Origin of the sequence: Brevibacillus brevis (genome assembly GCF_022026395.1) — a bacterium.
GTDB lineage: Bacteria > Bacillota > Bacilli > Brevibacillales > Brevibacillaceae > Brevibacillus.
On the sequence record NZ_CP041767.1, the window covers coordinates 1,643,987 to 1,759,329 of the forward strand.

The 115,343-nt window shown below is 48.1% G+C and carries 110 protein-coding genes and 3 other annotated features (2 of these 113 running past the window's edge); of the genes, 85 read left to right on the forward strand and 25 right to left on the reverse strand.

The window, feature by feature from the left end:
* Positions 1–538, reverse strand: the 5' portion of a protein-coding gene (locus FO446_RS08270; RefSeq protein ID WP_173608696.1) for a DUF92 domain-containing protein. It extends 305 nt beyond the left edge of the window; only the first 538 of its 843 coding nucleotides appear in the window; the start codon lies at positions 536–538; its stop codon lies beyond the left edge, outside the window.
* A gap of 212 nt (positions 539–750) precedes the next feature.
* On the opposite strand from FO446_RS08270, the gene FO446_RS08275 reads away from it, so the two are divergent.
* Positions 751–1,098 carry a LysR substrate-binding domain-containing protein gene (locus FO446_RS08275; protein WP_229087988.1) on the forward strand — a complete coding sequence of 116 codons (348 nt, stop codon included), beginning with the start codon at positions 751–753 and terminating at the stop codon, positions 1,096–1,098.
* 50 nt (positions 1,099–1,148) lie between these two features.
* Positions 1,149–1,523, forward strand: a complete 375-nt coding sequence (locus FO446_RS08280) for a nuclear transport factor 2 family protein (RefSeq protein ID WP_173608694.1) — start codon at positions 1,149–1,151, stop codon at positions 1,521–1,523.
* A gap of 43 nt (positions 1,524–1,566) precedes the next feature.
* On the opposite strand, the gene FO446_RS08285 is transcribed toward FO446_RS08280, so the two are convergent.
* The 3 genes from FO446_RS08285 to FO446_RS08295 are packed head-to-tail and all read right to left on the reverse strand — an operon-like array spanning position 1,567 to position 3,601.
* Positions 1,567–2,277: a B3/B4 domain-containing protein gene (locus FO446_RS08285; RefSeq protein ID WP_232773385.1), complete on the reverse strand. Its 711-nt coding sequence runs from the start codon at positions 2,275–2,277 to the stop codon at positions 1,567–1,569.
* Positions 2,278–2,305: 28 nt separating this feature from the next.
* Entirely contained in the window at positions 2,306–2,944 is a 639-nt protein-coding gene (locus FO446_RS08290; RefSeq protein WP_173608692.1) for a LysE family translocator, read from the reverse strand.
* A gap of 33 nt (positions 2,945–2,977) precedes the next feature.
* Positions 2,978–3,601 (reverse strand): FMN-binding negative transcriptional regulator, encoded by a 624-nt coding sequence (locus tag FO446_RS08295; protein ID WP_173608691.1) that lies wholly within the window; start codon positions 3,599–3,601, stop codon positions 2,978–2,980.
* A gap of 102 nt (positions 3,602–3,703) precedes the next feature.
* Here FO446_RS08295 and FO446_RS08300 point away from each other — a divergent pair, with 102 nt between their 5' ends.
* A complete protein-coding gene (locus tag FO446_RS08300) occupies positions 3,704–5,113 on the forward strand; it encodes a MocR-like pyridoxine biosynthesis transcription factor PdxR (protein ID WP_237900364.1) in 1,410 nt (469 codons plus the stop codon).
* A 166-nt stretch (positions 5,114–5,279) separates the two neighbouring features.
* Here FO446_RS08300 and FO446_RS08305 read toward each other — a convergent pair whose 3' ends face one another.
* On the reverse strand, positions 5,280–6,521 hold the full coding sequence (locus FO446_RS08305) for an amidohydrolase family protein (protein ID WP_237900366.1): 1,242 nt from the start codon (positions 6,519–6,521) through the stop codon (positions 5,280–5,282).
* A gap of 282 nt (positions 6,522–6,803) precedes the next feature.
* Between FO446_RS08305 and FO446_RS08310 the strand changes: the two genes are divergently transcribed.
* Complete coding sequence (locus FO446_RS08310; RefSeq protein ID WP_237900368.1) at positions 6,804–8,273, forward strand: amidohydrolase family protein; 1,470 nt, start codon at positions 6,804–6,806, stop codon at positions 8,271–8,273.
* Positions 8,274–8,330: 57 nt separating this feature from the next.
* On the opposite strand, the gene FO446_RS08315 is transcribed toward FO446_RS08310, so the two are convergent.
* On the reverse strand, positions 8,331–9,113 hold the full coding sequence (locus FO446_RS08315) for an SDR family oxidoreductase (RefSeq protein WP_232773379.1): 783 nt from the start codon (positions 9,111–9,113) through the stop codon (positions 8,331–8,333).
* Between the two features lie 229 nt (positions 9,114–9,342).
* Between FO446_RS08315 and FO446_RS08320 the strand changes: the two genes are divergently transcribed.
* From FO446_RS08320 to FO446_RS08335, 4 genes are all read left to right on the forward strand, one after another.
* The gene (locus tag FO446_RS08320; protein ID WP_173608686.1) at positions 9,343–10,416 is read left to right on the forward strand and encodes a branched-chain amino acid aminotransferase; all 1,074 of its coding nucleotides are present in this window, start codon (positions 9,343–9,345) and stop codon (positions 10,414–10,416) included.
* A 204-nt stretch (positions 10,417–10,620) separates the two neighbouring features.
* A complete protein-coding gene (locus FO446_RS08325) occupies positions 10,621–11,337 on the forward strand; it encodes a GntR family transcriptional regulator (protein WP_173608685.1) in 717 nt (238 codons plus the stop codon).
* 25 nt (positions 11,338–11,362) lie between these two features.
* Positions 11,363–11,995 carry a sterol desaturase family protein gene (locus FO446_RS08330; protein WP_173608684.1) on the forward strand — a complete coding sequence of 211 codons (633 nt, stop codon included), beginning with the start codon at positions 11,363–11,365 and terminating at the stop codon, positions 11,993–11,995.
* A gap of 469 nt (positions 11,996–12,464) precedes the next feature.
* The gene (locus FO446_RS08335) at positions 12,465–14,069 is read left to right on the forward strand and encodes a glutathione ABC transporter substrate-binding protein (protein ID WP_232773376.1); all 1,605 of its coding nucleotides are present in this window, start codon (positions 12,465–12,467) and stop codon (positions 14,067–14,069) included.
* Positions 14,070–14,137: 68 nt separating this feature from the next.
* On the opposite strand, the gene FO446_RS08340 is transcribed toward FO446_RS08335, so the two are convergent.
* On the reverse strand, positions 14,138–14,557 hold the full coding sequence (locus FO446_RS08340; protein ID WP_232773375.1) for a hypothetical protein: 420 nt from the start codon (positions 14,555–14,557) through the stop codon (positions 14,138–14,140).
* A 338-nt stretch (positions 14,558–14,895) separates the two neighbouring features.
* Here FO446_RS08340 and FO446_RS08345 point away from each other — a divergent pair, with 338 nt between their 5' ends.
* The 11 genes from FO446_RS08345 (at position 14,896) to FO446_RS08395 (ending at position 27,642) form a co-directional block, all read left to right on the forward strand.
* The gene (locus FO446_RS08345) at positions 14,896–16,482 is read left to right on the forward strand and encodes a glutathione ABC transporter substrate-binding protein (RefSeq protein WP_237900370.1); all 1,587 of its coding nucleotides are present in this window, start codon (positions 14,896–14,898) and stop codon (positions 16,480–16,482) included.
* A 100-nt stretch (positions 16,483–16,582) separates the two neighbouring features.
* On the forward strand, positions 16,583–18,154 hold the full coding sequence (locus tag FO446_RS08350; protein WP_221867716.1) for a glutathione ABC transporter substrate-binding protein: 1,572 nt from the start codon (positions 16,583–16,585) through the stop codon (positions 18,152–18,154).
* 37 nt (positions 18,155–18,191) lie between these two features.
* On the forward strand, positions 18,192–19,412 hold the full coding sequence (locus tag FO446_RS08355) for an amidohydrolase family protein (RefSeq protein WP_173608680.1): 1,221 nt from the start codon (positions 18,192–18,194) through the stop codon (positions 19,410–19,412).
* Positions 19,413–19,927: 515 nt separating this feature from the next.
* Positions 19,928–20,122 (forward strand): hypothetical protein, encoded by a 195-nt coding sequence (locus FO446_RS08360; RefSeq protein ID WP_173608679.1) that lies wholly within the window; start codon positions 19,928–19,930, stop codon positions 20,120–20,122.
* A 131-nt stretch (positions 20,123–20,253) separates the two neighbouring features.
* Positions 20,254–21,828, forward strand: coding sequence for a glutathione ABC transporter substrate-binding protein (locus tag FO446_RS08365; protein ID WP_173608678.1), 1,575 nt, complete (start codon positions 20,254–20,256; stop codon positions 21,826–21,828).
* Positions 21,829–21,955: 127 nt separating this feature from the next.
* On the forward strand, positions 21,956–22,591 hold the full coding sequence (locus FO446_RS08370; protein WP_173608677.1) for an NUDIX hydrolase: 636 nt from the start codon (positions 21,956–21,958) through the stop codon (positions 22,589–22,591).
* A gap of 139 nt (positions 22,592–22,730) precedes the next feature.
* Positions 22,731–24,167, forward strand: coding sequence for an MDR family MFS transporter (locus tag FO446_RS08375; RefSeq protein WP_173608676.1), 1,437 nt, complete (start codon positions 22,731–22,733; stop codon positions 24,165–24,167).
* A 147-nt stretch (positions 24,168–24,314) separates the two neighbouring features.
* Positions 24,315–25,565 (forward strand): GNAT family N-acetyltransferase, encoded by a 1,251-nt coding sequence (locus FO446_RS08380; RefSeq protein WP_221867718.1) that lies wholly within the window; start codon positions 24,315–24,317, stop codon positions 25,563–25,565.
* 89 nt (positions 25,566–25,654) lie between these two features.
* Positions 25,655–25,828 carry a hypothetical protein gene (locus FO446_RS08385; RefSeq protein WP_007728597.1) on the forward strand — a complete coding sequence of 58 codons (174 nt, stop codon included), beginning with the start codon at positions 25,655–25,657 and terminating at the stop codon, positions 25,826–25,828.
* Between the two features lie 78 nt (positions 25,829–25,906).
* Positions 25,907–26,383, forward strand: coding sequence for a PilZ domain-containing protein (locus FO446_RS08390; protein ID WP_173608674.1), 477 nt, complete (start codon positions 25,907–25,909; stop codon positions 26,381–26,383).
* Positions 26,384–26,499: 116 nt separating this feature from the next.
* On the forward strand, positions 26,500–27,642 hold the full coding sequence (locus FO446_RS08395; RefSeq protein ID WP_173608673.1) for a DUF2087 domain-containing protein: 1,143 nt from the start codon (positions 26,500–26,502) through the stop codon (positions 27,640–27,642).
* Here FO446_RS08395 and FO446_RS08400 read toward each other — a convergent pair.
* From FO446_RS08400 to FO446_RS08410, 3 genes are all read right to left on the reverse strand, one after another.
* The gene (locus FO446_RS08400; protein ID WP_173608672.1) at positions 27,639–27,956 is read right to left on the reverse strand and encodes a hypothetical protein; all 318 of its coding nucleotides are present in this window, start codon (positions 27,954–27,956) and stop codon (positions 27,639–27,641) included. The two genes, FO446_RS08395 and FO446_RS08400, sit on opposite strands and share 4 nt — an antisense overlap.
* Before the next feature lie 125 nt (positions 27,957–28,081).
* Positions 28,082–28,534 (reverse strand): spore coat protein GerQ, encoded by a 453-nt coding sequence (gene gerQ / locus FO446_RS08405; protein WP_237900371.1) that lies wholly within the window; start codon positions 28,532–28,534, stop codon positions 28,082–28,084.
* A 32-nt stretch (positions 28,535–28,566) separates the two neighbouring features.
* A complete protein-coding gene (locus tag FO446_RS08410) occupies positions 28,567–28,989 on the reverse strand; it encodes a cell wall hydrolase (RefSeq protein ID WP_012685322.1) in 423 nt (140 codons plus the stop codon).
* A 168-nt stretch (positions 28,990–29,157) separates the two neighbouring features.
* Here FO446_RS08410 and FO446_RS08415 point away from each other — a divergent pair, with 168 nt between their 5' ends.
* Genes FO446_RS08415 through FO446_RS08425 form a run of 3 tightly spaced genes read left to right on the forward strand, consistent with a single transcriptional unit; the run spans position 29,158 to position 32,950 of the window.
* Positions 29,158–29,574: a MerR family transcriptional regulator gene (locus tag FO446_RS08415; RefSeq protein ID WP_173608670.1), complete on the forward strand. Its 417-nt coding sequence runs from the start codon at positions 29,158–29,160 to the stop codon at positions 29,572–29,574.
* The gene (locus FO446_RS08420) at positions 29,571–31,142 is read left to right on the forward strand and encodes a class I adenylate-forming enzyme family protein (protein ID WP_237900374.1); all 1,572 of its coding nucleotides are present in this window, start codon (positions 29,571–29,573) and stop codon (positions 31,140–31,142) included. The genes FO446_RS08415 and FO446_RS08420 overlap by 4 nt, the downstream gene beginning before the upstream one ends.
* Entirely contained in the window at positions 31,139–32,950 is a 1,812-nt protein-coding gene (locus tag FO446_RS08425; RefSeq protein ID WP_237900375.1) for an acyl-CoA dehydrogenase family protein, read from the forward strand. Before FO446_RS08420 ends, FO446_RS08425 begins: the two co-directional genes overlap by 4 nt.
* Positions 32,951–33,002: 52 nt before the next feature.
* On the opposite strand, the gene FO446_RS08430 is transcribed toward FO446_RS08425, so the two are convergent.
* Positions 33,003–33,569 (reverse strand): YqaA family protein, encoded by a 567-nt coding sequence (locus FO446_RS08430; RefSeq protein ID WP_237900377.1) that lies wholly within the window; start codon positions 33,567–33,569, stop codon positions 33,003–33,005.
* Positions 33,570–33,757: 188 nt separating this feature from the next.
* On the opposite strand from FO446_RS08430, the gene FO446_RS08435 reads away from it, so the two are divergent.
* From FO446_RS08435 to FO446_RS08485, 11 genes are all read left to right on the forward strand, one after another.
* A complete protein-coding gene (locus FO446_RS08435; RefSeq protein WP_173608666.1) occupies positions 33,758–34,189 on the forward strand; it encodes a hypothetical protein in 432 nt (143 codons plus the stop codon).
* Between the two features lie 129 nt (positions 34,190–34,318).
* Positions 34,319–34,543: a hypothetical protein gene (locus tag FO446_RS08440; protein WP_173608665.1), complete on the forward strand. Its 225-nt coding sequence runs from the start codon at positions 34,319–34,321 to the stop codon at positions 34,541–34,543.
* Between the two features lie 146 nt (positions 34,544–34,689).
* A complete protein-coding gene (mqnC, locus tag FO446_RS08445) occupies positions 34,690–35,796 on the forward strand; it encodes a cyclic dehypoxanthinyl futalosine synthase (RefSeq protein ID WP_237900379.1) in 1,107 nt (368 codons plus the stop codon).
* Positions 35,797–35,974: 178 nt separating this feature from the next.
* Positions 35,975–36,895 (forward strand): putative sporulation protein YtxC, encoded by a 921-nt coding sequence (gene ytxC, locus FO446_RS08450; protein ID WP_173608663.1) that lies wholly within the window; start codon positions 35,975–35,977, stop codon positions 36,893–36,895.
* A 25-nt stretch (positions 36,896–36,920) separates the two neighbouring features.
* Positions 36,921–37,156, forward strand: a binding site (T-box leader).
* Positions 37,157–37,216: 60 nt separating this feature from the next.
* Positions 37,217–39,130, forward strand: coding sequence for a threonine--tRNA ligase (gene thrS / locus FO446_RS08455; protein WP_047070955.1), 1,914 nt, complete (start codon positions 37,217–37,219; stop codon positions 39,128–39,130).
* A 135-nt stretch (positions 39,131–39,265) separates the two neighbouring features.
* Positions 39,266–41,320, forward strand: coding sequence for a methyl-accepting chemotaxis protein (locus FO446_RS08460; RefSeq protein WP_237900382.1), 2,055 nt, complete (start codon positions 39,266–39,268; stop codon positions 41,318–41,320).
* 207 nt (positions 41,321–41,527) lie between these two features.
* Positions 41,528–42,547 (forward strand): GTP 3',8-cyclase MoaA, encoded by a 1,020-nt coding sequence (gene moaA, locus FO446_RS08465; RefSeq protein WP_173608661.1) that lies wholly within the window; start codon positions 41,528–41,530, stop codon positions 42,545–42,547.
* Between the two features lie 71 nt (positions 42,548–42,618).
* Positions 42,619–42,769: a sequence feature (ribosomal protein L20 leader region), on the forward strand.
* Positions 42,770–42,810: 41 nt separating this feature from the next.
* Entirely contained in the window at positions 42,811–43,317 is a 507-nt protein-coding gene (infC, locus tag FO446_RS08470; protein WP_035984450.1) for a translation initiation factor IF-3, read from the forward strand.
* A gap of 30 nt (positions 43,318–43,347) precedes the next feature.
* Positions 43,348–43,545, forward strand: a complete 198-nt coding sequence (gene rpmI / locus FO446_RS08475; protein WP_047070958.1) for a 50S ribosomal protein L35 — start codon at positions 43,348–43,350, stop codon at positions 43,543–43,545.
* A gap of 91 nt (positions 43,546–43,636) precedes the next feature.
* The gene (gene rplT / locus FO446_RS08480; protein WP_047070959.1) at positions 43,637–43,996 is read left to right on the forward strand and encodes a 50S ribosomal protein L20; all 360 of its coding nucleotides are present in this window, start codon (positions 43,637–43,639) and stop codon (positions 43,994–43,996) included.
* Between the two features lie 158 nt (positions 43,997–44,154).
* Positions 44,155–44,520: a hypothetical protein gene (locus tag FO446_RS08485; RefSeq protein WP_173608660.1), complete on the forward strand. Its 366-nt coding sequence runs from the start codon at positions 44,155–44,157 to the stop codon at positions 44,518–44,520.
* 68 nt (positions 44,521–44,588) lie between these two features.
* On the opposite strand, the gene FO446_RS08490 is transcribed toward FO446_RS08485, so the two are convergent.
* On the reverse strand, positions 44,589–45,275 hold the full coding sequence (locus FO446_RS08490) for a helix-turn-helix transcriptional regulator (RefSeq protein ID WP_173608659.1): 687 nt from the start codon (positions 45,273–45,275) through the stop codon (positions 44,589–44,591).
* A 192-nt stretch (positions 45,276–45,467) separates the two neighbouring features.
* On the opposite strand from FO446_RS08490, the gene FO446_RS08495 reads away from it, so the two are divergent.
* The 10 genes from FO446_RS08495 to leuB all read left to right on the forward strand — a co-directional run bounded on the left by FO446_RS08495 (position 45,468) and on the right by leuB (position 55,888).
* On the forward strand, positions 45,468–46,382 hold the full coding sequence (locus FO446_RS08495; protein WP_255438307.1) for a R2-like ligand-binding oxidase: 915 nt from the start codon (positions 45,468–45,470) through the stop codon (positions 46,380–46,382).
* 173 nt (positions 46,383–46,555) lie between these two features.
* Positions 46,556–46,795, forward strand: coding sequence for a hypothetical protein (locus FO446_RS08500; protein WP_173608658.1), 240 nt, complete (start codon positions 46,556–46,558; stop codon positions 46,793–46,795).
* Positions 46,796–46,956: 161 nt separating this feature from the next.
* Entirely contained in the window at positions 46,957–47,190 is a 234-nt protein-coding gene (locus tag FO446_RS08505) for a hypothetical protein (RefSeq protein ID WP_173608657.1), read from the forward strand.
* 173 nt (positions 47,191–47,363) lie between these two features.
* Positions 47,364–48,065, forward strand: a complete 702-nt coding sequence (locus FO446_RS08510) for a phosphoadenylyl-sulfate reductase (RefSeq protein WP_221867726.1) — start codon at positions 47,364–47,366, stop codon at positions 48,063–48,065.
* Positions 48,047–49,186 (forward strand): sulfate adenylyltransferase, encoded by a 1,140-nt coding sequence (gene sat, locus FO446_RS08515; protein WP_221867727.1) that lies wholly within the window; start codon positions 48,047–48,049, stop codon positions 49,184–49,186. Before FO446_RS08510 ends, sat begins: the two co-directional genes overlap by 19 nt.
* Before the next feature lie 608 nt (positions 49,187–49,794).
* Positions 49,795–51,531 (forward strand): biosynthetic-type acetolactate synthase large subunit, encoded by a 1,737-nt coding sequence (gene ilvB, locus FO446_RS08520; protein WP_232774239.1) that lies wholly within the window; start codon positions 49,795–49,797, stop codon positions 51,529–51,531.
* Position 51,532: 1 nt separating this feature from the next.
* Positions 51,533–52,039: an acetolactate synthase small subunit gene (ilvN, locus tag FO446_RS08525; protein WP_047070968.1), complete on the forward strand. Its 507-nt coding sequence runs from the start codon at positions 51,533–51,535 to the stop codon at positions 52,037–52,039.
* 56 nt (positions 52,040–52,095) lie between these two features.
* Positions 52,096–53,118, forward strand: coding sequence for a ketol-acid reductoisomerase (ilvC, locus tag FO446_RS08530; protein ID WP_088906547.1), 1,023 nt, complete (start codon positions 52,096–52,098; stop codon positions 53,116–53,118).
* 57 nt (positions 53,119–53,175) lie between these two features.
* Positions 53,176–54,714, forward strand: a complete 1,539-nt coding sequence (locus FO446_RS08535) for a 2-isopropylmalate synthase (protein WP_173608653.1) — start codon at positions 53,176–53,178, stop codon at positions 54,712–54,714.
* A gap of 79 nt (positions 54,715–54,793) precedes the next feature.
* On the forward strand, positions 54,794–55,888 hold the full coding sequence (gene leuB, locus FO446_RS08540; protein WP_237900384.1) for a 3-isopropylmalate dehydrogenase: 1,095 nt from the start codon (positions 54,794–54,796) through the stop codon (positions 55,886–55,888).
* A 72-nt stretch (positions 55,889–55,960) separates the two neighbouring features.
* Here the strand turns inward: leuB and FO446_RS08545 are convergent, their stop codons facing one another.
* Both FO446_RS08545 and FO446_RS08550 read right to left on the reverse strand, forming a co-directional pair.
* Entirely contained in the window at positions 55,961–57,307 is a 1,347-nt protein-coding gene (locus tag FO446_RS08545) for a TrkH family potassium uptake protein (RefSeq protein ID WP_056496231.1), read from the reverse strand.
* Positions 57,308–57,395: 88 nt separating this feature from the next.
* Positions 57,396–58,838 (reverse strand): aminotransferase-like domain-containing protein, encoded by a 1,443-nt coding sequence (locus tag FO446_RS08550; RefSeq protein ID WP_173608651.1) that lies wholly within the window; start codon positions 58,836–58,838, stop codon positions 57,396–57,398.
* Positions 58,839–59,012: 174 nt separating this feature from the next.
* Between FO446_RS08550 and FO446_RS08555 the strand changes: the two genes are divergently transcribed.
* The 10 genes from FO446_RS08555 to FO446_RS08600 all read left to right on the forward strand — a co-directional run bounded on the left by FO446_RS08555 (position 59,013) and on the right by FO446_RS08600 (position 69,773).
* Positions 59,013–59,519: a MogA/MoaB family molybdenum cofactor biosynthesis protein gene (locus tag FO446_RS08555; protein WP_173608650.1), complete on the forward strand. Its 507-nt coding sequence runs from the start codon at positions 59,013–59,015 to the stop codon at positions 59,517–59,519.
* A gap of 121 nt (positions 59,520–59,640) precedes the next feature.
* On the forward strand, positions 59,641–61,419 hold the full coding sequence (locus tag FO446_RS08560) for a B12-binding domain-containing radical SAM protein (protein ID WP_237900386.1): 1,779 nt from the start codon (positions 59,641–59,643) through the stop codon (positions 61,417–61,419).
* A gap of 40 nt (positions 61,420–61,459) precedes the next feature.
* Complete coding sequence (locus FO446_RS08565; protein WP_173608648.1) at positions 61,460–62,131, forward strand: DNA alkylation repair protein; 672 nt, start codon at positions 61,460–61,462, stop codon at positions 62,129–62,131.
* Between the two features lie 171 nt (positions 62,132–62,302).
* Positions 62,303–62,920, forward strand: coding sequence for a DedA family protein (locus tag FO446_RS08570; RefSeq protein ID WP_088906555.1), 618 nt, complete (start codon positions 62,303–62,305; stop codon positions 62,918–62,920).
* Between the two features lie 3 nt (positions 62,921–62,923).
* Positions 62,924–63,307, forward strand: a complete 384-nt coding sequence (locus tag FO446_RS08575) for a DUF1294 domain-containing protein (protein WP_173608647.1) — start codon at positions 62,924–62,926, stop codon at positions 63,305–63,307.
* A gap of 93 nt (positions 63,308–63,400) precedes the next feature.
* Entirely contained in the window at positions 63,401–64,681 is a 1,281-nt protein-coding gene (gene kynU / locus FO446_RS08580) for a kynureninase (protein WP_237900389.1), read from the forward strand.
* 126 nt (positions 64,682–64,807) lie between these two features.
* Positions 64,808–66,349 (forward strand): spore germination protein, encoded by a 1,542-nt coding sequence (locus FO446_RS08585; RefSeq protein WP_232774246.1) that lies wholly within the window; start codon positions 64,808–64,810, stop codon positions 66,347–66,349.
* Positions 66,346–67,506, forward strand: a complete 1,161-nt coding sequence (locus FO446_RS08590; protein WP_221867735.1) for a GerAB/ArcD/ProY family transporter — start codon at positions 66,346–66,348, stop codon at positions 67,504–67,506. The genes FO446_RS08585 and FO446_RS08590 overlap by 4 nt, the downstream gene beginning before the upstream one ends.
* On the forward strand, positions 67,499–68,629 hold the full coding sequence (locus tag FO446_RS08595) for a Ger(x)C family spore germination protein (RefSeq protein ID WP_237900391.1): 1,131 nt from the start codon (positions 67,499–67,501) through the stop codon (positions 68,627–68,629). The genes FO446_RS08590 and FO446_RS08595 overlap by 8 nt, the downstream gene beginning before the upstream one ends.
* 13 nt (positions 68,630–68,642) lie before the next feature.
* Positions 68,643–69,773 (forward strand): GerAB/ArcD/ProY family transporter, encoded by a 1,131-nt coding sequence (locus FO446_RS08600; RefSeq protein WP_237900394.1) that lies wholly within the window; start codon positions 68,643–68,645, stop codon positions 69,771–69,773.
* Positions 69,774–69,817: 44 nt separating this feature from the next.
* Here the strand turns inward: FO446_RS08600 and sspI are convergent, their stop codons facing one another.
* Positions 69,818–70,054 carry a small acid-soluble spore protein SspI gene (gene sspI / locus FO446_RS08605; protein WP_047070986.1) on the reverse strand — a complete coding sequence of 79 codons (237 nt, stop codon included), beginning with the start codon at positions 70,052–70,054 and terminating at the stop codon, positions 69,818–69,820.
* Between the two features lie 171 nt (positions 70,055–70,225).
* Between sspI and FO446_RS08610 the strand changes: the two genes are divergently transcribed.
* Positions 70,226–70,879 carry a potassium channel family protein gene (locus FO446_RS08610; RefSeq protein ID WP_007728524.1) on the forward strand — a complete coding sequence of 218 codons (654 nt, stop codon included), beginning with the start codon at positions 70,226–70,228 and terminating at the stop codon, positions 70,877–70,879.
* A gap of 4 nt (positions 70,880–70,883) precedes the next feature.
* A complete protein-coding gene (locus tag FO446_RS08615; protein ID WP_237900396.1) occupies positions 70,884–71,711 on the forward strand; it encodes a TrmH family RNA methyltransferase in 828 nt (275 codons plus the stop codon).
* On the opposite strand, the gene FO446_RS08620 is transcribed toward FO446_RS08615, so the two are convergent.
* On the reverse strand, positions 71,708–72,427 hold the full coding sequence (locus FO446_RS08620; protein ID WP_173608640.1) for a DUF2225 domain-containing protein: 720 nt from the start codon (positions 72,425–72,427) through the stop codon (positions 71,708–71,710). The two genes, FO446_RS08615 and FO446_RS08620, sit on opposite strands and share 4 nt — an antisense overlap.
* A gap of 120 nt (positions 72,428–72,547) precedes the next feature.
* Positions 72,548–72,833 (forward strand) — a binding site (T-box leader).
* 51 nt (positions 72,834–72,884) lie between these two features.
* Here FO446_RS08620 and pheS point away from each other — a divergent pair.
* The 3 genes from pheS to zapA all read left to right on the forward strand — a co-directional run bounded on the left by pheS (position 72,885) and on the right by zapA (position 76,716).
* Entirely contained in the window at positions 72,885–73,919 is a 1,035-nt protein-coding gene (gene pheS / locus FO446_RS08625; RefSeq protein WP_237900397.1) for a phenylalanine--tRNA ligase subunit alpha, read from the forward strand.
* Between the two features lie 15 nt (positions 73,920–73,934).
* A complete protein-coding gene (gene pheT, locus FO446_RS08630) occupies positions 73,935–76,358 on the forward strand; it encodes a phenylalanine--tRNA ligase subunit beta (RefSeq protein WP_237900399.1) in 2,424 nt (807 codons plus the stop codon).
* An 82-nt stretch (positions 76,359–76,440) separates the two neighbouring features.
* The gene (gene zapA / locus FO446_RS08635) at positions 76,441–76,716 is read left to right on the forward strand and encodes a cell division protein ZapA (RefSeq protein ID WP_007728510.1); all 276 of its coding nucleotides are present in this window, start codon (positions 76,441–76,443) and stop codon (positions 76,714–76,716) included.
* A 96-nt stretch (positions 76,717–76,812) separates the two neighbouring features.
* Here zapA and FO446_RS08640 read toward each other — a convergent pair whose 3' ends face one another.
* The gene (locus FO446_RS08640; RefSeq protein WP_047070996.1) at positions 76,813–77,187 is read right to left on the reverse strand and encodes a phage holin family protein; all 375 of its coding nucleotides are present in this window, start codon (positions 77,185–77,187) and stop codon (positions 76,813–76,815) included.
* Between the two features lie 242 nt (positions 77,188–77,429).
* Here FO446_RS08640 and FO446_RS08645 point away from each other — a divergent pair, with 242 nt between their 5' ends.
* The 7 genes from FO446_RS08645 to FO446_RS08675 all read left to right on the forward strand — a co-directional run bounded on the left by FO446_RS08645 (position 77,430) and on the right by FO446_RS08675 (position 84,434).
* Positions 77,430–79,787, forward strand: a complete 2,358-nt coding sequence (locus FO446_RS08645) for an endonuclease MutS2 (protein ID WP_173608637.1) — start codon at positions 77,430–77,432, stop codon at positions 79,785–79,787.
* Positions 79,788–79,804: 17 nt separating this feature from the next.
* Entirely contained in the window at positions 79,805–80,215 is a 411-nt protein-coding gene (locus FO446_RS08650; RefSeq protein WP_173608636.1) for a DUF350 domain-containing protein, read from the forward strand.
* A 282-nt stretch (positions 80,216–80,497) separates the two neighbouring features.
* Positions 80,498–81,796, forward strand: a complete 1,299-nt coding sequence (locus tag FO446_RS08655) for a nucleotide sugar dehydrogenase (RefSeq protein WP_173608635.1) — start codon at positions 80,498–80,500, stop codon at positions 81,794–81,796.
* 145 nt (positions 81,797–81,941) lie between these two features.
* Entirely contained in the window at positions 81,942–82,529 is a 588-nt protein-coding gene (locus FO446_RS08660; RefSeq protein ID WP_173608634.1) for a sigma-70 family RNA polymerase sigma factor, read from the forward strand.
* Complete coding sequence (locus tag FO446_RS08665) at positions 82,508–83,269, forward strand: DUF4179 domain-containing protein (protein WP_173608633.1); 762 nt, start codon at positions 82,508–82,510, stop codon at positions 83,267–83,269. Before FO446_RS08660 ends, FO446_RS08665 begins: the two co-directional genes overlap by 22 nt.
* A 106-nt stretch (positions 83,270–83,375) precedes the next feature.
* Positions 83,376–83,576 (forward strand): cold-shock protein, encoded by a 201-nt coding sequence (locus FO446_RS08670; RefSeq protein ID WP_012685372.1) that lies wholly within the window; start codon positions 83,376–83,378, stop codon positions 83,574–83,576.
* Positions 83,577–83,825: 249 nt separating this feature from the next.
* Positions 83,826–84,434, forward strand: coding sequence for a hypothetical protein (locus FO446_RS08675; RefSeq protein WP_419466142.1), 609 nt, complete (start codon positions 83,826–83,828; stop codon positions 84,432–84,434).
* 67 nt (positions 84,435–84,501) lie between these two features.
* On the opposite strand, the gene FO446_RS08680 is transcribed toward FO446_RS08675, so the two are convergent.
* Together FO446_RS08680 and FO446_RS08685 are read right to left on the reverse strand one after the other, a co-directional pair.
* Complete coding sequence (locus tag FO446_RS08680) at positions 84,502–85,329, reverse strand: M55 family metallopeptidase (protein WP_173608631.1); 828 nt, start codon at positions 85,327–85,329, stop codon at positions 84,502–84,504.
* A 163-nt stretch (positions 85,330–85,492) separates the two neighbouring features.
* Positions 85,493–86,626 (reverse strand): glycosyltransferase, encoded by a 1,134-nt coding sequence (locus FO446_RS08685; RefSeq protein WP_173608630.1) that lies wholly within the window; start codon positions 86,624–86,626, stop codon positions 85,493–85,495.
* Between the two features lie 209 nt (positions 86,627–86,835).
* Here FO446_RS08685 and FO446_RS08690 point away from each other — a divergent pair, with 209 nt between their 5' ends.
* The gene (locus FO446_RS08690; RefSeq protein WP_173608629.1) at positions 86,836–88,185 is read left to right on the forward strand and encodes a glycosyltransferase family 4 protein; all 1,350 of its coding nucleotides are present in this window, start codon (positions 86,836–86,838) and stop codon (positions 88,183–88,185) included.
* Positions 88,186–88,337: 152 nt separating this feature from the next.
* Here the strand turns inward: FO446_RS08690 and FO446_RS08695 are convergent, their stop codons facing one another.
* Genes FO446_RS08695 through FO446_RS08705 form a run of 3 tightly spaced genes read right to left on the reverse strand, consistent with a single transcriptional unit; the run spans position 88,338 to position 92,044 of the window.
* Positions 88,338–89,156, reverse strand: a complete 819-nt coding sequence (locus FO446_RS08695; RefSeq protein ID WP_237900402.1) for a hypothetical protein — start codon at positions 89,154–89,156, stop codon at positions 88,338–88,340.
* The gene (locus FO446_RS08700; protein WP_237900404.1) at positions 89,149–90,777 is read right to left on the reverse strand and encodes a hypothetical protein; all 1,629 of its coding nucleotides are present in this window, start codon (positions 90,775–90,777) and stop codon (positions 89,149–89,151) included. The genes FO446_RS08695 and FO446_RS08700 overlap by 8 nt, the downstream gene beginning before the upstream one ends.
* Positions 90,778–90,781: 4 nt before the next feature.
* A complete protein-coding gene (locus tag FO446_RS08705) occupies positions 90,782–92,044 on the reverse strand; it encodes an O-antigen ligase family protein (protein WP_221867740.1) in 1,263 nt (420 codons plus the stop codon).
* Positions 92,045–92,233: 189 nt separating this feature from the next.
* Here FO446_RS08705 and murJ point away from each other — a divergent pair, with 189 nt between their 5' ends.
* The gene (gene murJ, locus FO446_RS08710; protein WP_237900405.1) at positions 92,234–93,760 is read left to right on the forward strand and encodes a murein biosynthesis integral membrane protein MurJ; all 1,527 of its coding nucleotides are present in this window, start codon (positions 92,234–92,236) and stop codon (positions 93,758–93,760) included.
* Here murJ and FO446_RS08715 read toward each other — a convergent pair.
* Positions 93,735–95,111 (reverse strand): phenylacetate--CoA ligase family protein, encoded by a 1,377-nt coding sequence (locus tag FO446_RS08715; protein WP_237900407.1) that lies wholly within the window; start codon positions 95,109–95,111, stop codon positions 93,735–93,737. The genes murJ and FO446_RS08715 overlap by 26 nt on opposite strands.
* 204 nt (positions 95,112–95,315) lie before the next feature.
* Between FO446_RS08715 and FO446_RS08720 the strand changes: the two genes are divergently transcribed.
* Complete coding sequence (locus tag FO446_RS08720) at positions 95,316–96,968, forward strand: putative polysaccharide biosynthesis protein (RefSeq protein ID WP_237900409.1); 1,653 nt, start codon at positions 95,316–95,318, stop codon at positions 96,966–96,968.
* Between the two features lie 57 nt (positions 96,969–97,025).
* On the opposite strand, the gene FO446_RS08725 is transcribed toward FO446_RS08720, so the two are convergent.
* Both FO446_RS08725 and csaB read right to left on the reverse strand, forming a co-directional pair.
* Entirely contained in the window at positions 97,026–97,877 is an 852-nt protein-coding gene (locus FO446_RS08725) for a class I SAM-dependent methyltransferase (RefSeq protein WP_173608622.1), read from the reverse strand.
* 24 nt (positions 97,878–97,901) lie between these two features.
* On the reverse strand, positions 97,902–98,999 hold the full coding sequence (gene csaB / locus FO446_RS08730; protein WP_048031963.1) for a polysaccharide pyruvyl transferase CsaB: 1,098 nt from the start codon (positions 98,997–98,999) through the stop codon (positions 97,902–97,904).
* Positions 99,000–99,429: 430 nt separating this feature from the next.
* On the opposite strand from csaB, the gene FO446_RS08735 reads away from it, so the two are divergent.
* The 17 genes from FO446_RS08735 to uvrC all read left to right on the forward strand — a co-directional run.
* On the forward strand, positions 99,430–100,353 hold the full coding sequence (locus tag FO446_RS08735) for a 50S ribosomal protein L11 methyltransferase (protein ID WP_173608621.1): 924 nt from the start codon (positions 99,430–99,432) through the stop codon (positions 100,351–100,353).
* 64 nt (positions 100,354–100,417) lie between these two features.
* Entirely contained in the window at positions 100,418–101,593 is a 1,176-nt protein-coding gene (locus tag FO446_RS08740; RefSeq protein ID WP_173608620.1) for an acetyl-CoA C-acetyltransferase, read from the forward strand.
* 53 nt (positions 101,594–101,646) lie between these two features.
* Positions 101,647–102,636: an LCP family protein gene (locus tag FO446_RS08745; protein WP_232774253.1), complete on the forward strand. Its 990-nt coding sequence runs from the start codon at positions 101,647–101,649 to the stop codon at positions 102,634–102,636.
* 206 nt (positions 102,637–102,842) lie between these two features.
* The gene (locus tag FO446_RS08750; protein ID WP_173608618.1) at positions 102,843–104,543 is read left to right on the forward strand and encodes a long-chain-fatty-acid--CoA ligase; all 1,701 of its coding nucleotides are present in this window, start codon (positions 102,843–102,845) and stop codon (positions 104,541–104,543) included.
* Positions 104,544–104,696: 153 nt separating this feature from the next.
* Positions 104,697–105,287, forward strand: a complete 591-nt coding sequence (locus tag FO446_RS08755; protein ID WP_232774254.1) for a fatty acid metabolism transcriptional regulator FadR — start codon at positions 104,697–104,699, stop codon at positions 105,285–105,287.
* A 118-nt stretch (positions 105,288–105,405) separates the two neighbouring features.
* The gene (locus FO446_RS08760) at positions 105,406–106,179 is read left to right on the forward strand and encodes an enoyl-CoA hydratase (protein WP_173608617.1); all 774 of its coding nucleotides are present in this window, start codon (positions 105,406–105,408) and stop codon (positions 106,177–106,179) included.
* A gap of 52 nt (positions 106,180–106,231) precedes the next feature.
* Positions 106,232–106,999 (forward strand): electron transfer flavoprotein subunit beta/FixA family protein, encoded by a 768-nt coding sequence (locus FO446_RS08765; protein ID WP_088906589.1) that lies wholly within the window; start codon positions 106,232–106,234, stop codon positions 106,997–106,999.
* Between the two features lie 20 nt (positions 107,000–107,019).
* Entirely contained in the window at positions 107,020–107,979 is a 960-nt protein-coding gene (locus tag FO446_RS08770; protein WP_173608616.1) for an electron transfer flavoprotein subunit alpha/FixB family protein, read from the forward strand.
* Between the two features lie 110 nt (positions 107,980–108,089).
* A complete protein-coding gene (locus FO446_RS08775; protein WP_173608615.1) occupies positions 108,090–108,377 on the forward strand; it encodes a hypothetical protein in 288 nt (95 codons plus the stop codon).
* Positions 108,378–108,517: 140 nt separating this feature from the next.
* Complete coding sequence (gene trxA, locus FO446_RS08780; RefSeq protein ID WP_007722428.1) at positions 108,518–108,835, forward strand: thioredoxin; 318 nt, start codon at positions 108,518–108,520, stop codon at positions 108,833–108,835.
* Positions 108,836–109,018: 183 nt separating this feature from the next.
* Positions 109,019–110,200 carry an ABC transporter substrate-binding protein gene (locus FO446_RS08785; RefSeq protein WP_221867746.1) on the forward strand — a complete coding sequence of 394 codons (1,182 nt, stop codon included), beginning with the start codon at positions 109,019–109,021 and terminating at the stop codon, positions 110,198–110,200.
* Between the two features lie 148 nt (positions 110,201–110,348).
* Entirely contained in the window at positions 110,349–111,215 is an 867-nt protein-coding gene (locus FO446_RS08790) for a branched-chain amino acid ABC transporter permease (RefSeq protein WP_173608613.1), read from the forward strand.
* 5 nt (positions 111,216–111,220) lie between these two features.
* Positions 111,221–112,192 carry a branched-chain amino acid ABC transporter permease gene (locus tag FO446_RS08795; RefSeq protein WP_173608612.1) on the forward strand — a complete coding sequence of 324 codons (972 nt, stop codon included), beginning with the start codon at positions 111,221–111,223 and terminating at the stop codon, positions 112,190–112,192.
* Between the two features lies 1 nt (position 112,193).
* Entirely contained in the window at positions 112,194–112,955 is a 762-nt protein-coding gene (locus tag FO446_RS08800; protein WP_173608611.1) for an ABC transporter ATP-binding protein, read from the forward strand.
* Between the two features lies 1 nt (position 112,956).
* Complete coding sequence (locus FO446_RS08805) at positions 112,957–113,670, forward strand: ABC transporter ATP-binding protein (RefSeq protein WP_173608610.1); 714 nt, start codon at positions 112,957–112,959, stop codon at positions 113,668–113,670.
* 123 nt (positions 113,671–113,793) lie between these two features.
* Positions 113,794–114,045: a DUF2164 domain-containing protein gene (locus tag FO446_RS08810; RefSeq protein ID WP_173608609.1), complete on the forward strand. Its 252-nt coding sequence runs from the start codon at positions 113,794–113,796 to the stop codon at positions 114,043–114,045.
* 38 nt (positions 114,046–114,083) lie between these two features.
* Positions 114,084–115,343, forward strand: partial view of an excinuclease ABC subunit UvrC gene (gene uvrC, locus FO446_RS08815; protein WP_048031978.1) — the 5' portion only. 522 nt of this gene lie beyond the right edge of the window; 1,260 of the gene's 1,782 nt are visible here — the first part of the coding sequence; its start codon is at positions 114,084–114,086; the stop codon falls past the right edge of the window.

The following is a 115,343-nucleotide window of genomic DNA, read 5'->3' on the forward strand; positions in this document are numbered from 1 at the left end:
CGGTTACCGCAAGCAGCAACCACGCTGCACCGCCGATAAATAGTCCACCGGCAAGCGATGCACCCATTCCCAGGCTAGAAACGCCGCCGGAAGTGCCAGGCGGAACACACTGCCCCGTTTTGATTGATCGCGGAGGCTTCCGGCTCAGGCCGCCGATTTCTGTTGCCCATGTATCGGCTGTGACCGCTGCCATCACGCCGAGGAACGCGTACCACCAAAGCGGATGCGACCACACCCAATTTGCTACACATAACAGTAATCCGAGCCCTCCGTTTGCGAGCACCTGGCCAGCATCGCGTCTCCCCGTTTTCTCATAACCGCTCTCGGCCTCTTCCTTTTTATGCTTTTTCCACTTGGATAATAAAGTGGACGAGACAAAAAATGCGATGAGGGAGCCGAACCAGATAAGGCTTCCGAGTGCGTACATCACGGTGCCCAGTATCACCGCCGCCAAAAAGCCGGAACCAGACAGCGACCGTTTTACATAAGCCGCCCCTGCAATCCCAGCGCTGCAGGCCAGACCGATTAACCACTCCACAGTTTCCCGCCCCCTTTGCTTTGAACTATTATACCTCGGAAGTAGGCAAGATGAGCGGTTTCCTTTAGAAAATGGTAATGACAGAATAGAGGAGGAACAAACACTTGCCCATATTGATTTGCTTATCGTATTTGGCAAAAACTTTTTGAAATGCCGCCCCAAATATGACCCACAATAATAAAGCCGCGCACCCGATCAGTATCGTTGCACACATGGAAAAAAGCATGGCCGTTTGTGAATCATGGTACGGCAGTATGAAAGTTTATCGTGCTATGTTTGAAAAATACCTAGAAGAACGAGGGCTTGCCTTTTCTCAAATGATGGAACTGTGGAGCATTGAGGCAATCAAACGATGTGTAAGGAGTGGGCTAGGTATCACTTGTTTGCCGTTAATGACTGTAAAAGAGGAAATTGAGCAGAGAAAGGTAAAGATCATTCCCTGTGACAGCAGCTTTCCTACTATTTTTGCGCAAGTCGTTTATCACAAAAACAAATGGGTTTCTCCAGCCATGACGGAGTTTATTGCGATAACGTTACAACATGAAAAAAGTTGGGCATAGATAGACGTGTTGTACGAACGGGTATCTTAATAAAGAAAGGATGATTTGTTATGATGACTTCTCTTAAAGAGAATGCGGTGTCGTTTTTGCAACTGGTAGCGTCGGGGAAGGTGCGGGAAGCATACCAAAGATACACTAGTCCGAATTTCCGCCACCATAATCCCTTTTTCCGTGGCGATGCTCATTCTCTCATGCTCGCAATGGAAGAGAACGCCGCAAAGAATCCGCATAAGATTCTCGAAGTGAAACGTGCCATCGAAGAGGGGGATATCGTTGCTGTCCATTCCCATGTAAAGCAAAACCAAGAGGATCTTGGGGGAGCTGTGGTCCATATCTTCCGTTTTCATAACGACCAAATCGTCGAATTGTGGGATGTAGGCCAGCCCATACCTGCTGATTCTCCCAATGAGAATGGAATGTTCTAAGACAGTAAGTACGGCAGCCAGTGCATATGGCTGCCGTTTGAGCTTAATCAAAGATTGTCATTTCCTTATTATAGATATCCAGCACTTCCATCTTCACCATACCACCTAGATGATGTGGCACGAAATCAGACAATTCTTTTAGTGCCATATGGAATTCATCGATTCTTGTTTCATCTACTAATTCAATACAGAGGAATGCATTTTTCGTATGTTCTGTTAGCATCGTCCTCTGAGCTTCACGCCAATTCCAGCATCTGCATATGGCACCGACATCGTCTTTATAAACAATTTCCCCTTCATAAGGCGAAGCATTTTCATCCTGTCCCAATGGGATAAAGGGTTCGTTGCCATTTGCTTGCGTTAGCCGAATATCGCCTACAAAAGTGTCGATATCTTCTCCGCCACACGGAAGTCCATATCGCAGTGAAATGGAATTATAGATGTCAACAAGCGGGTTTATGGTTCCGATCGGATTGCCATTTTTCACTCTTTTTAATAAAGCTTCAATGGAGCACCTTGCCCCTTTCTTCGTCTTGAATTTCTGAAAAGCTTCTCGCCAAACGGAAATGACAGGGTTACTGCTGAATTCCTCCAGAGTAAAAAATTTATGTGCTTCTTTCTCCGCCTCCTGCAGCAGCTTCTCGTATTTTTCAACGTCTCTACGTGAATTATCAATCCCCTGGCAAATCACGATGCCTATTTTTGCATGGGGAAATAACGACCAGAAATCATCTTCAATGAGAAATTTCGACATAACCTATCTCTCCGTTTCCTTTCACTAATTATGTTTTGGAGGGGCTCGCAAAGGCAGAGAAAATCCCGAGAGCAATATATAAATAACCAGTGATCCGATTCATTACCTTTGAACTCGCCCTACTACCCACAATCCGCTTTCTCATACTTGCTGCGAGAAAGGCATACAGACCATCGCTAACAAAAGCAAGGATAATAAATATCGTTCCTAAAAGCAAAAATTGAGCGGTGACTGACCCGGCAGTAGGTGATATGAATTGCGGAAAGAAGGCTAAAAAGAAGAGTGCTGTCTTGGGATTCATTACCTCTACAAGCGCTGATTCGTAAAAAATCTTTCGTAATTTTTTGCGAGGGGCTTTTGGAATTTCAGAAACCGTGCTATCAGCTTTAGAAAATAATGTCTTACACCCCAGATAGATTAGATAAGCAGCACCCAGGTACTTCACGATATGAAAGGCTGTTGCTGATGTCATAAGGATCGCAGAAACGCCAATTGCCCCAGCTAAAACGTGAACAGAACCACCAAGAGACACTCCTAGAACTGATACCAGACCAGCTTTCTTCCCTTGATCGATACTTCTTGCCATAATATAAAACACAGCTGGTCCAGGTATGATTAACAATGTAGAAGCGGCAATGACAAATAGCCAAATAGTTGAAAACTCCATAAGAAGCAACTCCTTGTTGTATCTATAGGCTGATCATTTAAATAACTCTTTTCGTTGCTCACGCATCCACTGAGCAACCTGAATTTCCTCTTGATCATTTGATTTTTCAAGCTCTGCCACAATCGATTGATAATCGGTGTTGTTGCGATTTTGACTCATTTTGGCTGCCGCTTGAATCGAGGTGATTTCAATCTCAAAACCAACGATTCCTTTCATTTCTCTCTCAAGCAATTCAGGATGAAAGGTCTCCCAGAGTCGACCATTTTCCCGGTGAGATTCATAGTGTGTCAGCATTTTATCCAAAGCCGACTTCAGTTCATCCTTCGTGAGAATACGTGCTGTCCCATACGCATGTACAGCGAGATAGTCCCATGTGGGAACCTGTTCACTCTCATACCAGCTTGACGAAATGTAAGCGTGCGGTCCTTGAAAAATCAGCAAAACATCTCTATTGTTATCCAACGTTTTCTTCTGCATGTTTCCGTATGCAATGTGCCCAGTTGCATAGATTTTCCCTTCCTCTTCACGAATTTCCAACGGGATATGCGTAGCCAACGGGCGGTGTTCATCAACTGTAATCAATAGGGCAAACGGATTAGACTTCATCATCTGAACGGCCTCATCATGTTCCATACGATATTGCTTAGGAACGTACATAGGAACCACCCTTTCAACTTGTATTTGAACCAAGAGTATGATACAAACTGACATAAAAAAAGATACAATAACAAACAAATGTACATGTCAGGAGAGGTGTTAATGAAAAATACCATTTTTACATTCAAGGATAACTCTCCTAAATACAAACAAATCTACGAGAAATTTAAATCATTTATTGAACAAGGCGATATTAAGGCCGATGAGCCATTGCCCTCCATTCGTCAGCTTGCAGATTCCTTACATGTAAGCCGTAATACAACATTAATGGCGTATGAACAACTTGTTGCGGAAGGGTACATTCGTGGAGAGGGACGAAAAGGGTATTTTGTAAATGAGTTAGAGCCCGTTTTATTTCAAGAGGCCCGCGGTTCTTCTACTCACAAGCAAACAGAGCCGGTACCATCTGTTCGCATTGATTTTCGCGCAGACGTCGTCGATCAATTGCATTTCCCTTTAAAAACATGGCGGAGGATCTCGAATCAAGTATTAACGGAAAAGGACAGCTTTCGGTACGGGGAACCTTTTGGTGAATGGAGTCTACGTGAGCAAATCGCAGCGTATTTACTCCAATCTCGTGGGGTGAGAACAGAACCAGATGCCATCATTATCGGCAGTAGTACCCAACAAATGCTTGTGTATCTCGGTCTGGTCCTGAAACATGATTTTTCCAGCGTGATTGTGGAAGACCCTGGTTATGATGGCGCTAGAAAAGCTTTTCAATTAAATCGTTTTACACTGGAAACGTTACCTGTTTATGAGACAGGTGCTGATTTTTCACACCTGGAACATAGGAAATCACGATTGATTTATGTAGCGCCGTCGCATCACAGTCCATATGGGGTCAGTATGCCCATTCAACAAAGGCATGCACTCATCCATTGGGCAAAAAATAGGCAAGGGTATATTATCGAAGACGATTATGATAGTGAATATCGCTATACCCAACAACCATTTCCGGCTCTCGCTTCCATCGATTCAACGAGAGTGATTTATCTCGGGAATTTCTCGAAATGCTTTCTGCCAGGGATTCGTTTAAGCTATATGGTGTTGCCACAGCCACTGATCAGCTGTTATAAAAATCAATTCGCACATTTCGAGAGCACCACTTCACTCCTTAGCCAATTCGCCATGGCGAAATTTATGGAAGAAGGGGAATGGAATCGGCATATTAAACGCATGCGTCTTGTTTATAAACGAAAAATGCAGCACTTCGTTTGTGAATTAAGGAAGCATTTCACGCACCATATTTCAATCATTGGCGAGCAGTCTGGTTTGTACGTACTGGTCAAAGTACACCTGGAACGCTCAGAAGAATGGCTCATTCAACAAGCTTCTCTTCAGGGAGTTAAAGTTTATCCGACTTCACTCTTCTTCATAAAAAACAAAACGGAAGAACCGATTATTAAACTTGGTTTCAGCAATTTATCAACTGATGAAATTCAGCTTGGTGTAAAGCTCTTAACAAAGGCTTGGTTACAACATGACGGGTTCGATAGCTCAAGCTTTTAAGCCCGAACAAACACCCAAGCTGGTAGGAGAAAAAAGAAGAAATAAGCGAAAGTCTTTGGGATACCAACCGAATTCTTCTTTTTTCTCCCCACCACCAAAGGCTCGATTTTGACAAAAAAATAAAGACTTCACTGAAAAATCAGCGAAGCCTCCGTGGTCTATCTGGCTACTTTGTTTCTCCCATTCTCTCCAAAGCACCATGCACAATTTTCCCTTTAAACATAACAGCAGCCCGACGAGATTTTCTCGCAATCGCTTCCGCTGAGCAGGAGCTTTCTGCAAACACGATGCTTGCCACGTTGCCAACCTTCGGCCATGCACGGTTGCCATCTTTATCGAGCGTTGTTTTTCCTCCGGTGATGAAGTACAAGGATTGCACCAATGATTTCTCATCGACCCAACGGTAGCGCTCGACCAGACGGTTTAGCTTATCGAGCATATCGCCTGTTCCATAAGGCGACCATGAATCGTAGAACCCATCATAGCCAAGTGCGACATGTACGCCTTTGGCATGAAGCATCGGAACAGGTGGCATTGCCCGATTAATCGGAACGGTCGTCAGGATCATCGTTCCCAGCTTGGACAATCGATCGGCCATGTCCGAGCTTTCTTCCAACGACACATCTCCGAGCGCAAAGGCATGACTGATGGCCATACGGTTCTGCCAGCCTGCTTCCTCGGTCAGATCGAGCAATCTTTTGATCGTATAAAAGCCGAGTGTCCCCGGATCATGCAGATGAATATCGACATCCGCGTCTGCTTCCACTGCAATGTCCATCATTTCGCGCAAGGAGCCTTCCAACTCATTATCGATCCCAGCCGGGTCCAAGCCCCCAACCAGTGTAGCGCCTTCCTTCATTGCTTGTCTCATCAAGGAGCTTGCTTGTGTGCGCAGGAGTCCCTGCTGCGGGAAAGCGACGATTTCATACGTCAGGCGATCACTGTACTCTTCCAAGGCTGCACGCACACCCTCCAGGTTTTTCAGGCCAATGTATGGATCGATGTTGACGTGTGTGCGTACATGTGTGGCACCGCCTTTGATATGGAGCTGGAGCATCGCTTGTGCGCGCTCTTTGGTCGTCCCTGTCATCAGCGGCATTTCTTTTGCTTCGAACTCCAAGCGATCAATCAGTTTTTTCGGAGGAAGGCAAGATTTCCAGGTTGCGCCCGCATACGTTTTATCCAGATGATTATGCTTTTCAACAAAAGAGGGGAGGGCCAATAAACCTTTTGCATCTTCTTGCGGTAAAGTGGTGTCGAGTGGTTCGTTCGCCGATACGATCTCTGCGATTTTGCCGTCTTCGATCTTCAAATGACAGATTTCCGAGAGTGTGTGAAAGACGCCGTCTTCTCCTGTTTCAAAACCTTTATCGAGACGAACGTTGGTTAACCAAAAAGCTTGCATCACTAGAAATCAGCCCTTTCTCTATCTTGCAAGTAGTGGATGAGAGTCCAGTCTAGTTGTCTTCATTAATTGTAGTGAATATTTCGAACAAGGTTGTTCATCTTCTTTACTAGTTTTTGCATGATCTTTACGTATTGTGTGGAATCTTGCCTGTTTTCGAAAAGGAGTAAAGATTGTGCAAATACATGTAAAGGTTTTGAAACAAATTTTACAGAATATTTCCTATAATAACGAAGGATGCAATGGAGTGAAGAAGACGGAACGAGAAAGATAGGGAGGATCGTCATGAAAAAGAAAATAACCGCAAAATATGTCATCGGTTTTGACGGCGAAGATCATGTGATTATCAAAGATGGGGAAGTCGTTTACGAGAATGACACCATTGTTTATGTGGGGCACGATTTTGATGGCGAGGTAGATGAAGTGATCGATGCGGGCAATGCTGTAGTCAGCCCGGGCTTCATTGACCTGAATGCGTTGGGTGATATTGATCACGATATCGTACATTTGGAGCAAGCTTCTGCTCGAAACAAAAATATGCTTTGGTCAGAAGACTACTACCGCAAAGGCTACCATGAGGTAATGACCCCTGAGGAAGAGGCATTCAAATCCCTTTACGCCTACAGTCAATTGATTCTTAATGGGGTAACGACAGCGATGCCGATTACATCTGTCTTCTACAAGCGCTGGGCGGAAACGTATGAGGAGCTGGCAGCGGCAGCCGATCATGCAGGGCGCTTGGGATTACGTATGTACATGGGGCCGAGCTACCAGTCTGGTATGCGTGTCGTGAAGGCTAATGGAGAGATTGAAGTACTGTGGAACGAATCGGAAGGACAAGCAGGTCTGGAGCGGGCTGTACAATTTGTCAAAGATTTCGATGGGGCTCATAACGGACTCATCCGTGGAATGCTGGCACCAGAGCGAATCGAGACTCAGTCTGTAGAGAACCTGATCAACACAAAGCGTTACAGTGAGGAGCTCGGATGTCCGATTCGTCTGCATGCTGCGCAAGGTCTCTACGAATATACGGAAATCCATCGTCGTCACAACAAATCACCGATTCAGTTCCTGAATGAGATCGGCTTCCTCGGAAAGAAAACGGCAATTCCGCACGCACATTTCATTCCAGGCTTTAGTAAGGCGAAATTCGGAGAGGGAGACGATTTGGCGATCCTCCAAGAGACAGGTACGACTGTGATTCACTGTCCGCTAGTAGTCGGTCGCCACGGCGAGGCACTCGAATCGTTTGCCCGTTACAAGCGTCGTGGTGTCAACATCGCGATTGGAACTGATACGTTCCCGCCTGACTTCATCCAAAACATTCGCACAGCCAGCATGCTGTCCCGTTTGGTGGAAGGCGATGTCGCGGATTCCAGCTACGCGGATATTTACCGCGCAGCGACATTGGGCGGAGCACGTTTCCTTGGAAGAGATGATCTGGGACGATTGGCGCCGGGGGCAAAAGCAGATATCATTGCCATCGATCTGGACGGTTTCCACATGGGGGCGGTTGATGATCCAATCCGCACGATCATCGCGTGTGGCTCGGGGCGTGATGTAAAGCTCTCCATTATTGCTGGACGCACCGTAATGAAAGACCGTCTCCTGCCAGGAGTTGATCTGGAAGAGATCAAAGCGAAGGGACAGCGTTACTTTGACAAAATGCGTCTGGGTTACGTCGAGCGCGACTATCAACAGCTGGGCGAAAAAGAGCTGTTCAAGCCTTCTTTTCCAATCGTGAGCAAACCATAGCCTGTACAAAAAGAAGAAGCACAATCTGCTAGAAACGGCGGATTGTGCTTTTTTCACTTACCGGATGAACCCGCCTTCGGAATGCATAATCTGTCCGGTAATCCACTCCGCTTCGTCACTTGCCAAAAAGGCGACAAGACGTGCTGCATCCTCGGGCTGTCCAATCCGTCCGAATGGAAATTGCTGCAAAAGGTAATGCTTGATTTCGTCGTTCATCCAGCCTGAATCGGTGGGCCCAGGATTTACAGCGTTGACCGTAATCCCTCGCGTAGCTACTTCGGCAGCAAGTGTCGTCGTCAGGGCATCCACGGCTCCTTTTGTTGCCGCATACGCGATCTCACCAACCATCGGGCCTTTGGACTGACCAGATGTCATGTTGATGATTCGGCCTCCGCGTTGTTGGGAGAAGCGACGTGCAAATTCCACACTGAGCATCGTCGTTGCCCGGACATTGATGGCATAATGTGCGTCCAAACTGCCTATATTCAGCGCCTCGTAACCGTCATTTGTCGAGTAGCAAGCGTTGTTGACGAGGATGCTTGGCTCACCAAGTTGTGCTGTAGCTGCGTCGAGCACCTCCTTATAGGCATCAGACTGAGACAGGTCGACCTCGATTCCCGCACATCTGACCCCGTAGCGTCTGATCTCTTCCTGCAAGATGGCGGGTTCATCCTTATGAAACCCATGCGCCATGGAATGGTCATAGGCGGTCCAGTACGTATGGAATATATCGGCTCCGTGTGAGGCAAGCATTTTACAGATTGCAGCCCCAATCCCTTGAAGGCGGCTGGCTCCTGTTACTATGGCAATTTTTCCGTGCAGGCCATGGTGCGTGGTCATACATATCCCTCCTCATTCTGTCTCTATCCATTCTTTTCGGGATACCTATTCCCGTCATCCTGCCTATGAAGAAAAAAATTGATCACGAAATGATTGCGAAGTTTTCGCTAAATAACCATAAAATGTAGAGGCAGGAGAAACTTACGCTGGAAATCATGCAAAATTGTTGCTATTTTGTATATATAGGAAGTTTCAAATCGTGGTTTTCATACTAAGGGAGATGTAGAAGATGGAGTGTCAGTTAACAATTACCCGGACAGAACAGAAAAAAGAGAAACCAGCTTCTGACAAGCTGGGGTTCGGTGTTCATTTTACCGATCATATGTTCACCATGGATTATACAGAAGGTAAAGGATGGCATGATCCACAAATCGTCCCTTACTCTTCGCTGACATTGGATCCGGCAGCAATGGTGTTCCATTATGGGCAAGCTGTCTTTGAGGGTTTGAAAGCTTATCGCAACCAAGAGGGCAAGGTTAGCTTGTTCCGTCCTGATCAAAACTTCAAGCGTATGAACCGTTCGCTTGAGCGTATGAGTATGCCGTTGATCGACGAGGAATTCATGGTCGAGGCATTGAAACAGCTGGTGGCAGTAGATAAAGAATGGATTCCAACCGAAAGCGGACAGTCTCTCTACATTCGTCCCTTCGTAATTGCGACAGAGCCATGCTTTGGTGTGCGCGCTTCGCATACGTACAAATTGGTAATCGTGCTCTCTCCGGTTGGAGCGTACTATGCGGGTGGCATGCAGCCCGTGAAAATTTATGTAGAAAACAACTACGTTCGTGCGGTAAGAGGCGGAACAGGAAACGCAAAAGTGGCAGGTAACTACGCAGGCGGTCTGAAAGCACAAGTGGAAGCGAAAGAAAAAGGCTATGAGCAAGTGCTGTGGCTCGATGGCGTAGAGAACAAATATATTGAAGAAGTAGGCAGTATGAACGTGTTCTTCAAGGTAAAAGGGGAAGTGTGGACCCCAGCATTGAACGGAAGCATTCTGGAGGGGATCACGAGAGATTCGACCATCCAATTGCTCAAGGACTGGGGAATTCCAGTCGTAGAGAAGCGGATTTCCATGGAAGACCTGCATACTGCTTACGTCAATGGTGAGCTGGAAGAAGCATTCGGCACCGGAACAGCGGCTGTTATTTCCCCGGTCGGTGATCTGAACTGGAACGGGCATCAGATGATCATTAACGGTGAAAAAACAGGGGAATTGACGATGAAACTGTACGACGAGATGACAGGAATCCAGTACGGTGAGCGTGAAGACAAGTTTGGCTGGTCGGTAAAAGTGACAGAATAGTCACGCCAGCAGCATAAGAGGCATAGCCTTCTCTTTTTCGGGAGAGGGCTATGCCTTTTTTGAGCTGGAGAAGGATCACTCAATTTCGCGTGGGTACTGGTAAGTCCAAGTATTTCACCTCTTGACAGGAGTTGTGTAAAATATTACCTTTTGTGGTAATACCACAAATATTTGTTATAGGACCAGCAACGCAGGGAGGCGATCATGACAATGGAGAAAAAAGGGGGAAAGAAAGAACGGTCGTCGGATCAAATTGAGAAAAAATTAATCAAAGCAATTTTGACCCGCGAGTATCCTGCAGGAAGTACGCTGCGGCCCGAACGGGAGTTGGCAGAGTACTACGGGGTAGGCAGGCCAACCGTAAGAGAAGCACTGCAACGCTTGGAAAGAGATGGCTGGATCACTGTGCGGAAAGGACATCCGGCAATTGTCAACGATTATTGGCATCAAGGCAATATCATGACCCTTGTCCATATCATACAAAACCACGACGATGTTACGGATGAGTTTATTTCGTACTTGCTGGAACTGCGGATATCGTTGGCTCCTGTTTACATTCGTAACGCGGTTGCTGCTCATCAGCCGAAGGTGGTCGCATTGCTTGCGAATCTCGATCAACTGAAACCTGATGCCGATTTTTATGCAGCGTTTGACTGGGAGCTGCAGAAAAATCTGACGAGGCTTTCCCCAAATCCTATCTATTTACTGATTGTAAACAGTTTTGATTCTTTTTATCTAAAAATGGCGCGAAAGTATTTTTCCATCCCGGAACACCGCGAGGCATCTTGGCACTATTACCATCAGCTTTTGAAAGTCTCTTTGCAAGGAGATTACATCGAAGCAGAGCGTGTAGCCAGAAAGGCAATGGAAAAAAGTTTGGAGCTGTGGAGAAACCGAACCGTGTTGGAACAAGACAAGTGAAGGAACACAAGAGGAGGGCGTTCTGATGAAGGCAAAGTTTCTGAAGGAATTCTTTACGTTTCCGGATATCCTCATCATGAGCATTCTATTCCTGATTAGTTTGACTTTCACTCTTTCTGAATGGTACGTGTTGAAAACATGGGTGGCACTCGTGGCTGGGATGATTGGATATGCGGCAAGTGAATACTTGATTCATCGATTTCTCTTTCACCTCAAACCGCCTCGAAATCCATTTTTTCTCCAAATGTTAAAGCGTTTACATTATGATCATCACGCCGATCCGAACAACTTGCACCTGCTATTCTTGCCCGTTTGGTACAGCTTGCCGCTCATTGCAGGTACCGGAGCCATTTGTTATCTGCTTACTTCCGACATGATTGCGACCAATGCCTTTGTTACAGGCGTGATCGGATTTCTGCTATTTTATGAATGGACGCATTATATCGCCCACCGCCCGGTTCAACCCATATCTCCATGGGGGCGTTGGATGAAAAAGCTCCATCTATGGCATCACTTCAAAAATGAACATTATTGGTATGGTGTTACCAGCCCGGTTTTTGACGTCATGCTGGGGACTTACAAGAATGAACAGGATGTCGAGAAAAGTTCAACCGTGAGAGATCTGGAAAGACGGTGGGACAAAGATGTTGAAGTGTAATTGGTCTTTCATGCACGGCCATCTCTTTTTGAGGGATGGTTTTTTCTTTAGATTTAAAAGCTACCGATAAACGCCAAAGCTGGTGAGAAGAAAAAGCACAGGGCTCGCAGACCTTGACAACGCCTACCCAGTCGGAACTTCAAAAAGGAGACAACGCTTGTCGAACACTTCTTCCTCGAGAAACTTCCCCCCGTAGGGTGGCTTTGGCTCGACGGTCCCTTTTTGAAGTGGAGACGTCCAGTGATTCCCCCTTGCTAGCGTGTCAGTGTCGAAGAGAACTGTGCTTTTTCTTTTCCTCCACTATGGTAGGTAGCTCCAATAGAGTTATTTTGAACATTCAAAAACGACATAGTAAAGAAAATGAAAAGAAAGGTAAAGATAATGAAAAGATTAATAGTAAGAAAATTAGTAATATTTAGTCATGCCATTTTCTTTTCATTCTATCATCCAGAACAAGGGGGCATTCACAGTGAAGAAGAAGCACATGCTAGGATCCATTCTCGCCCTGTCTGTCTTGGTTTCCACAGTCTTGGCAGGCTGTGGGGGCAGTCAGACATCCAGTGGGACGAATTCCGCGTCCAACTCCAATCAAGCTTCGTCTAGCCCCGCTTCTTCATCGGCCGCAGCAGGTGGAGGCGGTACCTTGATTATTGCGCGCTTGTCCGATGCGAATAATTTGGACCCGCATTTCAGTACCCAGATTAATTCCATGGCAGTGACGCAGCACAAGATCTATGAAGGTCTGGTCATGTTGGATCGGAATAGCGAGTACAAACCTCTTTTGGCAAAGGAATGGAAACAAAAGGATGATGTCACCTGGGAGTTCACACTGCGTGACGGTGTTACCTTCCACGATGGGGAGCCTTTTCATGCAGAAGCGGTGAAAAAGACGATCGACCGCATTTTGGACAAAGACAATCCGACTCCCAAAGCAAACATGTTTGGCATGATTAAAGAGGTGAAGGTCATTGACCCGCTGAAGGTAGAGATTATTTTACATTATCCGTTCGCAGGGCTCTTGTCCGTACTGGCGAGTGCCGAGGGTGGCATCATTAGTCCAAAGGCGATTAAGGAATTCGGCAAAGAGTTGTCCAAGAAACCAGTTGGGACGGGACCATTCACCTTTGAATCATGGACGCCTGGACAAGAAATCGTCTTGGTGAAAAACGAGAAGTATTGGGGCAACCAACCGAAACTGGAAAAAGTCGTTTTCAAGACCATTCCTGAGGATGCGACACGTGTAGCCATGGTGGAGACAGGTGAAGCTCATGTCGCAGAACAGCTACCGGTCACTGAACTGGAAAGGGTACAGAACTCGCAGAGCATGTCTTTAGGCCGGTTTGAATCATTCGCGGTTGACCATATCGGGATGAACGTCAAGCAGAAGCCTTTTGACGATGTTCGCGTCCGTCAGGCCATTGCCCATGCGATCGATAAGGAAGCGATTATTAAAGGGGTTTATAACAATGTCGGAAAGGTAGCCATTTCGTCATTAGGGCCAAAAGTCATCGGCTACAGCCCGAATATTAAAACGCCGGAATACGATTTGAACAAAGCGAAGCAATTGCTCACTGAGGCAGGCTACGCCAACGGATTCAAGGCAACCATCTATCTCAATGACAACAAGGCACGGATCAATGTGGCAGAAGTGCTGCAATCCCAGCTGAAGGGAATCGGCATCGACTTGCAGATTCAAGTGATGGAGTTCGGCGCGTATCTGGAATTGGCGGCAAAAGGGGAAGCGCAAATGTTCATTAGTGGCTGGGGCAATGCCACTGGAGATGCAGATTACAACCAGTACAACCTCTTCCACAGCACGTCAGCAGGTGTGCCAGGCAACCATTCCTTCTACAATAATCCGAAAGTCGATGCGCTGATTGAAGCGGGTCGTAAGGAAAAAGATCCAGAAAAGCGCAAGGAAATCTACGCAGAGGCGCAGCAAATCGAGATGGAGGAGGTGCCGTTGCTGCCATTCCGCAGCAGTGAAAACCTCGCAGCCATTGCCAAAAATGTACAGGGTGTGTACATCAGTCCATCTGGGTACATTGACGTGAGCCAAGTCACAATTCAATAGCAGTAGCTAGAGACCTTCTCTACCAAATGGAGAGGGTCTTTTTTTAGTAGATAAGAATTTATAAAAATTCATATCGACATGGAAGACTTTTGCTCTTTGGGTACGAAGGCTTCACCAAAAATCTTGACGAAGCCAGTATTGTGGCTGCGGTGGGAAGAAGAACATTTCCAGTCTAGGCTCCAGGCTCCGTCCTGCTGGGGGCTAAGACTGTCCGCTCCGAAGGGATTTGCGGGGAAACGCAAAAGTGGTAGCCGCTTCGTCGCGCGGGCACGGTTGCGTTTCTTTTGCCCGCAAATCCCTTCTCCGCTTGGTAGGACTCCACAAGTCGCTACGTCTGGAAATATTCTTCTCTGGCGTAACTGATGATCTTCTTCAATCTTTAATTGTTTAAAAACCCGTTTAAGCACGGAAAGCTCGTAGAGGAAACAGGAGAAATAAGCGAAGATCTTAGGGACACCGACCGAGACGGAATGCAAAAAGCGAAACACGCTCTTAAGCGTCCACCTCTGAAAAACCTCCTGAATTGACTACTTTGGACGCGGTTTCGCTTTTTGCATGGAGTCGTGCAGTCAATCCCCCAAGGGGTGGCCCTAGAATCTGAGCGTTTTTTCCTGTTTCCTCCCCACCACTACAGCAACATATACTCCAAGTCTATTTTTATTGCATGATTCGCATAAAAGTAGAAAAAGTGAAAAAAAGAGTAAAGAAAGTGAAAATACAAGTAAAGAGAGTGAAAATACAATGCCAGAATAGTGGGTAAAATGAAATATGCGCGAATGGTCAAAATATTCAAGTACATCTGGCGCAAAAAGAGGGGGATCACTACATGAAAAAGACGCGCTTTTTCCAGACGCTGCTTGCCATGACCGTTGCGGTTTCTACTGCGTTGGCAGGCTGCTCACAAGCACCTGAAGCAGGAGGGAGTACCAATTCTTCGGGGCAAACCAATGCTTCATCACCAGCTGGCAAAGAAGGCGGGACACTCGTCATCGCCCGCTTGTCTGATGCGAACAACCTCGACCCACATTTTCTAACGCAAATCAATTCCGCCGCCATCATTCATCACAAGGTATACGAGGGTCTTGTTCGGATGGACAAAGAAAGCAAATATGTAGGTTCACTCGCTTCTGAATGGAAGCAGCTCGATGATGTGACATGGGAATTCAAGCTTCGCTCTGGTGTGACATTCCACGATGGCACGCCATTCAATGCGGAAGCTGTGAAAAAGACGATTGCACGTGTTCAAGACCCGGCTGTAGGCTCTAACCGCGCTAATTTGTTTGAAGCCATCAAAGAAGTAAAGGTCGTGGACGATACAACGGTTCAATTCATCCTGCACTATCCATACGCACCGCTCCTGTCCGTGCTCGCCAGTGCAGAGGGAGGAATTTTGTCACCAAAAGCGATTGAACAGTATGGAAAAGAATTGACCAAGCATCCAACGGGAACAGGGCCTTATAAATTCGAATCATGGACACCTGGTCAAGAAGTCGTCCTGGTGAAAAATGATAGCTATTGGGGCGATAAACCGAAGCTGGACAAAGTCGTCTTCAAGACCGTTCCAGAGGATACGACCAGACTTGCGATGGTCGAGACAGGAGAAGCGAATGTAGCTGAGCAGTTGCCAGTGACAGAAGTCGATCGGGTGAAAAATTCTCCGAGTATGACACTTGGTCGTTACCCTGCTTTCGCTAGCGATCATATCGGGATTAACAACTCGAAGAAGCCATTCGATGATGTACGCGTTCGTCAAGCAATTGCACATGCGATTGATAAGAAAACCATCATTCAAGGGGTGTACAACGATGTAGGGACGGTCGCTCATTCCTCCATTACCCCGTCTATGGTTGGTTACAGCCCGAATGTAAAAGACTTGCCTTACGATCTGGAAAAATCCAAAAAGTTGTTGGCGGAAGCTGGATACGCGAACGGCTTCAAAGCAACGATTTACTTAAATGATAACAAGGCACGAGTAAGCTTGGCAGAGGTGTTGCAGCAACAGCTGAAACAAATCAATATCGATTTGGAAGTGAAAGTGCTAGAGTTCGGTGCTTATATTGAAGCAGCCAACAAAGGCGAAACGGAATTGTTCCTCAGTGGTTGGGGCAATGCCACAGGCGATGCAGACTACAACCAATACAATCTGTTCCACACGAAGTCGCAAGGGGCAGCTGGCAACCATGCTTTCTACAGCAATCCGGAAGTGGACAAGCTGATCGATGAGGGCCGCAAAGAGAAAGACGAAGAAAAACGGAAGCAAATCTACGAAAAAGCACAGCAAATCGAAATGGACGAAGCAGCAATGGTACCGTACCGCTTCTCTGAAAACCTCGCAGCGATTCAAAAAGGCGTAGAAGGAGTTTGGATCAGCCCAGCAGGACACATTGAGATCGATGCTGTAACTTTGCCATAATTTCAGCAAAAAGTGCTTTATGATCAGCATAGCTTCGCCCATTGGGAACGAGCTATGCTGATTGATTATACAAAGAAAGATTAAAATGGGGGCGTGTCTAATGAAAAAACAGAAGAGGCTAGGTTCAATACTGGCAGGTATCCTGAGCGTTGGTCTCGTGCTTACAGGCTGTTCATCGGGTACAGAGCAAAGTGCGGCAGGGGCTCCGACTGCGAAGGAAGCTCCGGCAACAGATCAGACGCTGGTGATTGCACGGCAGTCTGACGCAAACAATCTAGATCCGCACTTTATTTCAGCGATCAATGCAGCGAGTGTGGTCCATCACAAAGTGTACGAGGGTCTTGTCCAGCGAGATGATAACATGGCGTTCAAGCCGATGCTAGCCACGGAATGGAAGCAGTTGGACGATGTCACCTGGGAGTTCAAGCTGCGTCAGGGGGTCAACTTCCACGATGGTACGCCGTTTAACGCCGAAGCGGTGAAAGCAACATTCGCACGCGTCCTCGATGAAAAGGTCGCCTCTCCACGTGCGTCTCAGTTTAAGATGCTTTCGGAAATAAAAGTAGTGGATGATTACACCGTGCAATTCAAGCTAGCCTACCCGTATTCCCCATTGCTGTCGATCCTCGCCAACCACGAAGGAAGCATCATCAGTCCAAAAGCAATAGAGCAATACGGCAAGGACCTGAGCAAACATCCCGTCGGCACAGGGCCGTTCGTATTTGAATCGTGGACACCTGGCCAAGAGATCGTACTCGTGAAAAATGACAACTACTGGGGAGAGAGGGTGAAATTCAAGAAGGCTGTCTTCAAAGTCGTACCAGAGGACACGACGCGCGTAGCCATGGTAGAGACGGGAGAGGCGCACATCGCTGAACCATTGCCGGTGACAGAAATTGACCGCGTCAGTAATTCCCCTCAAATGAGTTTGTACCGGACAGAGGGCTTGGGGACAGATTTTATCGGGTTCAATACCAAGAAAAAACCGTTTGACGACATCCGTGTTCGCCAGGCGATCAACTATGCGATTGAGACTGATGCGATCATCAAAGGTGTGTACAACGATGTAGGAACGAAAGCGAATTCCGCAATGAGTCCGAAGGTTCTTGGATACGATGGGGCGTTAAAAGGATACGAGTTTGATCCGAACAAGGCCAAGGCCCTGTTGAAAGAAGCGGGCTATCCGGACGGCTTCAAGACAACCCTGTGGACAGGCGATCGCAAGGAACGGATTAATGCTGCGGAAGTAATTCAGTCCCAGTTAAAGGGAATCGGCATTGAAGTAGAGGTGAAAGTACTTGAGTATGGAGCCTATTTGGATGCAGAAGACAACGGTGAAACAGAGCTGTTCATCAGCGGATGGGGCAATGCCACTGGAGACGCTGACTATAACCAGTACAATCTGTTCCACTCCAGTTCTTTGGGCAAAGGCGGTAACACAACGTTCTACGTGAATAAAGAAGTGGACAAGTTCATCGAAGAGGGGCGTCGCGAGCAGGATACGGAAAAACGAAAGCAAATCTATGCAAAGGCGTTGGAGATTGAAAAGCAAGAAGCACCAATCGTCCCGATCCGCAATCTTGAACATGTCGCTGCAATCAGCAAAAACATCAAAGGCTTCTGGATCAGCCCTTCAGGGTATATGATGATCAACGGCATTACGATTGAATAGCGCAAACATTTAGAGAGAAAAGGATGGGAGACGGAGCATGAAAGAAAGCCTATGGATCAAAAATGCGAGTCTGGAATGTGGTTATTCAGAGACGAATGGCATCGTGACGGGCACAAAGACGGATCTTTTCCACGTCTTGCTCACGGACGGTCGCGTTGAGAAAATCGTACCTGCTTTGTCAGATATACCTGATGGGGTTTCTGTGTGGGATGCACAAGGCCTACTGATGCTGCCTTCTTTCCGGGAAATGCACATTCATTTGGACAAAACATTTTATGGAGGTCCGTGGCAAGCTGTTCTTCCTGCTCCCAATCGTTTTTTTCGAATCGAGCAAGAGCAGGAACTGTTGCCTCACCAACTTCCCGTCGCCCGTGAGCGTGCAGAAAAGCTGTTGGAGTTAGTGCAATCGCACGGCGCTACTCACGTGCGGACGCATTGCAACATTGACCCGGTCATTGGGTTGAAAAATCTGGAAGCCACATTGGAAGCATTGGCAACTTACCGTGAAAAACTTTCCTGGGAAATTGTCGCGTTTCCCCAACATGGCTTGTTGCGCAGTGATTCTGTTTCCCTCGTTCGTGAGGCAATGAAGCATGGAGCTGGCCTCGTAGGTGGTGTCGATCCTGCCACATTTGACGATGATATCGAGAAATCACTTGATACGATGATGGACATAGCGGTGGAAGCGAATGCGGATGTGGACATTCACTTGCACGAGCCTGGTCATTTGGGCGTTTATATTATGAAAAAATTGGCTGTGATGACAAAGGATGCGGGTTGGCAAGGTCGAGTCACTGTCAGCCATGCTTACGGGCTAGGAGAGGTACCGACTGCTGTGGCAGAAGAGGTCGCGGAGCTTTTCGCCGAGCAGCAAATCGTTATCATGTCGGCTGTTCCTATTGATATGCCGACCATCCCGATTCCGTTGCTTCATGCCAAAGGCGTCCATGTTGGTTTGGGCAATGACAACATTACTGATCATTGGGACCCATTTGGAACCGGAGATATGCTGCAAAAAGCAAACCGTCTGGCTGAACGGTTTCGTTGGATCGATGAGCGATCTCTATCGCGTGCGCTGGGATTCGTTACAGGTGGCGTGACTCCACTGGATCAAGCTGGCAATCAGGTTTGGCCGAAAGTCGGAGATGAGGCAAATGCGGTTTTCGTCTGTGCCAAATGCTCCGCCGAGGCTGTGGCTAGACAATCTCCGAAGGAAGCGGTGGTTTTCTCGGGCAAGATGGTTTGGCAGAAACAATAAAGAGTAGGAAATACGATCCGATCTTCTTAAGAAGGTCGGATTTTTTTGTTTGTTTAAAAGTGTCTGTAGTGGGGAAGAAGTGCATTTCCAGTCTACGCTTCGGCCTCCGCCCCGCAAGGGGGATTGACTGTCCGCTTCGGAATAAATGGCGGGAGCGCTTCAAACGTAGACAGTTTCGAAGAAGTATCTCATGAATGAAGCTGAAATTCCCCGCCATTTATTCCTACGCTGAGATGGGCTCCAGAGGCGCTTGGACTGGAAATGCACTTCTTCCGGCGTAGCTTTTGTAAGTATTTCGAAAGCCGTCTCAAGATGAGAAAAGATTGCTTCGTGACCATACTGACTTTCATTTCAAATCTATTCATTGGAACATATCAGCCAAGTACAACGATGAAATACCTTCTAAAATTTTCCATTATCATCTTTCAAACAGATCGAAAAATAGACAAAAGCAACGTCAAAGAAGCGTGTTTCCAATCATAGCGCCTTTGGAGCCCGACCGAGCGGAGGTATGAATGACGGGAGCGTTTTTAGCTTCAACGTGCGAATACGTCATCGAGGCTACCCCTTTTGAAGCGGCTCCTGTCATTCATTCCGGAGCGGACAGTCTTCACGCCTTGCGTGGCGTAGGCCGAAGCGAAGACTGGAAACACGCTTCTCCACCGAAGCTACGGTATCAAGTGTATTTTCGTACTTTTTCATCTGCGTGAAATTAAATAAAAGTAAAAATATTATAAATTGATGTAAAGATGCTGAAAGGTTCGTTTGAAAATCTACCGTATAATGCAAATAAGAAATACATTCAGAATTTTCGACAGTATTCTACAGGGGGTAGACACAAATGAAGAAAACACGCATGGTCGGTTCCTTGTTGGCTCTGACATTGACGGTTAGTGTTGCGTTGACTGGATGTGGTGGTGCGAGCTCCGAGCAATCCGGTTCGACGAATAATACTACTGCAGAGGCTCCGAAAGAAGGGGGAACCCTGATTGTAGCCCGCAAAGCAGACGCCAACAATTTGGACCCGCATTTCATCTCCAATATTCCTTCGGCAAACTATGTGTACGGAAAAGTCTATGAGAGCTTGGTTTCTCGCGATAAAAACGGCGAGTACAAGCCTACACTCGCTACTGAATGGAAACAGCTCGATGACTTGACATGGGAGTTTAAGCTCCGTGAGGGCGTTACGTTCCACGATGGTACACCTTTTACAGCAGACGCTGTGAAAAAGACGTTCGAACGTGTACTCGATCCAAAGGTTGCATCACCGCGTGCATCCAACTTTTCCATGATCAAAGAAATCAAGATCGTGGATGACAAGACTGTACATTTCGTGCTGGAGTATCCGTTTGCACCGCTGCTCTCCATCTTGGCTAGCTCAGAAGGAAGCATCATCAGCCCGAAAGCGATCGCCGAGCATTCCGATACATTGGCGAAGCAGCCTGTGGGAACCGGTCCTTTCAAATTTACATCGTGGGCACCGGGTCAAGATATGAAGCTCACGAAAAATGATACCTACTGGGGTGAAAAACCAAAGGTAGATGAAGTATTGTATAAGGTCGTTCCAGAAGATACGACCCGTGTAGCCATGATTGAAGCAGGCGAAGCGCACATTGGCGACCAGCTTCCTGTAACGGAAGTAGAGCGTGCACAGGCATCTCCTGGGATGAACATGGTGCGTGCAGAAGGCTTGGGTGTGGATTATATCGGCTTTAACGTACAGAAGAAGCCATTTGATGATGTACGTGTACGTCAAGCTGTCGCGCATGCTATCGAAAAGCAAGCCATTGTACAAGGAGTATACAACAATGTAGGAACACAAGCTGTTTCCTCTATGTCGCCAAAAGTAATCGGCTTCAACCCGAATCTCCAGGATTACTCGTATGATGTCAATGCAGCAAAAGCACTGCTCGCAGAAGCAGGTTACCCGAACGGCTTCAAGACGTCCATTGTGACAGATGATCGTAAAGAGCGCATGAACGTAGCTGAAGTCATCCAGTCACAGTTGAAAGGCATCGGCATTGATTTGGAGATCAAAGTAATGGAATACGGTGCCTACCTGGAGCACACAGACAATGGTGAGCATGCGATGTTCATCGGGGGTTGGGGCAATGCAACAGGGGATGGTGACTACAACCAGTACAATGTTTTCCACAGCACATCGAAAGGCAGCGCAGGTAACATGGCGTTCTACAACAATCCAGAGGTAGACAAGCTGATTGAAGAAGGACGTCGCGAAAAAGATCCGCAAAAACGCAATGAAATTTATGCAAAGCTGCAAGAAATCGAGCTGAAGGAAGTACCGATCCTTCCAATCCGCACGATTGACCATGTGGCGGTTACATCCAAGAATGTAAATGGCTTCTGGCTGAGCCCAGTTGGCTACTTGATGCTGGATGAAGTATCGATCAACTAACGATGATAGAAGGGATGGCGTTTGTCGCTGTCCCTTCTTTCGTCAATAGAAAGGAATTCAAGCTCTGGACCGGGAATGTAACTTGGGGAAGAGAAATGCTCAAGAGACAAGTCATGGGGTGGAAAACATGCAGGAAGAGCAGCTAGACATATTTGATGAAGCAGGGCGGCACATCGGGGTAGAAGCGCGTAGCGAAGTACATCGGTTGGGGCTGTGGCACCAAACCTTTCACTGCTGGATTTATCGCGTAGTAAATGACCAGATCGAAATGTTGTTCCAAAAAAGACATCCACAAAAGGATACTTGTCCGGATCTGCTCGACATTACCTCTGCCGGTCATCTTCTCGCTTCAGAACAGCCATGTGACGGCGTGCGGGAATTGGAGGAGGAGTTGGGCTTGTCCGTGAGCTTTGAGGAATTGGACAAGCTAGGCGTGATTCGTGATGTAATGGTTGCCCCCTCCATTATTGATAAGGAAATGTGCCATACATTTTTGTATGAATGCGATCAACCCTTACGCGAGTATCGTGTACAAGAAGAAGAAGTCACAGGGCTGTTTTGGGTCAGTCTGCATGAGCTAGAGCGGTTGTTTGCGGGCGAGATCGGGCAGATGACGGTGAATGGATTTTTGCTAACGGAAAATGGTGAACCTAAAGATACAACGATGATTGCGGCCAAAGCTGACTTTGTACCACATGAAGTGCATTATTACCAGAAGGTGTTTGCAGCAGTGAAACTACGCTCAGCCAATCGAATGCCCTGATCGGAAAAACAATGCCTCGCTTGTTATTTGACAAGACGAGGTTTTTCGTTAGTGGAGAAAGATGGTTCTCTCATGTGATATACTAAACAATGCTTTTTCACTGCTCGCGATCACGCATACATAGAGAGAGGAGATCGAGATGAGACTTCAGATTATGATTGCCCTAATGCTCTCGACATTCCTTGCTGCGATGGAAGGAACCATTGTGAGTACAGCAGTACCGCGCATTACGAGCGATTTGGCAGGCTTTGAACAGGTGAGCTGGGTATACGCCATCTACATGCTTGCCACTGCCGTATCTGCCCCCATTTACGGCAAGCTGGCTGATTTATTTGGCCGAAAAAACGTATTGTTAATCGGAATCGGCATCTTTTTGCTAGGTTCTACGCTCTGTGGAGTAGCGACTTCGATGTGGCAGCTCATTGTTTTTCGTGCCATTCAAGGCTTGGGTGCAGGTTCAGTCATGCCCATTACGATGACCATTATCGGTGACTTGTACACGGAGCAGACTGCCAGAGCAAAAGCCCAGGGCTGGATTAGTGCTGTATGGGGACTTTCCGGTGTGGCAGGTCCGTTGGTCGGAGGGTTTTTGGTCGATACACTGACGTGGCGTTATATCTTTTTTCTTAACTTGCCTTTTGGACTTGTATCGTTTTTCATGCTCATCTTTTTGTACAAGGAAAAGCTTGCCGTCAAAGAAAAGCGCCATATCGATTATCCGGGCGCGCTTATTTTTTCGGTCGGAACCATCGCCTTGTTGTATGCCTTGTTAACAGGCAGCCAGAATCAATCCTGGACCAGTCCAGTGACGATTTCCTTGATCGTATTTGCTTTGGTGACCTATTTGGTGTTTGTATCGGTGGAGAAGAAATCGCCTGAGCCGCTGATTCCGCTTTCGCTTTTTACTAATCGAAATGTAACCATGATCAATCTGCTGACGCTCTTGACCAATGGAATTGTAATCAGCATGGTGGTGTACTTGCCGATCTGGAGCCAGGGAGTCTTGGGAGAAAGTGCGACGATGGCTGGCTTTGTCCTGACACCGATGCCGGTTTGCTGGACGATCGGCTCTATCCTTGCCGGGAACTTGTTAGGAAAGCTGCGAGCGGAACAGTTGTTTATCGCGGGGACAGCCGTTCTGACGGTAGCGACAACGTTGTTGAGCTTCCTTTCCGCTCACTCAGCGGGATACCTCATTTATGTGGCTGTGGGCTCAATTGGTTTGGGAATGGGACTCATTTCCCCGATCGTTATGGTAAAAATTCAATCGTCTGTTGCAGTCGACAAGAGGGGAACTGCCATTGCCCTCAATACATTCACGGGTACATTTAGCCAAACCTTCGGGGCTGCTGTATTCGGAATGTTGTTCAACATGGTAACTGTAGCAAGTGGTCATACGAATTTAGGGGCCTCGTTTGAACACGGATCGGTCCCTGTGGCACAACTGGCACAAATCCGGGACTTATTGGCTAGTGGTGTTCATGTGGTCTTCACAGGCACCTTAGTGCTTGCGATAGGCAGCTTTATTCTGACGCTTTTGATCGCAAAAGGGAATCGAGTCAAGCAGACACACTAATTCGAAGACGTCCGCCAAGTGCGGGCGTTTTTTTAATATTTGGTTACAGTTTTCCAAAAAATACAAACTTCGTATTGCCAGCGGTTACATTCATCGATACTATTTTCCTAGATGCCCAATTTCTTGCAGACAGGAGTGCATGAGACGATGGAGGAGATTCGCCCGGTTTCAATTGACGATATCGATGAGGTCGTTAGGATTGCAGCGATGAGCTACCCTGGAAGCAATCTTCTGGGTACAGAGAGCAGACAGCGTTTTGCGGACCGTGTAAAAGAAACGATCGAAAACGACCCACACGTCAGCTACCACGGCTGCTATCGGGATGGACGACTAGTGGGAATTATGAAATGGTACGATTTCCCTATGAATGTTCACGGTACACCGCTCTTGACTGGCGGGATTGGGCTGGTCGCCGTAGACCTTTTGCATAAAAAGGAAAAGGTCGCCATGTCGATGCTACAAGGTTTTCTTTCCAGCTACCGGGAACGGGGAATTTCGCTGGTCTCTCTCTATCCGTTTCGTGTTGATTTTTACAAGCAAATGGGGTTTGGAATAGGAACCAAGGTTCACCAATACAAATTCAAACCGTCTAGCCTGCCGTTTGTAGGAAAGGACAAAATCGTTTATATAGGAAAAGAGGACAAAGAAGAACTGTCTGCTTGCTATCATCGCATCGCCCGTCAAACCCATGGTATGATCAAGCGAACAGACCGAGAGTGGGACAGACTCCTCGATGTCCCTGAAATGATTGTTGTCGGCTACAAAAAGGAAGGGAGATTAGGCGGCTATCTCGCTTTCCAGTTCCAGAGCGCTCATGAAAAAAATAAACTCGTCAACAACATAGAAGTAAGAGAGCTTCAATATGAGAGCCGCGAAGCATTTGCCCAACTGCTCTCTTTCCTGCGGAGTCAGGCCGATCAGATTCAACGGATCGAGTTCACGACACCGGACGAAGATTTTCACTTGTTGCTCTCTGATCCGGGCAATGGAACGGATTCGCTGTTGTGGAGCATTTATCATGAGAGCCATGTATCAGGAGTCGGTCTGATGTATCGGATCATTGATGTGCCAGGATTTTTCCGTCAGCTGTCCCACCACCGTTTTGGTTCGGAAACAGTGAATGTAAAGCTGACGATCCGCGATTCGTTCCTGCCCGAGAATGAAGGAACATGGCTCATCAAGTTTGTCGATGGACGTCCGGAAGTAGGAGAGGCAGCGGAGTCAGACGTTTCGGTGCAGCTAGATATTGCCGATTTTTCTTCACTCGTGATGGGGGTAGTAACTGTCCGCAAGCTGTATCAATACGGCCAGTTAGAGCTGGATACTCCAGAGAAGCTTCCCATTTTGGATAGGCTGTTTGCAGTTTCCGAGAAGCCGAGAAGTGTGACAACCTTCTAAAAAGAAGATTCGTCACGTTTTTGACACATTTGGTTATCTTATTTTGCTTCCTCCCATATGTTGTTAGTAAATGGGAGGAGGCAGGTTTTATGATCTTTTTAACACTCGTTATCTTTTTTGCGTTTCTTTTGATTGTTTGGGTGGTCGTTAGGCTCCTCTTCCGGCTGGAAAAGCATGATTCCATCACACATGATGAGAGGGAATTATGGAATCGCTTTCAGGTAAAAGAGCAGGAGATCAAATACCGAAAGCCCAAAAAATAAAAAGAAAGGCGCCAAAGTGACAGGCGCTCTTTCTTTTGCGTGTTACCCCACTATGAGAAGAGAAAGAAGGAGAAAACAATGCCGGGTAGATCAGAGGGGCATCAACGTGAATTTTTTCGCTTACGACTAGAATACGCCCTCTGTGCAGACATGACTATTGTGCTGGTCAAAGGGAAGACCATGGAGATTGGGAGCACGCAGGTTTTGATCGAGGATATTGGGGCAGGTGGACTTCGTTTTCTCTCTCATCTCAAAATGCCAGCAAATGACCAGCTCGTTCTGCAGTTTGCGACGGAATTGTGCGGACAGGCTCTGAAAATGTACGGCCACGTAGTTCGCACGATTCCGTGGGAAACGGACTATTACGAATACGCTGTACGGTTTACGATGGAAGAGGAACAACATCTGGAGATTAATCGCTTGGTAAACCGACTGGCGATCCGCTATCGGCAGAAACGCACAGCAACAGAAGGACGTTTCTTTAAAGGTGATCGCCAGGCATTTTTAAAAGAGTTGGCCCAAGCAAGTCTTTCGATGCGAGCCAGTGAAGCATAGACAATAAGGCTTTCTGTTGTGCGAATACACGACGGAGAGCTTTTTTGTTTGACATAATATAAACGCGGTGATAAGTTATCTATAATAAGTCAAACGAATAAAGGTTGTGTTTATAGATGAGTCTTCATGAAGCATTTTGGAGCGCTTCTCTTCAAGAATGGAAGCAAGGTTACATCGAACAAGATGAACATTTCATGTGTTTGCTCTGTGGGGAACAGGTGGAGAAAGGAATCATTTATCCGGTGGAGGGTGTCCTGTACGAAGCGTCCCGCTTTATGCGCCATCATATCGAGGTTGCGCACGGTTCTGTCTTTACCCACCTGAGCCAGTTGGATAAACGATTGACTGGCTTGTCTGATCATCAAGTTAATTTGCTTCGCCTTTTTTACCAAGGAAAGACAGACGCCGAGGTTCAATCTGAAATGGGGATCGGCAGTGCATCAACGATCCGTAATCACCGCTTTGCACTCAAGGAAAAAGAACGTCAGGCCAAGGTATTTCTGGTCATGATGGAATTATTGCATGAAGCGGATAAAAATCAATCGTCCAATGATGCCAAATCAAGCAAGCAAAAGAACACCTCGAAAGATGGCGATGCCGCTGAGTATGTCGCGATCGTAAAGAAATTCCTGCCAAATGGATTATCAGGTCGATTAGAGCGCTTCCCGCGCAAGCAAAAGCATAAACTCATCCTACTCGAAGAGATTTCTAAAAAATTTGAGCTTGATCGTTTCTACACCGAGCGGGAAGTGAATGAGATTTTGGAAGGTCTCTATGACGATTATGTGACCTTGCGGAGATATTTAGTCGATGTGGGTTTGATGGATAGACAGGCGGACGGCAGTCAATATTGGCGGATCGCTGTGGAAAATGAAGGAGAGGAGCGGGGGGCTCAGCAGATGAATCGCAAGCAAGAGCTCAAGCAGATGTACAAGGAAGTAGAAACCGATGCAGGCGTTTATCAAATAAAAAACAAGCAAAATGACAAAGTCTTCATCGCCAGAACGAATAACCTAAAAACGATCAACGGTAGAAAGTTCATGCTTCAGCATGGCTCGCATCCGAATCGTGAACTGCAAAAAGACTGGGATAAATACGGTTCGGACGCTTTCGAAATCGAAGTGCTAGAGAAGGTTGAAAAGAAAGACCATCCGTATTTTGATCTGAAGGATGCCCTGGAAAAACTCGAAGATAAGTGGATGAAAAAGCTGGCGCCATATGGTGATCGAGGCTATCACGTGCAAAAGGATCCGTCCTAGTCTCGTCCATCACCCAGCATGCGGAAGCGCTCCAAGTGATCCCACAGACCTTCCTTTTGCAAGATCTGGATTTGCTTTTCGCCAAGTAAATCAAAATGCGGGAAGGGTGCACGGTTATGAATGTAGACGGGATCGAGTCCGTTGGCAAGGCACCAATCTGTCAGTAACGAATAATTGGCACAGCCTACTTTTGTAACGGTTTTGATGCCAGGAAACCGTGGGTCTAGCCAATAATGCGTGAGAAATGCCAACTCGCCTCGACTAACGGCTTGCTTCCAACGGTTTAGTTCCTCTCGTGTAATCCCAAATGCCACTTTTCCTCATCCTTTGCAAAGCGATCGCGTTTCTCACTCATTAATAGCATGGAATGGTATAAACGTCAAAAAGACAGTTCTCCTCGGGGATAGCCGACGAAAACTGTCTTTTTGTAATTGGTCGCTTACCGAACTCCTGTTGGAAGCTGAGGCGGGATGTAATTCAACTCTTCATCCGCCGTGATGTAATCGGTGTTGACCATGAGGAGCAAATAGCGTTTGCCAGTTTGCGGATCGCTGATAATGATGTGGTCCCGGCCAGCTGTTTCGAGGACACCACGGAAAATTTTAGCGTTCCATTGGCTGTTGTTTTCAAATGTTTGGTACACTGTAATGACTTTGCCTCGGTTCAGGCGAAGGATGTTTTCGATGTACGACTCTTCCTGTACTTGCCCAGGGGTAATGGGCATTCCGGGAATCAAGGATCCGCTTGGTTGCATCGGAACCAGTTGAGGTTGCTGCTGCTGGATCATCTGCTGTTGTTGCTGAGGTATTCCGTATGGATACTGTGCGGATGGGTACATGTCGTAGCCGTATTGTTGTTGAGGGAAACCAGTGTAAGGCATTTGTTGACTCATGATGAACTCTCTCCTTTATCTATCTAATCCTTTTAATAGACGCGTGGACAATCTGCTGGTGTTGGAACGAAGAAGCAGTGTGCCTTATAGCGACCGGAGTTTTGTTGATCCCACCAGGTAGCTGGACAGTTTCCGGCAGGCCGGTAAAACCATAATGCGTTGCTAGCCGGACGGGTCTTTTCGCCATTGACTGCGCGCTGTGCCAATCGTCTTTCTTTATCTCTGGTCCGTTGATAGAAATACGGCTTTTGGACCGCTTCGAATCCTCCCGGAGATTGATAGACCATGTCACGCATGCTGCGAATGTTTTTGAAGTCAAGGCAGTTACCTAAAATCCGATTTACCCCAACGTTGCCAACCATCAACATGCCCAACTCACCTTCACCCTCAGCCTCAGCTCGAATCAGTCTGGCAAGCATATCGACATCTTTGGAGTTCGCTTTGATGACGGCCATTGCTTCACCTCCTTCCCCAAAAATCACAATAACAATATATGGGCGAATAATAGATTGGTGATTGGCCCGATAAATTTTTCATCAAGTTGACGTTTACGTAAACGGCAGTTACAATCATGTTGTTCGGTAAATTTTGAATTTTACAAATGTAAGTAAGGGGCGCTGGACATGAGCAGAGAAGGAATACAGAAGGAAGAATCGTGGACCATCTCTGATCTTGCTCAACAATTAGATGTCAGCACCAGAACGATTCGGTACTACGAAGAGCTCGGCTTGATTTTCCCCAGTCGGACAGAGAAGGGAAGCAGGTACTACAACCGCAAGGATCGTGCCAGGCTGCGACTCATTCTGCGAGGGAAGCGCTTCGGATTTTCGTTGGATCAGATTCGCGAGATGATTGAGCTGTTCGACGAGGACCGTACAGGTCGGGCGCAGCTTTTGCGAACGATTGAGTACGGCAACCAAAAGCTGGCTGAGATCGACGAGAAAATCATGGAACTCCGACAACTGAGAGAAGACATTCTCGTCTACAAGCAAAACTTTGAACAAAAATTGCTTGAAGAAAATGAGGAGGAGAAACGATGAACGTATCAGCTCTGCTCGCAGCAAACGGAAGGAAATACTCTGACAAGCCCGCTCTGGTTGCAGGGGATGTGGAGGTCAGCTATTCTCAGTGGGATACACGCTCTACGCAGTGGGCTTGCTATTTGCGAGAGCTTGGCATCGAGCAAGGGGATCGGGTCGTCATGCTGATGCCCAATTGTCCGGAGTTTGCCATTTTTTACGTCGCCGTCATTCGCAGTGGTGCCCTCGTCGTGCCGATCAATGCACGCTCAACCCAAGAAGAAGTACGACATATATGTGATCATGCCGGAGCAAAGGCACTTCTTGTTCACGATGCCCTCGTGCCTATCGTCAATGAGTGGGTCCTCCAAACGCCCCAACTTGTAGCAATCAAAACAGGCAGGAGCCAAGGGAATTGGCATGGCATTGCTGACTGGGATGGCAATGATCTGTCTTTAGATAAAATGAATACGCTTTCTTCGCAGCCTTATTTGGTGAACATGAATGAAGATAGCGAAGTCAGCATCCTCTATACATCTGGCACGACTGGACGACCTAAAGGGGTGCTTTATACACATAGAAGCTTGTTGACTGTCGCGAAAATGATGTCGATTGAACTGACGATGACACATCGTTCCCGAATTTTACATTTGATGCCGCTGAGTCATTCGGCTCCCCTCCATCTCTTTTTCATTGCAGGGCTCATGCTTGGCGCCACCCAGGTAATGGCCCTGACCTTCTCGCCGCAGCTTCTTTTGGATTTGGTGCAGCAGCATCGGATTACGCATTTCTTCGGTGCGCCAGTAGCGTATTTGCTGACGATGAAGCATCCCGAGTTTGCGGCGTACGATCTGTCTTCCATCGAATATTGGATGTATGGCGGTGCTCCGCTGTCCAAAGAGATGGCTTCGCTCATGGAAAAAGCTTATGGACGCGATAAACTGGCGTGCGTCTACGGCTTGACAGAGGCGGGGCCGACCGGAATGTGTCTTTTGCACAGAGAGCATCCGGACAAAATCGGTAGTATAGGCAATCGTGGTGTATTGTTCGTCGAAATGGAGGTCGTAGACGAGCGAGGAGAGCGATGCGCCAGTGGCGAAGTGGGCGAAATTCGCTTGCGCGGAGAAGGGACAATGAAAAGTTACTACAACAATCCAGAGGCTACAGCAGAAACCATACGCGATGGCTGGGTGTACACTGGTGATATTGCACGCGTGGATGAGGATGGATTTTTGTGGATGATTGATCGCAAAAAAGACGTGATGATCACGGGTGGGGTAAACGTCTATCCCAAAGAAATCGAGCAGTTGTTGGAGCGTCATCCGTCGATTGGCGAGGTAGCTGTTGTGGGTTTGCCGCATCTGGAGTGGGGCGAGACGGTTACAGCGTATGTGGTCCTGAAATCAGGAGTCGATACCAATCGAGATTGGCTAGAGGAAATCCAAAGCTTTTTGCGCGGTCATCTCGCCGATTACAAGCTCCCTCGACAAGTAAATATCGTTCCTGCACTGCCGCGGAATACGAGCGGAAAAGTCCTGAAGCATGTATTGCGTGATGTCCGTTCCCAAAAGGAAGTGGAGCTGAGATGAGTGATTTGCAAACGAGCATCGATCAGCGAACTTACAGCGACAACATCCCGCACCCGCGTACGTCACAGGGGGAAAACTTTTTCAAAGCAGATCCCAACCTCGATTACTTGCTGGAACGTTATCTCCCTGGTTCTATGCATGAATGGGCCAGACAGCAGCTGAGCTGGCTAGGTGCGCAAGTGGCAGGACCCATCGACGAGCGTGCCGCCCATACGGACAGAGAAGGCAAGCCAAGATTGCGCAAGTACAATCGGTTGGGCGAGGATATTTCCGAGATTATTACCAATGAAGGCTATAAGGAAACAGTAGCAGAGGTTTACGGAGCAGGCATCGTCAGCTATTTGTATCAAGACATTCCCGAGTTGGGGAGAAAAGCGCCGTACAGCTATTCTTTTTTCATGGGCTATCTTGTGAGCCAGTCAGAGCCGGGGTTCTATTGCCCTGTTACTTTGTCGATGTCAGCCGCTTATTTACTTGATCGCTATGGCAGCGAAGCACAAAAGGAGCAGTATCTGACAGGACTGACCTCTCGTGATCGCACTCGCTTGTATGAAGGAGCTACGTGGCTGACCGAGAGACAGGGAGGCTCGGATATCGGTGCGAATTTGACTATAGCAGAGCCAGTAGCAGGTCGGCCGGGTGTGTACCGATTGACAGGAGAAAAGTTTTTTGCGAGCAATGCTGGAGCATTTGTTGCGACTGTTTTGGCGAGAATCGATGAGGAGAAACCGGGGACAAAAGGGCTCGGACTGTTTTTGGTGCCATGGGTGAAGCCTGACAACGAACGCAATCACATCCAGGTTCGCCGCTTGAAAGAGAAGCTGGGAGTCAACGCCGTACCATCTGCAGAGATTCTGTTGAACGGGGCAGAGGGTTATTTGATCGGGGAGCCACAGAACGGCTTCAAGTACATGGCAGAAGCACTGAACCTCTCGCGCATTTGCAACGCGATTGCTTCGATTGGGATCATGCGTCGGGCCTTTTACGAAGCGAGGTATTACGCCGAACAACGTCGTGCATTCGGGAAGCCAATCGATCAGTATCCGATGGTAAAAGAAATGCTGGTGAGCCTCTTATTGGATACGGAGGTCAGCACAGGTGCGGTGTTTGATATGATTGCTGTCTATGATCGCTTACAGTCTCATTCCGCGAGCAAAGAGGATAACGCGCTTGCTCGTCTACTGATTCCTTTGCTGAAATACCGTACAGGGGAAGAGGCCGTCGAATCGACCCATACCGCGATTGAAATTCATGGCGGTAACGGATATATCGAGGAATACGTGACGCCGCGTCTGTTGCGGGATGCCCAAGTTTTGACCGTATGGGAAGGGACCTCGAATATACTCGCACTCGATATTTTGCGTGTGATGCAAAAAGAAAACAGCCACGAAGTGTTTAGTCAATTGCTTCGGGAGCGCATAGCTGGGTGGAAGCATGCCTTTTCACAGCCGTACGCCGAGCTGATTCGGACAGAACTGGTCATTCTCGAGGAAAATATCGCCTATCTCATGCAACAGACCCATGATTATGTAACGTACAAATTAAAAACGCTCGCAGACCATATGGTAGACTTGTACACCTTATCATGCATCGTCAGTGAAGCAGAGGATCAGGTAACACGTATGGGAAATGCGCGCAAATACATTTTGGCAAGACTGTATGCCAAAAAGCATTTCCAATCATCAGAAAAGCGGGGGGTTCAATCCGATTCTTTGCTGGACGTACAGTTCTTTACCCAACTGGTGGAGTATCAGTTTGTCAGCGTAGAAGAGTGGGCCCAACAATCCGTGATTGTTCCGACCCGATAATCAAAAAGCGCCTTTAGACCACTTGTTGAGGTGGCTAAGGCGCTTTTTAATTTTACGCATACCGCTTGCGGCGTATGCTCCAAATAAACCAGATCGAAGCTACCAGTGTTGCAACCGCCAGCAGAGTGATCTCAAAGTATTCATCGATCAGGACCTTTGCGTGTTTCCCGTATAAATAAAACAAGGTGCCAATCAGATAAAACTTCAATCCTCGCCCGATGATCGCATAAAACATGAGCTTGGTCAGCGAGTAATTGAATACGCCAGAGAGCACAGTGAAAACCTTGAAAGGAATGGGGGTAAAAGCTCCGATCAGTACGGCAGCATCCCCGTTTTTTGCGAATTTTTCCGTCGCTACGATAACCCATTTTTCAGGGAGAATCTTGTGCAAAAGTGGTTTTCCCAGCCATCTCCCCAACAAAAACCCGATGGGAGCGCCGAGGACGGAAGCAGTAAAGGCTACTGTCGCAAACTGAATCGCTGAGCCTGGATTGAGCAGACTCATCGCAATTTGCATAAAAAACGGAGGAATCGGACTGATAAAAGAGTCCAAAAATGCCATGGCAGCGAGTCCCCACATCCCATATTGCATGAATAGCTGTGTGATATGTTCGAGCATGAGCATCTCCTTGTGAGGTTTTTTCTATTGTAGCCATCTTATGCCACTTTGTCCAAAGAAAGACCACAACGGAAGTTAAACGTCGGGAGGGAAAATAAGGATTTAGGACGAATGACCCATCATTCAATTTCCAAAAAATCCCGATTATAAGTGGGTACGGAATGTCATTACGAAAGGGAAATTTTTAAATGAAGATGCCATTATCTATCAAAGTCATTCAAGGGTTTATACTGTTGCAAGTCATCGTATTGGGGGGCCTCTATTTTGTGGTTTCACAGGCAGATCCGATGAACTTGAGCCACTGGGCCAGTAAAATGGTTTTCAGCGTGGTGACGATGCCGGAAGATATGTTAGATCAAAGCTACGCGTTGGGAAGAATGCAAGGAAGATTAATGTTTCCACTGATCATCACTACTTTATTGTTCATCTTCATACAGATGAGGTTACTAAAATCGTCGATTGTCTGCATAAGTTTGGCGATTTTACTTGATATAAGCAATGGAACTTTTTTGATCGCCATCTTGTATATAACCCTTCTTTTGGTTGTGACCCACAACAAACAATCGAAGAGATATTTTAAGCGGAATCATCATGAAGTTGCGCAGACGGTTTCAAAATAAAAAATGAGTGATCCAGTGAGCTGATCCTAGGTCGAATATTGGTAATGAAGTCCTTGCTTTTTCATTGACGCTAGGAAAGATTATCCACTAAAATGTAGGGAAACAGGACAAACATCATGGGAGGAACCAATGAAAACATTGGGTTCGGGAAAAGTCGTTTTCTATGCGCCAAACGGTACTACTCTGCAATTATCAGGGGAAATTGATGTACGTGGGGATCGGATATCTATAACTGAAATCATCTATTTTAATGGTAAACCAAACGGAGCGCGCGAAACGAATTTGCCACTCGCGCAATCAGTGATTTACTGGGAGCCAGAAGTGTACGAACAGATCGGATATGAAGAAGAATAAGAATCATTGCGATTCCAGACCCTGTCTCTTGCAGGGTTTTTTCGCGTATCGCAGTGTATCTGCCAGCACCTCGAGCTATAGCCGATGTCCTGGTATTGTGTTATGATGTGGGATGGAATTTACGTATGGTACAAGGAGTGATCCTTATGATCGATTCTATATTGGAACGAGCACTCGCAGGTGAACGACTGGGTCTCGAAGACGGTCTGGCTTTGTTTGCGAGCAATGAAATCGAAAAGATCGGACATTACGCCAATCTGGTCATGCAGAAGCATCATCCAGAACCGATTGCGACCTTTGTCATCAGTCGCAACGTCAATTACACGAATGTATGTGATACCTATTGCCGTTTTTGTGCCTTTTACCGTCCCCCTGGCTCTTCTGAAGGATATGTTCTTCCCAGAGAGACTATTTTCCAAAAAATTCAGGAGACCGTTGATGTAGGCGGTACGGAAATCTTGATGCAAGGCGGCACCAATCCCGATCTGAAGCTGGATTATTACACCGACCTCTTGCGTGCAATCAAAGAGCGCTTCCCGCAGATTACGATGCACTCTTTGTCTGTGGCGGAAGTGATGAAAATCGCGGAAGTTTCCAACATGTCTGTCGAGGAAGTGCTGAAAGATCTAAAGGCAGCAGGTCTCGATTCCTTGCCGGGAGCGGGTGGCGAAATCCTCGATGATCGTACACGTCGGAAGATTTCCCGATTGAAAGGCTCTTGGATTGACTGGATTGATACCCAAAAAGCAGCACACCGTGCAGGCTTGCCTGGTACTGCTACCATGGTTATTGGTTTTGGAGAAGAGATGGAGGAGCGCGTACTTTCTCTGTTGCGCATCCGCGAAGCACAAGATGAAACAGGCGGCTTCAAAGCCTTTATCGTCTGGACCTTCCAACCGGACAACACCAACATGAAGGCTGTCAACAACACGCCAGAGGAATACTTGAAAACACTGGCAATCAGCCGTCTCATGCTGGATAATATCGAAAACTTCCAATCTTCCTGGGTGACGATGGGCCCGCATTACGGTCAGCTTTCTCTCTCTTACGGAGCGAACGATTTCGGCCAAACGATGATGGAAGAAAACGTTGTTTCCGCAGCGGCATGTACGTACAAGGTCAACACGAACCAAATTTTGGAACTCATTCGCGGCGCAGGCAAAATTCCTGCACAGCGCAACACACAGTATGACATTCTCCGTGTTTTCAAAGACGGTGAGATGGCAGAACGTGATTTTGTCATGCAAAACTAATAAACGAAAAAACGCTTCTCTGCCCCTCCTTACAAAGGGAATTTGGCAGGGAAGCGTTTTTGGGTTTTTAATCAGGAACTTTTTACCTGCAACCTTCCCTGAGTTTCCAACCGTTTAAAAGTATATCGCTCCTGACGGGACATATACTGTAACTACAATGGCGGTTGGGGGGATGGTTATGCAGACGTTTCGCGTATTGCTGGAGAATGTCCCTGAGCATTGTGACACGTATCGGACTATCGTAAATGAGATGACGGAGCGGGTCAACACTGCACCGGTGCGCATTACATACAGGGAGCAAGAAGAGAATGGATACCTCTTGTTCTACTTTCAAAGCTGGTGTGAGAGTGAGTATGACGCGCAGACCATCGAATGGGCGAGAGCCTTCGTTGCTCTTACATTAGCCGAATGGGTCATTCAGGTGAAGGAACCGAAAATTATGGAAGAAATGGCCACTGACTTACTCGCAGCCGAACAGATGGAAACCGAGTGGGCGGAGATTTTCCCTTATATTCAACGCATGTGCCAAGAAATAGAGCTAGATGGCAGGGAACTGTTAACGGCGACAACACGCAAGGCAAACGTATATCGCAAAGTTTTCACCTATCTGGAGTCGGAGCGAACGATAAACGTTTTGGGTTTCATCCGGTTTCGATTGCAGGAGCACTGGAACGAGTTATTCGAACTCGTGGAAACTGGTATTGATGAATATCTGGAAGACAAGCAATATCAAGAGTTTGTCGAGCTGTTGCGTTATTTCATTGCTGTACAGGAAACCAAGCAGGAAATCGTTCATGTCGTTCCTAGTGTGGACAAACCTTTCCATCTTTATGATAAAAAAGGGGATCGTCTTTGGCTTGAACAGTTGGATACCGTTCTGAACATGGACGAACAAAAATGCAGGGACGAAGATTATTTGGTCAGTGCTTTGGTTACACTGGCTCCTGAGAGTATCGTGCTCCATTTGGCTTCGGAAAAGCCTGGGCTTGTACAGACGATCCGCAGTATTTTTGACGGTCGGCTTATTACTTGCCACTCTTGTTCGCTTTGCCTATCCGAGAGACGTGTACTTGACGGGAATAATCCCTCTAAACTATAATAGCAACAACAACTTTACATTGCTTATAAATACGATGAGAAGGACACGGACAATAGTAAGGACGCTTTAGAGAGGCGGGTCACAGGCTGGAAGCTCGCTGCGTACTGTTATTGATCTACCACCTTCGAGTAGCTGCCGGGAACGAAGCGTAGGCTTTTACTATCGGTATGCCGGTTAAATACCGTTACATGGAATGAGGAGTCTGTTTTTGTGAACAGACTTGAAGTAGGGTGGTACCGCGAGAACACACTCGTCCCTTTTTGGGGATGAGTGTTTTTTTATTTTCTCAACCAAACAAGATACAGGAAGGAAGAATCCACAGTGGCACAAATTCATGTTACTTTCCCAGATGGAGCCGTTCGTCAATACGACGCTGGGATTACGATCGAGGACATCGCAGGCTCCATTAGCTCTAGCCTGAAGAAAAAGGCAGTAGCTGGTAAAAAAGATGGCAAGGTTGTCGATCTGTACACAGAACTCACAGATGACGCAGCGATTGAAATCGTTACCCTCGATTCTGCTGACGGATTGGAAGTATACCGCCACAGTACAGCTCACTTGCTTGCTCAAGCGGTAAAACGCATTTACGGCGCTGAAGTGAAGTTTGGAATCGGTCCTGTGATCGAAGATGGCTTCTACTACGACATGGATATTCCGGTTTCCCTTTCCCCAGAGGATTTGGGCAAAATCGAGGCGGAAATGGAAAAAATCGTGAAGGAAGACCTGCCGATTCGCCGCAAAGTCGTAAGCCGCGAAGAAGCAACTGCGATTTTCCAAGAACTGAACGATCACCTGAAGCTGGAACTGATTCGCGACCTGCCAGAGGATGCGACTATTACGCTGTATGAGCAAGGCGAATTTTTCGACCTCTGTCGTGGACCGCACTTGCCGTCTACTGGCTACATCAAAGCATTCAAGCTGATGAGCGTGGCAGGTGCATACTGGCGCGGAAAAGCAGAAAACCAAGTTCTGCAACGCGTATACGGTACAGCTTGGCCGAAAAAAGCAGACATGGATGAATATCTGCACTTCATCGAAGAAGCGAAAAAGCGCGATCACCGCAAATTGGGGAAAGAACTGGGCTTGTTCATGTTCTCCGAGGAAGCACCGGGTATGCCGTTCTATCTGCCAAAAGGCTTCACTGTTCGCAACGAGCTGGAGCAATTCTCCCGCCGTCTGCAACAATTGGCACAATACACAGAAGTGCGCTCTCCTTTCCTCATGAACGAGCGTCTCTGGAAAGAATCCGGTCACTGGGATCACTACAAAGAGAACATGTACTTCTCTGAAGTAGACAACGCGACTTACGCCTTGAAGCCAATGAACTGCCCAGGTCACATGCTGATCTATAAAAACGAGATGCACTCTTACCGCGACCTGCCGATCCGTTACTCCGAGTTCGGGCAAGTTCACCGCCATGAATACTCCGGAGCCCTGAATGGAATGCTGCGGGTGCGGACCTTCTGCCAGGATGACGCGCACGTATTTGTCCGTCCAGATCAGATCGCGAGCGAAATCAAAGGCATGATCACTTTGATTGACAGCATCTACAAGGTATTTGGCTTCGAATACAGTGTGGCTCTATCCACTCGTCCGGAAGATTCCATGGGCTCTGATGAGCTGTGGGAAGCAGCGGAAAGCTCTCTGAAAACAGTGTTGGAAGAGCTCGGTATGGCCTATGAAATCAAAGACGGAGACGGTGCGTTCTACGGACCGAAGATCGACTTCCAAATTACCGACGCGCTGAAACGCCGTCACCAATGTGGAACGATCCAACTGGACTTCCAAATGCCTGAGAAATTTGACCTGACTTATGTTGGTCAAGACAACGAGAAGCACCGTCCGGTTGTCTTGCACCGTGCGATGTACGGCTCCATGGAGCGTTTCATTGGTATCCTGATCGAGCACTACGCAGGTGCATTCCCGATTTGGCTGACACCAATCCAAGCACGCATCATGAACATCAGTGAAGTGCACATGCCATATGCAGAACAAGTAAGAGAAAAACTGCAACAAGCTGGCATTCGTGTAGAGCTGGATGGCCGCAATGAGAAAATCGGCTACAAAATCCGTGAAGCACAAGTTGAAAAAATCCCGTACATGCTGGTCATCGGTGAAAAAGAGGTGGCTGACGGTACACTGTCCGTCCGCAAACGCGGAGTGGGCGATGAAGGCGCGATGACAGTGGATGCATTTGTTGAAAAAATCCGCGCTGAAATCAATGAAATGAAGTAATAGCACATAGAAGTAGAGCCGCCCTGAATTTTCGGGCGGCTTTTTTTATTATACGTTTACTTGGAAAAAAGAACGGGAAAAGGATGTAGGGTAAAAAGTTTATATGGACATCAAGAAGAACTGCGGGGGATACGTATGCGGGTAAGCATCAAGCAAAGACTGATAGCAGCATTTCTTGCCATTATTTTAATCCCGATTGGAGTGATTAGCTCATTTGTATATGTCAGTATGGAGGAGCGAATCCAAACTTATTTTATTGAATCCTCGACAAAAGAAGTGGCTCAGGTAGACAACGCGATTAACTTGTATTTCGACTCGATTCGTGAAAACGTAAACCTGATAGCAGGCAGTCCCTTGCTAAAGAGTGCAGATAACACCATTACGACGTATATGGATAAACCGACCAAAACCAAACATACCCCATTGCAAAATGGCGGGGTAGAGGCGGCTATTTTTCAAGATTTCCTTCGATTTGTCGATTCTCATCCGAATACTGCATTTATTTATTTAGCGACCAAATACGGAGGATATATACAATGGCCGACAGATGATGTCATTCCGAATTACGATCCGCGTACAAGGGATTGGTACAAAAAACCAATGGAGAATCCCGGAAAAGTGATTACGACAGATCCGTATCTCTATTTGGGGGATAACAGCATCGTGATCAGTAACGTGACGACATTAAAGGATGACAAGGGTGAGCCACTGGGCGTTGTTGGACTGGATGTAAATTTAAAAGGGCTTACCGATATTTTGAAAGAAATTAAGATTGGGAAAACGGGTTACCTCATGCTGGTTGGCAAAGACGGAACGATTTTGGCTAATCCGAAGAACCCTGAGCTCAATTCGAAAAACCTGAAAGATACGCAAATTCCTGAATTGGCTGCTATCGCTGAGAATACCTCCAGCAGCTTTGCAGTCACGATGAACGATACCGAGTATTTGGCGAACGTCTTTACTTCCGAAAAAAACGGTTGGAAATATATTTCGTTTATTGAAAGAGCTGAGCTTTCTGCTGAAGCCCATCAAATCGGTTTGATCATCGGGGCGTTAAGCATTTTGTTTGCTTTACTAGCGGTTGTCGCTTCCGTTCTTTTCTCGCACAAATTTACCAAGCCATTGCTTGTTATCGGTAACCAGATTGCGCAGATCGGTCGTGGTGACTTTACCGGGGAATTGTCCAAAAACCTTTTGGAAAGAAAAGACGAAATCGGCATGCTTGGTCAGAGCATTCAGGTGATGCAAGTATCCATCCAGGGACTCATTCGAGAAGTCCAAAAAGCGGTTAATACACTCTCTACTTCGTCAGACAACATATCGGTTCGCTTGGCGGACAATGTAGATACGACGAACAAGATTTCTACTACGATACAGGAAGTAGCGAGCGGGGCGCAAAATCAGCTCAGGGGTACGGAAGAATCCGCAAGAGCGATGGAAGAAATGTCGATCGGCATCCAACGTGTGGCGGAGACCACCTCCATCATCTCGGAATCATCTACGAGTACCGCGGATGAAGCGCAGCTAGGAAACCAGTCCATCCAAAAGGCTATCCAGCAAATGGACTCCATCCGTGGCTCTGTGGAACATTCCGTATCCGTCGTCAAGCAATTGGGGGAGCGTTCCAAAGAAATTGTGCAAATCATTGATGTGATTACGGGAATTGCTTCCCAAACGAATCTGCTTGCTCTCAACGCAGCCATCGAGGCTGCTCGCGCGGGAGAGCATGGACGAGGTTTTGCTGTCGTAGCAGATGAAGTGAGAAAACTCGCTGAACAGTCTGATGAATCTGCTCGTCAAATCGCCAACCTCATTCAGGAGATCCAAGCAGATACGAACATGGCAGTCAACTCGATGGACTCCGTCAATCAAGATGTGCAGGTTGGATTGTCAACCGTACTGGAGTCAGGAGAAGCCTTCCAACGGATCTTACAAGAAATTCAACAGATAACCGATCAAATTCAGGAGGTTTCTGCTGTCTCTGAACAGATGTCCGCCGGATCGGAACAAGTAGCAGCATCTGTGGACGAGACTGCCCAAATTGCAAGGATTTCAGCCCACAATGCTGAAAATCTGGCGGCTTCCTCCAAAGGTCAGTTGGCCACTATGGAAGAGTTTGCGGTTTCCTTTGAATCCTTGAATCAGATGGCTCGCGAACTGGAAAGAATGATTACCAAATTTAAGATATAAGAATGCATAACGGGAAGAGTACGAATGTCGGGAGGAATTCGTACTCTTTTTTTTGCAAAGTGGACCCATTTATGACAGAATGTGCGGTTTGCGTTTGAAAATTTGGCGATTTCGATTTAAGATAATAGACTGGTACTAAGTCGAAATGCGATATGATGAAGATGAAGGAAAAAAGTCGTCTTATAGATTAAAGGAGAGTGAACAGCAATGCCAGATAAAGTGCTTGATTTACGGAACCGTCCTCTCCGAGATTTACGAATATCTGTCACCGATAAATGTAATTTTCGTTGCCGTTATTGCATGCCTGCCGAAATTTTTGGACCGAATTTTGAATTTTTGCCGCAAAGCAAGTTGCTGACCTTTGAGGAAATTACCCGTTTGACCCAGATCTTTACTTCGCTTGGAGTCGGGAAAATCCGTATTACCGGCGGAGAGCCATTAATGCGCAGAAATTTGCCTGAATTGATTCGAATGATCCGTGAGGTTGAAGGCGTTCAAGATATTGCGATGACGACCAATGGTTCTCTCTTGTCCCGTCATGCGCAAGCGCTAAAAGAAGCAGGTCTGGATCGGGTCACGGTCAGCCTGGACAGCTTGGATAATGAGCGCTTTGGGATGTTGAATGGAAGAGGCTATCAGGTCGATGCCGTGCTGGATGGGATTCGTGTTGCAGCAGATGCCGGGCTTTCGGTCAAGATCAACATGGTGGTACAGCGCGGAGTCAATGATCAAGATATTTTGCCGATGGCACGGTACTTCCGTGAGCAAGGGCATACCCTTCGATTTATTGAATTCATGGATGTGGGAAACAGTAACGGCTGGCGGCTGGATCAAGTCGTACCTTCCCGTGAAATTGTGCGTATGATCCATGAAGAGATGCCGTTGGTAGCGACAGAAGCGAACTACTACGGAGAGGTGGCTTCCCGCTATCGCTATGAGGGATCGGACCAGGAAATCGGGTTGATTTCATCGGTGACCCAAGCTTTTTGCTCCACTTGTACGCGGGCTCGCCTGTCGGCAGAAGGGAAATTGTACAATTGTCTCTTCGCTTCATCCGGAGATGATTTGCGCGAACCAGTCCGCGATGGACGCACGGATGAAGAGATTCGCGAGCTGATACGTGCGATCTGGGAACGGCGTGACGTGCGCTACTCGGAGGAACGACTAAGTGAAACGCCTGGTCTCGCCAAGCGTGAAAAGGTCGAAATGTCCCATATCGGGGGATAATTAGGTATTAGCCTTGACAAAACCCAAGCTACCCTGTAATATAAATTGCGTGTATAAACACTTCATACTTCGAGAACAAGCAGAGGCGCCCAGCTTCTCACCTGGGTCGACGTCGTATACGACTGTTGACAGGTAACTCTTACGCAAAGATCCTCGGATCTGATGAAATTGCTTAGGTGAGATATGTGCGGGCGCAGAATGCGTTCGCACATTTTTGTTCCTTCTCGAAATTGACGGGGGTGGCAAGTATTAGCAAGGATCAAATGTTAATTAACGAAGCGATCCGTGCCCGTGAAGTCCGTTTAATCGGTGCTGACGGGAGCCAATTGGGAGTCGTACCTTTTAGGGAAGCATTGCGCATTGCCCAGGAAGCTGAATTGGATCTGGTAAACGTTGCTCCTACAGCCAAGCCGCCTGTATGCCGTATCATGGACTATGGAAAGTTCAAATACGAGCAGGCGAAAAAGGAAAAAGAAGCGCGTAAAAACCAGAAGATCATCGAGCTGAAAGAAGTGCGTTTTTCTTCTAACATCGAGGAACACGATTTTCAAACAAAGCTTCGCAACGTCCGCAAGTTCTTGGAGGATCAACACAAGGTGAAGTGTACGATCCGTTTCCGTGGACGTGAAATCACCCACTCCGAAATTGGACTAGGCGTTATGGAACGTGTAGCTGCCCAGTGTGAAGATCTCGCTACGCCTGAGCGCAAGCCGAAGATCGAAGGCCGCAGCATGATCATGATTCTGGCTCCGAAAGCGGAAAAGCAGTAAGATAGTAGTTTAGACAGGAGGATTTTTCAGATGCCTAAAATGAAAACCAACAAGGCCGCTGCGAAACGTTTCAAAAAGACTGGAAGCGGCCAATTGAAACGCGACCGTGCGTTTGGTAGCCACTTGTTCGCTAACAAATCGACTAAGCAAAAGCGCCACCTGCGCAAAGCTGCACTCGTTTCCAAAGGCGATCAAAAACGTATGGAGCAAATGCTCACTTACCTGTAAGTTTTTCTTTATTACACACCATTACGCAGCATGAGCTCCCTAAGCGCCTAGCAGTAGGCCGCCATGCTGGAAAGACCAGGAGGAGTTTAGTATGCCAAGAGTAAAAGGTGGCATTGTTACACGCCGTCGTCATAAGAAAATCCTGAAGCTGGCGAAAGGATACTTCGGTTCCAAACATCGCCTGTTTAAATCCGCTAATGCGCAGGTAATGAAATCCCTGCTGTATGCATACCGCGACCGTCGTCAAAAGAAACGTGATTTCCGCAAACTGTGGATCACTCGTATCAACGCGCAAGCTCGCATGAACGGTCTGTCCTACAGCCGTTTGATGCACGGCCTGAAAGTTGCTGGCATCGAAGTTAACCGCAAAATGCTGGCTGACTTGGCTGTTAACGACAAAGCTGCGTTCAACGAACTGGCAACAGTTGCAAAAGGCAAACTGAACGCTTAATTTTTGAAAAGAAGAGTCGATCTGCCCGATTAAGGGCAAGGTCGGCTTTTTTTGTTGTGGTCAGAGCGCAAAATCAAACGAATAGCATCCTACACCTGTCCACACGCTATCAATCTTCTCCTCATATCTTATAGCAAAGATAGAAGGAGGTGAGTGGCATGGCAGAATTACGAGTAAGCCTATGGGCAGGCAGAAACTTTGAAGCTCGTCGTATTCGTTTTCGCAGACGTGGGGTAGCAGTCAGACAGTGTCAAGCGCTTGAATTCAATGACGTACTGTCGAGTTTTCGATTGCGAGCAGGAAATAATGGCCGAGTGACACTCGTTCTGTTTTCAGGAACCGCTTATCAGGGGGATTTTCGTGTTTTCCGGGGGAATCGCGATATTGCCAACCTTGGTAATTTCGACTTCAACAATCGTACCTCGTCGTTTATTTTTGTGGGACGCAATCTGACTACTTCTCAAATCAGAGAGATTCAACGGACGAGAACGGCACCGAGAAACGTGGTAGAAATCAGAACGTAGGAAAAGGAAGTATGAGTCAAAAGAAAAAACAACCGAGCTCACATTCGGTTGTTTTTTTCTATTTCTATTCAACAAATGATTCGCTGACGAATAGCGTCTGCCACGCCTTGTGCGCGATTTTGCACACCGAGCTTTTTTAAGGCGGACTTGATGTAATCCTGCACGGTAAATTCACTAATTCCCATCCAGTTCGCCATCTCCTTAACGCTTTCGCCCCATGACATCCGCTGCATGACTTCGACTTCTCGGCGTGAGAGCTTGACGGTTTTAGGGCGAAGGGAGTCGGTTGTCAATACTTTGCCCAGCATTGAACAGTATGCGTCCAAAGATTGTAGCAACTGATGATTGATGCCAGAACAGCCATCCTGATGCCAGGAAATACCAGCATATCCGAGTACGTTAGGCCCATAGCTAATAGGGAGAATGAGCGCATAAGGGGCACCGTACACTAAATGGGGCGGGAACTGACGAATCGCCTCAGAATCTAGCAGGATAGCTCTCTGTTCACGGATCGCCTGCTGGATAAGGGGCATATTGCGCATGTCCACCCGTATATTTCGAATGGAGCATAACTCTTGGTCAAGGATCGACCATAGTCCCTCACCCATTTGACTGAGCGTCGAGTAATTGCACAGAATGGCTCCCATGAAAGGAAAGAGCTCCACGAAGCCGCGTACAGCAAGCACCAGTTTCTCCTCGTAATATGCCGTTTCTTCGATCCGATTGATGTACATGTTCAGCTCTGGACTGACCATGGAGTGATTGCCACCTCCATTTGAGTGATGGACACCCCCTGATTTTTGGGGATATGAACGACCGTTCAGCCTGACCTATAATCAACCTACAGCGCCTTCATTTTATCAAACCGCCGATCGGAACGTAAAGGATGGGAATGGTATAAATTGACATTTTTATGACTTCTTTCATTCGTTCGAAATAGAAGGCGTATGAGAAAAAAGAAAGGTTGGATGGGGATGAGGAATGGTTTTGTTTCGACCAGCCAAAAAGGATTGAATCAGGAGCTACTGCCGTACCAGTTGTATCAAAAAGCGAAGAGATACGGCATTTGGAACCCGCAGGACATTGATTTTACGCAAGACCGCGAAGATTACGCGAAGATGAATCCGGAGCAGAAGGAAGAAACCTTGGGAAGGATTGCTGGTTTTCTGGGTGGGGAAGAGGCAGTCACCCTCGATCTTTTGCCTTTGATCATGGTCATTGCCGAGGAAGGGCGCTTGGAGGAAGAAATGTATTTGACGACCTTCCTCTTTGAAGAGGCCAAGCATACGGAGTTTTTCCGGTTGGTTCTCGACAACATCGGCGAGTCAGGAGACCTGCATCATTTTCACGATGATGTGTACAAGCGAATTTTCCATGAGATCTTGCCAAATGCACTCAATCGTCTATTGACGGATAAATCCCCCGAAGCTATCGCAGAAGCATCTACTGTCTACAACATGTTTGTGGAAGGCGTGCTCGCAGAGACAGGCTACTATGCGTTTTATGAAGCACTCAGTAAAACGGGGCTCATGCCTGGTTTAATGCAAGGAATTGGCTATTTGAAGACAGACGAATCGCGGCACATCAGCTACGGAACATTCCTGTTGCAGCGGTTAATCTGTGAGCATCCCCATATTTATGATGTCATTGCCAAAAAGATGGATGAGCTGGCTCCGATGGCAAGTCATCTGTACGACTGGATGGATGACCCACAAGGGGTGAGTGCATTCGGAGTGAAGGTCGCTGATTTGCAGCAGTTTGCGAAAAAGCAATTGAGTGTGCGTATGGAGGTACTTGCCCGAGCAAAAGGGCAGACGATTGAAGAACTGTATAAGCATACAAGAACAACGATCGATGTGTAAGAAAAACGATCGAACGTATTCGAGTCGTTGCTTACAGAACTGGGCTATGGTCCTAAAGCGGAATCCGCCCAAGGTCTGAGAAGAAAACAACCTCCCGTCTGTGTTAGACAGCCTGGCTGATCCCTTACAATAAAGCCATAAGAGGAAAACATTGGATAGGGAGAGAGATCAAAATGAGAAAACAAAAGTGGATGATGATGGGAATTACAGCAGTTGTTTGTTCGGCGATGGTCGTGCCAGGGGCGTTTGCCAAAGAGAAAGATGACGCACATTCCGTGACGAATTCTTTCTTCGCCCCTGCTCCGTACACGACGGCTCCAGTAGTTCAGAAAACAGATGACGTGACCGGCACGCAAAAAACAGGAAGTGCATTCATTTTCGCTCCAAATGTAAACGAAAAAGAAGAAAACTAACGGGATTCAAGCATCCGTACAGGATGCTTTTTTCTTTTGCAAAAAACGATTCCGTCTCAAGTCTGAAAAAAAAACAATCTTTCGTCCGTGTCGAGCAGACTCCCCATTGCCATACAATAAAAAGCGTTACAGGAAAACATTGGATAGGGAGAGAGACATAGATGAGAAAACCAAAATGGATGATGATGGGTGTAACAGCAGTTGTTTGTTCAGCATTGCTCGTGCCAGGAGCGTTTGCAAAAGAAAAGGATGATTCTTACACCGTAACTCCTTCTCTGATAACCCCAGGTTCATACGCCGTACCAACGGTTCAAAAAATGGAGGCAAAAAACACGCAACAAATCGGTGCCTCTTTTACTTTCGCTCCCACGGTAAACGAAAAAGAGGAAAAATAAAGCAGCAGAAAGCTGTCAGACCCTGTCTGGCGGCTTTTTTTCTGTGAAAAGCGTCTCAACCAAACGGTCATGATGTTTGGTTTGGGCGAGTTGGATATAGGTGGACGATGCGCCACTTCCAGTCACTAGGCATATGATGGTGGGTGAATCCTAGCAAGAGAGGAGCTTCGCTGATGAACAATCGCCAGAAAATGGCGGATGAGGAATTACAGGAATGGGCAAGCCGACTGGAAGTTCAAGCACCGCAGGATGTGCTAGTGAACGCCGTGGAAAACTATGCAGCCGGTCTGATCCTAGCTGCCAGCTTTGGGGCTGAAGATGTCGTTTTAATCGACATGCTGCACAAATTGGCCCCCACGATTCCTGTATTTTACCTCGATACGAACATTCATTTTGCTGAAACGTATGATACGCGTGACACACTGCAAGCCAGATACGGCACAACATTTATTCAAGTACAGCCACAGTTGTCGTTAGCCGAGCAGGCAGAAAAACACGGAGAAAAACTGTGGGAAAGAGAACCGAATCTTTGTTGCGAGATTCGGAAGGTGGAGCCGTTAAAGCGCGTCCTGTCCAACTATCAGGCGTGGATTACAGGCATTCGCCGTGAGCAATCACCTACCCGAGCGAATACCAAAAAAGTGGAGTGGGACGAAAAATTCAACCTGGTTAAATTCAATCCGCTAGCAGATTGGACGGAGGCCCAGGTGTGGGAATATATCCATGCAAATGATGTCCCTTACAATCCATTGCACGACCGAAACTATCCAAGCATTGGCTGCCGAGTATGCACGCGCGCTGTCCTGCCTGGCCAAGATTCTCGGTCGGGACGGTGGGCTGGCTTTGAAAAGACCGAATGCGGTCTGCACAAATGAACAGCGCAGGAGGGAAAGATGTGAAGCAAACGATCTTGCCGCACGGGATCAAAAAAGCCGTTATCGTGGACAAATGGACCCTGTCGGACATCGAATGTCTTGCCATCGGAGCATTTTCACCGTTGACTGGATTCATGGAAGAGGCGGATTACCACACTGTCGTGGAAACGATGCGTCTGACCAATGGAGCGGTTTGGCCGTTGCCGGTGACATTGGCTGTCGATGCAGATGAGCACGACGATCTTGTGCCTGGCGACAGTATTCTGTTACGTGGGGAAGATGGAGTGGATTATGCGATTTTGCGGGTGAAAAGCTGCTTTGTGCCAGATAAAATGCGGGAGGCAGAACTCGTTTTTCGCACGGTAGATCTCGCTCACCCCGGTGTGAAAAAGCTGTTTGAAAAGCCAAATCTATACGTGGGTGGGCCTGTAGAAATCATGCAAAAGCCACAGCCTGAGCGCTTCTCTGATTTTTATTTGACCCCGGCAGAAACCAGAAAAAGGTTTCGAGAAAATGGCTGGAAGACGGTGGTTGGTTTTCAAACGCGCAATCCTGTTCACCGGGCACATGAATATATTCAAAAGGCAGCATTGGAGATTGTCGATGGCCTTTTTCTCAACCCATTGATGGGGGAAACGAAATCAGACGATGTTCCTGCACAAGTGCGAATGAAAAGCTATCTCGCCCTTTTGGAAAATTACTATCCACACAACCGTGTATTGCTAGGTGCTTTTCCGGCTGCTATGCGATATGCGGGTCCGCGTGAGGCGGTCTTCCACGCCTTGGTGCGAAAAAATTACGGTTGTACGCATTTTATCGTCGGCCGCGATCACGCAGGGGTAGGCGATTATTACGGCACGTATGATGCGCAGCACATCTTTTCCGAGTTTGCGCCAGGCGAGCTCGGTATCCAACTGCTCTTTTTTGAACACAGCTTTTACTGCAAGGCATGCCAAGGGATGGGGACGACCAAGACGTGCCCGCATGACAGAGACTCGCATATGACCTTATCGGGAACAAAAGTGAGGGAAATGTTGAGAAACGGGATCACGCCACCTCCGGAATTTACACGTCCGGAAGTCGCAACGATTTTGATAGAAGGATTGAAATCCCTGCAATAAAGTGGAACCCAAAAAACAGGAGAGGGACGGCAATGCTGTCCTTTTTCCGTTGTGAAAAACTGGACAAGTTTTCTAGTTTCTGGCGAAAAAATGTATCCGCTTTCAAGTAAAAACCGCGCTGTAAAGCCATTTCCAACTGAGCATTCGTTCGGACGAAAGTCCAGTAAAATCTTTTTGTTTTCGTTGACACCCCCTAGGTGCCTAGCTATAATCAGACGTAACACTTTATTCTGACAACAACAATATTGAAAATATTGTTTAAATAGCAGGCTATGACGAGGATGGTGCACGTTTCCCCTTTTACAGAGAGCCCTGATGCTGAGAAATGGGTATTGGGTACGTCGCATTGCTCACCTCCGAGCCGTTTAGCTGAAACTTGTTTTACAAGTAGTAGGCCAAACCGCTTAACACCCGTTAACGTGTTACAGTCCACATTTGCTGTGACTGGCTGAGATCGGCTGACCGTGAGGCGCCGATAAAGTTGGGTGGTACCGCGAACCCTTTCGCCCCAAAAGACATGGAAATAAAACCGTGTCGGGGCGAAAGGGTTTTTCTATGTGTCTATAGTTATTTTCAATACCTGTTGGAATTGGGAGGAGGAGAGATCAATGAGTGTTGAAATGGCCGAGTTGCAGAAAAAGAACGGCATTCCACCGATTCAGTTCGGGGAAGAAGTGACAGGAGCAGAAACACTGCTGCGCTGTCTGATCCTGGAGGAAGTCGAATACATTTTCGGCTATCCGGGTGGTGCGGTGCTCCCTATTTATGACTCCCTGTACGGGAGCTACTTCAAGCACATTTTGACCCGCCACGAGCAAGGTGCTATCCACGCTGCTGACGGATATGCCCGAGCGACTGGCAAACCGGGCGTATGTATCGCCACTTCTGGTCCAGGAGCAACGAACCTCGTAACGGGAATTGCAACCGCTCAGATGGACTCGGTTCCGCTGGTCTGCATCACGGGTAACGTGGCACAGTCTCTGATTGGTACCGACGCGTTCCAAGAGGCGAACATTACAGGAATTACTATCCCGATTACAAAGCACAGCTACTTTGTCCGCGACATTCGCGATCTCCCGCGGATAGTGAAGGAAGCTTTTCACATCGCGACAACCGGTCGTCCGGGCCCCGTATTGATCGACATTCCAAAAGACGTCGCCAATGCGAAGGCACCATTTACCTACCCGGATAAAGTGGAGATTCGCGGCTACCGAGCATCACTCGTACCGAGTGACGAAGAAGTACAAGAGTTTGTCAAAGCCGTTGGCGAAGCGAAGCGTCCAGTCATTTTGGCGGGCGGGGGAATCATTGCAGCTCAAGCAGAGAAAGAATTGCGCGACTTTGCTGAAAAAACACGCATTCCGGTGATCAACACCTTCATGGGATTGGGCGGTTTCCCTGGAACACACGAGCTGTCGCTGGCAATGCCAGGGATGCACGGAAATTACACAGCCAACCAAGCGCTCTTGAATGCGGATTGTGTCATTGGTCTGGGAGCACGCTTTGATGACCGGATCACGATGGGACGCACGAAGGAGTTCGCACCAAAAGCCCGTATCGTACACGTCGACATCGATCCAGCAGAGCTGGGGAAAAACGTAGACACAGCCGTCACAGTAGCGGGCGACGTGAAGAGCACGCTGGCAAAAGCAATTCCACTCGCAAAAGCTTGTGATTCGGAAGCGTGGATCAGCCAGTTAAAAGAGTGGAAAGAACAATATCCGTACAAGTACAAAAAAGACGGCGACGTATTGAAGCCACAAGCAGTCATTGAACTCTTGTACAACTCCACAGATGGGGAAGCGATTGTCACAACAGACGTTGGACAACACCAGATGTGGACAGCTCAATACTATAAGTTCAAGCACCCGCGCTCCTTTATCTCTTCCGGTGGTCTCGGCACGATGGGCTTTGGCTTCCCGGCAGCAATTGGCGCACAGATCGCTCACCCGGATCGCACGGTAATCTCCGTCGTAGGGGATGGTGGATTCCAGATGACCAACCAGGAGCTGGCAATCGTCTCCCAGTACAACATTCCGGTTAAAGTAGCGATTGTGAACAACCAGTGCTTGGGTATGGTACGTCAATGGCAGGAGCTCTTCTACGATAATCGCTACAGCCAAATCGATCTGACATGCAGCCCGGATTTTGTCAAACTGGCGGAAGCATATGGCGTAAAAGGCTTGCGAGCAAGCACGCCAGAGGAAGCAGAAGCAGTTTGGGCAGAGGCGCTTGCGCATGATGGACCAGTCGTGGTGGACTTCCGAGTTGCGCAGGAAGAAAACGTATATCCGATGGTTGCATCAGGCAACACACTAGATCAGATGGAATTGGGGGACGATTAGGATGCAGCAACATACCATTTCCGTACTCGTCAACGACCAACCAGGCGTTTTGACCAGAGTGGCGACACTGTTCGGCCAACGCGGCTTCAACATCGACAGCATTACGGTGGGGGGCACGGAAGAACAGGGGCTTTCCCGGATGATCATTACAACCGGGGGAGATGACCGCCAAATCAATCAGCTCATGAAGCAATTGCACAAGCTGATCGATGTCATCTCGGTGACGAATCTCAGTGAGAACCCTTTTGTATCACGGGAACTGGCGCTGATTAAGGTGACGGCATCGCCCAGCCAGTTGGCAGAGTTAAATGGAATTGTCGAGCCGTTCCGTGCCGCGATCGTCGATGTTGGCCCCAGCTCACTGATCGTGCAAGTAACGGGTGACACCGAAAAGATTGATGCGCTGCTCGTACTATTACAAAGCTACGGCGTTATTGAACTGACAAGAACAGGTTCAGTAGCGATGGCGCGCAGTATTGTTCCAGCAACAGCCGCAGCAACGGTTTAAATTGCCAAATTTCAGAATAAAAACTCAAACTAAACTTTTTTAGGGAGGCTACACAAATGGTAAAAATGTATTATGAAGCGGACGTAAAACAAGAGGTACTGCGTGGGAAAACAATCGCAATCATCGGTTACGGTAGCCAAGGTCATGCACAAGCACAAAACCTGCGCGACAGCGGTTATAAAGTAGTGGTGGGTCTTCGTCCAGGGAAGTCTTGGGATGTGGCAGCGAAAGACGGTTTTGAAGTTTTGACTGTAGCAGAAGCAACCAAACGCGCTGACGTGGTTCAAATCCTGATGCCAGATGAGCGCCAAGCACAAGTATATCGCGACGAGATCGCTCCAAACCTGAAATCCGGCGCTGCACTGTGCTTCTCTCACGGATTCAACATCCACTACGCGCAAATCGTGCCACCAGCTGATGTAGACGTAATCATGGCAGCTCCAAAAAGCCCGGGCCACCTGGTTCGTCGCGTATACCAAGAAGGCTTCGGTGTACCTGGTTTGATCGCCGTGTACCAAGATGCAACTGGCAACGCGAAAGATCTCGCACTCGCCTACTCCAGCGGTATCGGTTGCACAAAAGCTGGCGTAATCGAAACCTCTTTCCGTGAAGAGACAGAAACAGACCTGTTCGGTGAGCAAGCAGTATTGTGCGGTGGCGCAAGCGAGCTGGTAAAAGCAGGCTTCGATACATTGGTGGAAGCAGGTTATGCTCCTGAGATTGCCTACTTCGAGTGCTTGCATGAACTGAAGCTGATCGTTGATCTGATGTACGAGGGTGGCTTGGCTCGTATGCGCTACTCCATCAGTGACACTGCTGAGTACGGTGACTACAGCACAGGTCGTCGCATCATCACAGACGAAACGCGCAAAGAAATGAAAAAAGTACTGGCTGAAATCCAAGACGGTACATTCGCTCGCAATTGGATCTTGGAAAACCAAGCAAACCGTCCTGGCTTCACTTCCCGTCGCCGTCTGGAGTCCGAGCATGGCATCGAGGTAGTAGGGGAGCAACTGCGCAGCATGATGTCTTGGATCAACAAAGATACGAAAAAAGAAGAAGTGAAAATCGGTCAATAAATAGGTGTGTAAAAAACGCATATATAATGTAGGGAAAAATGTGGAGGTGAAAAGTTCATGCGGACCATTGAGATTTTTGATACGACACTGCGCGATGGGGAGCAGTCTCCGGGCGTCAATATTAGCACGAACGAAAAGGTGGAGATCGCCCTTCAACTCGAGAAGCTGGGCGTAAACAAAATTGAGGCGGGCTTCGCTGCTGCCTCCCCAGGTGACCAAAAGTCTGTGGCCGAAGTTGCAAAACGGGTGAAGAATGCAACCGTCGTCAGTCTGGCTCGTGCCGTAAAAGACGACATGGATAAGGCATACGAAGCGCTTCGCAACGCACAAAACGCTTCCCTCCACGTCTTTCTCGCAACATCTCCGATTCACCGTCAGTTCAAGCTGAACATGAGCAAGGAAGAAGTCCTTGCTCGGGCGGTGGAAGCGGTCACCTATGCGAAAAAGTATTTTACGGAAGTTCAGTTTTCCGCAGAGGATGCGGCGCGTACCGAGATTGACTTTTTGGCAGAGGTTGTAGAGGCAGTCATCAAGGCAGGGGCTACCACGGTAAATATTCCAGATACGGTTGGCTACATGACGCCGTATCAATACGGAAACATTTTCCGCGAGCTGAAAAAACGCGTCCCTTCTACTGATCTGATTCGCCTGAGCTGCCATTGCCACGATGATCTCGGGATGGCAGTCGCCAACAGTCTCGCTGCTGTCGAGGGTGGAGCTACGCAAGTGGAGGGCACCATCAATGGAATCGGAGAGCGCGCTGGAAATGCTGCTCTGGAAGAAGTGGCGCTTGCGTTGGAGACGCGCAAGGATTACTACCAGGCAACGACCAAGCTGAATTTGAAGGAAATCGCACGGACCAGCCAGCTGGTGAGCCGTTTGACGGGGATGATCGTGCCAGGAAATAAAGCGGTCGTGGGTGCAAATGCTTTTGCGCACGAGTCCGGTATTCACCAGGATGGTGTGTTAAAAGAGGTCACTACGTACGAAATTATCCGTCCGGAATCGGTCGGCTTCAAGTCAAACAAACTGGTTCTCGGCAAGCATTCTGGCCGCCATGCTTTCAAAGAAAAGTTGGTTGATCTGGGTTATCACTTGGAGCAAGAAGAGGTAAACGCAGCGTTTGCAGCATTCAAAGTATTGTGCGACAAGAAGAAAGAAATCACGGATGACGACATCCTCGCATTGGTCGACTCCAAGATGGTTCGCGGACCTGAAGCGTTCCAGCTGGAATCCGTGCAGCTCGCTTACGGCAACATTTCCGTTCCGACAGCGAGTGTGCGGCTGGTTCGTGCCGACGGATCGGTATGCGAAGAAGCCGCATGTGGAAATGGATCGGTTGATTCTATCTACAAAGCGATTGACCGCGCTACCGGAGAGGAAGTCACCCTTGTCGATTACAAAATCCTTTCTGTTACCCACGGGCAAGATGCGTTGGGTGAAGTGTTCGTACGACTTCAACAGGACGATCTGATCGTAACAGGACGCGGTGTGAGTACGGATGTGCTGGAAGCAAGCGCCATTGCCTATATACGGGCAGTCAACAAGATCATGGAGCGCCGAGGCGAGCCTACGCCTGTCAGTGCAACGATATAAAGATAGGGTCAAATGTGGATAGGATCATAGGAACCAGCAGCGTTCGGAAACCATTACGTATAGAAAAGCGGGATAAACGATGAAGAAAAATTATCGCATCGCCGTTCTTCCTGGAGACGGTATTGGACCAGAAATCATGCAGGAAGCGGTCAAAGTCCTTACACTCGTAGGGGAAATTGAAGGTGTCACTTTTACATGTGAAGAAGGCCGGATCGGTGGTATCGCAATCGATACAGATGGAACACCGTTGCCAGAAGAAACGGTAACGCTGGCAAAGCAAGCGGATGCTGTGCTCTTGGGAGCCGTTGGCGGACCGAAGTGGGACCAGAATCCTGGGCATCTTCGTCCGGAAACAGGGCTGCTGGGCATTCGCAAAGCACTCGGTTTGTTTGCAAATATTCGCCCAGCTACCATGCACAGCTCTCTGGTGGAAGCGTCCACCCTCAAGCCAGAAGTTGTTTCTGGCGTTGACTTGATCGTTGTACGTGAACTGACCGGTGGGATTTATTTCGGTGAGAAAAAACGTTATGATGGTCCGAACGGTGAAGTCGCAGAAGATCAGTGCATCTATCATGAAGCGGAAGTCGAGCGAATCATTCGAGTAGGCTTCGACATTGCGCGCAAACGCCAAAAGCGTCTCGTATCTGTAGATAAGGCAAACGTCCTCGAAAGCTCCCGCCTCTGGCGCAAGGTAGCCGAGAGAGTAGGGGCTGACTATCCAGATGTAGAGCTGTCCCACCAGTTGGTAGACTCTTGCGCGATGCAGCTCGTGCGTGATCCAAAACAGTTTGACGTCATCGTGACGGAAAACATGTTTGGCGACATCTTGAGTGATCAGGCAGCGATGCTGACTGGTTCGATTGGGATGCTGTCCTCGGCGAGTCTGGCAGCAGGCAGCTTTGGCTTGTATGAACCGGTTCATGGCTCTGCCCCTGACATTGCTGGAAAAGGCATTGCCAATCCGCTGGCCACCATTCTGTCCGTAGCGATGATGCTTCGCCTTTCTCTCGGAATGGATGAAGCGGCAGCAGCTGTGGAAAACGCAGTTTGGTCCGTGCTGGAAGCAGGGCATCGCACTGGCGATATCGCGGCAGATAGAAGCAAAGCGATTGGTACAATCGAGATGGGCCAACTGGTACGCGACGAGCTGTCCAAACAGTGGCAAAAACAATAAATCATACACAAAACGAAACCCTGCCAAAATCCTTTCGGTGCTTTGGCAGGGTTTTCTCCATTTTTATACGGCTTATCCGATGGTGATCCTCCCTTTTGGATAGCGGAAGTACTCCTTCTGTTTGCGTTGTGCGAGGGCAAAGGCAATCGTGAGGGGGCCGAGCCGACCAGCAAACATCGTTAATATGATTAGCGTTTTCCCGATCGGAGTCAGATGAGGGGTCAGTCCCATAGAGAGTCCGGTCGTAGCAAAAGCGGAAGTAACCTCGAATAGGATCATCTCAAAGCGTGCTCCTGTCTCAGTAATCGAGAGGACCATCGTCATGACAAGCACAATGAACAGGGCAATCATGGTCAGTGTCAGCGATTTGTAGACCATGTGTGGCAGGATGCGTTGCCGGAAGAAGATGACATCTTCTTTTCCTTTAATTTGGGCAATAACAGCGCCAATCAGTGTGGCAAAGGTCGTCGTCTTGATACCGCCTCCCGTCGAGCCAGGAGAAGCACCGATGAACATTAGGATAATAAGGAGGAAAAGCGACGACTGATACATATCCCCGATATTCAATGTGTTGGAACCTGCCGTACGGGGTGTAACCGATTGATAGAAGGAGCCGAGCACTTTGCCCATCATGGATAGGGGCTGCAACGTTTTGGGATTGTTGTACTCCAAAATAAAAATAAGCACTGTCCCTGCCGTAATCAAAAGACCGGTTGTTGTCAGTACGACTTTCGTATGTAGTGACAAGCGGCGGTTATGACGATAATCGTATATCTCGCTGACAACGATGAAACCAATACCGCCAAGTATGATCATCAGACAGACGACGAGATTGACGAGCGGGTCCTCCACATAGGCTGTCAAGCTGGCGAACTCGCCCATCAGGTCAAAACCAGCATTGTTAAAGTTAGAAATCGCATGGAAAAAGCCGAAGTAGATCGCTTTTTTCAAAGGAAAGTCAAAGGCAAAACGAATAGAGAGAAGCACTCCACCTATAAACTCAGTAAGGGCAGTAAAAACCAGAATCATTTTGGCTAATCGTACGACACCTTCTATCGACATCTGATTCAGCGATTCTTGCAGGATGAGCCGTTCACGCAATGAGATTCTTTTACGCATAATCAGTGCGAAAAAGGTAGCGAACGTCATAAATCCGAGGCCGCCAATTTGGATGAGCGACAAAATGACGAGTTGACCAAAGGTAGTGAAAGTCGTTCCAGTATCGACGACAACCAAGCCTGTTACACATGTAGCAGAGGTGGCTGTAAACAGAGCGTCAAGCCAATGCAGACCAACTCCATCAACTGTAGCGACCGGGAGTGTCAAAAGCAGCGCTCCCAAGAAGATAATCAAGGCAAACCCAAGAACCAGCGTTTTTGGTGGATCAAGGTGAAGCTTTTCTACGATTTTTTTAATCATAGCAGGTTATACCTCGGCTTTTTTCGAGTCTAGTGAAAAGGAAAAGAGGGGAAATCTATCTCTTAGTATGGCATTTCCCTTGGAAAACTTACCGAAGAAGAGCAGCACCCAATCGGTGAAGCCAATGTTTCAACTCTCGTTCTTCCAGTGGAGCGAGTGGGAAACGGACAGCCGGGCAGCGCAGAATATCGGCAGGCTCATCGGCTACGCGAAAAGCATGACCGCCAGTCAGCTCGAGACCTTCCTCACGCAGAATAGCGACGACTCTCTCTTCTTGTTCAGTTGCTCTTGCGGTTGGCGTGCCCCATTTTATCCACGTATTTAAGCCCCCTGAAATAGGGTACATTCGTGCATGATCGGGGAGTGCCTGGCGTTTTTCCTGCCACAGTCGCAGGAAGCGGGTCTGGAACAGAGCACGACGATCCGTTAGAAACTCTTCATAAAACCACGGATCATCGAGGAGTCGAACAGCGGATTCCACGACGAGCAAGGATGGCTCTGCTCCTGTCATGGAAACAAGCTGACTATAGCGCTCCAACTCGTCATCCGATAAATCAGAAGGAAGCATCAGTACGCCCAATTGTAGATCGCGAGCCAACGTTTTGGACAACGAATGCAGATAGTAGACCTCCACTGGGCTTTTTGCCTGCGCAGCCATCTGGTACAAAGGAACACTCGGTTCTTCAAACCAGAGGTCGCCATAATGGTCGTTTTCCACAAGACGTACGTTGTGGCTCTGCGCCCATTCGAGCAAATCTTCCTTTCGTTTCAACGAATAGCTGATACCGGTAGGAAATTGATAATGCGGGTTAATCAAAAGCCAATTCGCAGGGTAATGCTCCTGCTCTTCCGTGAGAGCTTGAATACAAACGCCTTCTTCATCCATGCGAATCGGGCGAACGGTAATTCCGCACTGGCTCAACAGTCGAAGAAATACAGGATAGCTGTACTCCTCCACATAGACGACATCACGTGCACTCATGACACGCTGCGCAAGAAAGGCGAAGCCGCTCGTGCTTCTATTAAAAAGCAGGAGGCGCTCAGGTGAGTGAGGAAGCCCCCGGCGGCCGAGGTGATCAGCAAAAACCTTGGCAGCTTGTGTACGTCTGATTTTCTTTTGGGCGGACGGTTCATCCAATACAGTCAGACTCTCATAAAAAGCACCACGCAATCGCTTCACCAGCTCTTCGCTTGGACGAGGAGAGGAATCAGCCAGGGAAGCGATCGGAATATCTGTGAGCGGGAGGCGATTTTCCAAACGCGCTTCTTTAGCAAGCTGCGTCAAGTAATAACCTTTGCCGTGCACAGCTTCCAGCCAGCCTTCCAACGCAAGATGATCGTATGCTTTTTTGACTGTCTCCAACGAGCAACCACTAATTGTTTTCATATCTCGCAGCGATATCAATTGTTGTCCATCTACAAGAAAGGCACCACGCAAAATCGCTGTTTTCAATTGTTCAGCGAGTTGTACATAGATCGGTGTGTGCGATTGTTTGTGGAAATGAAAAGAAAAATACGGTCGCTCTGGCATTCGCGCACGCCTCCTTGTCTGTCGAAAAAATAGCAGTCATCAGCATTATATAGGAAAGCGAAGCATCTCGGGTATAGGGAGTGAAGAAATTGTTTCAGGAACGACGAGGGTACTGGAAACCCGAACATGGTATCATGAGAAAAGATATATATTGAAGAAATGAGGAAAATACGGATGAGTACGCAGGAACACAAGGCGCTATCGCCCAAGCAAGTCATATGCATGGTCATTACCGTTTCCGATACCCGGACAGAGGATACAGATAAAAGCGGACAATTGATGAAGCAGCTTCTGACTGAAGCCGGTCACAGCGTAGCGCTCTATCAAATAGTAAAGGACGAGCCTGTACAGGTCATTGCTGCGATCGAAGCGGGAATTGCACATGACGACGTTCAAGTCATTCTTCTCAATGGCGGTACTGGCATTTCGCCCCGAGATAACACCTTTGAGGCTGTCTCTGGCTTACTCGATAAGGAAATGCCGGGATTTGGCGAGCTGTTTCGGATGTTGAGCTTTACCGAAGACATCGGTTCGGCTGCGATGCTCAGTCGTGCGATTGCAGGGACGCGGAAAGGGAAAATGATTTTTTCCACGCCAGGCTCGACAGGTGCGGTGCGACTGGCGATGAATCGGTTGATCGTGCCGGAGCTGGGGCATGTGGTGCGCGAATTAAACCGTTAACGATTTGCCGTTACTAGCCTCGTATGGTACTGTTACGAAAGGAAAAAGATCGGTCAGACCTGAACCATCGATTGCAGATGGTTTTTTGGTGCCGAATTTTGCAAGGAGAGTAGACCCATCCATGAAGATTTTACTATCGACCTTAAACGCCAAGTTTATTCACTCCTCACTCGCTTTGCGTTATTTGCGAAGCTATGCTCAGGAAGCATTTCCTTCGATTGAGCTGGTGGAGTATACCATCAACGATGTGACGTTAAATATAGTAGCAGATATACACAAGCGCAAGCCCGATGTCGTTGCATTTTCCTGTTATATCTGGAACATTCGCGAGACGCTCAGTGTCATGCGCACGCTGAAAAAGATTTGCCCGGATGTTCCGATTATCCTTGGCGGACCAGAAGTGACCTATGACGCGGACGAATGGATGAAGAAGCATCCTGAAATCGATGTCATCTGCATTGGTGAAGGAGAGCAGACCTTCTTGGAGCTTTTGCAGGTGTATCAGGAATCATTGCAAACCAAGCAGCCTCCACGCCTGCGAGATGTTGCCGGAATCGCTTATCGCGAAGAGGAGTACGTACGTTTTTCCATGCCGCGTGCGCAAGTTGAAGAGATGGACAGCATTCCTTCCCCTTACGCGGATCATCTGGACGAGTTGAACAACCGCGTCGTCTATTTTGAGGCATCTCGTGGCTGTCCGTTTAAATGTCAATACTGTCTGTCTTCGATTGAAGACGGCGTACGCTATTTCAGTCTCGAACGAGTAAAAGAAGATCTCATGCGTTTGATCAATCACGGCGTCAAAACGATCAAGTTCGTGGATCGAACGTTTAACATCAATAAGAAATATGCCTTGGAAATCTTTCAGTTTTTGATCGATAACCACAATGGAACGATCTTTCAATTCGAGATCACGGCAGACATTTTGCGCGCGGACGTACTCGACTTCTTGACAGAGAACGCACCTCCAGGCATTTTTCGCTTCGAGATTGGGGTTCAGTCCACGAATGATGAGACCAACCGCCTTGTTCAGCGGATTCAGCGCTTCGATCGCCTTGCGCGTACAGTGACACAGATCAAGGATTCGAAAAAAATCGATCAGCATTTGGATTTGATCGCTGGTTTGCCTGAGGAAGATTATGCGTCCTTCCGCAAAACCTTCAACGACGTGTTTGGTCTGCGTCCGGAGGAGCTTCAGCTTGGCTTTTTGAAAATGCTGCGCGGGACAGGTGTTCGTGCGCGTGCGGCTAATCATGGCTATATTTTTATGGATGAGGCTCCTTACGAAATTTTGGGAAACAACGTCCTTTCCTTTGATGACATGCAAAAAATCAAGCGTGTAGAAGACATTCTGGAAAAGTACTGGAATGCACACCGGATGGATTATACAGTGGAATGGTTGTTGGCAAATCAATTCGAAACGGCTTTCGATTTTTTTCAGGCATTTGGCGATTATTGGGAAAGTCAAGGCTGGAGCCGTATTGGTCATCAATTAGAGGATTTGTTCGTGCGTTTGCAGAAGTTTTTGCAATTCCAGCAAGTGGAAGGAATGGACCATGTACTTAGCATGATGAAATTCGATTTCCTGCGCAACCAGAAGCATCGTCCCCGCAAGCTGTGGTGGGAGGATGTCATGGACAAGGAAGAGATGCAACAGACGTTTGCTGTGCTAACTGAGCAGCGTGAGCGACTCCGCGATGATTTTGCGGCACATGCAGCATTGGAAAAAGATTATTTCAAACACACGCTGACTGCCAAGGTGACCTTTGACATTGAAAAATGGCTGGAGACCGGTGAGCTTGTCGAGGGAGATTTTATACTCGTCGTGTATTATCCGTACAAAGATGAAGAGCAAAATGCTTTTGCTGTCGTCAAGCAGGATGTCCAAGTAGCAGGCTAAATGACCGGATGAGCAGATGGGATGGGAGGAGGAGACGCAGATGAATGCAAGCACGTATACGGAGGCTGTCGAGGAACGGTTGCGTGCACATGGTGATTCGACTGTGGCTGGCCCCATGGCGCAGTACATGAAAAATCATTTTTCTTTTCTGGGGATCAAATCACCACAGCGCAAAGAACTGACCAAACAAATCTTTCGTGATTATGGCGTACCCGAAAATTGGGAGCAGGTCGTTCGTTCCTTGTGGGATTTGCCAGCGCGAGAGTACCAGTATGTAGCGCTTGACGTACTCGAGAAGTCCAAAAAGCGTCTCACCCCTGACCATCTCCCGTTCGTTGTCGAACTCATTACGACAAAATCGTGGTGGGATACCGTAGATTATTTGGCTTCCCATACAACAGGCAAATTGTTCGCCTTGCATCCCGAACTGATTGTATCGAATACGACAGCTTGGATGAATGGAACCAACATGTGGCTGCAACGTACAGCGATTTTATTTCAACTGTCGTACAAGGATAAGACAGATCAGCGGCTGCTCTTTTCCTTGGTGGAAAGAAGCTCGGATTCCAAAGACTTTTTTATTCAGAAGGCAATTGGCTGGGCGTTGAGAGAGTATGCGAAAACAAATCCCAAAGCCGTACGTGAATTTGTAGAAGCGACTCCACTTGCGAGTTTGTCCAGGCGTGAAGCGCTCAAGCATCTATCAGGATAGAGTCGCTTGTTGTATCTGTGCTTGATAAAATACGTACATCTATTGCAAAATAAACAAGTACCATTTTTGAGGTTCATAACGTAATACATAGAGTCAGATATCGTGCGATGCCATAGCTGCTAGTATGTCAAGAAATGACCGCACTGTGGCAAGGATAGGGGATTTTGCCTCATGGAAGTCGACCTGCTAATGTCCATCATAGAGCAATACGGCTACGTAGCGATTTTTTTCATGCTTTGGCTTGGGATTGTAGGTTTGCCGATTCCCGATGAGCTGGTTGTCGCTACAGGAGGATTTCTTGCCTCCATTGGCGTGTTAAACCCTTGGTATTCTTTTTTGGCGGGATATTTAGGGGTTGCCTCCGGATTGACGATTGGCTTTTTACTTGGAAAGTACTTTGGGAAACCGATATTGCAATGGCTGTGCAAAACCGAGAAAATGAGGAACGCGGTGAATCGATCAACGGGCTTGCTGGAGAAGTATGGAACTACTGCCCTCTGCATCAGCTACCTATTTCCGGTTGTCCGCCATGTCGTACCTTATTTGGTCGGCCTGGGCGGTATGACGTTCCGGCGATATGCGATGCTGTCATATCCGATCGGGTTGGTTTGGACCATCGCCTTTTACTTTCTCGGCCATGTATTCGGTAATAACGTGGAAGCTATTATCGAAGTCATCCGTAAATACGGTTTCTACGCTTTGCTGGTGATCGTGGTTGTATTGGCTGTGGTATTCTTTGTACGCAAGCAGTTTATGGGAAATCGGGCATATCGGGCAAAAGGAGAATAACAAATGTACCATGAACAATTAGCTGCCCACCGCCGCAATTTCGTGTTGGTGCTCGTGATTAGCTGGGCCCTCCTCATGGCAGGATACTTCAATTCAAATGTCTGGGTGCTGGCTGGAGGAGCTTTACTGCTGAATGGCTATGCTTATTACCTGATGCAGGCAGACAAGCGTCTGGCTAAAGAAAAAGGTTTTCGGGTTCCGGAACTGAGCCTTTTGTTGGTCGCATTTTTAGGAGGAGGGATTGGTGCGCTGGAGGGTATGCTCATTCAACGGCATAAGACGAAGCATACCTCTTTTCGCATCCTGCTCCCGCTCTTTTGCATCGCGCAAATCTTCCTAGTCATTTGGGTAATACAACTATATTTGGATAAGAATCTCGTGTCGTAGGGGCACGGGATTTTCTTTTTGAAAATGTGATTCTCTTGTTTGAAAATTCAGCCTATAATAAGGGTAACGATAGAACAAGCTGAGGAGGTAGCTATGTCTCAATCAAGCCCCTTGACGAAAACGTACGCACAGCAACTGGATGCACAGGACGAACTCGCGAGCTATCGCGAAGAGTTTTATCTGCTTTCGAGTCTGTATTTGGATGGTAACTCGCTTGGCCTCATGTCAAAAAGAGCGGAAAAGAGCGTCATGGATATGATGCAGTCTTGGAAGGAACTGGGTGTGGAAGGCTGGACAACGGGTACTCATCCGTGGTTTTTCTTTTCGGAGAAATTGGCAGAGATGAGCGCAGCACTTGTAGGGGCAAGCCCCGAGGAAGTGATTGTCACGGGCTCTACGACGATCAACCTGCATCAGCTCGCAGCTACCTTTTATCATCCGGTTGGGAAGAGGACGAAGGTCGTTGCCACTGAACTGGATTTTCCTACCGATATATACGCACTACAGAGTCAAATGAAGCTCCATGGACTGGACCCGGAAGAGCATTTGGTTCGGGTAGAGTCAAGAGATGGTCGTCTGATTGAAGAAGAGGATATTATCGATGCGATGTCGGATGAAGTCGCACTGGTTGTCCTCCCTACTGTCCTGTATCGCAGCGGCCAGTTGCTCGATATTGAACGCTTGACAGCAGCCGCGCATGAGAGAGGCATTCTGATTGGGTTTGACGGATGTCATTCTGTAGGAGCGATCCCGCATTCCTTCAGCAAATGGGAAGTGGACTTTGCCTACTGGTGCAACTACAAATATGTAAATGCAGGGCCTGGAAGCGTGGGTAGCCTATATGTCAACCGCAAGCATTTTGGCAGAACTCCTGGATTGGCGGGATGGTTCAGCTCGAAAAAGGATAAGCAATTTGACATGGACCATAAGCTGGATGCATGTGAAAGTGCGGGCGCGTACCAGATCGGTACCCCACATATGCTGAGTCTCGCCCCACTGCTTGGTTCTTTGGAAATGTTCCAGGAGGTGTCCGTGGAAAAGCTTCGTGCCAAGTCGCTCAGCTTAACGCGGTTCATGATGGATTTGATCGAGGTGGAGCTAGCCGACATGGGTTTTACGATTGCGAACCCACAGCAGGATGATCGTCGGGGTGGGCATGTCAGCCTTGAGCACGACGAGGCCATACGTATATGCAAGGCATTGAAGGAAGCGGGCATAATTCCTGACTTCCGTGCCCCAAACATCATCCGGTTAGCCCCCGTTGCTTTCTATACGACTTATACAGAGGTTTGGGAAAGTGTCCAGATCTTAAAAACGATCATGTTAGAGAAGAGCTACGAAAAATTTGAAAACAAGCGCGAGGTGGTTGCGTAACAGGTCCGACTTAGGTTGGACCTGTTTTTCTTTTGTAATACGCCTTTTACGGGATTTTCTTTCCATTATTGGGCACACTATCCGTACCTGTAGACAGTCTACATTCCATGGATAAGGGTGAGCAGCTTGAGCCAGTTTTTTCAAGCATGGAAAAAAAGAAAAGAAGCCCTCCAGTCAAAAGCGTTGGAGCAGCACTCCGACAAGAGCATGGAAAGCGTGTCCGATGTTGCGCTCACAACAAATTTGGAAGAAAACATCCAATTGATTCAAGCGCAGTTTGGAAAGTGTGATGATCTTGTCGTTCGTCGATTTCAAACGAAGACGAAGGCTCAAGCCGCTATCGTTTTTATAGATGGCATGGTGGATCGCAATGTCATCAGTGATTTTATTATTCGCTATATGACGACTCCTGATATCACCTATAATGATCCGGCGACAAATGAGCTGGATTTGACAGACAAACTGAGGCAGATCGTCCGAAATATTTTGTCTGGATGCGCGGTACTGATCATTGATGGGTGTCAAAATGCTTACTTGAATAATACGAGAGGTTGGGACAGGCGTTCGGTAGAAGAGCCTCAGACGGAATCAGTCGTACGAGGGCCACGCGATGGTTTTTGTGAGACATTGTGCGTGAATTCAGCCCTGATCCGTTTTCGTTTGAAGGACCCCAATCTCAGAGTGCGTCATATGGTGGTCGGTGAACGAACACAGACTGACGTTTACATCATGTACATCGAGGGTCTTGCGTATCCCCCGATGGTGGAGGAAGTGATTGCGCGAATAGAGAGTAATGTTCGTGTGGATTCTGTGCTGGAGAGCGGGTACATCGAACAAATGATCCAGGATCGGAGATGGTCCCCCTTCCCGCAAATTCAAAATACGGAGCGCCCTGACAAAGTAGTGGCCAATCTTTTGGAAGGGAAAGTAGGCATTCTGGTAGATGGTACTCCGTTCGGATTGATTGCTCCGGCTGTGTTTTCACAGTTTTATCAGAGTCCAGAGGATTATTACGAGCGATTTTATATCGCGACCTTAATTCGTTTCATTCGGATTATCAGTATCAGCATCGCTTTGTTGCTACCTTCTCTATATATCGCTTTTAGTTCATTTCATCCAGAGATGATCCCTTCTCGACTGGTCATTGCGATGGCGGCAGGGCGATCTACCGTTCCATTCCCTTCTTTAGTCGAAGCTCTGTTTATGGAGTTGGCCATTGAGATATTGAGGGAAGCGAGTGTGAGGCTGCCGGGGCCAATCGGTCCTACGATCGGGATTGTTGGAGCACTCGTGGTCGGAGAAGCAGCGGTAACGGCCGGGCTTGTCAGTCCTGTCATGGTGATTATCGTGGCTGTGACGACCATCGGCTCGTTCGCATCTCCGAGTTACAGTGCGGCGATTGCCATTCGGATGCTACGCTTTCCGGTTATGATTCTGGCAGGAATGTTTGGTCTATACGGTATTATGCTGTTTTTGATTGTCATCCTCATTCATTTGTCTTCACTGAAATCGTTTGGAGTACCCTATATGAGCCCGCTTAGTCCGCTCAACCTGAATGGAATGAAGGACTTGTTCTTACGGGCACCCCATCACATGATGAAGACAAGACCGATGATGTTTCATGTTCAAGATAAAATCCGGATCAGAGAGGAGGAGAACCAGAAATGAACAGGAGGGAGGGGCACAGCTGGCATCATAATCTATCGATGTGGCAGCAAATTTGTCTCATGACAAGTACCTTAATCGGTGTCGGCGTTTTGACCCTTCCTCGCACAACCAGTTCGAAATTATTTGAGGCAGGCTGGATCGCTCCTCTGATTGGCTCAGCAGGTGCTTATGTCTCCTTATGGTTAATTGTCAAATTGAGCAAGCGCTATCCAGGTGAAACCTTTATTGAATATAGTCATAAGGTGTGGGGATCTGCCAAACGGCCTTGGGTGGGCAAAGTTTTCAGCCTCCCCTGGATTTGTATCTATCTGGTATACCTGTATTTCTCCACGGCCGTCGTTTCGCGTGTATTTGGTGAAGTGGTTGTGACTTCCGTTCTTTTACAGACTCCGTTGGAAGTTATACTCATGTCAATGTTTTTATTGATACTATTTTTGTGCATGCATGAGGTGGAAGTAGTAGCACGAGTGAACGAGCTGCTGTTTCCTTTTATTATCTTTCCACTTCTTTTTATCGCGATTGCGTCGTTCCAAAAGGCGGAAATTGGGAATCTCCTGCCGATTAATCATGTGTCAATCCGTTCAATGGTAGCAGGAGTGTACGAAGGAATTTATTCCTATTCTGGTTTTGAAATTATGTTCGTCTTTTTCGCCTATGCGCAACAAAACACGAACAGGGAATTGGCGGGACTTTACAGTTTATTAATTGCAGCATCACTCTATATGTTAATTGTGGTTGCTGGTATTTCAGTGTTTGGTTACGAAGAGCTACAGAGGGTGACGTGGCCGACACTAGAATTGGTCAAGACGACGCAGGTGCCAGGATTGATCTTGGAACGATTGGAATCCGCTTTTTTGGCAGTGTGGGTATCGGCTGTTTTTACTACGGTAGCCAATGCGTATTACGTTGTTGTTTATTCATTGAGACAGTTGTTTCGTAAGGGAATCAGATTTCAAAGAATCGTGGCTACAGTCCTTCTCATCCCTTTATTCTTCTTTGCCCTCATTCCACAAAACATCATGGAAGTATTTAGGGTGGCGTCGTTGCTGGGATTGTCTAGCCTGGTCATTAATTTGCTGATCCCTGCTGTTTACTGGGGAGCAATCCTCATTCGTGACATGGTGACCCGACGAGAGGGGCGGAATATCGATGGGTAAATCTCTTAGATACTTCGCTTTGTTGATCATTTCTACCATCCTGCTGACAGGGTGCTGGGATAGACGTGAATTGGAAGAACGTGCATCGGTGTTGGCCATTGCGATAGATCAGGATGAAAAAAATGAAAATCTGTACAAAATGACCGTCCAAATTCCAATTCCTATGAAAATCGCTGGGAGTGGCGGGAAGGGTGGAGGAAATAATGCGGATGCCGTGAAAATCATGAGCGTGACAGGAAGAACGGTGACAGATGCTTCCAATAACTTGCAAATGCGGATGAACCAGCGATTGTTTCTTGGACATACCCGTATTCTTGCCGTAAGTGAGGAGGTCGCCAGAAAGGGAATCCAAGACATCATGGACAGTTTTCGTCGCGAACCGCAAATACGGCGACTTCTGTGGCCGATCGTCGTGAAGGGCAAAGCATCTACCTTGCTGGAGATAAAACCGAGAATCGAGCCGATTCCAGTCGTCTATATGATGGGGCTGATCGAAAATGGGATGAAATTAGGAAGAATTCCAGACCAAACGCTGGGCGACTATTTCAATCAGACCTCTAATCTAACCATGGAGCCGTTTTTGAATTATGTAGAGGCCAGAAAGAACGAGGTGAGCTGGAAAGGGGTTGCTGTTTTTCGCGGACACAAGATGGTGGGGATATTGGATCACATACAGTCATGGATATTGCTTCAGCTACGTAATGAAAAACCAGGTGGAGACATTGTCATTCCGTTGCCGAAAACCAAGAATGGATATGTGAGTTTTCGTCCGCATTTCGCAAAAAAAAAGGTGATCATTCACAAATCCTCTTCCGCTACCTATCATTGCGAGCTTCAAGGAGATATTGTCGAACTCACAGAAGACCTGAACATTCCTGCGGAGCAATTCATCTTACAAATGCAAACGCTTATTCAAAAAGAAATGGAAAATCGCGCAAAAAAACTATTGCAGCAATTACAAAAGCAGTACAATAGCGACATTTTGAAACTGGGCCTTACACTGCGTGCGAAGCATTACCAAGACTACTGGAAAACTCACAACTGGAAGAAAGATTTCAGGGATTTTCCGATTCGCGTTACATACACAATCAAGCTGCGCCGTCTTGGTATGGAAATGCAATAGGAGAGCGATCACTGTGGAGAATCAGAAACGTAATTTTGGTACCTGGCAACTGACAAGCATTATGGTCAGTTCGATGATCGGGGTGGGTATCCTCGTCATCCCGAGAACAGCAACCGAACTTCTTCATCAAATGGGGTGGGTGGGACCCATTGTAGGTGGTTTCATAGCGTCCATGGCTGTAGCGGCTATCGTTTATTTAGGCAACCAGTTTCCCGGTCTTACCTTTGTCGAATTTATGCCGAAGATATTTGGGGTTGCCATCGGTACCCTGTGTATATTTCTCTTCATTCTCTATCAGTTCCTCAATGCGGGAATCACAGCCAGATTGTTCGGGGAAGTCGTCGTGACCTCCGTATTACCGCAAACGCCACTGGAAGTAATAATCATCACGCTGCTGTTGTTGGTCATGTTTCTTTGTTGTCATGAGATTGAAGTGGTGGCAAGGGTAAATGAGCTGTTGATTCCTTTCCTCCTGTTGCCGTCTCTCTTGATTCCGCTCGTCTCCTTCATGAACGCAGATTGGTACAATTTATTGCCATTCCGATTCGAGTCATGGACAAATGTCATGAAAACGGGTCTGAATACGTATACGCTTTATACCGGATATGAGTTGTTAATGGTTTATTTTGCCTTCGCTATTCCCGGGGCAAGGCTAGGGGTAGCCAGCATGACAGGTATGAGTTTTGCTCTTGTCATTTATGTGATCACAGTTGTCGCAGGCATTACTGTATTTGGCTATGAAGAATTGCAGAGGCTGGTGTGGCCTACGCTTGAACTGGTCAAGGTAACGCAGAAAACCGGCTGGTTTTTGGAGCGTTTTGAGTCCGCCTTTCTCGCGATTTGGGTTGCTTCTGTATTTACAACGATCGGGAATATGCTGTACGCGACGATTTTTTCATTGCGGCGCTTGTTTCACAAAGGCATTCGTTTTCAGCAAATCACCGCGATTGTGATCATGGTGCCCCTTTTTTTCCTGACATTAGTGCCGCAAAATATAGTGGAGCTGTTTTCTTTTACACAGTATTTTACCAACATAGGATATTTGATCACCATCATCATCCCTATCTTGCTGGCAATCACCCAATTCATGCGCAATCAGTTCAACAAAGGTCGAGAAGTGAACAATGAAAAGGGAGGGACGTAATAGCCCCTCCCTTTGAAGCATGTTTGTTCGAAAAGAAGAAATGGTTAGATCGGCTTTTCGGCTTGTTCAGGCAAGTGTTCCGCGATAGTCGTAATCATGGATTGGCGTGAGGAAGCATCGCTGTTTTGCCACAGAACTTCAAACAAAACACCTAACCCCGGCAGTGTCTTCTCCTGACCGCTGGCGATGGCATCACTGATGGTCTCTTCCACTGCGTTTGGATCTGAGCCTTGCATTTTGTACATGATCGCTTGACGTAAATTGAGTGAGGCAATGTTCATGACCGTGCTTGCACCTCTCTTTTGAGAATGAATTCAAGAAATAGTATTTGTAAACGCTGATTTGTGCATACCATGCTTTTCGTACAAAACGTTCATGACCGTTTTGTGGGGGATGTTTTGGTTGTGCTATAATGCTTGTTATTGGTAAGTTCCGTAAAGGGGAAGATTAACATGTCCAAGCAATTTGCCATTATCGGGATGGGACGTTTTGGTTCTAGCGTGGCGAGAACGCTGTACGAGATGGATTATGAAGTGATGGGTATAGATGAGAACGAGGAGCGTATTAACGAAAATATTCAATACGTAACGCACGCGGTAGCAGCGGATTCTACGGATGAACGTGCCTTGAAGGAAATCGGCATCCGTAATTTCGATGTAGTCGTCGTGGCCATTGGGGTCGATATTCAGGCGAGCATCCTGACAGTTTTGACGCTGAAAGACTTGGGTGTCAAAAAGATCGTGGCAAAAGCACAGAATGAGCGTCATGGACAAGTATTGTACAAAGTGGGAGCTGACCGTGTCGTATTCCCTGAGCGTGACATGGGAGTTCGGGTCGCCCACAATCTGATCTCTTCGAATGTACTTGACTTTATTGAGCTGGCAGAGGATTACAGCGTGGCCGAGGTAGTCGTGTCGTCCAAGCTGGTCGGTCAAAACTTGCGGCAACTGGATATTCGGAAAAAATACGAGGTCAACGTTATTGCCATCAAAAGCGGAGATAAATTCAACATCGCTCCTAGCCCGGATGAAGTCATCCAATACGGCGACGTGCTTGTGGTGATCGGGAACAACAAAGACTTACGCGAATTTGAGGAGCGGGCATAGGTTTATGACAAATGAAATCATTACTTCGGTACAAAACCCACTGGTAAAGCGATTGCACCAGTTGCTGTCACGGAAAGGACGGGAAGAGCAGCAACGTTTTCTCGTGGAAGGGGCACACCTGGTAGAAGAGGCGTTAAAAAGCGGGGCGGAGGTAGTCACGGTTATTTACGATCAGCAGCGTGACATGGACCCAGCCTGCCAACGTGCTCTGGCTAATCATCCGGAAGCTGTCCAGGTCATTGCTGCATCAGAGGCAGTGTTGGCGAAGTTGTCCGAAACGAAGTCACCGCAAGGAATTGTGGCCGAAGTGAAAAAAACAGCAGCAGATTGGGCAAAATGGGTAGATAAGAAGAGAGAGGAACAAGGAAGCTTGCTACTCCTCTTTTTGGACGAAATACAAGACCCTGGCAACCTCGGTACGATTTTGCGCACAGCAGAAGCGGCAGCAGTAGATGGTGTCGTACTTGGAAGTGGCAGTGTCGATATTTACAATGGAAAAGTGGTACGGGCCACAATGGGGGCACTGTTCCGCATCCCAGTCTTTACGCAATCGTTAGTTGAGACGGCTGATGAATGGAAGGCAAAGGGAGGGAGAGTTCTCATTTCTTCTTTGGAGCAAAACAGTGTTGCCTATGACGAGGCTGATTATGCTGGTCTGACGGCAATGGTCATCGGCAATGAAGGAAGAGGCGTCTCCAAAGAGATGTTTGCCAAAGCCGATCAATTCGTCCACATTCCGCTTTACGGCGGAGCAGAGTCACTGAATGCGGCAGTCGCGGCAGGAATATTTGTCTATGAGGCACAGCGCAAAAGAAAAGATCGGCATGACTAGCCGATCTTTTGCTCGTTCTTTTTCTCTTTATACTCTTCACGCGCGAGTTGCCATTGATCTTGCGCCATCCGGATAATGCCGCTCTCGATGGTGTGGTTGCGAAACGCGAGTGCTTTGCCGAAATACTTGATGGCTAAATCATACTTTTCGAGCCTGCGATAGAGCTCACCAATCAAGTACAGCAAGCGGACTTCGGTCATTTCCTTGTCACCGCGTGTATAGTCAGAATGAATATACGATTGTTCATATTCTTCCACGGCCATATCGATAAAGCGCATTTCTTCCGCGACATTTTTCTCGAATCGATAAAGCCATGCAAGGCGCAAATACAGACCGGCTTTTACAGAATGGGGCTGATCCGTTATTTCAGCTGCGTAAATGGCAAGCTTGTAGCTGACAATGGCTTCTGGTACATGGCGAACCTTGCCAAAATCTTTTGGCTTCCATTTCGAGGAGATTTGTTCATCCACAATCTGCTTTTGCCAGGGGGCGAGCTTGTCCCGGAATTGATCCGTAAAAGCAAAGCCGCATTCAGGGCAGACATTGACGGTATATATAATGGGATTTAAAGATTGCTCTTTAAAAGTGGTATAAAAATCGCTGTCGCGATGGAGCATCGTCAACGTGCCGCTTCTGATTCTTTTGGTCGAAAAGGTCGCTTGGCAATGGCGGCAGATACTTGTCTTATCGTAAAGGGCGGAAACATTATCAATCATGTCAAAATCCCCTTTCGAATGGGTAACATACACATGAAAACACTCTCTGGATATGTAACATTTGTGGAATTGAAAGTTCTCTCTTGTTGCGCTATAATTTTCCTTACGTCATAATTATACCGTAAAGCGATGACGGAGACTAGTACGCAGGACCTATCTGTTTTTCAGGGAGAAGATGTCACAGACTGCGAGCATCTTAAACATGATAGCTGCCGAATTCACTCCAAAGCCGCACTCTGAACCGCTTTTCGCGCAGTAGGAGCAGCCGGGTCATACCCGTTACCAATGATCTGAAGTGAGACAAATGTCTCTTTCCACTAGTGATATTGTCATGGATTTGTCACAGGGCGGAAGCGAATTGTCTAACAAGGGTGGTACCGCGAGAAAAAAGTAACTCGTCCCTTTTTGAGGGGCGGGTTTTTCTTTTTCCAAAACAGAAATAAAGGAGCGATTCGAAGTGCAAACTCGGTTGCAAGAAATGAAAGAGTCCGCACTGGGCCAAATCAGCCAAGTGACAGAAGCCGCACAACTTCAGGATTTGCGCGTCAAATACCTGGGGAAAAAGGGTGGGTTGACAGAACTGCTGCGCGGCATGGGCGGCTTGTCCCCAGAAGAGCGTCCAGTTGTCGGTCAGCTGGTAAACGAAGTAAGGGAAGCGCTCGAGGCAGCGTTCTCTGGCAAACAAAAAGCATTTGAAGAGGCAGCTCTGAATGCCAAGCTTTCTTCTCAAACGATCGATGTAACACTGCCAGGACGTCCAGTACCAGCAGGCACCATGCACCCGCTTTCTCGGATCATTGAAGAGATCGAAGACATCTTCATCGGTCTGGGCTTTGAGGTGGCAGAAGGTCCTGAGGTAGAAATGGACCACTTCAACTTCGAAATGCTGAACCTGCCAAAAGATCACCCGGCACGCGATATGCAAGATACGTTCTACGTCACGGAAGAGCTACTGCTCCGTACGCAGACATCTCCTGTGCAAGCACGTACGATGTTGAAAAAAGAAGGCAAGACTCCACTCAAAATGATCTGTCCGGGTAAAGTGTATCGCCGCGATGATGACGATGCGACACACTCCCACCAATTCACGCAGATCGAGGGTCTCGTGATTGATAAAAAAATCGGGATGAGTGACTTGAAAGGTACCCTCTTGACTTTTGCCCGTCAAATGTTTGGAGAAAACCAGCAAATTCGTCTGCGCCCAAGCTTCTTCCCGTTCACGGAGCCTTCCGTAGAAGTAGACCTGCAATGCTTCAACTGCGGTGGTCACGGTTGCCGTGTATGTAAGCAAACAGGCTGGATCGAGATTTTGGGTGCTGGTATGGTACATCCGCGCGTACTGGAAATGGCCGGTTACAACCCTGAGGAAGTCAGCGGCTTTGCATTCGGTATGGGTGTAGAACGAATTGCGATGCTCAAATACGCGGTAGAGGACATCCGCCATTTTTATACCAACGACGTTCGTTTCCTGCGTCAGTTCAATCGAGGCTAGAGAGGAGAGGCAAAGATGAAGGTATCATACCAATGGTTATCTGAATACGTCGATCTGAGTGGAACGACGCCCCAGGAGCTGGCTGAAAAGCTGACTCGCAGCGGGATTGAAGTAGACGCAGTTGAATCGCGCAACGCAGGTGTATCTGGTGTTGTGATCGGTTATGTAAAAGAACGCAGCAAGCATCCGGACGCAGACCGTCTCAACGTATGCGTCGTTGATGCGGGACAAGGAGAAGACCTGCAAATCGTTTGTGGAGCAGCGAACGTAGACAAGGGACAAAAAGTTCTCGTCGCCCTGATCGGTGCGAAGCTCCCTGGAGGTCTAAACATCAAGCGTTCCAAGCTGCGCGGTGTAGAATCCCAAGGGATGATCTGCTCTGCAAAAGAATTGGGTTTAAACGACAAGCTTCTGGCAAAAGATCAGCAAGAGGGCATTATGGTTCTGCCAGCGGATGCGGAAATCGGTATGGATGCCGTTTCGTACCTCGGCTTGGATGACTATGTGCTGGAATTGGGATTGACGCCGAACCGTTCGGATTGCTTGAGCATGCTGGGGGTTGCTTACGAGGTAGCCGCTATTTTGGGTAAAGAAGTGGTATTCCCACAAATCGAGCTGACCGAAAACGGTGGCGACAACCCGGTCCAGGTTAAGATCGAAGCGACGAATGAAAGTCATCAATACCACGGTCGTCACTTCACCAACGCCAAAATCGCGACATCTCCGCAATGGATGAAAAATCGCCTGATGGCAGCGGGAGTTCGTCCGATCAACAACGTGGTAGACGTGACCAACTATGTCCTGCTCGAGTACGGTCAGCCACTGCATGCTTTCGATGCGACACAGGTAGCTGATCGCTCTATTGTCGTTCGACTGGCAAACGAGGGCGAAAAGCTCGTGACATTGGATGATCAAGAGCGCACGCTGGATGAGCAAACCTTGCTGATTGCCGACCAGACCAAAGGCTTGGCGATCGCAGGGGTCATGGGCGGAGCTAACTCCGAAATCACTGATGAGACGAGTGAAATCATTCTCGAAGCAGCTTGGTTCACACCAAAAACAGTGCGCCGCACAGCTCGTATGCTCGGCATGCGTACAGAAGGCTGCGTACGTTGGGAAAAAGGCGTTGACCAAGCGCGTGTGCAGGAAGCGGGAGAGCGCGCTGCTGCGCTGATTCAGCAATTGTCCGACGCAACGGTATCCAAAGGAATCAGTTCCGCTGTTGTAAGCAAAGCTGCGCCTGCTGTTGTTTCGGTTACACTTGCAAAAATTAATCAGCATCTCGGAACCGACATGTCGGCTTCTGATGTATCGCCGATTTTCGAGCGTCTGCAATTCCCGTATGAAGTAGCGGGCGACAAATGGACGGTAACCGTTCCAACGAGACGTGGCGACATTACGCTGCCAGAGGATTTGGTGGAAGAGGTTGCACGTCTGTACGGCTACGACAACATTCCGACCAGCTTGCCTTCTGGTTCGACCACACAAGGACAGTTGACAAAAGAACAGCAATTGCGCCGTACGATCCGTCATCATTTGATTGGTACCGGTATGAATGAAGCGATTTCCTATGCACTGGTTCATCCAGATCGTGTCGAGGCAGTAGCGGGTCTGCATCAGGAAAAAGTAAACCCTGTTGCGCTCATGATGCCAATGAGTGAAGATCATAGCGTTCTGCGCACGAGCTTGATTCCAAGCCTCTTGGAAACAGTGGCATACAATAAAAACCGTCAAAACCACGATGTTGCGATTTTCGAATTGGGCCGTGTGTTCTTGACAAAAGAAGAAACGCTCACACAGCTTCCAGAAGAGCGTCTGTATGTAGCGGGTGCGTTGACTGGACAACTGCTCGCACAAAACTGGATGGGCGCCAAACAGCCTGTTGATTTCTTCCAAACAAAAGGGATTGCGGAATCACTTTTCGCTCGTTTGGGTATCCAAGCTGCCGAGTACAAAGCTGTCCAGGACATCGCAGGTATGCACCCAGGACGTACCGCAGAAGTATGGGTAGGGGAAAAACGTCTGGGCTATCTGGGGCAAGTTCATCCGGGCACAGAAAAAGCTTATGATCTGTCCGAAACGTACGTATTCCAGTTTGATGTAGCTGCTTTGATTGATGTAGCTGCCGAGGTAGGCCATTACAATCAGCTGCCAAAATCCCCGGCGGTAACGCGTGACTTGGCTCTCGTTGTCGATCGCAGTGTAGCTGCTGGTGTATTGGAAGCAACGATTCGTGAAGCGGCAGGCGAACTGCTTGAGTCCGTAACCCTATTCGATGTATACATGGGTGAACGTATTGCTCAAGATAAGAAGAGCATGGCATTTGCCCTGGTATTCCGTCACGCCGAGCGTACCTTGCAGGACGAAGAGATTCAACAAGTGACTACTGCTGTCATTGACGCCTTGAAAAACAAAACTGGTGCTGAACTGCGCATGTAACACAGCTTGACGAACTCTGACATTTTCAGTAACCTAAAAAAGGATAATGTAGAGCAAAGGTCGCAGTAGGGAGGTACCTCTCGTGCAAGGTGATGGGAAAAATCGTTTGACGGTGGACATCTTTGGCCAACAATACCGGCTCAGTGGCAAGGCAAGTGTCAATCACATACGCATGGTGGCCGGTTTCGTTGATGACAAGATGAACGAAATCGCAAACGGCAACCATCGACTGGATACTGCCAAAATTGCCGTACTTTCTGCAGTCAATATTGCGGATGAATACTTCCGCTTGCGTCAGGAGTACGAAGAACTGCTGAAAATCATTCAGGAAGAGGCAAAGGCTAAACCGATAGATTAAGGAAAAGAGGGGCTTAAGTGCCTCTCTTTTTACGTTTTGGGTAAAATGAGAAGAGCCACCCCGTTTTTAAAGGGATGGCTCTTTGGCGTATTCTGCCTATGTCTCCTGCTTGTTCCTGGCATCTCCATTGCGCAAATCCATATGGGTTTTGATCGGGATAAACAAGTCGATGATCCCGATCACCAAGGAAGCAAGAAGCGCGCCAAGAATCGTTACGCGGAAGCCAGAGACGATGAACTGAGTGAGATAAATCACGACGGCACTGACCAAGAAGCCGATAATACCACGATTGTACGGCGAAATTCGATCTCCGAAAATGGCTTCTACGGCCCAGCCAATTAGTGCAATGACAACGGCCGCGAGCAGAGCTGTCCAAAAACTGCTAACCGAAAAGCCGGGGACCAGAAAGCCGACAAACATCAGGACTACGGCAGCGACGATAAAGCGGACGATATGGCGCATGATCGTCATGTGTACTCCTCCTTTAGGGTTGTTTCACCTTTCATTCTCTCACGCAAAGAGTGGAACTATGCCAAGCGAAGACGTGTAAATTTATCCTTCGCCCGTGGTTCCTTTCCGGTGCAATCCGGGCCCAAGTTTTCTAAGCTTCGCTGCCATGCTATAATGGGGAGATCGTAATGATTGCCGGTATAGACCGTCGCTCCCGCCCGCACGGTACAACGGTCGCCGCTGGATAAAGAAGGAGGAGCACAGTGGAACAACGGGTTTTAAAGACGTTAGAATACGATAAAATAGTCGCCCTGTTGATTGACAAGGCATCTTGCACATATGGAAAAGAAAAAGCATCAGAGCTGGTTCCTTTTTTACGCTTGGATGAAGTCATAACCGCTCAGCAAGGGACTGAACAAGCTGCAACTGTGTTACGCCTAAAGGGCAGCGTGCCTCTCGGTGGCATTCGCGATATCCGCGGCCCCGTACAGCGCGCCAGATTGAATGCTATGCTGGCCCCGATGGAATTGCTAGATATCGCCAGCACCGTTATGGCCGGACGCAGACTCAAAACGTTTTTGCTCGATATGTGTGAAGATCACGAGCTGCCATTATTACAACAGCAGGCAGAGCGTATTGAGGGCCTGCGCGAGTTGGAAACCGAAATTCGCCGCTGTATTGATGAAAACGGCGATATTTTGGACAGCGCGAGTCTTGAACTGCGACAGGTACGTCAGGAAATTAGACAACTCGAGTCGCGCATTCGCGAAAAACTCGATCAAATGACACGCTCGTCTACTTACCAAAAAATGCTGATGGAAAACATCGTTACAATTCGTGGGGATCGTTTCGTCATTCCGGTAAAGCAAGAGTATCGTTCTGTATTTGGTGGAATTGTTCATGATCAGTCGGCATCTGGGGCGACGCTCTTTATCGAGCCGGAAGTGATCGTCGAGATGAACAACAAGCTTCGCGAGCTTCGCTTGCGAGAGGAACGTGAAGTAGAGCGCATTCTGTACGTGTTGACGGAGCAAGTATCCTTTGCGGTAGAGGCTTTGGTCGAGAATACAGAAGCACTGACAGAGCTCGATTTTATGTTTGCCAAGGCTCAGCTTGCCTGGAGCATGAAGGCGATTTGTCCACGCATCAATGATCGCGGCTACGTAAACATGCGAAAAGCGCGTCATCCACTTATTCCACGAGAAGTTGTCGTTCCTGTAGATGTGGAGCTAGGCGGAGAGTATCAGGCGATTGTTGTGACAGGTCCGAATACAGGGGGGAAAACCGTTTCCCTCAAAACAATCGGACTGCTGTCCTTGATGACGATGGCGGGCTTGCATATTCCGGCAGAGGAAGAGAGCGAGATGACTGTTTTCTCTTCCGTTTTTGCCGATATCGGGGATGAGCAATCCATCGAGCAGAGCCTGTCTACATTCTCGAGCCATATGACCAATATTATTCAAATCTTGGCGAAAATGGACGACAAGAGCTTGGTGTTGTTTGACGAGCTAGGCGCAGGAACAGACCCGACAGAGGGTGCTGCTTTGGCCATGTCCATCATTGACCATGTGATTGATTCCGGCGCGAGATTGGTTGCAACGACTCACTACAGTGAATTGAAGGCGTATGCCTACGATAGACCCGAGGTCATCAACGCCAGCGTAGAATTTGACGTACAGACGCTGCGTCCTACTTATCGCTTGCTCATCGGGGTGCCGGGCCGATCCAATGCGTTTGCTATCGCAAGACGTCTGGGATTGCCGGAACACATCATTGATGTAGCGCGCGGCTCGATCAGTGAAGAAGACAATCAGGTCGAGAGCATGATCGCTTCGCTGGAGCGTAACCGCAAGTCGGCGGAAGCAGACAGGTTGGCGGCAAAAGCGGCACGCGAGGAAGCAGAAGTGCTGCGTAGACAGCTGGAAGAAGAGCGCGCGCAATTTGCGGAAGAGAAGAACAAACGAATGGAGCGGGCAGAGGACGAAGCGCGAATTGCCGTCCAACTCGCAAAAGAAGAAGCGGAAACGATCATTCGCGAGCTGCGCGAAATGATGGCAGAAGGCATGGAAATCAAGGAGCATCGTCTCATCGATGCGAAGAAGCGCTTGGGCAATGCCGTTCTTGAGCTGGAGAAGGAAAAGGTGAAGAAGCCGGCAAAAGCAGTTCGTGCCACACAGATCAAGGTGGGCGACGAAGTAATGGTGACGAGCTTCGGACAAAAAGGAACCGTGCTGGAAAAGGTAAACAATGAAGAATTCCTCGTGCAGATCGGAATCATGAAAATGAAAGTGAAGCGCGATGATATGCATGTACAAAACTCGATCCAGCAAAAACCACAAGCAGCTCCGTATACCTCTGTGAAGCGTCGCAGTGACAATATCAAGATGGATCTCGACTTGCGCGGCTACAACGTTGAGGACAGCATTCGGGAAATCGATCAGTTTTTAGATGATGCGCTGTTGGCAGGCTTGCACTCGGTTTCCATTATTCACGGACACGGGACAGGGGTACTGCGCAAAGGCGTGCACGAGTATTTGAGAAACCATCGTAATGTAAAATCCTTCCGCTTAGGTGGTCAAGGAGAAGGCGGCGTAGGTGCTACCATTGCCGAATTAAAATAAGAGGTCGGGAGGGACATATGGAAAGCCTTCTACACAATCCATATTTTGCAACTGCAGCTTATTTTACTGTGTCTGGACTGGCGATGGTTTTATTCTTAGCCATTTTTGAACTGGTGACGCGTTATCGTGTTTGGGAAGAATTGAAGCGTGGGAACATGGCAGTAGCAATGGCAACGGGCGGGAAAATTTTTGGGATCGCGAACGTTTTCCGTTATTCCATTCAGGCGCATTTGTCTTTGGGCGAAGCGTTGATTTGGGCGACCTTCGGATTTTTCTTGTTGTTGTCTGCTTACTTCATTTTTGAATTCATGACCCCTACGTTTAATGTTGATCAGGAAATTGCAAAAGATAACAGGGCCATTGGTTTTATTGCGATGGTCCTGTCCATCGGTTTTTCGTATATCATAGGGGCATCCTTGCCTCGTTAGACGGGTTGAACGATATTTCAAACGAGAGTATAATTTGATTTGGCGAAAGAGTACCAAACTATTCTGCCCAATCAACGTCCTTTTTACGAAAAAGAGGACAAGCCAAGATTGTATGGGGGAGGAACAGCCTTGGAAACGTTGTACAAGGTCCTCATCGGATTGTGTGTGCTTTTTATCGCTGCAGGTGTTTACTACCTGTCCTAAAAATATAACGCAAGTTGGTCGCGTGACTTCTACAGTCATACGGACCTTACTTGGAGTATGTGAAAGAGGAGATACGCAATGACTCAACCTGTACGCGTAGCTGTTGTGGGATTGGGGTTTGTAGGCTTGCCGTTGGCGCTTACCTATGCCATGAAAGGAGCAAACGTCATCGGTATTGACGTCTTACCGCATGTCGTCGATGAGATCAATGCGGCACATTCCCATCACCTGGAGTCCTATCAGGGGAAAACGTTGCCAGAGATCCTCAAAGAGCAGATTGAAGCAAAACGCTTCCGTGCAACGTCCTCCTACGAGGAAGCGGCAGCGGAAGTCCATAACTATATTGTAACAGTCGGATTGCCTGTTCATAACGGCGATCCTGATCTCGGACCGCTGAAAAGCTGTGCGCAATCGCTTGGTCGTGTACTGAAAAAAGGCGATACCATCATGATCCGCAGTACCGTCGTACCAGGAACGACAGAAGACGTGATTCTGCCGATTTTGGAGGAAACAAGCGGTCTTGTTGCGGGTGTCGATTTCTACCTGACATATTGCTCGGAGCGAATTGCAGAAGGCCGTGCTTTTGAAGAGTTCATCCACATGCCGCTCGTTTTGGGAGGCATCAACGAGCAAAGCGCCGAAAAAGGAAAAGAGTTGCTGTCCTTCATCAGCGAGACGGACATCACGATCACGGATATCCGTGTAGTCGAGACAGCAAAAGTCATCGAGAACATCCAGCGTGATGTGAACATTGCGATGGTACAGGAATTTGCTCGTTTCTCCGAGGCATTTGGCATCGATACGTTCGAGTTGATCAAGGTTGCCAATACGCACACGCGTGTAAACCTGTTATCGCCAGGACCGGGTGTAGGCGGCTTCTGCTTGCCGAATGCACTGTACTACTTGCAGCCTAAGGCACGTGAATTGGAAGTAAACCTGCCGATTCTGCAATTGGCTCGCAACACGAATGATGCAGTCCCTGATGTGTTGATCGGAATGCTCGAGCAAGCCTTGAAAAATAATGGCAAGACATTGGCAGGAAGCCGCGTAGCTGTATTGGGAATGGCGATGAAAGACTTTTCCAATGACGACCGCGTAAGCCCTGTCCATGACCTGATTAAGCTGCTCATGGCAAAAGGAGTAGACGTTCGTTCGTACGATCCGGCTGTTCCGACTGTGTATGATCACAAGGTTGACAGTTTGGACAAAGCAGTGAATGGAGCAGATGCGTTGTTCCTGACTGCTGTACAAAAGGAATTTGCTGAGGCGGATTGGGCTCATGTTGCCGAAAAGATGGCTGACGCGCCGATCCTCTTCGACACGAAGAACCGCATCCCGCGTGACCTTGTTAGCAAGGCGACTGTGGTGCGCATTTAATTCTTGAACAAGTTCCACTGATTTGAATGCCAAAACCTCTCTAAACGCACGTAAAAGCGTTTGGAGAGGTTTTTTTCATAAAGTAGTGAACCATATTGAACGAGAGAGCCAATACAAGGTGTATACAATTTCAGGGGGCCCTCCGATGAATGATCAAATGTTAGAACTGTGGCTGGACCGTTTGCGTGATGGAGATCAAGAAGCTTTTGAGGTGATCTACAGCATGACGCGGACAAAAATTTACGGTACCGTAGCAGCCATGGTCACGAATAAAGAAGATGTTCATGATATTGTAAGCGAAATTTACTATCAGCTATGGAGATCACTGCCTGCTTATGATCGCAAGCGTCCGTTTCTGTTCTGGGTGAATGGGATTGTCATTAGACAGGTGAAAAACTGGCGAAGACAGATTTGGAGAAGATTCCGTCTGTTAGAACGAAAACAGAGCTTGGAAGAAGAGAAACATGTCGAAACGCCGGATGAGCCAATGCTTGCGATGGAATCTGCCACAGAGATGCAGCAAGCAATCCAAATGCTGCCGTTCAAGCTGCGGATCGTCGTCATTTATCGGTATTACTACGATTATACGTACGACCAGATTGCCGAACTGCTGCAAATACCTGTGGGGACAGCAAAATCGAGAAATCATCTGGCATTAAAGCGAATCCGCGAGTGGATTGACGTTGAATGGAATGAGGAGGAACTCCAAACATGTCTATCGAAAAAATCATAAAACAGTCTCTCACCAAACAAATAGACGAGACCACGATCCCTGATGAACTCGATCAGCGCGTAAGGCAGTCCTTTCATCGCTATCACGAAAAAAAGGAGACTGTAACGATGAAGAAAAAATTAGTTATGATGGGATTAATTGCTGCTATTATACTGCCGACTGGAGTATATGCGGCTTTAAATGGAACCTCTTATTTTGCAGACAATCCAAAAGACTTGAACGGTTTGGTGGGTGAAGAGGTTAAGCGAGCAGCGGCAGAAGGGTTGTCCATTCCGATCGATCAAAAAATTACCGATCAGGGGATTACGATTCATTTTACGGAAGTGTATGCGGAAGATAGCAAGGTTCTGCTGCACTATCGCATTGAACAACAAAATGGAGAACTGGTGCCTTTCGAATTCGATACGACAGGTTTAGATGTGGTAGGCGAAGCAAATGGCAATCCCATGTACCAGGATAAAGGCTTGGAAGGTCCAAGTGTCCTAAACTTTTTCGGAACCAAAGAGGATACTATGCCTTTCTACTTAACAGATGAATCCGGTAAGGAACTAGAGGTGGGAATAGCCGATCATAACAAGCCAGAGGGCGTTCTTGCCTTCACCTCGCGTGAATCCAAGCTACCACAACCACTCACCTTAAATATCGATGTGAACCGGATCGGCAAAACAAAGGGCAACTGGAAGGGACAGTTTATTGTGGACCAGAGCAAAGCCAAAGAAGCAACAGAGGCTGCGAAGTAGGAGAAAAAAATTCGGTCACGTATAATAAGCCTCGTAAATGGCAATAGTAACCGAGGTAAGACAATATTTCAAATGTCATGTAAGGGTTACATGCTAGGAGGCAAAAATGGAACGTGGAAGAGTAAAGTGGTTCAACAGTGAAAAAGGTTTCGGTTTTATCGAGCGTGATGGTGGAGATGACGTATTCGTCCATTTCTCCGCAATTCAGGGCGAAGGGTACAAATCCTTGGACGAAGGGCAAGAGGTTGAGTTTGACGTAGAAAACGGTCAACGCGGTCCTCAAGCGACGAACGTTCGGAAATTATAAAAGCTGAAACGACAAGCAGACTCAGATGATGGGTCTGCTTTTTTATTTGGTTAAGAGGAGTAGTGGCAGTGGGGGAAAGAAGTGAATTTCCAGTCTACGCTTCAGCCTACGCCATACTGAGGGAGGGACTGTCCGCTTCGGAATGCGAACAAAAGTGCATTTTTTGCAACTCCACACCATTTGTCCAACACGCTTTGTCCGTCTTTCGCATTTACATGTAGTAGTCTCATGTAAAGGAATGAACTGCACATGTCTCGTCGGAAAGATAAGCTGACTGTCATTTACCAAAAGGGTAAAAAGCGAATGGTCGTGAAGACGTTTTTGCACGAAACCAGTAGGGTGGTTGTTGTACTGAATACGCAGTTTACGAACGCCCCAAACACGACTCAAATTGCCAGCGGAGCAGGACGAAGTAGTGCTGCCGGTAATGATGCAGCCATCGATTCAGCCAACACACTGCAACAACAGAGCGTGGGAGCTGGTGGAATTGCGCGAAATCGGGGAATGGCCGGCAAGCAATCGGAGTATCGTGGTCACCATAAGGGCAAAAAGAAAAACGGAAAAGAAGCTATTGTGGTGATAAACGACCAGGTAGTCAAGCTGGCAAGACGCCTTGCAAATGCTTCCGCCACACAAGTAGCAGGTGGGGGTGGCACATACAGTACAGGTGGCACAAATGCTGCGATTGAAAGCTCCAACACGAAGCAACAGCACGCTGTTGGAGGCGGGCCAGGCTCTCGGGCGTCCAATCGAGGAATGAACAACAGGCAAAAGGTGAAAGCGAAGGCAAAAGCAAGAAAGGGAAAAAGAGGATTTCGGTCACGTGTAGCGCGGAAACGGAAGAATAGGCGCGCTTGAAAAATCTCCCGTCAAAATGGAGAACGGAAGAGCTGATTTCAAGCCCTTCCGTTCCTCCCTTCTCTTATTAAAAAAATTCAGCACCCGACGCCAGGTTCAGCATGGCGCGCATTGTTTTGTACATATCTTGCGGATTGGCTGCATTGTAATAAACTGTGTTTGTTGCTGTTTCGTAGCGCGTGCCCGGGACAATTGCGGCCATCTCGGCTTGTCCTGCATGCGAGAATTCCATTGCCAGCTCTACAGGTACAGCTGTACGGAATGGCTGGATGTTGTTCCGGTTGCGCAAGGCATTGGCCGTCTTGCGCTTCAGTTCAGCGGTCGCTTCTTCACGCGAGAGACAGATCGCAGCTGTGCGGGATACCGCTTCCTTCACGATCGCTGTTTGGATGCCCGGAATTAGTTCCTGTGCTTCGACGGCAATGAGATTATCACCAGACACCATGACAACAGGAACGTTGTGCATGCCCGCAATCGCGGCGTTAAAGCCGAACTCACCCACTACTTGTCCGTTGATATACATATTGTGAACCACCCCGGACATCGTATGACTGAGCACGCCAGGAATTCCTTGGCGGGTATGATAGCCGATAAACATCGCTGCATCAAAGCTCTCATCGATTCCCTGCATCATGGATGAATCGCGTGGAGAACCTGCCAACAGTCTCGCTTTCGGATGGAGCTTTTCCCAGAGAATGTTGTTCATGGTGTTGTGGCTGTCTGCTACCACAATATCCGTTACGCCAGACTCAAGTGCAGCTTCAATAACTGCATTGGCATCATCTGTCATAAACTGGCGGCCACGCTGATAGTTAACCCCCGAAGCCGGGTTAATATAGCTCGTATCCACAATGCCTGAAATGCCTTCCATGTCTACCGAAAGAAATAGTTTCATCTCATTTTCACCCTTTCTGTCTGGTGCAGCTTGGTATACAAAATAGTTCCAATTCATATGTAACCAGATTGATCATGAGTAGGCAACCATAAAAACAGATTCTTCAAACAAATCATATGAAAAAAGCACGATGCCCGCTGTTCGCGTTTCACCGTGCCTTTCGTCATTTCAGTAACGTACGATAAAGAGCAACAATTTGTTCGGTCATGAGTTGAATGGTAAAAGTGGATTCTACTTTGCTCAGCGCGTTTTGCACCATGATCTCACGCAATTGTGGTGAAGTCCAAAGCCGTTCCATTGCCTGCGCCAACAATGCGGGATTTCCCGGTTCAACGATCAGCCCCGTTTCGCCATCGAAAACAAACTCTTTCACACCGCCGACACTGCTTGCTACGACAGGAACCTCCGAAGCCATCGCCTCGATAATCGTATAGCCTAGCCCTTCGTACAAGGAAGAGTGGACAAAGCCATCTAAGGCATGCAAGCACGCTGGAATATCTTGCCGAAATCCAGCAAAGCGAACACGTGATTCCAGCCCCAATTCTTTTACCTTGGCTTCGAGCGCAGCACGTTCAGAGCCGTCCCCGATCAACACGAGGTAAGGAGTCTCTTTCTTGTCCGCCACAAGCGTATGAAAAGCATCGAGCAGAATCGGGAGACCTTTTACGGGAACAAAGCGAGCGGCTGTCCCGAACAAAAAGGCGTCCTCTGGTATGTTCCATTCCGCACGTAGTCGATTGCGGTCATTTTCCCGTAAATGGTTTTGCCGATAAGGCTTCATGTCCATTCCGTTATAAATCACGCTAATGTCAGACGAGCGAACACCCTGCCCCCGCAAAATATCGGCAATCGCACCACTGATCGCGATATAATGACGGTTCCAATGTCTCGTGCTCATTTCCATTATGCTGACAATGGCATAGGCCAAAGAGCTTGTATAATCATAACGAAGTGAGCTGTGAACGGTGGTCAGCAAAGGAACCTTCATACCGAGAGCTGCCAGTCGGGAAAAGAAATTGGCTTTAATCCCATGCGTATGAATAATCGCTGGTTGGAATGTGGAAAAGGCAGTCCGCAGAGCCTGCAGCAATCGTAAGTCAAAACGTCCGAACTGATTCAGTGTAATGACCTGGATGCCTGATTCCCGCAACTTACTCGCGAAGAGAGAATCATAGAAGCATACGACCGCGACTTCCACTTCGTCGACTGGAAAAGTAGTGACCAAATTGAGAATATGTTGTTCAGCACCGCCAAATTCCCCCCCGCCAATCACGTGGAGGACTCGTAATTTGCTCATCTGAATTCACCCGAATCGTAATTAAAAAACCTCAGCTGAGGTATGTACATGGAGGCACGACCGAATAGAGGCGGTGTACCGAAAAATGGACGATCATTTATAAACAAAGCCATTTTCACTATAGCAGATGCCTGCTAGATTCGCAATAAGACAGCACTTATGGTATCGTTGATGATGGAAAATTGAAATGGAGAAGGACGGTTACGTAAATGAATACGCACAACGTGTTGATCATATGCTACATATTTCCTCCAATTGGTGGAGGCGGCGTGCCAAGACCGTTGAAAATGGCCAAATATTTGGGGGAGTTTGGCTGGAATGTCCATGTGCTGACAGTAGATCCTGCTTATCATGCGACGCTTGATCCATCCCTTTTGGCACAACTGCCGAGTGATGTCACTATTCACCGTGCGAAGGAGTGGCAGCTGCTGCCGAATCGAGGGGGACAAGCCGCATCAGCAAGTACCAATACAGCGTCCGCACCATTACAGCCGTCATTTAAGGCGAAGGTAAAAAAGCAGGTCGTTCATGTGCTGAAAAAAGTGAAGCCATACTTGTTGATTCCAGACGACCAAATCCTGTGGATGCCGAATGCGCTCAAGCTGGGGCGGGAAATAATGCGCCGTGAAAAGATCGACGTGATTTTTTCCACATCGGGACCGGTGACGAATCACTTGATTGCGAAAAAGCTTTCCCGTGAGTTTGGCTGCAAATGGGTAGCGGATTTCCGTGATCCATGGACGCAAAATATGCACACCTCTGGCATCGAATGGCGAGAGCGCATGGAAGAGCGAATGGAGGAGGCGGTGATGTCCCAAGCGGATGCGATCACGACCGTTACTGCGACCTTCGCCTATAATTTTCGCGAGAAGCACCAGAACCGTATCAAGCGAATGGAGCTGATCTACAATGGGTTTGATCAGGCTGATTTTCAAGGGTTGGCTCCGAGTCATGCTGTTCCGGAAAAGTTTCATGCGGTGTACGCAGGTATTTTGTATCAAAAGCGCAATCCACGCCTCCTCCTGCAAGCCATCCGGGAACTCATCGATGAAAAAGCAGTAGACCGAAATGATCTCTTGCTCAGCTTTGCCGGGGTGTTCGATTATCCGGGGTATTCCGAAAATCGCGATTGTGTGGAAGCATTGGGGCTGGGTGACATCGTTCGTGTGTTGGGGAACCTGCCGCATAAAGAAGCGCTCGGACTGATGAAAGGCGCCAATGCCCTCTTGCTGATCGGGGATGTGTCCGCTGACGCCGGAGCGTATATTCCGGGCAAGCTCTACGAATACATGGGGATTGGCAACCCGATCCTAGCTCTGAACAAAAGAGGCGAAGCGACAGAGATTATTGAAGATTTCCGTCTCGGACAAGTAGCCGATCCAGAGCAAAAAGACGAGATCAAGCAAGCATACCTGAAGCTGTACCAGGAGTGGAAAGCGCAAGGTCAAACGGGTAGCGAGGAACGCGGAGCAGATTTTGCAGAGCGTGTGAAACCGTATGAGCGCCGTGAACAGGCGAAGCAATTGGCGCAATTGATGGATGAACTGGTGAAAAAATAGTACGGCATCGCCCCGGAGCCAATGAAGGCTGCGGGGTTTTCTTCGTGTGGCAGGCATACTTCTTTTGTTTCAAAATAAAAGGACCTGACGATGTTCGCCAGGTCCTGATTCGTACCGATTTGTCTGCTGCCAAGCTAAGGTAGCAGGCTTTTTTAGTACAGCAAATATTTCTCTATTTCTTCCGGTTCCTTAATGTGAATGCCACCAGTATCACCGTATTTAAACAGGTTGAACATCACTTGCTGGTCCATCGTTCCGGCTTCAGGCAGTGGGAGAATGATCCAGGTCTCGTACTGGTGGATCAGACGGTCTTCCTTGCCGAACCAAAACGTTGTCTTGATCGTGGATTCCTTCAAGATGTAATCCAGATCAGGGCGTTCTCCCAATTGCTTTTTCAATGGTTCAAACAGTGGGCTTTGGCTATTTTTCAGCCATTCTGCTCCTGTCATTTTCAATTGGAACGGAACGCTGACTACACCGATAGCTTTTTCCTCAGGCAATTGGACAGCCTTGTCCATGAAAGGCAGCCAGTCCTCGAAGCCCTTCAATACGTCGAAGGCAAGTGGCTCCTCTGAAGCGGTCACGAACTGCTCATTCGCCTTGATATAGCGTTTGTCGTTAATTCGATAGTACGAATACGGCTGGGCCGCGATACGTGCATCCACATTGTAGCCTTTCCCGTTGATGACAGCTCCATTGAACATACTCGTCGTGGTACGAGACAGGATTGTGTTTTTCACATAACCTTTATACCAGTAAGTCTGTGCCTCTTCATTCGTTTTGCCCTTTTCCAGGGCTGTTTTCAACCACTCGGCTCCTGACTCGGTTTGGACCGTTGTCGTTTGATCCGGCTTCTGGTCAAAATTGGTAGTGGCAAAAGCCTTCGTCCCTGATTCATACGTGCAGCCACCGAGCAGGGAGGCTGTGCAGATGGCAGCGAGCAATACCCATGCTTTCGTCGCTTTACGCATGGCGAAACCTCCTTACGACCCCGTATCCCAAGAGTCCCACGAATAGCGCGATTGTGAGTCCGAGTACCGGAATGTTGTGCTGCTTAAACACGAGAATACGATGCGAATTGTACATGTTGGCCACGATTTCGTTTTCTTTGTCTCCATCGATGTCGCCGATTTGCACATTGATCAGCGGCATGTATATGCGCCAGTTTTGTTTCAAGCCCTCTGGCGTGTAGTCATAGCCAGACAAATAGCGAGTATCTGTGGTACTTACCCAGCTTTTTGCTTTGGCTACGATCTCAGGCTTGGCGTTGTTACCAATCGTAGCAAAGTTGGAGAAGCGGAAGCTCTTATCGTGGTCACCGCTTGCCCACAAAATTTCCCACGTACCGTCTGCTTTTGGTTTCAAGATGTACGAAGGTTTGCCTGCCACGAGCAGCTCATCGACCTTGTCGTTGTCGATATCGGCAGGAATGAACTCGCCAGTTGCCAATTCGGCCTGTTTGCGTGTCAGTGTGTACGATTCTGTCAGTGTGCCATCTGGCTCTACAGACAGTACACTCAGGTGCTCGCCCATGACAACGATTCCTTCGCGGCCATCTGGCAGCATCATGGTGGTCATCAGCTTGGTTGCTTTTGTCGTGCCGCCAAAAGGCTTGCCGTCGTAGTTGCCTGTCAGCATACCATCCTTGATGTGTAGATCCGTGTACTTGGAACCCAATGTTTGTCGTACGTCCATACTGCCTGCGTTATCTGCCAGTTGGTTTGCGATGTTCTCCATATCAAGCATAAACGCACGATAGGGTGCCGTTCCGATTTGCATCATGCCCTCCGCATATGGTTGGCGTTGGACATTCGGTACCAATTGACCGTCTTTCATCGTGTAATACGGGAAGCCCGGATAATCGGTCGGCAATTTTTCCTGGATGATCTTCATGGTTTCTGCCGGAATCTGATCATTCGGCATCCGCACCATTTGACCATCTTTCCAGGTCAGGACGTAAAGAGAAACAGGTTCCGCCTGCAAATGGCGCAGCTTCTCTGCCATTGCTTTTTTCTCTTCTTCCGTCTCTGGCTTTTCAATTTTTTCCGGCAGTGGAAGCTCCTCGGCATTGCCGTACGTGATGATCTCCATGCTGCCATCGCCATTGACGTCATGCAGCGCGATCGGGAAGTAATCCACCCAATCGCCGTTGTACAAACGGTCAGATTCGTATGTCACGGTAAAGTGGCTCAGTGCAGTCAGCGTATCTCTGTTGAACGTCACATTCGCCAAGAGGGCGATCAGAACCAACGAGCCGACTGCACGCCAGTTGAGGCGTCCATACCATTTCACGAGAAGCGCAATCACGATGACTGCGATTGCACCACCGATCAACAGAGCAGCAGTCGTTTTCACATCGACACGTGTCAGTGCGCGATCCAAGAGCAAGAAGCCGATGGTAAACACAAGCACTTGTCGACGTTCCGACGGATGTACCACAAAGTAGCAAAAAGCTAGCAGTGGCAGGAAAATGAGTACAGCAATCCACGTTAAATCAAGGAACGCGGGTTTCACGAGCAAATGATAAATCAGAAACAGGGCAATGGCGTACAGCGCCCAGCTTATCGTTTCGAGAATAGGATTCCGGCGCATGTGCTCACCACCTTTTGTTTTGTGTCTGGTCGACGAATAATGCGCAGAGGAAGCCGCCAAACAGCCAGAAATAGAGGGCCATGAACGGCACCTCGAAAATGTTTTCAACGAGGTTATGCGTAGCTACCGCAATTAATCCGCCCAGCAGTCCGAGTATCGCAAAAAAGTGTGGCGAGCCTTGGATGTTGCGTATGAGCCCAGCTCCGTATTTGAACATCGTGATCACGGTTCCGATCAACAGGATGATCCCGATCAGACCGTATTCCGCCAAACTTTTAAAGAAGTAGCTGTCTGAATAAATGGTACCGAAATGGCGAGCTGCAACTGCTCCGCCGTGATGACCGAGTCCGACACCGAACAATGGCTCGATACGCATATTGTCGTATGCTTTTCCCCAGCGCCCGATGCGTCCACCTTCACTGCTAGATTCGAAGTATTCAGGTGTAAAAAGCGTGAAAATGCGATCTTTTACTTTTCCGACAAGCGGAACTGAATCAGGAACGAAGAACAGGGCTACAACCCCGATAATCCCTGCGATCACCAAATATCCTGCTACTCGTTTGTTCCAGATGTAGAAGCAAACGAACACGGCAAAGGCAAGAGCGAACCAGGCACCGCGGGACCCGGTTAAGAGCAAAGCAAGCACGGTGGTCAGTGCTACAATGGCCCAAATCAATTTTTGCTTGAGAGTAGTAGCAGTCATGAACAGACCAGCGGCAATCGGTGTAACCAACGCCATATAGCTGCCCAATACGTTCGGGCTCGTTACGAAGGAGAATGCACGCGTGGTAACTGCTTCTCCTTCCTGTACCCATGATTCAGGTGTTTTGACGCCTACGATGACTTGCAAGACACCATACAGTGCCGCTACGAAACCAACCAGCACAAGTACCTTCATGAACTTGTTCAGGTCTTCCATCGACTTCAGCAAATAGAAGCCCATGAAAAAGGCGAGGATGTACTGGTAGACGGAACGGAATCCTTCCACAGTCGCTTCCCAGTTCGCCATGTCAGTCACCATGATGGCAATTCCGAGGACGAAAAAGGCTCCAAGCCAATGTTTGATTCCAGGCATCGTCCGATTTGACTGTAAAAACGCAACGAACGTAAACAGCATCAGAACGATGAGCAGTCCTTCATCCCACAGAGAAGATATGACTGGAATCGGTAGAATCTGTCGCAAGACGTAATCGATTACGGGATAGGCCAACAGCAAATACAACCACGTAGATGATTGGCTTCCCCACTTCAACACGGTTTCTCTCATTTTTATTGTAGTCCTCCTACAGGTAGGGATTAACCTACCTATTATAATGAATCTGACAACCCGGTAGCAAGCCGGGGGGAAAGAGGTTGGTAGGAACGGTAGAAATAAGATATGATAACTAGGTAGTTTGAGGGGTTAGAATCAAGCCTGGAACGTAGGGTTTCAAATAGGGATAGGAGAAAAGTGGACATGAGTTTGTTAAAAATTGCTTCCATGATTGTCGTGCTGACTCTCGTTGGAAGGCTTCTGGGCTTTTTTCGCAGTGTATATGTATCCAGCTTGTACGGGACTGGCATGGAGGCAGATGCGTTTAATATCGCGGCAACGATTCCGCTGACGCTGTTCTTGGTCATACCGGGAGCCGTCAATGCAGTGCTGATCCCGACGATGCGGGGCATGATGGAAAAAGGAGAGCGGACGACTGACTTGTATCAGAAGATGCTCACGATCATTTTGGGTATATTCGTTGCTCTCTCTGCTTTAGGGGTTGTCTTTTCTTACCAGCTGGCTGCGATGTTTGGACTGACGGGTGAGAAGCTGGAGCTCACGGCTAGCATGCTGCAATGGATGTGGCCATCAGCTATTTTCATCGGGTTAACGGGGCTTTGGTCGAGTATTTGCAATGCTCACCAACATTTCTTTACACCGACGCTTGGCACGGTAGTCAATGGAGCTTTGGTGATTGTCAGCATGTATGTGCTCGTTCCGATGTATGGTCCCATTGGATTGGCAATGGCTACGACAATCGGTTACTTGGCTGCACTGTTGCCGATTCTCCCTACCTTGCGCGGATTCGGCTATCAGCAGCGCTTCTCCTTTGCTTGGCGTGAGGACGCAGCTCTCAAAGGCATGGGTGAGCGCGTCATTCCGATTTTAATTGGTGCGGTGGTTGCTCAGGCGACTACCTTTTTGGAGCGAGGCTTCGCGGAAGGGCTTGGAACGGGTGTCGTTTCCGCTCTTGCCAATGCGAACCAGATCATGCAATTGCCTCTGGCTATTTTTGTCGGGGCGTTTACGCTGCCGTTATTCCCGCTGTTGGCTAGTCATGTCAAGCGGGGAGAAATGACGGAGATGAAGCAAATCCTGCAAAAGGGACTTGCCTATCTTCTCATTTTGCTACTGCCCGTGACGGTTGGACTTACGCTATACGCAGAGCCTATCATCCGACTAGCTTTTGAGCGTGGTGCGTTCGATGAGCATTCTGTCGCTTTGACAGCGTGGGCACTGCCGTTTTACGGCGTGGGGCTTTTCTTTTTAGCGTCGAGAGACTTGCTGACTCGCGCCTTTTATGCACTGGAAAACACGAAGACACCCGTTATGATCGGGGCGATTGGGATCGGTGTGTATGCCCTTGCCAACTGGTTGCTCATTCCACTGCTTGGTCATGGCGGAATTGCTCTTGCCAATGCGGTATCGGCTATCAGTCAAGCGCTCCTGCTGTTCATTTTGCTATGGAGGGCAGTAGGCAGCCCTGTACGAGCGAATTTCCTCATGACCACGGGGAAAACCATTCTGGGCTGCGCAGTCATGGCTGGTGCTATTTTGTTCGTCGATCCATGGTTATCCGTATTGCCTGTCTGGTTGTACTTGCCGCTAGGAATTATGGGTGCAGCTCTTTTATATCTTGTCGTGCTCATTTTGGTTCGCGAGCCACTTGTATCAGAACTGCTGCAAAAAGTACGCAAGCGGTCTACTCCAGTGGGAGGACGCTCGTAAGCGGAAATTCCCTGATGGCATAGCGGGTCTTACCCGAGCTTGCGGGGGGAATGGTTTCCACGTAAGAAACGTGGATGCTGACCTGGCCTAATGCCGCGCGAATTCCTTCCAAAAGCTTGGCTTCATCAGCAGGCAAAAAACGTTCGGGCTCCTTCACCAGTCGCAGGCTCAGTCGCTCCGGATCATGCTGGACGATCTGAAAGGTCCGGAAGCTGTCCATATTCCGCACGATGTGATTAAAATAATGTCCGTGCACGTACCGTCCGTTGAGCGATAGGAACATGTCGTCTTCTCTGCCATCAATCGAAGCAAGAAGTGGAAAAGGGAGATTGCAAGAGCAGGTTGAATCGGAAAGCGCGACGACATCTCCTAATTGGTAGCGCAGGCGAGGCATGACGGTATTGTGCAAGTCTGTGACGAGCAGTGCTCCCGGGTGCCCTTTGTGGACGGGAATATGCGTAAGAGGATCGACTACCTCCAAATAACAGTTCCCGGAAAAGGCATGCATGCTCCCAGCCGTGCATTGGTAGGCGATAATTCCGCCGTCACGAGCGCCGTACTCATTCACAACAGGCGCATCAAAAGCCTGGGCAATTGTTTGCCACTGGTGCTCGTGCAGGCTTTCTGCTGTAGAGACCACGGCTTTGAGCGGGATTCCGAGTGTCATGCCCCGTCGTAGCATCATCATAGCGAGGGTATGCAACGCGGAGGCGTACCCGTATAAATAGGCTGGACGGAATTCCCGGATGAGGCGCAGGTTTGCTTCCAAATGACTTTCGTCCAATTCATAGGCAGAAATCATCATGCGGTTTTTTAACCAGCGTTCCTTCCAGCGGTAGCGGCGAGCTTGCTGGGCGTTTAATTCGAGAGGAGAGCCCCAGATCATCACACATGGGTCTCCAATGCGGATGCCGTACCAGGATAGCCCCAACCAGCGCGCAGCTTCATACCGCTCGACCGTTTGACGATCAAGATAAAAATGGGTAGGTTCACCTGTGGAGCCTCCCGTACGATTTCCAATGAGCCTGCATGTTTGGAGGCCCTGGCTCAAATATTGATCAGAGTTTTGCCGAAAGTGTGCTTTGGTCAGAACAGGAATACGCTGCAAAAAACGTTCAGGCATCTCGCGCATTTTGCTCCAGTCTGGGGCGAAGGCAGTGTAAGCTGGTACGTTTTGTATCGCATGATCGAGTAGCTTCACCAGCTTTTCTCGCTGCTGCACGTTAAGCGCTTCGGCAGATAGACGCTGAGTTGCTTGCAATTCTTTCATGTAAGGACGGATGCGATTTCCTTTCAAGGCCTCCATTAACGGCCACTGTACATGGCGGATCCAAAATCCGGTTGTGGGCATAATTCCCCCTCCTACTCACTGATCACACAGGCAGACGATTAAAAAAAATCAATGCAATCTGTTTTTCACCAGTATTCCTGCGAAATTCCATCGATATACCTGTTTGCTGGAAGAGGGAAATGATAGTAGGATAGAGAGTGGGTTCATGTCGATTGGTGCTGCCTTACGGGTATCCAGTCAAAGAGACGAATAAAGGAGTTACCCATGTTGAAAAAAAGTCATTTTCTCGCGGGAGCGTTGATCTTAGCCATAGCGGGGATTTTGTCAAAAGTTATCGGGATGTTTTACCGAATTCCGCTTCAAGAGATAGTAGGCGACAGAGGTCTCGGACTCTATCAGGAAGTATATCCTCTCTACCTGACCTTTCTCATTTTGGCGACAGCAGGTGTGCCAGTAGCATTGTCGAGAGTGATTGCAGAGGCATTGGCTGAAAGAAAACAAGGCTCTATTGGACAAATTTTGGCCCGTAGCATGGTTATGATGGGCGCCATCGGACTTATCTTGTTTGCGCTCCTGTACGTCAGCTCCCCACTTATCGCAAAGCTCATGGGGAATCCGCATTTGATTGAACCGATTCGAGCGATTTCCATGTCGCTGCTGTTCGTTCCTTTGATTGCGGTTATTCGCGGCTTTTTCTACGGCCATCAAAAAATGTTGTTTGTCGGACTCTCGCAAATTGTGGAGCAGACCTTGCGTGTCGTATTTATTTTGGTAGCTTCCCTGTATCTCGTGTCACTCGGTGAAGATACGGATACTGTGATTACCGGAGTCAACTTCGGTACGATGATCAGTACGTTTTTGAGTCTCGGGTTTCTAGCATTACTCATGTGGCTCCACAACCGGAAAAATTCCGTGTTTAGCGGGGCAGAGTGGGGGCGCCTTACTTGGTGGTATGATCGTGCCTTCTTCGCCTCGATGTGGCGAATTGCCTGGCCAATTTGTATCAGCGCCTTAGTTATCCCGATTTTCAGCCTGACGGATTCCTTTCTGGCGATTAACATCTTCCGCTACATATGGAATGTGGACGGCTTGACGGCGGATACGTGGTTTGGCATTTACAGCAGGGGAGGACCACTTCTGCAAATGGCGAGCTTGTTCGGATCGTCGATTGCTCTCTCGATCGTCCCTGCCATTGCCGAAGCAATCAGACAAAAGGATCAGGAACGGATTACGACCTTGACCAAGCTCTCACTGCGCTTTGCTTGGCTAATCGGTCTGCCTGCCGGGCTGGGACTGACAGCTGTAGCTGAAGGGGCGAATTTGGCGTTGTATGGTGATATGGAAGGCACGCGTGCAATGGCGATTTTAGGAATCACAGCGATCCCGCTTTCCTTGTTGCTTGCTACAAACGGCATTTTGCAAGGGATCGGCAAAGAAAAAATCCCTGCGCGTCATCTGCTTTATGGTGTCATTGTAAAAGTACTGGCAACACTCGTGTTTACCTCGATGTTCGGTATGGATGGATTGTCCCTGTCTTGGCTGGTTGCTACTGCATTTGTCTGCGTACTGAATATGCGAGTCATCAACCGTTACGTATCGATTCCGATTAACTGGCGCTTCGATACCATTTATCCGTTACTGGTGGCTAACCTCATGCTCATTCTGGCTTGGGGAGCGACAGAGGCAATTGATTTCCTGTTCAGGGGAAGAGAGCCAGTGCGCATTTTGGGAGCGATAGAGACCGTCGCTGGAGTCGGTGTAGGGCTCATCATCTACCTGGGACTGCTCATCCTCATTCCACTTATTGAAGACAAGGAGCTAGACTGGCTGCCAGGTGGAAACAAACTGCGCGCCTTTATCCAATTCATACGGAGGAAGCAGGCCTCCTCGTTAAAGTCCAATACGAATAACGATTAATCCAATCGAAAAACCCCTTTCTCCACAAACGGAGGAAGGGGTTTTATGTGATCTTTCTTATTTCGCTTTTTGATAAACACATACGACCATTTTTACGAAAAATTCACGGGTAGCAGGCAATTTCGCCAAGGCCTGCAACTGATTGCGCAACGGAATCTCTCGCTGGTAAACCGCAGGCTGTACCACGCCTTGTTGAATTTTTCGAAACCGTTTGATCGTCATGCGATTGATGTACGAGATCGTGTCTCTGCCATCAGGGAGCTTGTCGAAGCGAAATGCAATCCGGTCAGAACCGTCTGGCAAGTCGCTAACTAGCTTTTTATAGGCGTCAATCAAGGCCTGCTCCGAAAAGAGGGCATGTACCCAAGGAATGCCGATCGCATCTGACAAATGAGCACCGTATGGATGATAATACGGCGGAAAATTGATGTAGAGATGCCCGCCAGGCTTCAAGACCCGAAAGCATTCCTCCAGCGTCTTTTCCGGTTCGCCAACGTGCTCCATCGCATCATTCATGATGATCGTATCGAACGTGTTGTCCGGGAAGTCCATTCTTGCGGCATCACCAGTCATGAAGGAGACGAGATGATCCAGTCCCTTTTTCTTCGCGAATGCATTTCCTTCCTCCGCGTAGTGGGGGACGATATCGATGCCGATCATTTTTTTCGGTCCATAGGTGGCGTAATAGCAGGTTTTGCCCCCGCCGCCACAGCCGATGTCCAAAACTGTTTTGTCACGGAACATTTGCTCCTGTGAATGGAAGGGGAGGAAAAACTGAATGGTTTGATCCCCTTTTTGAAATTGCCATTCGGTATAGCTCATTTCCCCGTTGTTTGCCAGGTTGAAAGGGTGAACGGGGAGAGGAAATAATCGATTTAAACGAAGTAACACTTGTGAAGAAAAGGACATGATGTCCTCCTTTCCAGGTCAGCCTTATTTACGCAGCGCCTGCAAAACAAGTTCACTGCTTTTGGATGCTTCGATCGCTAACAGATGGGAATGCTTCGTTACTACATCAATTTCGTGATCGAGGTTGTCCAGTTTTTCAGCGAGCAAGGTCAAAAGTGTAGTTTCATCGAGTTGAGTAATATGACCAGCATTGGGCATTCCAGCGCGTTCAACGAATCGATCGATTTTCGGATCGTAGGAGATACCGATAAAAGGAATTCGCAGCATGCAAGCAAGAATGAGAGAGTGAAGCCGCATTCCTACGACGTAGTTGCATTGCTTCAGTACCGACATGATGTCATGAAAAGTCACAGGTGCATCGAGAAGACGTGCTCCTGGTTGGCTCATCTGGTCCATGATTTCCTGGGACGGTGCCAAATCACTAGGGACATGCATCGGGAGGAAGAGAACATTCCATCCGCGCATGATAAACCAATCTGCTGCCCGGGCTATCTTCTGTTTGAATTGCTGTTCCTGCTTCCAGTCCCGGACAGAGATGGCGACCAAAGGCTTGGAAGGATCATCAAACATACCATGGAGCAGCTCTTTTCCCCGTTGATCTGCAATATCGTCTGGGGATATCGTCAGAGCAGGGTCAGCTGTTATATAGATAGGGGCTTTTTTTACGCCGCAGGCTTTGAAGTCCTCTCCTGATTCGTAGTCGCGAACCGTGATAATGTTGACGTGATTCACCACGCGTTTAATCATCGTGCGACTGAGCGATTTGAGGATGGGTCCAAACCCTTGCGCGTAAAAGACCACGGGTTTACCTAAAAGCTTGGCAATGGTGACGATGCCCAAATAGTAGAGGACACTGCGCGGACTGGTTACATCCTGCATCAGTGTACCGCCGCCCATCACCAGCATGTCACTTCGCGAAAGCTCGCGGACGATGGTTCCAAAGCTCCAGCGGTTATAGGCTTCAATCCCGAACAGTTCCGCAGTCCGATCAGGCTGATTGGACAAGACGGCGAGAGAGATATTTGGTTGTTCCCGCTTAAGAGAGCTGATGATGCCGTACAGGACCACATCGTCTCCGGCATTATTAAAGCCGTAGTACCCGGAGATGAGAATTCGCGACATGGAGTGAACCTTCTTTCTATATCAAACGTACAGGAAAAATACATTCTCAAGTATAATCGAGTAAACAAGGGGAAGTAAAGCAACCACAGTAGAAAACTTCACGCCCCAATTGTTTGGACAGATACAGTGGGTGTAGCGAGGTTCGTAGGGTATAATGATGTTGTTCCGACTTACGAGAACATATAGAGGAAACCCATACCGAACATGCCGATGCCAAGAACGATGAGGGCAATCATGACGATGAAAAGTCCCTTGTTTTTGCGGCGACGGTAAAAAAATTCGTCAAACATGGTAAGCCTCCCTGTGGTGGTGATAGTCCATTCTACTATCATACCATGTTCTCTATCATCCTTGCCATCCACAGATGAGTGAATAGATGTCCGCAAGAATAGGGGCGAATGACAGCAAAAGGGAAGGAGCATTTTTCATCATGGAAAGCATGTGGCTCAAATACACATTACTAGTGGAATCAGAGATTGAGGATTTGTTTGTGGCAGAGGTATTGACCAGCTCCTACACACTTGGCTGGATCGAACCGCAAATCGAAGTACTGACAACGGAAAACGGATATGATTACGCAGAAAATACGGAAGGTCCACTTGTTGGTTATCTGTTTGAACCCCAGCACGATCGTGAAGAGGAGCATGTATCCCGCCTGAAGACCTACATTCAGCGGTGGAATGGACAAGTCACTATAAAAGAAGTAGAACTCGTAGCGGAGGAAAATGATTCGTGGAAAGAGGAGTTCCGTGAAGTCAAAATAGGCGACTGGTGGGTGGCACCAACGTGGACCGACCCCGCAGCGCTGGAGTCGGCTCGGCATATCCTATGGATCGATCCAGGTGCAGCCTTCGGAACGGGCTATCATGGAACGACGCAGGACATTCTTTTGTTTTTGCAAGAAATGGATCTGGAGGGTAAGCAAGTCATTGATGTAGGAGCTGGCTCAGGAATTCTCTCTTTGTACTGCGCCTTGAATGGAGCGAAGCATCCTGTATGGGCAGTGGACATTAATCCACAAAGTGAGTATCAGGTTCTCGTCAATGCGACCAATAATCATCTTCCTGACCACGCTGTACAAGTCGTCATTGGGGATGCGAGCGAGGACGCAGTGAAGTCTCAATTGCCTGACCAAGCAGATGTCATTCTGGTCAATATCGGTGGCGATGAAAATGTCGCGATGCTTCCGATGATTACGGAGCGAATGGCACCAGGAGGAACGTTGATTCTCTCGGGAATTGTCGAATGGAATCGGGAAGCTGTCATTGCTACATTTGAACAGGCAGGCTTCCAGGTGGAGAAAGAAAGCCAACATGACGAATGGGTCACCGTTGTATTGAAAAACATCGTTTAGAACCGCCCTGTAACTTCCGTGTGAGACAATAAAGAAAAAGGTTACTCAATGGAGGGGAAAACAAATGGAGCAGGTTGTCATTGCTGCTGCCGGACGTACGCCTATTGGTACGTTTGGTGGCGTCCTGAGAGATGTAAGCGCTCGCAAGCTGGCAGAAACCGTCATTCGTGGTGTTATGGATCGATCTGGCCTGGAAGCTTCTCAGATCAATGAAGTCATTTTAGGCAATTGCATTCAGCGCACAGACGAGCCAAACATAGCGCGAGTGGCAGCATTGGACGCAGGATTGGGAAAAGAAGTGACGGGCTTCACGATTCAACGTCAATGCGCGTCCGGCATGCAAGCGATTGTGAGCGGCGCTTCCCAAATTCTTTTAGGCGACAGTGAAATCGTTTTGGCAGGCGGCGTAGAGAGCATGAGCAACGCCCCGTATGTCCTGAAAAATGCGCGCTGGGGCAAACGATTGACACATGGGGAAATGACCGATGCGATGTGGGAGTTGTTGACAGATCCCCACCATCAAATCCTGATGGGCGAAACGGCAGAACGGCTGGTCGATCGTTACGGGATCACGCGTGAGGAGTCGGATGAAATTGCCTTGCGCAGTCAGCAAAACGCGATCCGCGCCATAGACAGCGGTTTGTTTGCGGAGGAAATCATAGGAGTTTCTATTAAAAAACGGACCGAAGAAATTATGGTTACGGAAGACGAATTCCCTCGCAGGGGAGTGACTCTGGAAAGTCTCGCGAAACTTAGACCCAGCTTCCGGGACAATGGTACAGTGACGCCAGGCAATGCCTCCGGGCTCAACGATGGAGCGTCCGCAGCCGTTTTGATGAAAGAAGGAAAAGCGAGAGAGCTCGGGATCGAACCACTCGGCAAAATTGTCTCGTGGGCGGTAGCGGGGGTAGAGCCTGATTTGATGGGATATGGACCCGTTCCAGCAGTGAAGCGTGCATTGGCAAAAGCCGGTCTGACGCTCGCGGATATCGAACTGATCGAAGTAAACGAAGCCTTTGCCGCGCAATACCTGGCTGTGGAAAAATTGCTGGAGCTACCGCGGGAAATAACGAATGTGAACGGAAGCGGTATCGCGCTGGGTCACCCTGTCGGTTCTACCGGCTGCCGAATTGTCGTAACCTTGCTGCATGAAATGAAGCGACGACAGCTGAAGCGAGGCTTGGCTGCCCTTTGTGTTGGCGGAGGTATGGGTATGGCGATGGTTGTCGAACGCACATAGGTTTAAACGAAGTCTCCCCTGTTAAAAATGGAAGCAAAGGGGGAGGCTTTGTCATGTTTATATGGTTATTTTTCAAACGACATGGAAAACAGATTGCGTTTCATACCTTATCCTGTTTGGCGATCGGGGCGTTGTTGCTGGTTGCCTATAGTGCCTATCAATACAAGCAAATGACAAATCAGTGGTATGCTCCGATTGATGGAGTCAAAGGAAGCGCAAAGCAGGCAGCTGCGTCCCTTCCTCCTCGTAATCTTTTGACAGGAACAGAGCCATTAAAGCCTTTCGTCGCCCTGCTTCTCGGCGTGGATAGCCGAGACGGGGAAAGTGCACGTTCAGATACAATGATGCTTGCGGCGATTCATCCCGGGAAGCAATCCGTCTATCTTTTGGCGATTCCGCGTGACAGCTACATGGAGCTCCCAGGCAAAGGATATGACAAAGTGAACCATGCGATGGCTTTTGGTGGTCCGAAGATGGTGAAAGAGTCGTTGGAAAAATTTTTGCAAATAAAAATTGATCGGTATATCTCCGTCGATTTCGATGGCTTCCGTCAAATTGTAGACGAGCTGGGCGGTGTCACAGTCGATGTGAAGAAACGCATGAAGTACAGTGATCCGAGCGACGACACGTACATCGACATTCAGCCAGGGCTGCAGACTTTATCAGGTAAACAGGCATTGGATTACGCCCGCTATCGCAAAAGTGATCTAGGCAAGGAAGACAGTGATTACATACGGATTGGCCGACAGCAGGAGATTCTCAAAGCGTTGGCTTCTAAAGGCACCTCGCTTCAAGTGTATACCAAGGCATTTTCACTCATGGAAATACTGGGTCAGCATGTGAAAACGGACCTTACTGAGCAGGAAATCGCCTCTTTATTATTGTCTTATGGCGATGGCACTCCGAACTCCATTCAAGCGGATACACTGGTCGGACAGGATGAGCGCATTTGGCATAATGGAATCGTTGGCTGGTATCATCTCGTCCCCACAACTGAACGGGAAAGAGCACGCCAGCAAATCATCAAGGAAGTTACGCCGTAAGAAACAAAGACCATAAGAGCAAGAGCAAAGGACACGGCTTTCATCATGGACGTGTCCTTTTTTGTCGAATGCTCTTGTCCCGATAGAAAGCACATGATTTTAATTGGAAAATTGAATATGTTTCGAATACAATAGTCATTAGGAAGAGATTATGAATGTAGATCATAGGGAGAGGCAAGGCCATTTAAGGGATGGAGGGAATGACCATGTCAAATGCCAAGCCTTGGATTGCCAATTACCCGCCCGAAACTGCGCCGTCATTGGATTACCCCCGTGTTCCTTTGACGCATTTTCTGGAGCAGTCTGCAGCTATGTATCCAGACAGTAACGCGATCTATTTCATGGGAAAAAGCATTACGTATCGAGAGCTTTTGCAGTTGTCATACCAATTTGCCAATGCATTGATCAAACGCGGTGTAAAGAAAGGGGACCGCGTGGCGATTATGCTGCCAAATACTCCACAAGCCGTCATCAGTTACTACGGGGCGCTTTTTGCAGGTGCTATCGTGGTCATGACCAACCCGCTGTATACCGAGCGAGAATTGATTCACCAAATGAACGATTCAGGCGCCGAGACCATCATCACACTGGATTTGTTGTACAAACGTGTTACCCAAGTCCGTGCATCTACCTCACTTCAACGAATCATCATCACAAGCATTGGCGATTTCCTTCCCTTATTGAAAAAATGGCTATACCCGTTCGTACAGAAGAAACAAGGACAAAATCCGCAGGTTACATATAGCGCAGATATTGAGCCTTTTCTTTCCGTATTAAAAGAAAGCGCTACCAAGCCTGCTGAAGTACCAGTCGATCCGACCCAGGACATCGCGCTCCTCCAGTATACAGGGGGGACAACAGGTGTTGCCAAAGGCGTCATGTTGACGCACGCCAATCTCATTGCGAATGCAGTCCAGTGCCAAGCGGTCCTTTACAAGCTGAAAAAGGGAAAGGAACGGATTCTGTGTGTGCTCCCGCTGTTCCACGTGTATGGGATGACTACCGTGATGAACAAAGGCATTTGTATCGCAGCAGAAATTATTCTCGTTCCCAAATTCGACGTGAAGCAAATATTTGAAATGATCGACAAGCGCAAGCCCACTCTTTTCCCAGGGGCACCCACCATGTATATCGGTCTCATCAACCACCCAGACTTGAAAAAGCATGATCTGTCTTCCATCGATGCATGTGTCAGTGGTTCAGCTCCGTTGCCGGTCGAAGTGAAGCTCAAATTTGAGGAGTTGACGGGTGGCAAGCTGGTCGAGGGGTATGGGATGACAGAGGCTTCTCCCGTAACTCATTCCAATCCCATTTGGGAAAAAGGCATTACGGGAAGCATCGGAATGCCGTGGCCAGATACGGATTGCCGAATTGTGGACCCAGCAACAGGAGAAGAGATGCCCCAAGGCGAGGTCGGGGAGTTGGCCGTAAAAGGACCCCAAGTCATGCTCGGCTACTGGAATCGCCCAGAGGATACCGCTGCCGTATTAAGGGATGGCTGGTTTTTGACGGGAGATATGGGCTATATGGACGAAAATGGCTATTTCTATATCGTAGATCGCAAAAAAGACATGATTATCGCTGGCGGCTTTAATATTTATCCGCGCGAAGTAGAAGAAGTGCTGTTTGAGCATCCTGCCATCCAGGAGGCAGCAGTAATCGGTGTTCCAGACCCGTACCGGGGCGAAACAGTGAAAGCATTCGTCGTTTTCAAGGATGGACAACTCGCGAGTGAAGAGGATCTGGAATCGCATTGCAGACAGAGACTCGCCGCCTATAAGATTCCGAGACAATACGAGATTCGTACAGATTTGCCCAAAACCATGGTCGGAAAAGTATTGCGTCGCCAATTACAAGAAGAAGACAAGAAGAAAAGGGAAGCCCAAGAAGAAATCAAAACGAGCTAGTGTAGCTGATGTTTTGAGGCTTGCGATCCCAGGCGGAAAGCGGCCTTTTTTGCTGGCCTCTTGCGATTGACAGAGGAGTGGCCCTGTATTACACTAATTATGAATGAGTGATCATTCATTTCGTCATCAATGTTAGTAAACATGGAGGTAGTTATGGCAAAGAAAACGGGGGAAAAGTATCAAGCCATTATTGATGCTGCTGTTCGAGTAATCGCCAGACAGGGCTATTACAGTGCCCAGGTATCGAAAATTGCGAAAGAGGCGAAGGTAGCAGACGGCACCATATACCTCTATTTTGAAAACAAGGATGATATTTTGATTTCACTGTTTAACGAAAAGATGGGCCAGTTTGTGGAGACAAACCGCAAACGCATTTCGGAAGCGACGTCCATTGAGCAAAAGCTGTATGTACTCATTCATGCACACTTGAGCCAGCTATCCAATGACCATGATCTGGCAAAAGTGACGCAAATCGAGCTACGCCAATCCAGTCCGGTCATTAGTGAAGGAATCGGCAACGTGATGAAGCAGTATTTTAACCTCATTGACGAAGTGATCGTAGAGGGTATGGAGCAGGGCGTATTCCGATCTGATCTCGAGGTTCGGATTACGCGCAAAATGATTTTTGGAACGCTGGACGAAGTGACAACATCTTGGGTGATGAAACAGTGCAAGTACGACCTTGTCTCTTATGTTGATTCCATTCATAACCTCTTCCTGCTTGGTATGAAGGGAAAAGAATGAAAAGAAAAGCTTTTTTTGCATGAAAACGTTTGTTACAATGGAAACAGTAAGACTGAGCGATCGCTCGGAATGAATAGTAGCTGTTTTTTATATATGGGGAGAGTTTGGGGGGAGAGGAATGGCGTCGCATTGGAATGTAGAAATCGTTGATCGCGTTGCTACGGTTACGATCAGCAACCCGCCTGCTAACGCACTCAGTCAAGCAGTGCTCGGTCAATTGAGTGAACTTTTGGACCAGTGGGAAAATAACGATGAAATCAAAGCAATCGTTTTGACTGGTGAAGGTCGGTTTTTCATTGCAGGAGCGGACATCAAAGAATTTACCCAACTGAATCGGGATAATGCAGAAGAAATGGCGAAGAAGGGTCAAGCATTGTTTAATCGCATGGAAACGTTCCCGAAGCCAATCATTGCAGCAATTAACGGCGCTTGCCTTGGTGGGGGACTGGAGCTTGCGTTGGCGTGCCATATCCGCTTGGCAGCACCTGAAGCCAAGCTCGGGTTGCCAGAGTTGAATCTCGGACTCATTCCAGGGTACGGGGGGACGCAACGTCTACCGCGTCTGGTTGGTCGAGGCAAAGCGACACAGATGATTCTCACATCAGAGATGATCGGTGGCGAGGAAGCATTGCGTATCGGTCTTGTGGAAGCGGTTTATCCCGTAGAGCAGTTGCTCGCAGAAGCACAAAAGCTGGCGGCTGTTTTCGCAAGTAAGAGCGCGATTACCCTGAAGTTTGCCCTAGCGTCCATCCATAACACAACGGAGCTGTCGCTGTCACAAGGCTTGGAGCAAGAAGCAAAGCTCTTTGGTGATGCTTTCGCGACGGAGGACGTAAAAGAAGGCGTGACTGCATTTCTCGAAAAGCGCAAGCCGCAATTCGCAGATCGGTAGTTAAGCATATAGCTTCACAAGTATGAGGTACCACTAAGGAGGAGGCATCCTGATGAATATCGTGGTTGTGTTGAAACAGACGTTTGACACAGAAGAAAAAATCGTCATCCAAAACGGACAAATTTCCGAAGATGGCGTTGAATTCATCATTAATCCCTACGATGAGTACGCTGTAGAAGAGGCAATCAAGCTCAAGGAAGAGCACGGCGGCGAAGTAACCGTGATCAGCGTCGGACCAGACCGTGCTGAAAGTGCCCTGCGCACTGCTTTGGCAATGGGCGCAGACAAGGCTGTTCTGGTGGATGACGAGTCTCTGTTTGGGGACGAATTCACCATCGCTAAAGTATTGGCGGCAGTAGCGAAAAAGGTTGGCTTCGATATCATCATTGGTGGACAAATGGCTGTAGACTCCGGGGCTGGCCAAGGCGGTCCTCGTCTGGCAGAAGAACTGGGAATTAACCATGTATCAACTGCTGTGAAGCTAGAGGTGGACGGAACGAATGTACGCGTAGAGCGCGATGTAGAAGGGGACCTGGAAGTCGTGGAGACGAGCCTTCCTGTTTTGATTACGGCTCAGCAAGGACTCAACGAGCCGCGCTATCCTTCTCTCCCAGGTATCATGAAAGCGAAGAAAAAACCTTTGGATAGACTCGGCGCTGACGATTTGGGAATTACTGCGGATGAGGTAAAAGCAAAGACAGAAATCGTCGATCAGACATTGCCTCCGAAAAAGCAGGCGGGCCGCATTCTCTCTGGCGAATTGGCAGCTCAAACGTCGGAATTGGTGCAACTGTTGCGCAATGAAGCGAAAGTGATCTAAGCGAGAGGGAGAGGATATCCATGAAAAAAGTACTTGTATTGGCAGAAGTACGTGACGGACAACTTCGCAACGTGTCGCTGGAAGCATTGACTGCAGCACAAGCATTGGCTGAGGGCGGCGAAATTGTAGCGGGTGTATTCGGAGCAGATTCAGCAGCGCATGCAGTGACATTGGGTCACCATGGTGCGAGCACGGTATATACGGCTGATCATACAGCGCTGGCGCAATACACGCCAGATGCGTATGTGCAGGCACTCACTCAGTTGATTGAACTGGCTTCTCCAGATGCAGTGGTTTTGGGTCACACGGCGATCGGTCGTGATATCGCACCTCGCGTAGCAGCGAGACTTGGTTACGGTCTGATTTCGGACGTAACAAGTGTAGAAGCTGGACCAGTTTTTGTTCGCCCGATCTATGCAGGAAAAGCGACGCAAACACGCAAATTCGTTGAAGGAACAACCTTTATTACGATTCGTCCAAACAACATTGCCATCGGCGCTGCTGACCCTTCGAAAACGGCAGTGGTGGTACCAGTTGAATTGGAAATCAAGGATTTGCGTACGATTGTAAAAGATGTGGTAAGAAAAACAAGCGGCAAAGTAGACCTTTCCGAAGCAAAAGTCGTGATTTCCGGTGGGCGTGGCGTGAAAAGTGCAGATGGCTTCCAGCCGTTGTACGATTTGGCGGAAGTGCTCGGTGCAGCTGTTGGTGCATCTCGTGGCGCTTGCGACGCAGACTATTGCGACTACTCCATGCAGATCGGACAGACAGGTAAGGTGGTTACACCTGATTTGTATATCGCATGCGGGATTTCGGGAGCGATTCAGCACTTGGCTGGTATGTCCAGCTCGAAGGTCATTGTTGCCATCAACAAAGATCCGGAAGCGCCAATCTTCCAAGTGGCTGATTACGGTATCGTAGGTGACTTGTTCGAAGTGCTGCCATTGCTGACGGCAGAGTTTAAAAAAGTATTGGTTTAACAGAAAGATGATGACTAGGCGCTCCTTTTTGGGGGCGCTTTTTTTGTCCTTGGCTCTTACTTTATGCTTTCCTTGCTTGGTATAATAGGGGATAAGGAGAGGTGATCGGAATGAGCGAGGAGCTTTTGCAACAACTGATTCACATGGTTGCTGAGAATAATCGGCTTGTAAAAGAGACACAGCAGGATGTGCGTGACTTTAAGAAAGAGATGTATGATTTTCGGGATGAGATGTACGCGTTTCGAGATGAGATGTACGAATTCCGCGATGACGCTACGCGCCGATTAGACAGATTGGAACGCCAAAATAAACATATCGATGCAGACCTTGATCTGCTGCATCGGAAAGTTAGTGACCACGAACGGGAGATTAACCGGCTCAAACAAGTCGGGCAATAAGGTGCGGTCAGACTGGACAGACTATAACGAGAAGTACAGGGCAAAGTGTGGAGCGGCGTAGTCAATTTGGTGTTTGAATGATATACTGATAACCGTTAGGAACCTTTATTTAGTAATTGAAATTCAAGGAGGTAACTTCTATGGCAATTGTAAATGCTACCGACCAAAACTTTTCCCAGGAAGTAGAGCAAGGCGGTACAGTCCTGGTTGACTTCTGGGCTCCATGGTGCGGCCCTTGCAAAATGATCGCTCCTGTACTGGAGCAAATCGACGGTGAAGTGGGCTCCCAGCTCAAAATCGTCAAAGTAAACGTGGATGACAACCCAGATTCTGCTGGTCGTTTTGGCGTTATGTCCATCCCAACCCTGATCGTATTCAAAGACGGTCAACCAGTTGACAAAGTGATTGGCTTCCAACCAAAAGAAGCGCTCATGGCAACTGTAGGGAAACATCTGTAAGAGTAAAGCAACGAATGAAGCGGCATAGTCATGTGCCGCTTTTTCTTATGTTTGAAAACGGAATTCTGAACGATCGTTTGTCAAAAAATTAAGTTTACTTGAGCGAAAATAATTGCGTTTTTAGAATACTTTGATTAAACTTCATATATTCAATTTATTTCGAGAATAGAGGGGGCTTTTCTAATGAAGGGATTTCATTTGATGCGCTCGCTGGCGGCAATCTCGCTAGGGGCAGTATTGATGGTCGGATGTTCGAGCGGAGGAAATACAACTGCTCCTGCGGCAGGAGAAAGTGGCTCTGGACAAGCCGCCGACGGACAAGAGATTCAAGCGAAAATCGGCGTCGTTGGTTTCCTTTCAGGATCTGGTGCAGCTTATGGAGAAGCGCAAAAAGCAGGATTGGAGCTGGCGTTGGGAGAGCTGAATGAAGCGAACAAAGGTAAGCTCAAGATTGAACTGAAGTTTGAAGACTCCGCCGGAGAAAAAGAAGGCGCGATTAATGCAGTAAATAAACTGATTAATCAGGATAATGTCGTGGCGATTATCGGACCGACACTTTCCGGGGAAATGTTTGCTGCAGGACCAGTAGCAAACGAGGCGGAGACTCCGATTTTTGGTATCTCCAACACGTCAGAAGGAATCAATGATATCGGGGAGTACGTCTTCCGCAATTCATTGCCTGAGTCCATTGCAATCCCGACAGCTATGAAAGCAGCCGTGGAGAAAAATGGCTTGAAAAAAGTAGCACTCATCCATGCATCCAACGATGACTTCTCCGTGAATGGCTACAAGGTCATGAAAGCAACCGCTGAAAAGCTGGGCTTGGAGATTACCGGTGAAGCGACTTTTGCAAATGGCGACGTAGACTTTTCGGCACAATTGACCAAGCTGAAGCAAACAAACCCAGATGCTTTGCTTGTGTCCGCCTTGTACAAAGAAGGCTCCATGGTTGTGAAAAAAGCACGTGAATTGGGCTTTACAGGGACAATTCTTGGCGGCAATGGTTTCAATAATCCGAAAGTTTTTGAAATTGCAGGTTCATCTGCTGAGGGCTTGATCGTTGCGACTCCATTCAGTCCTGAAAAGAAAGATGATAAAGTACAAGCCTTTGTAAAAGCATTCGAAGCCAAATATAACAAAAAGCCTGATCAGTTCGCAGCTCAAGCGTACGACTCGCTATACATTATGTCGCAGTCACTGCTTGCCGCAGGAAAAGCAGATCGCGAAGAGTTGCGCGGCCAATTGGCTCAGCTGAAAGACTTCACAGGTGTATCCGGCAAACTGTCCTTTGACGAGAAACGCAATCCGATTGGTGATGCGGTTGTCGTTGTCGCAAAAGAAGGCAAATTCGTCCCGTTTGAATAGGATCGAGCCCGGGGTCGCTCCGGGCTTCTTTTTCTATCGGTTATCTCGCTGGATCAGAAAGTACCAGATCATGTTCTTCGCTTGCTGATCCAGCGAGAATAACTCAATCATCGTGGGATGGTAACGACTTAACAGTGAGGTGAGGCATTTGTTTTGGCAGCAATTAGTCAATGGTTTGACAGTTGGTAGCACTTATTCATTGATCGCATTGGGATATACGCTCATTTTTGGTGTCTTGGGAATCATTAATATGGCACACGGCCAAATTTTTATTTTTGGATCACTAGTTGGCTTGGTATTGATGACCAGCCTTAATATGCCTTTAGGGGTAGCGCTGATCGTGGCAGTCGTCATATCGGCGATCTTGGGTCTTGTACTGGAGTATACAGCGCTTCGCCCCCTTCGCAAGAAAAATGTACCCCATCTGGCGTCTTTGATCAGTACGATCGGATTTGCCATTTTGATGGAGGAAGCCATGCACAAGTTTTTCGGTGCTGACTCCCGTGCGTTTCCGCAATCCTTCGGGGATACCACTTTTGATCTGGGCATCATTCAAATTCGCAGTGTTGATCTCGTTATTTTGGGGATTTCTGTGTTGCTGATGTTCGTCCTGCATTTTTGGATTCAAAAAACGAAAATGGGAAAAGCGATTCGCGCGACGGCTGAAAATACGGATACCGCAAATATTTTGGGGATTAACACAAATATGGTCATTGTCGTGACCGTCATGCTTGCCTCGGCACTGGGAGGTGTCGCCGGCATATTGATCGGGATGGCGTATTCCGCTCTCATTCCGACGATGGGGATGACGCTTGGCTTCAAAGGTTTGGCCGTTTTGATTTTAGGAGGTGTAGGCAGTATTCCTGGGGCTATGGTGTGCGGCGTATTGCTCGGAATTATCGAGGTGTTTACTGTCGCGTACGGAGACTCGTCGTATCGGGATGCGGTTGCTTTTGGCTTGATCATTCTCATTTTGCTCTTGAAGCCGGAAGGACTATTTGGACGCAAAGCGTAAGGGAGGTGCAGACATTGGACATTCTCAATCCATATAACTTACAAGTACTGACTTTTATCTTGTTAAACAGTATTTTGGCGATCAGTATTTACATTACGCTCTCGACGGGCCAGCTTTCCTTGGGACATGCGGGCTTTATGAGCATTGGCGCTTTTACAGCGAGTATTTTGACGAAGCAAGCGGACGTACCGCTGTTTATCGCCATCATAATCGGAGGACTGGTAGCAGGACTGATTGCACTGTTGATCGGTGCTCCGACATTGAAGCTCCACGGCTTGTACCTGGCAATTGCTACGCTTGGCTTTGGTGAAGTGATTCGCGTTATTTTTCTTAATATGGAGATAACAAACGGGGCTCTTGGATTGACCGGACTTCAATCGGTTGGGAATTATTTGTACGATTTTGAAAAAGCAATGGGGTTAAAAGCGCAAACTCTTGGCATTTCGGTCATGCAAATGAAGTCGTTATCGACCTTTGTGTTTATGCTGCTCCTGTTTGCCTTCGTTCTTTTCTTGACGCTGCGTCTGAACCGTTCGCGTCTTGGGCGTGCTTTTGAAGCGATCAAAGCAGATGAAACGGCGGCACGAGCGATGGGATTGCAAGTCAATTATTATAAAATGCTTGCTTTTGTGATCGGTTCAATTTTGGCAGGGGTATGTGGAGGATTGTTCGCCCACATTACGACGACGATTACGCCAGATGATTTTAACTATCATAAAGTCGTAGAAATTCTGTCTTATGCCGTGATCGGCGGCAGCGAAGTCGTATGGGGGCCGCTGTTTGGTGCCTTGGTTCTTACGGCGCTGCCGGAGGTGCTGCGTGGTTTGGCCGAGTACAAAATGCTCATGTACGGTTTGATCATGGTCGGTGTAATGGCATTCCGTCCGCATGGCTTGATCGGTGCCGATACGTTCCAAAAGCTGTTCAAGCGTCGTCGGGGCAAATCATCGGACAAGGAAGCGAAGGGGGGAGTATAAGATGTTGCTGGAACTTGCGAACGTAGGAAAAAGCTTTGGCGGCATCACCGCTCTTCGTGACGTTTCTTTTACTGTCGGAGAGGGCGAAATTGTCGGCTTGATCGGTCCGAATGGTGCGGGGAAAACGACCATTTTCAATATGGCAACGGGCATATTCGAACCAACAACGGGTACCTTTTCTTTTGCTGGGCAAAAGCTAAACGGCATGGCGCCAAACAAAATTACCGAAATGGGTATTGCAAGGACGTTCCAAAATATTCGCCTATTCGGTCACATGAGTGCGTTGGACAACGTGAAGGTGGGATGTCATTCGCGCATGAAGGCAGGCTTCTGGGCTTCCCTTTTGAAAACACCGGGACAACGTGCGGAAGAAAAAGCGGTTACCAAAAAAGCCGAGGAGTTACTCGAATTCGTAGGCTTGTCTGACATTGTTAATGTCCGCTCGGATACATTGGCTTACGGTCAACAACGACGTCTGGAGATTGCACGGGCACTGGCTACTGAACCAAAACTCTTGCTGTTGGACGAGCCTGCTGCCGGAATGATCGAGACCGAGACGAAAGCACTCATGGAGCTGGTCAAAAAAATTCGCGATGACGGGACGACTGTCCTGTTGGTCGAACACGATATGGGATTGGTCATGAATCTGTGTGAAAAGGTCGTATGTATCAACTTTGGGGTCAAAATTGCTGACGGTACCCCGGCAGAGGTACAAAACAATCCAGATGTGATTGAAGCCTACCTCGGCAAGGAGGACGAATAAGATGCTGAACATCCAAAACTTGACGACCTCCTACGGTCAAATCAAGGCGATTCGTGGGATTACGCTGAAAGTGCCTGAGGGCAAAATCGTCTCGCTGATCGGTGCGAACGGAGCGGGCAAAACCACAACCATGCGTACAATCGCAGGTCAACTGAAGCCAGAAGCAGGGACGATTACGTTTTGTGGTCAACGCATAGAGGGCTCGAGACCCCATCAAATCGTAAAAGCCGGACTGGCGTTGGTTCCAGAAGGGCGTGCGATCCTCGGAAAGATGACCGTTCTGGAAAACCTGGAAATGGGTGCATTCCAGCGCAACGATGCACAAGGCATCAAGGACGACATGGAAAAGATGATGATCTGGTTCCCCATCCTCAAGGAGCGGCTTTCCCAATTGGGAGGGACGATGTCTGGTGGTCAACAGCAAATGCTAGCCATTGCCCGCGCATTAATGTCTCGACCGAAGCTGCTGCTTTTGGACGAGCCGTCGATGGGCTTGGCTCCTATCGTGGTGGCGGACATTTTCAAGGTAATCAAAGAAATCAATGCGGAAGGTACGACCGTTCTTATCGTGGAGCAAAATGTCAAACAGGCCCTCAAAATTGCCGATTTCGGGTATGTGCTGGAGGCAGGGCAAATCGTGTTGGAAGGCACAGGAGAATCGTTGTTAAACGACGAGCGTGTAAAAGAAGCATATTTGGGCGGTCGCAAGCACTAGGTCTGCCTATAAAAAACTGTCGCCATGGAATGAGGCGGCAGTTTTTTTCGTATTGATTCCATGGTACTATGAAGGGTAGAACGTATATTCTCTTATGCGAAAAAGGGAAGGAAGCCGGATACGATGCCAACCAAATTGACGAGAGAGCAAATGGAATATCTTGTTCATCAAGTACAGCGTTACTATAAAGAAGAACGGTCAGAGACACTCGGTAATTTGGAGACGGAAGAGTTGATTGCCTTTTTTTCAAAAGAGCTCGGTCCCTTCTATTACAATCAAGGGGTGCAAGACAGCCGCAAGCTGCTGGTGGAACGGATGAGTTCCTTGGAAGATGAACTGTATGTATTGGAAAAGCCAATTCACAAGAATAAATAGATGCAAGGCAGATATAGAGCAAAGAGGAGGGAGCAGCCATGAACAGCTCCTTAAAAGATAAACTGGCCGTCCTGCCAGATAAGCCAGGCTGCTACCTGATGAAAAACGCGAGCGGGGAAATCATTTACGTAGGAAAAGCCAAGGTGCTGAAAAACCGCGTCCGCTCGTATTTTACAGGCAGTCATAACGGGAAGACGCAGCTGCTGGTCAGTGAGATCGTGGATTTTGAGTACATTGTGGTATCCTCAGCGATCGAGGCGCTCATCCTCGAGTGCAACCTGATCAAAGAGCACGATCCGCGCTACAATGTCATGCTTCGCGATGACAAGACGTATCCGTATATCAAAATTACGAATGAGGCGCAGCCACGTCTGGAGATTACCCGTAAAGTATTAAAAGATAAAGCCAAATATTTCGGTCCATATCCGAATGCCGGAGATGCCTCCGAGGTAAAGAAGCTGCTGGATCGCCTCTATCCGTTGCGAAAATGCCGCAATATGCCCAAGCAGGTTTGTCTTTACTACCATTTGGGGCAATGTCTTGCGCCCTGTGTATACGAGGTATCGGCTGAGGAAAATCAGCGTTTGGTGGATGAAATCAGCCGGTTCCTCGATGGTGGCCATGAGGAAATGAAGCAAACCCTTACGGAAAAAATGCTCCAAGCCGCAGAAAACATGGAGTTCGAACGAGCCAAGGAATATCGCGATCAGATCAAGAGCATCGAAGCGGTGATGGAGAAGCAGAAGATCACGTTCACCGATACGGTAGACCGCGATATTATCGGGTTTGCTGTGGAAAAAGGCTGGATGTGTATCCAGGTGTTCTATATGCGAAAAGGGAAGATGATCGAGCGTCAGACGACTTCCTTTCCATACTATGGCAGCGAAACCGAAGACTTCATGTCTTATGTGAGCCAGTTCTACTACGATAAGCAAAATGCGCTGCCGAAAGAAATTTTGCTCCCGCAAGAGAGTGAACCAGAGCTTTTGAGTGAATGGCTGGGCATCAAAGTCCATGCGCCGAAAAGAGGCAAAAAGCATGAGCTCGTGAAGATGGCTTCCGAGAACGCCCGCATTGCTTTGCAGGAGAAGTTCGCCCTGATGTCTAAAGACGATGCTCGGACGGTCCAAGCGGTGCATAATCTTGGTCACATTTTAGGGATTCCGGTTCCTCATCGAATTGAAGCGTTTGACAACTCCAACATTCAAGGAACAGAGCCTGTGTCTGCGATGATTGTCTTTACAGACGGGCGCCCTGACAAAAAGGAATACCGCAAATTCAAGATCAAAACCGTCGAA

Bases quoted from the DNA above. Each gene is read 5' to 3' on its own strand.
- csaB (WP_048031963.1), bottom strand. From the start codon at position 98,999: ATGTCGCGAATTCTCATCTCCGGGTACTACGGCTTTAATAATGCCGGA.
- FO446_RS08310 (WP_237900368.1), top strand. From the start codon at position 6,804: ATGAAAAAGAAAATAACCGCAAAATATGTCATCGGTTTTGACGGCGAA.
- FO446_RS08775 (WP_173608615.1), top strand. From the start codon at position 108,090: ATGAGCGAGGAGCTTTTGCAACAACTGATTCACATGGTTGCTGAGAAT.
- FO446_RS08595 (WP_237900391.1), top strand. From the start codon at position 67,499: ATGGGTAAATCTCTTAGATACTTCGCTTTGTTGATCATTTCTACCATC.
- FO446_RS08690 (WP_173608629.1), top strand. From the start codon at position 86,836: ATGAATACGCACAACGTGTTGATCATATGCTACATATTTCCTCCAATT.
- FO446_RS08350 (WP_221867716.1), top strand. From the start codon at position 16,583: ATGAAAAAACAGAAGAGGCTAGGTTCAATACTGGCAGGTATCCTGAGC.
- pheT (WP_237900399.1), top strand. From the start codon at position 73,935: ATGAAGGTATCATACCAATGGTTATCTGAATACGTCGATCTGAGTGGA.
- FO446_RS08460 (WP_237900382.1), top strand. From the start codon at position 39,266: ATGCGGGTAAGCATCAAGCAAAGACTGATAGCAGCATTTCTTGCCATT.
- FO446_RS08320 (WP_173608686.1), top strand. From the start codon at position 9,343: ATGGAGTGTCAGTTAACAATTACCCGGACAGAACAGAAAAAAGAGAAA.
- FO446_RS08380 (WP_221867718.1), top strand. From the start codon at position 24,315: ATGGAGGAGATTCGCCCGGTTTCAATTGACGATATCGATGAGGTCGTT.
- FO446_RS08275 (WP_229087988.1), top strand. From the start codon at position 751: ATGGAAAAAAGCATGGCCGTTTGTGAATCATGGTACGGCAGTATGAAA.
- leuB (WP_237900384.1), top strand. From the start codon at position 54,794: ATGAAGAAAAATTATCGCATCGCCGTTCTTCCTGGAGACGGTATTGGA.
- FO446_RS08555 (WP_173608650.1), top strand. From the start codon at position 59,013: ATGAGTACGCAGGAACACAAGGCGCTATCGCCCAAGCAAGTCATATGC.
- FO446_RS08330 (WP_173608684.1), top strand. From the start codon at position 11,363: ATGAAGGCAAAGTTTCTGAAGGAATTCTTTACGTTTCCGGATATCCTC.
- FO446_RS08420 (WP_237900374.1), top strand. From the start codon at position 29,571: ATGAACGTATCAGCTCTGCTCGCAGCAAACGGAAGGAAATACTCTGAC.
- ilvC (WP_088906547.1), top strand. From the start codon at position 52,096: ATGGTAAAAATGTATTATGAAGCGGACGTAAAACAAGAGGTACTGCGT.
- FO446_RS08800 (WP_173608611.1), top strand. From the start codon at position 112,194: ATGTTGCTGGAACTTGCGAACGTAGGAAAAAGCTTTGGCGGCATCACC.
- FO446_RS08685 (WP_173608630.1), bottom strand. From the start codon at position 86,626: ATGAGCAAATTACGAGTCCTCCACGTGATTGGCGGGGGGGAATTTGGC.
- FO446_RS08750 (WP_173608618.1), top strand. From the start codon at position 102,843: ATGTCAAATGCCAAGCCTTGGATTGCCAATTACCCGCCCGAAACTGCG.
- rpmI (WP_047070958.1), top strand. From the start codon at position 43,348: ATGCCTAAAATGAAAACCAACAAGGCCGCTGCGAAACGTTTCAAAAAG.
- FO446_RS08570 (WP_088906555.1), top strand. From the start codon at position 62,303: ATGGAAGTCGACCTGCTAATGTCCATCATAGAGCAATACGGCTACGTA.
- FO446_RS08695 (WP_237900402.1), bottom strand. From the start codon at position 89,156: ATGCGTAAAGCGACGAAAGCATGGGTATTGCTCGCTGCCATCTGCACA.
- FO446_RS08500 (WP_173608658.1), top strand. From the start codon at position 46,556: ATGAGAAAACAAAAGTGGATGATGATGGGAATTACAGCAGTTGTTTGT.
- FO446_RS08715 (WP_237900407.1), bottom strand. From the start codon at position 95,111: ATGCCCACAACCGGATTTTGGATCCGCCATGTACAGTGGCCGTTAATG.
- FO446_RS08620 (WP_173608640.1), bottom strand. From the start codon at position 72,427: ATGATTGATAATGTTTCCGCCCTTTACGATAAGACAAGTATCTGCCGC.
- FO446_RS08280 (WP_173608694.1), top strand. From the start codon at position 1,149: ATGATGACTTCTCTTAAAGAGAATGCGGTGTCGTTTTTGCAACTGGTA.
- FO446_RS08355 (WP_173608680.1), top strand. From the start codon at position 18,192: ATGAAAGAAAGCCTATGGATCAAAAATGCGAGTCTGGAATGTGGTTAT.
- trxA (WP_007722428.1), top strand. From the start codon at position 108,518: ATGGCAATTGTAAATGCTACCGACCAAAACTTTTCCCAGGAAGTAGAG.
- FO446_RS08485 (WP_173608660.1), top strand. From the start codon at position 44,155: ATGGCAGAATTACGAGTAAGCCTATGGGCAGGCAGAAACTTTGAAGCT.
- murJ (WP_237900405.1), top strand. From the start codon at position 92,234: ATGAGTTTGTTAAAAATTGCTTCCATGATTGTCGTGCTGACTCTCGTT.
- FO446_RS08360 (WP_173608679.1), top strand. From the start codon at position 19,928: ATGACGGGAGCGTTTTTAGCTTCAACGTGCGAATACGTCATCGAGGCT.
- FO446_RS08315 (WP_232773379.1), bottom strand. From the start codon at position 9,113: ATGACCACGCACCATGGCCTGCACGGAAAAATTGCCATAGTAACAGGA.
- FO446_RS08370 (WP_173608677.1), top strand. From the start codon at position 21,956: ATGCAGGAAGAGCAGCTAGACATATTTGATGAAGCAGGGCGGCACATC.
- FO446_RS08565 (WP_173608648.1), top strand. From the start codon at position 61,460: ATGAATGCAAGCACGTATACGGAGGCTGTCGAGGAACGGTTGCGTGCA.
- FO446_RS08740 (WP_173608620.1), top strand. From the start codon at position 100,418: ATGGAGCAGGTTGTCATTGCTGCTGCCGGACGTACGCCTATTGGTACG.
- FO446_RS08745 (WP_232774253.1), top strand. From the start codon at position 101,647: ATGTTTATATGGTTATTTTTCAAACGACATGGAAAACAGATTGCGTTT.
- ilvN (WP_047070968.1), top strand. From the start codon at position 51,533: ATGCAGCAACATACCATTTCCGTACTCGTCAACGACCAACCAGGCGTT.
- FO446_RS08415 (WP_173608670.1), top strand. From the start codon at position 29,158: ATGAGCAGAGAAGGAATACAGAAGGAAGAATCGTGGACCATCTCTGAT.
- FO446_RS08375 (WP_173608676.1), top strand. From the start codon at position 22,731: ATGAGACTTCAGATTATGATTGCCCTAATGCTCTCGACATTCCTTGCT.
- FO446_RS08545 (WP_056496231.1), bottom strand. From the start codon at position 57,307: ATGATTAAAAAAATCGTAGAAAAGCTTCACCTTGATCCACCAAAAACG.
- FO446_RS08765 (WP_088906589.1), top strand. From the start codon at position 106,232: ATGAATATCGTGGTTGTGTTGAAACAGACGTTTGACACAGAAGAAAAA.
- FO446_RS08785 (WP_221867746.1), top strand. From the start codon at position 109,019: ATGAAGGGATTTCATTTGATGCGCTCGCTGGCGGCAATCTCGCTAGGG.
- FO446_RS08440 (WP_173608665.1), top strand. From the start codon at position 34,319: ATGAAAACATTGGGTTCGGGAAAAGTCGTTTTCTATGCGCCAAACGGT.
- FO446_RS08660 (WP_173608634.1), top strand. From the start codon at position 81,942: ATGAATGATCAAATGTTAGAACTGTGGCTGGACCGTTTGCGTGATGGA.
- ytxC (WP_173608663.1), top strand. From the start codon at position 35,975: ATGCAGACGTTTCGCGTATTGCTGGAGAATGTCCCTGAGCATTGTGAC.
- FO446_RS08590 (WP_221867735.1), top strand. From the start codon at position 66,346: ATGAACAGGAGGGAGGGGCACAGCTGGCATCATAATCTATCGATGTGG.
- FO446_RS08325 (WP_173608685.1), top strand. From the start codon at position 10,621: ATGACAATGGAGAAAAAAGGGGGAAAGAAAGAACGGTCGTCGGATCAA.
- kynU (WP_237900389.1), top strand. From the start codon at position 63,401: ATGTCTCAATCAAGCCCCTTGACGAAAACGTACGCACAGCAACTGGAT.
- FO446_RS08640 (WP_047070996.1), bottom strand. From the start codon at position 77,187: ATGACGATCATGCGCCATATCGTCCGCTTTATCGTCGCTGCCGTAGTC.
- FO446_RS08535 (WP_173608653.1), top strand. From the start codon at position 53,176: ATGCGGACCATTGAGATTTTTGATACGACACTGCGCGATGGGGAGCAG.
- FO446_RS08560 (WP_237900386.1), top strand. From the start codon at position 59,641: ATGAAGATTTTACTATCGACCTTAAACGCCAAGTTTATTCACTCCTCA.
- gerQ (WP_237900371.1), bottom strand. From the start codon at position 28,534: ATGAGTCAACAAATGCCTTACACTGGTTTCCCTCAACAACAATACGGC.
- FO446_RS08655 (WP_173608635.1), top strand. From the start codon at position 80,498: ATGACTCAACCTGTACGCGTAGCTGTTGTGGGATTGGGGTTTGTAGGC.
- FO446_RS08700 (WP_237900404.1), bottom strand. From the start codon at position 90,777: ATGCGCCGGAATCCTATTCTCGAAACGATAAGCTGGGCGCTGTACGCC.
- FO446_RS08550 (WP_173608651.1), bottom strand. From the start codon at position 58,838: ATGCCAGAGCGACCGTATTTTTCTTTTCATTTCCACAAACAATCGCAC.
- FO446_RS08345 (WP_237900370.1), top strand. From the start codon at position 14,896: ATGAAAAAGACGCGCTTTTTCCAGACGCTGCTTGCCATGACCGTTGCG.
- sspI (WP_047070986.1), bottom strand. From the start codon at position 70,054: ATGAACATTGCCTCACTCAATTTACGTCAAGCGATCATGTACAAAATG.
- FO446_RS08425 (WP_237900375.1), top strand. From the start codon at position 31,139: ATGAGTGATTTGCAAACGAGCATCGATCAGCGAACTTACAGCGACAAC.
- FO446_RS08495 (WP_255438307.1), top strand. From the start codon at position 45,468: ATGAGAAAAAAGAAAGGTTGGATGGGGATGAGGAATGGTTTTGTTTCG.
- mqnC (WP_237900379.1), top strand. From the start codon at position 34,690: ATGATCGATTCTATATTGGAACGAGCACTCGCAGGTGAACGACTGGGT.
- FO446_RS08410 (WP_012685322.1), bottom strand. From the start codon at position 28,989: ATGGCCGTCATCAAAGCGAACTCCAAAGATGTCGATATGCTTGCCAGA.
- FO446_RS08385 (WP_007728597.1), top strand. From the start codon at position 25,655: ATGATCTTTTTAACACTCGTTATCTTTTTTGCGTTTCTTTTGATTGTT.
- FO446_RS08575 (WP_173608647.1), top strand. From the start codon at position 62,924: ATGTACCATGAACAATTAGCTGCCCACCGCCGCAATTTCGTGTTGGTG.
- FO446_RS08670 (WP_012685372.1), top strand. From the start codon at position 83,376: ATGGAACGTGGAAGAGTAAAGTGGTTCAACAGTGAAAAAGGTTTCGGT.
- FO446_RS08650 (WP_173608636.1), top strand. From the start codon at position 79,805: ATGGAAAGCCTTCTACACAATCCATATTTTGCAACTGCAGCTTATTTT.
- FO446_RS08395 (WP_173608673.1), top strand. From the start codon at position 26,500: ATGAGTCTTCATGAAGCATTTTGGAGCGCTTCTCTTCAAGAATGGAAG.
- FO446_RS08390 (WP_173608674.1), top strand. From the start codon at position 25,907: ATGCCGGGTAGATCAGAGGGGCATCAACGTGAATTTTTTCGCTTACGA.
- FO446_RS08435 (WP_173608666.1), top strand. From the start codon at position 33,758: ATGAAGATGCCATTATCTATCAAAGTCATTCAAGGGTTTATACTGTTG.
- FO446_RS08760 (WP_173608617.1), top strand. From the start codon at position 105,406: ATGGCGTCGCATTGGAATGTAGAAATCGTTGATCGCGTTGCTACGGTT.
- FO446_RS08510 (WP_221867726.1), top strand. From the start codon at position 47,364: ATGAACAATCGCCAGAAAATGGCGGATGAGGAATTACAGGAATGGGCA.
- FO446_RS08720 (WP_237900409.1), top strand. From the start codon at position 95,316: ATGTTGAAAAAAAGTCATTTTCTCGCGGGAGCGTTGATCTTAGCCATA.
- FO446_RS08665 (WP_173608633.1), top strand. From the start codon at position 82,508: ATGTCTATCGAAAAAATCATAAAACAGTCTCTCACCAAACAAATAGAC.
- rplT (WP_047070959.1), top strand. From the start codon at position 43,637: ATGCCAAGAGTAAAAGGTGGCATTGTTACACGCCGTCGTCATAAGAAA.
- FO446_RS08770 (WP_173608616.1), top strand. From the start codon at position 107,020: ATGAAAAAAGTACTTGTATTGGCAGAAGTACGTGACGGACAACTTCGC.
- FO446_RS08285 (WP_232773385.1), bottom strand. From the start codon at position 2,277: ATGTCGAAATTTCTCATTGAAGATGATTTCTGGTCGTTATTTCCCCAT.
- FO446_RS08490 (WP_173608659.1), bottom strand. From the start codon at position 45,275: ATGGTCAGTCCAGAGCTGAACATGTACATCAATCGGATCGAAGAAACG.
- FO446_RS08295 (WP_173608691.1), bottom strand. From the start codon at position 3,601: ATGTACGTTCCTAAGCAATATCGTATGGAACATGATGAGGCCGTTCAG.
- ilvB (WP_232774239.1), top strand. From the start codon at position 49,795: ATGAGTGTTGAAATGGCCGAGTTGCAGAAAAAGAACGGCATTCCACCG.
- FO446_RS08615 (WP_237900396.1), top strand. From the start codon at position 70,884: ATGACAAATGAAATCATTACTTCGGTACAAAACCCACTGGTAAAGCGA.
- FO446_RS08610 (WP_007728524.1), top strand. From the start codon at position 70,226: ATGTCCAAGCAATTTGCCATTATCGGGATGGGACGTTTTGGTTCTAGC.
- FO446_RS08735 (WP_173608621.1), top strand. From the start codon at position 99,430: ATGGAAAGCATGTGGCTCAAATACACATTACTAGTGGAATCAGAGATT.
- FO446_RS08675 (WP_419466142.1), top strand. From the start codon at position 83,826: ATGTCTCGTCGGAAAGATAAGCTGACTGTCATTTACCAAAAGGGTAAA.
- FO446_RS08430 (WP_237900377.1), bottom strand. From the start codon at position 33,569: ATGCTCGAACATATCACACAGCTATTCATGCAATATGGGATGTGGGGA.
- FO446_RS08290 (WP_173608692.1), bottom strand. From the start codon at position 2,944: ATGGAGTTTTCAACTATTTGGCTATTTGTCATTGCCGCTTCTACATTG.
- FO446_RS08680 (WP_173608631.1), bottom strand. From the start codon at position 85,329: ATGAAACTATTTCTTTCGGTAGACATGGAAGGCATTTCAGGCATTGTG.
- FO446_RS08725 (WP_173608622.1), bottom strand. From the start codon at position 97,877: ATGTCCTTTTCTTCACAAGTGTTACTTCGTTTAAATCGATTATTTCCT.
- sat (WP_221867727.1), top strand. From the start codon at position 48,047: ATGCGGTCTGCACAAATGAACAGCGCAGGAGGGAAAGATGTGAAGCAA.
- FO446_RS08365 (WP_173608678.1), top strand. From the start codon at position 20,254: ATGAAGAAAACACGCATGGTCGGTTCCTTGTTGGCTCTGACATTGACG.
- FO446_RS08300 (WP_237900364.1), top strand. From the start codon at position 3,704: ATGAAAAATACCATTTTTACATTCAAGGATAACTCTCCTAAATACAAA.
- infC (WP_035984450.1), top strand. From the start codon at position 42,811: ATGTTAATTAACGAAGCGATCCGTGCCCGTGAAGTCCGTTTAATCGGT.
- FO446_RS08810 (WP_173608609.1), top strand. From the start codon at position 113,794: ATGCCAACCAAATTGACGAGAGAGCAAATGGAATATCTTGTTCATCAA.
- FO446_RS08505 (WP_173608657.1), top strand. From the start codon at position 46,957: ATGAGAAAACCAAAATGGATGATGATGGGTGTAACAGCAGTTGTTTGT.
- moaA (WP_173608661.1), top strand. From the start codon at position 41,528: ATGCCAGATAAAGTGCTTGATTTACGGAACCGTCCTCTCCGAGATTTA.
- FO446_RS08805 (WP_173608610.1), top strand. From the start codon at position 112,957: ATGCTGAACATCCAAAACTTGACGACCTCCTACGGTCAAATCAAGGCG.
- FO446_RS08705 (WP_221867740.1), bottom strand. From the start codon at position 92,044: ATGAGAGAAACCGTGTTGAAGTGGGGAAGCCAATCATCTACGTGGTTG.
- FO446_RS08755 (WP_232774254.1), top strand. From the start codon at position 104,697: ATGGCAAAGAAAACGGGGGAAAAGTATCAAGCCATTATTGATGCTGCT.